Here is a 115,343-nt window from a genome sequence, read left to right as displayed (position 1 = left end):
CGCCTCGCTGGTGCGGCGCCTGTGCGCGCGATTCCTGCTGCCGCGTGTCGCTACCGCCTGCTGCATCGCCGCAAGCTATGGCTTGTTAGCCTCATTGATGGCGCCCGGCGATTCGGTGCTGCGCGCGCTCGTCATGGGATGGTTCGGTGCGGCGGCCATGGCCGTGGGGCGCCGACCGCAGGCGTTGAGCGCCCTGTGCTGCGCGGTCATCGGAACGTTGCTGGCATGCCCCGGCATGGCGCGAAGCTACGGTTTCGCGTTGTCCTGCGCCGCGGTGCTCGGCATCGTCACCTTGGCCAAGCCTTTGGCGGAGGCGTTCTCGAAGGTCCTGCCGAAGCCGATCGCGTCGGCCCTCGCCATGACCGTGGCGGCGCAGTACGCGACCATGCCGATCCAGATACTGATGGAACCGCAGCTGCCGGTGCTTTCCTGCGTGGCGAACCTTCTGGTCGCGCCGGTCGTATCCTATGCGACGCTGCTCGGACTGGCCGCATTGCTATGCGCGTGGGCCAGCGGCGATGCGGCATACTGCCTCGCATGGCTCGCCTCCATGGGCACGCGTGTGATGGAGGTCGTCGCCGACGGCTTGGGCAACGCGGATGTCGCGGTGCTGCCATGGAAGGACGGGCTGGCCGGCGCGTTGGCGATGGTGGGCATCGAAGCCGCGCTGCTTGCCGTCATCCGCGTCGTGCTCGGGCGTGGAAGGCACGGGGGCGGCGGGGGAGACGGCGAACCGGAGGCGCGACGGTTCACCCGCGATCCGCGCAACAGGCTGGGCATATGGTTCGCCGACACCATGCGCCTGGTGACGGACGGCAACCGGGTCGCATGGGGTGAGGGGAAGACGGCGAACCCGTTAAAGGCGCGGAACATGAGCCGTGTCATACCGCGAACACGGTTCCCGCGAATGGGACGGGCCGGGTCGGAGCGCGCCGACTCGGCTAAGCTGCATGGAAAAGAGCAACCGCAAAGGAGAGAACCATGGCACAGGCTCTGATTATCGTGGACGTGCAGCCGACCTTCTGCGAAGGCGGCGAACTCGGCGTGCAGGGAGGCAACGCCGTAGCCGAACGCATCGCCCGATACGTCGCCGACCACCGGAACGACTACGCGTACATCGCCACCACACAGGACTGGCATATCGAACCCGGCACGCACTGGTCGCAGCACCCGGACTTCGTGGACACGTGGCCCGTGCACGGCAAGGCCGGCACACCGAACGCGAACCTGCATCCGGCCATCGCCGCCCTACAGGTCGAACACCACTTCAAGAAAGGCCAATACTCGCCCTCATACTCCGGTTTCGAAGGCTACGAGGACAACACCAGCCGTATCCCCACCCGTGAGGAATCCGCCGCCATGGCCCAAACGAACACCACGCTCGCGAGCGCCCTGGCCGAAGCCGGCATCACCAGGGTCGACGTGGTCGGATTGGCCGAATCGCATTGCGTCAAGGAAACCGCACTCGACGCGCGCAAACTCGGCTACGAGGTGCACGTCATCGAAAACCTGACCGAACCGGTCAGCGAAGAGCTCGGCGTCGCCGCCCGCGAACGCATGCACGAAGCCGGCATCATCCTCGACTAACGTAACCCGGCATGGACCGGCGGCACGAATCTCCCCGCCAAGAGGATAATGGTGCCCCGGTCCAACCGAGAGACGAGAAGACGGGAAAGAGAGAACATGGCCGACGCGACGGAACAGGAGCAACGGGAAAGCAACCAACGATCCGACAGTCTGCTGGGAACCGCGCCCGTCGGCCGACTGGCCGTATCGCTCGCATTCCCCGCGATCGTGGCACAGGCATGCAACGCGCTCTACACCATCATCGACAGACTGTTCCTGGCACGCATACCCGAAGTCGGCGACCTCGCCATGACGGGCGTGGGCGTATGCTTCCCAATCATCCTGGCCGTATCATCATTCGCCGCGCTCATCGGCAACGGCGGCGCACCACTCGCCTCCATCGAACTCGGCCGCGGCAACATCGCGAAAGCCGAACGCATCCTCGGCGCAAGCGTCGCCGCGCTCATCGCCATGGCCATCGTACTGCCCGCACTCCTGCAAGCCTTCAGGGAACCCATCCTGCTCGCCTTCGGCGCCAGCCGAAGCACCATACCCTACGCCACGCAATTCCTCTCCATATACCTCTCAGGCACCATCTTCGTACAACTCGCACTCGGCCTGAACACCTTCATCACCGCCCAAGGCAAAGCCCGCATCGCCATGATCTCCACACTCATCGGCGCACTGCTGTCCGTGGCGCTCGACCCATTGTTCATCTTCACATTCCACATGGGTGTCTACGGTGCCGCGCTCGCCAACGTGCTGGCACAGGCCGTCTCCGCACTGTGGGTGGTCGGATTCCTGTCGTCGAAGCGCAGCGTGATCCGCCTGCGCCCGCGCAACATCCGTTTCGACAGGGTGCTGGGCTCCGTGCTCATGCTCGGCGTCTCCCCGTTCATCATGCAGTTGACGGAATGCGTGATCCAAGTCGTGTTCAATTCAAGCCTGCAACGGTACGGGGGAGACGCGTACGTGGGCGCGATGACCATCATCACCAGCCTGATGCAACTCGTATGGGTGTTCTCGAACGGCGCCACACAAGGCGTGCAGCCGATCATCGGCTACAACTACGGGGCCGGGAAATTCGAACGAGTGCGCCGCGCCTACCGGGGTACGACCGTCACGCTGATCATCCTGAACAGTCTCATGGTGCTGACGTACGCGATGTTCCCCGTCACGTTCGCCGGCCTGTTCACCTCGGATCAGGACATCACGGACGTGGTGGTGCGCATGCTCCCGCTATTCAGCTGCGGCATGGGCGTGTTCGGCGTGCAAAGCGCCACCCAATGCGCGTTCGTCGGCATGGGCCAGGCGAAACCCTCACTGTTCCTGGCGATCCTGCGCAAGATCATCCTGCTGGTGCCGTTGGCGCTGATCCTGCCGCATATCGCGAACTTGGGAGCCACGGGCGTGTTCCTCGCCGAACCGATCTCGGATGTTCTCTCCGCCATCACAGCCGGCATCCTCTTCGCCAAGCTGTCACCGAAACTGCTCGGCAAATAGCCGAATAACGGCGAAACGCCCGGAACCATGAGCCTGCGAACACCGGACCGCCCTGACGGTTTCCGGGCGCTCGCGGCCTCCTGCGGGTGTCAGCGATCGCGGTCCGTGACCAGCGCGAGCGAGCGGATGCGTTCGGGGAACGAGAACGTCCGGTTGATGCCGTTGATGACGGAACCGACGCATAGCGCCGAAATGACGGTTCCCAGGCCGACGCCGCGCAATTCGCCGAACAGGGCGAACGACAATACGACCGCGATGGCGATCAGCGTGATGTCGAAAACGATCTTCGTGGTGCCGTATTTCGCATGGGAGACGACCGACAGGGCGCGTACGACGCCCTCACCCGGAACCATGAGCACATTGGGACAGACCTCGATCACGATGCCGAAGCCCATGACGCAGCAACCGGCCACGATGCACGCCAGACGCTGCCACAGCATGGTCGGGTTCAGGAACGACAGCAGCGACATGCTCACGTCGATCATCGCGCTGAACAGCAGATTGACCACGATCTGCAACAACTGCACCGGCCGGAAATCCCGGCGCAGCAACACGATCTGCAACACGATGAACAGCATGTTCAGGATGAACGTCATCACACCGAAACTCAACGGGAACCGCAGGCTCAGCACATACGGCACGCTCGAAATCTGGGACGTGCCCATATCGCCCTTGGTGATCAGCGCGATGGCGAAGGAATTCACCACCACGCCACACGCGAAACACGCACAACGAACGACGATATGATTCACTGCTCTCTCCTCTCAACGCACCGGCCCGCAACGCACTGGATAACGTAAGAAAGCGTCTCGACACCGGGCGGGGCGCACGCGCACCACGTCACATGGCCACACTGTGAAACGATGACCGGAATATGAAGGTGGAAGGGGTAGACCAAGAAGAGTTCCGATCCGGCAACGACGCGGCGACCGGAACACCATTGGAGGTACAGAACATCATGCGTAAGAACACCATCGACACCAACCACGCCACCCACGTCATCGACTTCATCCCCGACGACTCCGCAAGCCACGAGTGGACCGAATACGACAGCCATCTCGTCGCGGAATATGCGGAACAACTCAGAACCATCAACCTCGACTAGGGCAGCACCCGGTCAGACATCCAACCAACACCCGCCACGCCAGCCGGCCGCCAACCCGCGAAACCACCACAAGGCCAAACAGACAAGCAAACAGCCAACACACAGCGCAGTCAAACGGCCGGCATACAGCGCGGCACGGCATACCCAACCACCACATCGAACAAATGTTCGAACATCAAAAGAAAGGATTGTCCAGCGATATAGAGAGATTGAAACCATGGCAAAACATGCAGGAAACCCACCCATGCGCATCGTATACGGAGGAGACAGCTTCCTCAACGACCAAACCATGCGCGACCTCTGCCATAAGGCACTCACCGCACGCCCCGACGCCGAACTCATCGAACTCGACGCAACAACCACCGACCAATACGCCTTCGACGAAGCAGTCAGCCCATCACTGCTCTCCGACACCGCAGTCGTACACATCACCAACCTGCAAAACGCCGACGACAAACTCGGCCAAGCCATGATCGCATACTGCAAACAAGCCTGCGCCAACCCCAGCCAATCCAGCATCATCATCTGCCAACACGAAGGCGGCAACAAAGGCAAACGCCTCCTCGACCAACTCACACACGCAGGAGCAGGCAAAGAAGACATCCCCGACCTCAAAAAACCCGAAGCCAAACTCAACTTCACCATCAGCCAATTCGAACGCCACAAGCGACGCGTCGAACCACAAGCCGCACAACAACTCGTCGACGTCCTCGGCGACCGCACCGGCGAACTCGCAGCCATGTGCAACCAACTCTGCTTCGACTTCGACGACAACCCCATAACCCTCAACCGCGTCAACCAATACCTCACCGCCAACGCCCAAGTAACCGGCTTCGCACTCGCCGACGCCGCGCTCGCCGGCCACACCGCCGACGCGATCATCATGATGCGATCAGCCATAGAACAAGGCACCGCACCCATCGCACTCATCGGCGCGCTCGCCTCCAAACTCCGAAGCATAGCCAAAGCCGCCGCAGTGAAATCAGGCACCATCTCCACCGCCGAAGCAGGCATGCCATCATGGATGCTCAACCGCATCAAACTCGGCGGATGGACATCCAACGGACTCTCCACCTGCATCCAAACCCTCGCGTGGGCCGACGAACAAAGCAAAACCAACGGCGGCGACCCCGTCTACGCACTCGAACGCAGCATCGAATGCATCGCGTCGAAAGGACGATGAACCAAACATGCAACCCAACAACACAACCAACGTCATCACCATCGAAGCACCCACCAGCACAGCCATGCGAACCATAGGCGAACACATCGCCCACATCGTCCACGGCGGCGACGTCCTCCTCCTCTCCGGCCCCCTCGGCGCAGGCAAAACCACCCTCGCACAAGGCTTCGGCACAGGCCTCGGCATCACCGAACCCATCGTCTCACCCACCTTCACCATCGCCCGCGAACTCAACGGCACCTTCCCCAACGGCGAACACGCGCACATGATCCACGTAGATGCCTACCGACTCGGCGGCAACGACTACGCCCCCGGGCAGGACGGCACCAGCCGACTCCTCGACGAACTCGAATCCCTCGGACTCGACGAAGAACTCGAAGACCCCGGCGAAAACACCATCATCCTCATGGAATGGGGAGAACAAATGGCCGCAGCCCTCGCCCCAGAACGCCTCGAAATCCACATCAGCAGACCCACAACCCTCACGCAAAACACCAACGAACCGACCAGCGAAGGTACTAGAATCGTCACCTTGGTGCCAGTCGGCAGCGACTGGGCACAACGAGCATCAACCCTCGCAGGAAAGTGAACAACATGGGCGCGAACGAAACAATGCTGGTAATCGACACCTCATACGGTTCCACCGTCGGCGTAACCGGACACGAACCCCTCACTGAAACCGACTCACGCACCCACGTCGAAAAACTCCAAGTCAACATCGCCACAGCCGTACAACAAGCCAACCTCACACCAAACACCATCACCACCATCATCGCAGGCATCGGCCCCGCACCCTTCACCGGCCTACGCGCAGGCATCGTCGCAGCCAAAGCGCTCGCCTACGCCACCGGGGCGCGGCTGGTCGGCCAGGACATCCTCGCGCCGCAGGCATGGTGGAACGCCGAGCGCCGTGGGGAAGTGGACGCCGATACGCGCGTGCTGACCCTTGCGGTGAACGACGCCCGCCGCAAGCAGCTGTATTTCGAACTGTGCGCCCCCGTCGACGGCGAAAACCCGGATCCGGAACCGCTGATCGCCATGGACATCGACTACCCGGTCGGCATCGTCACGCGCGTCAACGAAGCGGCGAACGCCTACGCGGCAAGCTCGGGCAAGCGTGTACTGGTCGATGTGGTCGGCCATGGCGCGGCCAAATACACCAATGTGCTGCAGGGCATCGACGCACTGGGCGACGTGGTGGATGAATCCGTACTCGATCAGGGTGCGCACGGCCTCGATATCTTCACGAGCCGGGCCGTCGCCGGCGTTGCGGACGATGCGCCGGTCGAACCGTTGTACCTGCGTCGTCCCGATGCAGAGGTGCCGAACCCGCTGAAGCATGTGCTCGGCCACGGCGGCGCGAAGGCCGAACGATGATCGTCGACGTCAACGAACTCGACAGGGAACTGGCGGTCCGGTCCATCACGGCGTCGGAACGGGAACTGTTCGGCAGGGGCGCGTGGAGCGAATCGTCCGTCCGTCAGGAGTTGGACGCGCCGGCGCGCTTCTACTTCGCGGACGTGGACGAGGATGCCGATGCGGACGGCCGTTCCGTCATCCGCGGGTATGCGGGATTCTGGTATGACGGCGACGATGCGGAGATCATGACCATCGGCGTGGGCAAGGCGTATCAGCGCCAAGGCATCGCCGCCGCCCTGCTGCAACGGCTCATCGACGAGGCCCGCGCACAGGGCGCCGCACGCATGCTGCTCGAAGTGAGGGTGGACAACGACCCGGCGCTGGCGTTATACGAGCGGTTCGGCTTCCAGCGGCTCGGATTGCGCAAACGCTACTACCAGCCGGAAGGCATCGACGCATACACCATGAGCCTGGATGTGGCCGGACCCCGCATCGTGGGATTCCAATCCGGGCATGCCGCCGCATAGCAACGTACAGGAAGCGCGGGAAGCGCACAGAAAAGGAGAACGGCAATGAACGAACCCATTGTCCTGGGCATCGAATCCACCTGCGACGAAACGGCCGCAGCCGTCGTAAGAGGGCGCACGTTGCTTTCCAACGTGGTCGCATCCTCCATGCAGGAGCACGCCCGATACGGGGGAGTGATCCCCGAGATCGCCTCGCGTGCCCATGCGGAGGCCTTCGTCCCCTGCGTAAGCAAGGCGTTGGCCGACGCGAACATGACCCTGTCCGACGTGGACGCGATCGCCGTATCCGCAGGCCCCGGTCTTGCGGGCTGCCTCGCCGTGGGCGTGTCCGGAGCCAAGGCGCTCGCCTGGGTGAGCGGCAAGCCGCTGTACGGCATCAACCATGTGATCGGCCATATCGCCGTGACCCAGCTGCAGTTCGGTCCGGTCCGGGAGAACACCATGGCGCTGATCGTGTCCGGAGGGCATACGTCGCTGCTGCATGTGACCGACATCGCGCGCAAGATCGACGTGGTCGGCACCACGCTGGATGACGCCGCGGGCGAATGCTTCGACAAGGTGGCGCGTCTGCTCGGCTTCCCGTACCCGGGAGGCCCGCACATCGACCGTCATGCGCGCAACGGCAACCCGAAGGCCATCAAGGTGCCCCAGGGGCTCACGCAGGGCCAAGCGGGCGCCAAGCATCCGTATGACTTCAGCTTCTCCGGCGTGAAAACCGCCGTGGCGCGTTGGGTGGAAGGCCAGCAGGAGCTGGGCAACGAGATCCCCGTGGACGACGTGTGCGCATCCCTGGCGGATTCGGTGGCGACCGTGCTGTCGAAGAAAACGATGCGCGGGTGCCGTCAGTACGATTCCGATACGCTGATCGTGGGCGGCGGTTTCTCCGCCAACTCGCAGCTGCGCGCCAAGCTGGTCGAATACGGCAGGAGCAATGGTGTGGACGTGCGCATTCCGGAGATCAAGCTCTGTACGGACAACGGCGCCATGGTCGCCGTGCTTGGCGCGAATCTCGTGGAAGCCGGCGTCGCTCCGAGTGCGCCAGATTTCTCCATCGATTCCGCCATGCCGTTGACGACGATTTCCCTATAAACCCTTGCAACACAATGGGACACGCCGTGAGTGAAACCAACTTGCGCTCGTTCCCATTGTGTGTATTATATGTGTCTTGTGCGCAAGGGAAACCTTGCAAGCTACATTCCCGCGTAGCTCAGTTGGCAGAGCGTCTGACTGTTAATCAGAATGTCGCTGGTTCAAGCCCAGCCGCGGGAGCTCGGAATGGCTTTCCGTTGGAAAGGCGTTCGAAACAATTGAATATTCCCGCGTAGCTCAGTTGGCAGAGCGTCTGACTGTTAATCAGAATGTCGCTGGTTCAAGCCCAGCCGCGGGAGCCAGCCAAAGACCGTCGGCATTGCGCCGGCGGTCTTTTTGTTTTCCGTGACAGTGCTCCGGCCGCATCAGACTACCGGCGTCCGCTCAGGATGCGGATGATCTGCGCGATGATGGCGAACGGGAGCATGAGGACGAAGCCGAGCACCCACAGCAGGCCGCGCACGGCGTAGATGATGACGAGGGTGATGGCGAAACCGAACAAAAACCACATGGTATGCCTCTTTCTGTAGTGCTTTTTCTTCACTGTCATGCGTCCCCGTTTGCGGGGGATTTTGCTTACATAGGTATTCACCGGACAAAACGGATTCGTCGTGTCGTCAATTCGAACGGTCTTCACTTTTTATCCATATTCAAGTCAACCCGATGAAAATACCAATAATCCCATCGTGGCGGCATGACGTACCCAGGTCATCGGCGTTATCGTAGAGACGTCATCAAGAAGGAATAAAAAGGTAAGGAAAGCAATGAACAAGCACGAGATCACCAAGGCATTCAAGCGCGGACTCATTGGCATGGGCACCGCCACCTACCTCATGGGTGCACCGAGCCCGGCCGCGCAGAAGGCATTCATCGACATGCTGCGCGAAGAAGGACGCTGACGCCCGGTAACCCGACGTCGAAACGCTTCACAGCCCACCCCACACGGGGTGGGTTTTTTTATGTTTCTGTCACCTTTGTTGGTGCTAGTTGCGTGTAGGCGGCGCATCATTTTTTGAACATATTAGCGTGATATGTATAATTATTGCTGTGCAATGGTGCACACTGAGTTCATGGAAGAAAGCGAATAGCGAATATGTTTATGAAGAAAACGGTTACGGTATCGATGTCGATATTATTCGCCATGGCATTTTGCATGCTGTTCATTCCGTCGACGAATGCGTTAGCAAGCACAAGCCAGTATGATGCGTCCACTTTTTCCGCGATGACTCCCACGTTTACGGCAACAACAGATTCTGGAGGCGTGCGGGTCAGCATATGCAACGCGTTTTTCGTTATGAATGAAGATGGCAGCGTGTCGATTAAGTCTCTTCAGGGTCGCACAATAGATTCATTGCCGGCATCTTATATGGGACGCGGAATGAGTTATCGAATAATCAGCCAAACTGAATTGGTCGCATATCGTCGGTATATTCCGCAAATTTCCCGTGCTGATGAATTTTCCCATGATTATCCACGATGTGTTATGAAAACAATTACCGGGGGAGGGGTGACTGGAGCTATTACCGGAGGGATTAGTGGAGGAATTCCCGGCGCCATGGTGGGAGCCTTTGGAGGCATAGTTGCGGGAATGGTCTGGGGCCCAATTGGTTGTGCTATCCAGTAATGCTTATTAGGAGGTGATTCACGTATGACAATGCTAGGAAAAGGCAAGATTCTTGCAAGCGCGATTACCGCCGCAGTGCTATCCGCGCTTGGAGTGTATTTCTGCATGGGTTCTCGGTTCCTGCTCAGCCTGAGGGGCATGTCTTTCATTGTGATCTTCACTCTGATTCCAACGCTCGCGTTGGTGTGGATGTCGTGTATACGCCATCCGGATATGACTGAGAACCTAGAGGGTGATGATTCGAATCCCACACCATGACATCCCAGCGTTCTTTGATATTCCGAGGAAGATGCATAGTGGCGCCATCATAACGATGGCGCCACTCGCATATGGCACAATCGCACGCCTTCGCGATCCGCGTACGGCACCGTTTGCATTTGTCGCGCCGAATGCCTATCGTGGCTGCTGTTGATAACCAGTCCAGGCCTGCACATTGGTACCGCGGGCCCCGATAGCAAAGGACACATCATGGCGCAAAGCTCCATCTCCATCACAGTCAACGGCGAAGCGAAGGAGGTGGAAGCAACCACCACCGGCGTTGAACTGTTCTCCGATGACAAGAACATCATCGCGGTGCGTCTGAACGGCGAACCCCGCGACCTGTACACACCGCTCTCCGACGGCGACGTCGTCGAAGGCATCGCCCTCGACTCCGAGGACGGCATCGCGATCATGCGTCACTCGGCCACCCACGTCATGGCCCAGGCCGTGCAGGAGATCTACCCCGATGCCAAGCTCGGTGTCGGCCCCGTGATCAAGGACGGCTTCTACTACGATTTCGATGTCGAACAGCCGTTCACCCCCGAGGATCTGAAGAATATCGAGAAGCGCATGCAGCGCATCATCAAGTCCTCCCAGTCCTTCCGCCGCCGTGTGGTGAGCGAGGAGGAGGCTCTGGCCGAGGAAGCCGATCAGCCGTACAAGATCGAGCTCATCAAGGACAAGGAAGCGCATCTCGACCCGGCCGCCGCAACCGAGATCAGCGAGAAGGAACTGAGCTTCTACGACAACGTCGACCGTGACGGCAACGTGGTGTGGAAGGATCTGTGCCGCGGACCGCACCTGCCGAACACCCGTTACATCAAGGCCTTCAAGATCGAGCGTTCCGCCGCCGCCTACTGGCGCGGCAGCGAATCCAACCCGATGCTCCAGCGCATCTACGGTGCGGCGTTCGCCACCAAGGAAGACCTCAAGGCCTACCAGACCCGTCTCGAAGAGGCCGCCAAGCGCGATCACCGCAAGCTCGGCGCCGAAATGGACCTGTTCTCCTTCCCGGATGAGATCGGCCCCGGTCTGGCCGTGTTCCATCCGAAGGGCGCCGCCGTCATCAACGCCATGGAGGATTACTCCCGCGAGATGCACCGCAAGCATCACTACAGCTTCGTGCAGACCCCGCACATCACCAAGGGCGGCCTGTACGAAACCTCCGGCCATCTGCATTGGTACAAGGACAGCATGTACCCGCCGATGCGTCTGGACGAGGAGAAGGACGAGAACGGCAATGTGACCAAGCAGGGCTTCGACTACTACCTGAAGCCGATGAACTGCCCGATGCACAACCTGATCTTCAAGTCCCGCCAGCGTTCCTACCGCGAACTGCCGCTGCGCCTGTTCGAGTTCGGCACCGTCTACCGTTACGAGAAGTCCGGTGAGGTGCACGGTCTGACCCGCGTGCGCGGCCTGACTCAGGACGATTCCCACATCTACTGCACCCGCGAGCAGATGAAGGACGAGCTGAAGAACCTGCTGAACTTCGTGCTCGGCCTGCTCAAGGACTTCGGTCTGGACGACTTCTACCTGGAGCTCTCCACCAAGGATCCGCACAAGTACGTCGGTTCCGACGAGATCTGGGAGGAGGCCACCAACACGCTGGCCGAGGTCGCCAAGGATTCCGGTCTGGAACTGGTCGACGATCCGTGCGGCGCCGCGTTCTACGGCCCGAAGATCTCCGTCCAGGCCCGTGACGCCATCGGCCGCACCTGGCAGGTCTCCACCATCCAGCTCGACTTCAACCTGCCTGAGCGCTTCCAGCTTGAATACATCGCCGCCGACGGCACCCACCAGCGCCCGGTGATGATCCACCGCGCCCTGTTCGGTTCCATCGAGCGTTTCTTCGCCGTGCTGCTTGAGCACTACGCGGGCGCCTTCCCGGCATGGCTCGCTCCGGTCCAGGTACTCGGCGTCCCCGTCGCCGACGAATTCGCCCCGCACCTGCAGAAGTTCATCGCCGGTCTGGAGGAGGAGACCGTCCGCTGCGAGATCGACATGTCCGACGATCGTTTCGGCAAGAAGATCCGCAACGCTTCCAAGTCCAAGGCGCCGTTCATCCTCATCGTCGGCGAGGAGGACATGAACAACAACGCGGTGAGCTTCCGCTTCCGCGACGGCAGCCAGCTCAACGGCGTCCCGGTCGACGAGGCCAAGGCCGACATCATGAAGGTCATCAAGAAGCGCGTCCAGGTGAACACCGTCGACGATTTCAAGGCGGCCATCGCCGACTGAAATCCCATGGCGCTAAGCGGCAATGTCTGCTTAGCGCCATACAATCTTTTCGTTTGTCAGTAATCGTTTATTTGCGAGGAGCATTATGTCCGGTCATTCCAAGTGGGCGACCACCAAGCACAAGAAGGCTGCCATCGACGCAAAGCGTGGCAAGCTGTTCGCCAAGCTCATCAAGAACATCGAAATCGCGGCCCGTCAGGGCGGCGGCGACCCCGACGGCAACCCGTCGCTGTACGACGCCATCTACAAGGCCAAGAAGGCCTCCATGCCGGCCGACAACATCAAGCGCGCCGTCAAGCGTGGCTCCGGTGAGGAAGCCGGCGGCGCCAACTACGAAGACATCGTGTACGAGGGCTACGCACCCGCAGGCGTCGGTCTCATCATCGAATGCCTGACCGATAACCGCAACCGTGCCGCCGCCGAAGTGCGCTCCACCCTGACCAAGGGCAACGGCTCCCTGGCCACCAGCGGTTCCGTGTCCTTCAACTTCGAGCGCAAGGGCCAGATCGTGGTCCCGGCCGAGGGCGTGGACTTCGACGACCTGTTCGAGAAGGCCGCCGAGGCCGGTGCCGAAGATGTGACCGAGGACGGCGAAGTGTTCACCGTCATCACCGGTCCGTCCGACCTGACCGAGGTGCGCAAGGCCCTGCAGGACGCCGGTTTCGATTACGATTCCGCCGATCTGGTCATGGCCCCGAAGAACGAGGTCGAGCTGAGCCTCGAAGACGCCCAGAAGGTGTCCAAGCTCATCGACAACCTCGACGATCTGGACGATGTGCAGAACATCTACTCCAACTGGACCGCCTCCGATGAGGTCATGGCCCAGCTGGACGAGGAGTAATCCTCGATGATCATTCTCGGCGTCGACCCCGGGCTTACGCGTTGCGGGGTCGGCGTTATCGAAGCCGGCGCTTACCGCCGGCTTTCGTTTATTCATGTGGATGTGGTGCGTTCCGCACCGGATGTATCCCAGGATCTGCGTCTGCTCACCATCTACAACGGGCTCGTGGAGAAGATCGAGCGTTTCGCGCCGGACGTCGTGTCCATCGAACGCGTGTTCGCGCAGTCGAACCACAACACCGTGCTCGGTACTGCGCAGGCGGCGGGTTTGGCTATGCTCGCCGCCGCGCAGCGTGGCATTCCCGTGGCGCTGCATACGCCTACCGAGGCGAAGCTTGCCATCACCGGCGACGGTAGGGCGCAGAAGATTCAGGTGGAACGCATGGTCACCCGTATTCTGAACCTGAGTGCCATGCCGACTCCCGCCGACGCCGCCGACGCCTTGGCTCTGGCGATCTGCCACGCCCTGCATCCGGCCGGCGCATTGCAGGGAGGGGAGCGCGAGCAGCATCTCACTCCGGCGCAGCGCCAGTGGGCTCAGGCCGCGCAGAAAACACGCCGTCGTTCCTCCACGGATAGGGGAATGTGACGGGCGGTGCTGCACCGCACGCCGAACTCGTGTAAACTGTCGAACAGCTGTTCGAATAGGGAGGCGTGATGATCGGTTCATTACGGGGAACCGTCGAAGTGGTCGATACCACGCAGGCGGTGATCGAGGTCGGCTCGGTCGGTTACGAGGTCCGCATGCCATCGGCGGATCTGTCCCGTCTGCACACTGGGCAGGAAGCGCATGTGTGGACGTATCTGAATGTTTCGCAGGATGCCATCACATTGTATGGTTTCCTGGATTCCTCATCGAAGAAGATGTTCCTGCAACTCATCAAGGTCAGCGGCGTCGGTCCGAAAGTGGCGTTGTCGCTGCTGTCGACGCTGTCTCCCAACGATTTGGCCAGAGCCGTGGCCGACAATGACGCGGCCGCATTGGCAAAGGCTCCGGGCATCGGCAAGAAGGGTGCGCAGAAAATCATCCTGGAGCTGAAGGGTTCCATCAAACTGGAGGATCTGGGGGAGTCGGGCGCACGCCCGCAGCAGGTCGCCGACGCCGGTGCCATGCAGGTCGTGGAGGGCTTGATGTCCCTTGGTTGGCATCAGCAGGATGCCCAGTATGCGGTGCAGGCGGCATGTGAGTCGAACGGCATCGCGTTGCCGCTGTCCCAGGAGGATGTGCCGCAGGTGCTCAGGCTCGCGTTGACTTCTTTGGATAGAGGACGGTGAATGAATGGCACAACCCTATGAACGGATGAACACCGATGCCAACGAGGAATCATTGCGCATGGTCTCCTCGCAGCCCATCGGCAATGAGCCGGTCAGCGACGAGGAGCTGCGCCCGCACGTGCTGGACGGCTTCATCGGCCAGCCTCAGCTCAAAGCGCAATTGCGGCTGTTCCTCGACGCCGCACGCAAGCGTGAGACGCCGCCGGATCATATTCTGCTCGCGGGCCCTCCGGGCTTAGGCAAAACAACGTTAGCCATGATTGTGGCTAACGAGCTTGAGGTTCCGATTCGCATCACCTCCGGTCCCGCCATCCAACATGCCGGTGATCTGGCGTCCATTCTCAGCTCGCTGGAGCCGGGCGAGGTGCTGTTCGTCGACGAGGTGCATCGTCTGCCGCGCGCGGCGGAGGAGCTGCTGTATATCGCCATGGAGGATTTCCGCGTCGACGTGATGGTCGGTAAGGGACCGGGTGCGTCATCCATTCCGTTGACGCTGCCCCGTTTCACCATGATCGGCGCCACTACGCGTGAAGGTATGCTGCCTTCGCCTCTGCGCGCCCGATTCGGGTTCACGGCCCATCTCGATTTCTACCCGCATGAGGAGCTGGAGAAGCTGGTGGAGCGGTCGGCCGGAGTGCTCGGTCTTGAACTCGGCCGGGACGCCGCGCACGAACTCGCCTTACGTTCGCGCGGCACGCCGCGTATCGCCAACCGTCTGCTGCGTCGTGTTCGCGATTGGGTGATCGTCCACGATCTGCCCAGAGCGGAAGCCGAGGATGTGCGTCAGGCGCTGGCCCTGTACCAGATCGATGAGGAAGGGCTTGACAGGCTGGACATCGCGGTGCTCAACGCCATCGTGCGCAACTTCCAGGGAGGGCCCGTGGGTCTGAACACGTTGGCGGCCATGGTGGGCGAGGAGTCGGAGACCGTGGAGACGGTATGCGAACCGTACCTGGTGCGCGAAGGCTTCCTCATCCGCACGCCGAAAGGGCGCGTCGCCACGCCGAAGGCATGGCAACATCTCGGCATGCGGCCGAACGAGGACGATGTCAGCAAGAGTTTCTAGTATTACCCTTTGGATTACCGTTATTTTTAAAGGAGCCTATAGTGCAGTCCCTGTTCCTCATTGTTCTTGTCATCGTCTTCGGCGCCATGATGTTCTGGCAGTCCAAGAAGGCCAAGGAACAGCAGCAGCAACAGCAGGACTTCCGTACGAACCTTCAGCCGGGCACCGAGGTCATCACCATCGGGCGGATCATCGGCAAGGTCGTCGAGGTCGACAACCAGTATGACGAGATCGTCATCGACAGCGAGGGCACCAAGATGCGTCTCGCCCTGAACGCCATTGCCCGTGAATACATCCGCCCCGCCTATGTCTCCGATGACGAGGTCGACGAGAACGGCAACCCGCTGCCTCAGGAGGAGATCGAGGCCAAGTCCGCCGAAGCCCAGCAGAGCGAAACCGCCGACGAGGCTCAGGAAACCACCGAAGCCGAGCAGACTAACAACGAATCCAAGAACGACTGAGCGGCGTGAGGCAATAGGGCAATGGCCAATAACGACATCATCATCAAAGCACTGAGAGCCGTCGGCGAAGAAGACGCCGAATACCTCGTATCCCTCATCGGATCGACACCCGGATTCCCCAAGGAAGGCATCATCTTCCGCGATTTCATGCCGGTGCTCGCCGACGCCCGCGGTCTGGACATCCTGCTGCGCGCCTTCGCCGAAACGCTTCCCGTCGCCCCCGAGGATTTCGATGTCGTCGCAGGACTCGAATCCCGCGGCTTCCTCTTCGGTCCGGCCCTCGCCAACAGATTCGGCAAGGGATTCGTGGCCATCCGCAAGGCAGGCAAACTGCCGCCGCCGGTTTTCGCCGAGTCCTATGATCTTGAATACGGGTCGGCCAGCGTGGAAATCGAACAGAACGCCATCCGTCCCGGCCAGCGTGTGCTCATCGTCGACGATCTCATCGCCACCGGTGGCACCGCGCGTGCGGGTGCGGATCTTATCGAGAAGGCGGGCGGCACCGTCGCCGGCTTCAGCTTCCTGATGGAGCTTGAAGGCCTCGACGGCTGCTCCAGACTTTCGGAAGCACCGATCAGTACGCTTATCGCGATGCCCGCCTGAGGGTTTGCATCGCGCAGGCAATAATATCCAGCCAGACACAACCAGGAATCGATCACATCATGGATCTATACGAGTATCAGGCACGGCAACTGCTCGAAGAGCAGGGTATTCCCACGCCTAAAGGCATCTACGCGCAGAATTCGCACGAAGTAGCGGAGGCGGCCGAAAAACTCGGTTACCCGAACGTCATCAAGGCACAGGTCAAGATCGGCCACCGCGGTCAGGCAGGCGGCGTCAAGCTCGCCAAGACCCGTGACGAAGCGATCCTCGCCGCCGAAGACATCCTGCCGATGACCATCCACAAGCACAAGGTCAACGGCGTGCTCGTGGCCGAAGGCAAGAACATCCTGCACGAATACTACGTGTCCATCTCCGTCGATCGTTCCTCCAGGGATTACGATGTGCTCGCCACCGCCAACGGCGGTACCGAAGTCGAGGAGATCGCCAAGGAGCATCCGGAATCCGTCAAGAGGCTTCACATCCAGGCGCTGGACGATTTCGACATCGACGCCGCACGCAAGATGGCCGAAAGCATCGGCTTCTACCACGCCGATGTCGATCAGGCTGCCGACATCCTGTTGAAGATGTGGCGCTGCTTCAAGGAGAACGACGCGACGCTCGTCGAGATCAACCCGCTGGCCAAAATCGGCGATCCGGATGACGAATCCTCGAAGATGCTGTGCGCGCTGGACGCGAAAATCTCCCTCGACGACAACGCCGCGTTCCGCCATGACGGCTGGAAGCGTTTCAGCGATCCGATGGCGAACGACGAGTACGAGCGTCGCGCCAAGGAACATGGCCTGCATTACGTGCATCTGAACGGTCAGGTCGGTGTGATCGGCAACGGCGCGGGACTCGTGATGAGCTCCCTCGACGCCGTCTCCGGCGCCGGCGAGGACTTGGGTACCGGCGTCAAGCCCGCCAACTTCCTTGATATCGGTGGTGGCGCCTCCGCCGAAGTGATGGCCGCAAGCCTTGAGATCGTGCTCAGCGATCCGCAGGTCGAATCCGTGTTCATCAACGTGTACGGCGGCATCACCTCCTGCGAGCAGGTCGCGAAGGGCATTCTCGAGGCACTCGATTCCCTGTCCGTCGTCAAGCCCATCGTCGTCCGTTTCGACGGCAATGCGGCCGCGGAAGGCCTGTCCATCCTCGGCGCATCCAACAATCCGAACATCCATGTGGCGAGCACCATGGAGGATGCGGCCTACGAAGCCGCACGCATCGCTTCTTCGGTTAAGGAGGCAAACTGATGGCACTGTTCATCGAAGACGATGCCCCGGTCATCGTCCAGGGCATCACCGGTCACCAGGGCATGGTGCACACCGCCCGTATGCTCAAGGCCGGCACGAATATCGTCGGCGGCGTCAACGCGCGCAAGGCCGGACTGGATGTGACCTATCCCGCGGCGCGTAACGGCGAGGATGCCACCATCCATGTGTTCGCGTCCTGCGCCGAGGCGAAGGCCGCCACCGGTGCCGTCGCCTCCGTCGTGTTCGTCCCGCCGCGTTTCGCCAAGGACGCCGTGGTCGAGGCCATCGAAGCGGGCATCAAGCTCATCGTGGTCATCACCGAAGGCATCCCCGTCGTGGATTCCGCATACTTCGTGGAGCTTGCGCTGCGTAACGGCGTGCGCATCGTCGGACCGAACTGCCCCGGCCTCGTCACCTTCCCGGCGACCGACCAGACCCATGGTGTCAACCTCGGCATCATCCCCGACGGCATCGTCAAGCGCGGACCGCTCGGACTGGTCTCCAAGTCCGGTACGCTGACCTACCAGCTCATGGGCGAGCTCAGCGACATCGGCTTCACCGCATGCCTGGGTGCGGGCGGCGATCCGATCGTCGGCACCACGCTGCTCGACGCGCTGCAGGCGTTCGAAGAGGACGAGAACACCAAGGCCGTCATGATGATCGGCGAGATCGGCGGCAGCGCCGAACAGGACGCCGCGCAGTGGGCGAGCGAGCACATGACCAAGCCCGTCGTCGCGTACATCGCCGGCTTCACCGCTCCGGAAGGCAAGCAGATGGGCCATGCCGGCGCCATCGTCTCCGGTGGCAAGGGCACCGCGCAGGATAAGAAGGAAGCCTTGGAGGCCGTCGGCATCAAGGTCGGTCGTACGCCAGCCCAGGCCGCGGAGTTCATGCGCAAGGCGATCGCGGATATCCGATAAACGAACTGATAAGGTCCAACGGCATCAATGAAGAAGACAGCGGTTACCTCGATTTTCAAAGGAACCCTCGCAGCGGCAAGCGCGTTGCTCATCTACGCTCTTCCGCTCGGATGCTTCATCGCGCTGATGCTGCTGGTCATCTCCATGGAGGAGGGCAGTGACAGTCTCACTGCCCTCACCGTGCCGTTGACGGAAAGCATGGTGCTGCTTTCCCAAGGCGTGCCATTCACATTCAGCACCATTCGGATGGCGATCATCCCGTTGATGCTCACCGTCCTGCTTATCGCGCTTATCGCGCAATGCCTCGTCAAAGCCGGTCCGAAGGCGGACGTATGGCTTTCCGGCCTTCTCGTCTGGGTGCTGCTCAACCAGTTCTGCATCCGGTTCACCAATCTGAGGATTCACGACGATGCCATGACCATCGCCGGCAAAACCGCACTCATCTGGTTGTTCGGCGCGGCGTTGGCCGTCATCAGGTCAGGTCCGGCGGCAGGGAAACTGCGTGATCTGTGGCGCAAGCTGGTGCCACAAGCCGCACGTTCCGTCATCGTCGTCGCCGCAGTGGTCGCGGCCGCCGTGGTTGCGCTGACCCTGCTGGTCGGTCTGATCACCGTCATCGTATGGGTGGTGAACGGCAATGATGCCATGGTCAAGATCTTCGAGCTCATCAACATGCATACCGGTTCGAGGATCCTGACCTCCATCGCCTACCTCGCATGGCTGCCCAATCTGATGATATGGGCCATCTCCTGGATCGCCGGCGCCGGGTTCACGGTGGGCGATCTGGGCACGTTCACGATGTGGATCGGCCAATCGTCCAAGCTGCCTCCGCTGCCGTTGTTCGGTATGCTGCCGAAACCGGTGACGGACGCCAACATCAGGCTTGCGTTGCAACTGTGCATTCCCATCGTGTGCGCGCTGGTCGCCGCTGCCGCCATGCTGTTCGGTCCGCTGAAGATCCGTGTGGCCAGGAAGGCCGATCGTGCCGAAGGGCAGCGTCTGGCCTTCCTTATGATTCGTCAGGCGCTCATGCTGTGCATTGCGGCCATGATCATCCTGCTCCTGTCGTGGGGCGCGTTCTCCATGGCGAACGGTTCGCTGGGGGAGCGTCATCTTGCCGGCATCGGCGTCGATGTCGTCGCCTCGATGCGCATGGTCGGTCTTGGCATCCGTCAGGGATTCATCGCGGCCTGGCTTGCCGCGGCGGTCATCACCGCCTCGGCGTATGCGATTTGCCGGCTTCTTGCGTCGGCGAAGAAAGAGAAGAAAGGTTCGCCGGCGGAAGGCGACGAACCTGATTCGGAGAAGATTTCATTGCAAACAACAGCAAGGGAGGAAAACGATGACAGCAAGTCGTCCGATTAAGAGGGCACTGGTCTCGGTCTTTCATAAGGAAGGCATCGAGACTCTCGCCGAGGCTTTCGTGCAGGCCGGTACCGAAGTGGTTTCGACCGGTTCCACCGCGAAGCGTCTGGCCGAACTGGGAGTCGCCGTCACCGAGGTGAGCGAGGTCACCGGTTTCCCCGAGTGCTTGGATGGTCGTGTCAAGACGCTTGACCCGCATATCCATGCCGGCATCCTCGCCGATATGACCAACCCCGATCATGCCGCCCAGCTGGAGAAGTTCGGCATCAAGCCCTTCGACCTGGTCGTCGTGAACCTGTACCCGTTCGCCGACACCGTGCGTTCCGGCGCCAATGAGGCCGACACCATCGAGAAGATCGACATCGGTGGCCCGACCATGGTGCGTGCCGCCGCCAAGAACAGCGCGACCGTCGCCATCATCACCGATCCCGCGGATTACGCGCTGGTTGCCGGCCGTATCAGCAACGGTGAGGGATTCACCCTTGAGGAGCGCCGCTGGCTGGCAGGCAAGGCCTTCGCCCACACCGCCTCCTACGATGCCACCATCAACGAGTGGACCGCCAAGCATTGGCCGAAGCCCGACACCGTGGAATCCGTCGTCGAAGGCGAGGAGCCCGTGAACGAAGCCGTGTTCCCGGCGACCTTCACCCGCACGTGGGACCGCTCCCACACCCTGCGTTACGGCGAGAACAGCCACCAGCAGGGCGCCTTGTACCTCGACCCGCTCAACCAGACCGGTTTCGCCCATGCCGAACAGCTGGGCGGCAAGCCGATGAGCTACAACAACTACGTGGATGCCGACGCCGCCTGGCGTGCAGCATGGGATATGGCTCCGGCCATCGCCGTCGCCGTGGTCAAGCACAACAATCCGTGTGGTCTGGCCATCGGCGCCACCGCGGCCGAAGCGCACAAGAAGGCGCATGCATGCGATCCGATGAGCGCCTACGGCGGCGTCATCGCCTGCAACACCACGGTCACCCTCGAGATGGCCGAGAACGTGCGTCCGATCTTCACCGAAGTCATCGTGGCCCCGAACTATGAGCCCGAGGCGCTGGAACTGCTGCGCACCAAGAAGAAGAACCTGCGCATCCTCAAGGTCGCCGAGCCCGCCAACCCGAAGACCCAGTTCCGTCAGATCGAAGGCGGTCTGCTGGTGCAGCAGCCCGATCTCATCAACGCCCCCGGCGACAGCCCGGACGCTTGGAAGCTCGTGTCCGGCGAACCCGCCGACGAGGCGACGATGAAGGATCTCGTGTTCGCGTGGCGCGCCATCCGTTGCGTGAAGTCGAACGCCATCCTCATCGCCCACGATGAGGCCACCGTCGGCATCGGCATGGGCCAGGTCAACCGCGTGGATTCCTGCCATCTGGCGGTCGACCGCGCCAACACGCTGGCCGATGGCGCCGATCGCGTCACCGGTTCCGTCGCGGCATCCGACGCGTTCTTCCCCTTCGCGGACGGCGCCGAAGTGCTGATGAACGCCGGTGTGAAGGCCATCGTCCAGCCCGGCGGTTCCATCCGCGATGAGGAGGTCATCGAAGCGGCCAAGAAGGCCGGCGTGACCATGTACCTCACCGGCACCCGCCACTTCCTGCACTGATTCCATGCCTGCCGGCCGTACGGCTCGTCCGCGACAGCGGAACCGATCGATAGCCCGGCGGGCATGATATGCGTGAAATAAGGCTCGGCCCGTTTGCCGATATAACGGGCCGAGCCTATTATTGTGCCCACATGCCGTATTCCGGTATTCCAACAAGCCTTTCAGACAAGGGGAGCAATGCACGATCATCCATACGTCAGCGAAGCCAGCGAAGGCAAGCCCTGGTTTGAATGGTGCGTCGCCGGTGTCGTCATCGTCGCCGGCGTCATCGCGGCCCTTGGATACACAACGGCCGCCACGGTGTTGATTTCCGTGGCGGCCATCATCTCCGGCTCCGTGCGCCTGATCATGCGCGATAAGAGCCCTTGGAAAGTGCGATCAGTCGCGTTCGACTCCTTCATCGGAATCTGCCTTGGCATCGGACTGCTCGTCACGTACTTCAGCTTCTGACGCACCGGTCGTTTCCGCCGGGGCGTCAACGGCTTGCGCATCCTCGACGGGAGCTTCGGCGGTGTTCTGTTCCGCGTTCTCGTCGTAGGCGTTCAGCTGCGCCGGGTCGTCGCTCTTCTTCGGGGCCTTCACCATCATGACCAGCGAAACCACTGCGGCGGCCAGCACCGGGCACACCCAGAACAGCCACAGCTGCGTAAGCGGGTTCTGCGTCAGATCCTGGTTGTAGGCGAACAGCGCGATGCCGGTGGAACGGGCCGGGTTGAGCGCGGCGCCGGTGACAGGGAACGCGATCGTCGCGCCGAAGGCGTAGGAGACGCCCATGTAGGCGGCGTAGTTCTTCTTGCCGTACTGGGTCATCGCCACCGCGATGATGACGATGGCGGCGACGATCTCCACTGCGGCGGCCTGGCTGACGGAGAAGTTCAGACCATACTGCTGTAGCGTGCTGTAGGCGAGGGAGCCCTTGTCGAAACCGTTGACCGCGGTGGTCAGCCACTGCTTGGCGGCGATGGTGGAGGAGGTCGGCAGCAGGGACTTGATCAGCAGGCCGGCCAGCGCGCCGCCCACGACCTGGAAGATGATGTAGAGGATGCCGTCGAGCACCTTGGTCCTGCCGGTAAGCATGGCGGCCACGGTGACGGCGGGATTGAACTGGCCTCCGGAGATGCCGCCAAGGAAGATGATGGCGGCGGCATAGGCCAGACCGGTGCCCAGGGCGACGTATGCGAGGTTGAGGCTGAAGATGATGGAACCGAACGTGCACATCACGTAGATGGCGAAGCAAATGACGAACGTGCCGAGCAGTTCGGCGCCAAGGCGCAGCACAAGCGGCTTCTCATCCTTCGAGGTTTCCAGCGTCACGTCCTCCGTGGGGACGGTTGCAGCAGATGTCATGTCAATCCTTTGAATTAATAATGTAACGGGTAAAACACCCGTATGACGGCTGCCAGTTTAGCAGCACCCGTCAGGTACGGTACCATAGAAAAATTGGAAGAACCTTATAGGGCCACGTTGGGAGAACGATGCCAAACGCATATTCCCGTGCCAGAAAGGCACACGACAACAATCAAGAAGGCATTCGCCTGCAGAAGCTGCTCGCCCAGGCGGGATTCGGTTCCCGTCGCAAATGCGAACAGATGATCACCGATGGACGCGTGGAAGTGGATGGCGAGCTGGTCACCGAGCTCGGTACGCGCGTCGATCCGACGCATCAGGAGATCCGCGTCGACGGTTCCCGCATCCGCATCAACAACAACCACATCACCCTCGCGCTGAACAAGCCGCGCAAGGTGCTGTCCGCCATGGACGATCCGAAGGGCCGCTACACGCTGCGCGACATCGTCGGCGACAAGTACGAGCGCATTTTCCACATGGGCCGCTTGGATTACGATTCCGAAGGCCTGATTCTCATGACGAACGACGGCGAGCTGAGCCAGCACGTCATGCACCCCAAGTACGAGGTGGAGAAGACCTATATCGCCACGCTGGAAGGCAGGATCTCCGGAACGGTGTGCCGCCGACTGGTCACCACGGGCGTGCAGCTGGATGACGGCTGGATCAAGCTCGACCGTTGCGCGATCATCGACGCCACCCGCGACACCACGATCGTCAAGGTCGTGCTGCATTCCGGCAAGAACCGCATCGTGCGCCGCATCTTCGGTTCCATCGGCTTCCCGGTGAAGCGTCTGGTCCGCACGCAGATCGGCCCGATCAAGCTCGGCGATCTCAAGTCCGGTTCCTACCGTGTGCTGAGCCAGGCCGAGGTCCGTTCGCTATCCAAGGAGGTCGGACTGTGATTCGTGTCGCCATCGACGGCCCCGCCGGCGTGGGCAAGTCCTCCACGTCCAAGGCGCTGGCCAAGTATTTCGGATTCGCGTATCTCGACACGGGCGCCATGTACCGTGCATGCGCATGGTGGTGCCTGAAGCAGGGCATCGATCTGGACGCCGAGCAGGTCGACGAGCGTGTGGTCACCGAAGCGGTGGGGGAGTTCTTCACCGGCGATCATTTCGATATCGGCGTCGATCCTGACAATCCCACCGTGAGCGCGGATGGCGAGGACATCTCCGAGGCGATTCGCTCCTCCGAGGTTTCCAGCCATGTGTCCAAGGTGTCGAACATCATTCCGGTGCGTAACGTGCTCATCGCCGCCCAGCGTGCATACATCGCGCGCGAGGCGTCCGCCGATTCCTTCTCCGGCGGTCTGGGTGTCGTGGCCGAAGGCCGTGACATCACCACGGTCGTTGCCCCGGACGCCGAAGTGCGCGTCCTGCTGACCGCACGCAAGGAGATCCGTCAGGCCAGGCGTTCCGGCCAGAGCGCCGCGGGCGTTGGCGCGGAGGATGTGGCCGCACGCGACCGCATGGATTCCAAGGTGACGAGTTTCATGACCGCCGCCGACGGCGTCACCACGGTCGACAACTCCGATATGGATTTCGAGCACACGCTCGACGTGCTCATCGACATGGTCGAAAACGCCATCGAGGAGCAGGAGTACGAACGTTACGCCGCCAACCTTGAGGATTACGAGCTCGATGAGGGTGACGAGGCGTTGATCGCCAACACCGACCTCGACGACACCGCCGATGACGGCAAGGGCAAGTCCGTGGGCGTGCTCGCCATCGTGGGACGCCCGAACGTGGGCAAGTCCTCGCTGGTGAACCGTATCCTCGGCCATCGCGTCGCCGTCGTGGAGGACACTCCCGGCGTGACCCGAGACCGCGTCAGCTATGACGCCGAATGGGCCGGCACCGATTTCAAGCTGGTGGACACCGGTGGTTGGGAGGTCGACGTCGAAGGCATCGACTCGGCCATCGCGTCCCAGGCCGAAGTGGCCGTGAACCTCGCCGACGCCGTCGTGCTCGTGGTGGACGGTCAGGTGGGCCTGACCAACACCGAGGAGCGCATCGTCAAGATGCTGCGTGCGTCCGGCAAGCCGGTCACGCTGGCCGTCAACAAGATCGACGACCGCGAAAGCGAGTATCTCGCCGCCGAGTTCTGGAAGCTCGGTTTGGGCGAGCCGTACGCCATCTCCGCCATGCACGGCAGAGGAGTGGGCGACCTGCTTGACGCGGCCATCGAATCGCTGCGTAAGGCGGAGAAGACCTCCGGCTATCTCACCCCGTCGCATCTGCGCCGCGTCGCGCTGGTGGGCCGTCCGAACGTGGGCAAGTCCTCGCTGCTCAACCAGCTGGCCAAGGAGGAGCGCACCGTGGTCAACGATCTGGCGGGCACCACCAGGGATCCCGTCGACGAGATCGTGAACATGGATGGCAAGGATTGGCTGTTCATCGACACCGCGGGCATCAAGCGCAGACAGCATAAGCTGCGTGGCGCGGAATACTATTCCTCGCTGCGTACGCAGGCCGCCATCGAACGATGCGAACTCGCACTCGTGCTGTTCGACGCCTCCGTCCCGATCTCCGATCAGGATCTGAAGGTCATGAGCTCCGCGGTCGACGCGGGTCGTGCCATCGTGCTGGTGTTCAACAAGTGGGATGCCATGGATGAGTTCGACAAGCAGCGTCTCGAACGTCTGTGGGCCACCGAATTCGATCGCGTCACCTGGGCGCAGCGCGTGAACATCTCCGCCAAGACCGGATGGCATACGAATCGCCTGACGCGTGCCATGGAGGAGGCGTTGCAGTCGTGGGATACCCGTATTCCCACGGGCAAGCTCAACGCGTTCCTCGGCCAGCTGCAGGCCGCCCACCCACACCCGCTGCGTGGCGGCAAGCAGCCGCGCATCCTCTTCGCGACGCAGGCCTCCACCAGACCGCCGCGTTTCGTGATCTTCGCCACCGGCTTCCTGGAGCACGGCTACCGTCGTTTCATCGAACGTTCGCTGCGTGAGGAGTTCGGTTTCGAAGGTTCGCCCATTCAGATTTCGGTGAACATCCGCGAGAAGAAGAAGCGTAAGTAGGCTTCATCAGGCGGCGTGGACGGCGTGCTGCGACACGCGCCACGCCGTCTTTTGGCATAAAGCGGAAGTCTGTGCTAAATTTCTTTCTCGGTGCTGATTGCACCATCGGGCCGTAGCGCAGTTTGGTAGCGCACTTGACTGGGGGTCAAGGGGTCGCGGGTTCAAATCCCGCCGGCCCGACAATTAGAAGCCGTAGTTGGAATACCAACTACGGCTTTTCTTGTATCATTCCGTTTCACATGAGGTTTTCATCGTAGATGGCGCGTATGCCGCCGATGTACCTGGGGCGGTACCGTGCGCAGATGATGCGTGCCTTGCCGATCGCGTCGAGTGAAATGCGCAGCGGGACGGCCACCGGATGCAGATGCATGCCGATCAGCGTGCCGCCGATGTCGATGCCGGCCTTCGCCTTGGACCGGATGTCCTCCACCAGCACCGGATCGGTGAAGGAGCGGTAGGCGACGGTGCCGAATGCTCCGCCCGCATGATTGGGCTGGGGGATGGCGTTGACCTGATCGAAGCCGTAACGTTCCAGGCAGGCCCGTTCGATGACCAGCGCGCGGTTGAGATGCTCGCAGCATTGCGCGGCGAGGAACACGCCGGACGGCTTCAGAACGGACTGGGCGCCTTCGAACAGGTAGGGCGCCACGTCCATGGACGTGTGGGTGCCGATCTGTTCGCCGAGCACTTCGCTCGACGAACAGCCGATGACGAAGATGTCGCCGACGGACAGATGCGCGGCATCAAGCACCTCGCGCACCGCCTGCGCGGTCTGTTGTCTGATATGTTCGAAATCCTGTGTCTGCATACCGCCGATTGTACTAGTGCGATATGGCACGGCATCCTGTGCGTTCACCGCCATCCGACGGCATGTCGCACCGACTTGCGTGGACTGCCGGGGAAGCCACGCCGAAGCCTTCACATGCACATTTGCGCGACCATAACCGTGTGGAGTAAGGTACGGTAAGAGAGCCGGAACGTACCGGGAGGGCATGCGCCACAGTGGTGGAGGGGTGTTCCGGCTGCCGGAGGAGAACGATTCCGAATAGTTCCGGGTTTAGGCCCGATTCATTCCATACCAAGGAGGGAAGGCTTCCATGCCAGACCAGTTCGACCAGTTCGATGCGAAGATGCGCGAGCATGGCATGAGCGATACCGCGATCAACCAGTTCCACAGGCTGTACGACGTGTGGAAGGCGGACGAAGGTTCCACCTGGATCCGTGAATCCGATGTGGAACCGCTGACGGGCGTGCCCAGCTTCCATGATGTCTACGAGACCATCGACCATGATGAGGCCGTCCACGCATTCGCCAAAACCGCGTTCCTGAAGCTCAACGGCGGTTTGGGAACCTCCATGGGATTGGATTGCGCCAAGTCGCTGCTACCCGTCCGCCGACACAAGGCGCGTCAGATGCGATTCATCGACATCATCCTCGGACAGGTGTGCACCGCACGCCAGCGTCTCGGCGTGGAGTTGCCGCTCACGCTGATGAACTCGTTCCGCACCTCGAAGGACACGATGAAAGTGGTGCAGGCCGACAAGCATTTCCATCAGGAAGACGTTCCTCTGGAAATCGTCCAGCATGTCGAGCCGAAGATCGATCTGGCCACCGGAGGGCCTGTGGCGTTCCCGGCCAATCCGGATCTGGAATGGTGCCCGCCCGGTCACGGCGACCTGTTCTCCACCATCTGGGAATCCGGTCTGCTGGATGTGCTTCAGGCCAAGGGCTTCAAGTATCTGTTCATCTCCAACTCCGACAATCTCGGTGCCCGCCCGTCCCGTACGCTGGCGCAGCATTTCGAGAACACCGGTGCTCCGTTCATGGTCGAAGTGGCCACACGCACCTATGCGGACCGCAAGGGCGGCCATATCGTCCGTGACAGGAAGACGGGCCGCTTGCTGCTACGCGAGATGAGCCAGGTGCATAGCGACGATAAGGCCGACGCGCAGAACATCGACAAACACCCGTATTTCAACACGAACTCGATCTGGGTGCGCATCGACAGTCTGAAGAAGAAGCTCGCCGAATATGACGGCGTGCTGCCGCTTCCCGTGATCCGCAACAAGAAGACCGTGGACCCGACCGACCCCACCAGCACTCCGGTGATTCAGCTGGAAACCGCCATGGGGGCGGCAATCAGCCTGTTCGACGGCGCGATTTGCGTGCAGGTCGACCGTATGCGCTTCCTGCCGGTCAAGACCACCGACGACCTGTTCATCATGAGGTCCGATCGATTCCATCTGACGGACTCCTATGAGATGGAGGACGGCAACTACATCTTCCCGAGCGTCAGCCTCGACCCGCGGTACTACAAGAACATCCACGACTTCGACGAGCGGTTCCCGTATTCGGTTCCTTCGCTGGCAGCGGCCAATTCCGTCACCATCGAGGGGGATTGGACGTTCGGCCGCGATGTGGCCATGTTCGCGGACGCGAAATTGCGCGATGAGGGGGCACCCCGTTACGTGCCGAACGGCGAATACGTAGGCCCTCAGGGGGTGGAACCCGACAATTGGATATGAGGCGGCAAAAAGTCTTTCAATTTTTTATGAAAAGACAACCATTCAGTAAAAAAAGCCGTAATATAAAAGAAGTGCGCAACAGCGCACGCTGTTGAAAACTCTAGCGATACGTGAGGACTAATGGCAGAAGGCACAAGCGGAAGGCGACGTTTCTCCGACAAGTGGGGCAAGCATGAGCTTGATGTGCTGGCGGTATTGTCATCTGCGTTCCCGCAGTGGCTCACTTCACGACAGATTGCCCAACGAGTGAAGGCGTATGCCGATTCATACGGTGAATTGGCCGATCAGGCGGCGAAGGCCGCATTCGCCAAGCAGTTCCAGCGTGACCGAGCCAAGCTCGCGGCCATGGGCATCGCCATCGAATCCCGTCAGCCGGAATACTCCTCGAAATCCGAAGGACAGGATTTCGCCTCGTATCGTCTTCAGCTCGGCGATGAACCCCGAGTCCGTCTGTGCTTCAAGCCTGAAGACATGTCCGTTCTGGCCGCGGCCAACTATCTGGCGCGTTCCATGTCCATGTCCAGCGAATCGGAACAGCCCGACACCAGTCGCATCTCCCGTACCGCGCCGCGTGTGCCTCAAACGCCGATTCCGGGCCTCGGCCTGGATTCCATCGCGCCGGGTCTGGGCACGCAGACCATCCCGGACGCTCTGGTCAAGGTCATCGATTCGCGCCGTTTCGCCGCCACGATCGACGTGGACGGCGAGCATATCAACGTCGCCTACACCGATTCCGATGATCTGGCCACCTACGTGCTTGAACACCCCGGCGCAGCCATCGTCAGCCCGCAGGAAGCCGTCGACGCGTTCCACCGCAGGCTGAGGGCCGCCGAGAACCTCCAATCCATTGAGGAATACGAGAAGAACGCCAACGCGCATCAGGGCGATGACGCCGATAACGTCATCGACGATTCCGAACCGACCAACGGCCATGCGCGCAAGCAGTCCTTCCAGACCGGCAGTGAAGTGGATCGCAGGCTTCGCCTCATGCTGTTCCTGTCCGCGCATCTGGGCGAGGAGTTCACGCTTGAGGAACTTGCCGATAGATTCATCGGCAAGCCGAAGACCCCCGAAGAGCAGAAGAAGTCCGTCAACGTCATCCGCAAGGACATCAATACGCTGACCACCGTCTCCGATGACGGTGAAATGGCGGGCAGTCAGTTCTTCGACATCGATTGGTCCCTGCTGGACGCGGAGGGCATCGTCTCCGCCACGAATTCGCTCGGCTTGGAACGTCTCGCCGGCATTTCCCCGCAGTACCTGAGCATGCTCACCGCTTCGGTGAGCTATCTGGCGCATTCGCCGCTGCTGCCGAACGAGCAGCGTGCCCAGGCGGAGAACCTCTACCAGCGCTTGCAGCAGCATGTCCGCCCGGGACAGACCCCGTGGCTCAGCCTCACCGGTTACGAGCTGGAGCCGCATAATTTCAACATCGTCAAGCGTGCCATCGATTCCGGTTCGCTGCTGGACATGCAGTACACCGACGGGGCGGGCAGCACCCGCCGCCGCCTGGTTGCGCCGGTGAAGATCTACGTGGACGAAGGCATCTACAACGTCGCCCTGTGGACGGATGTGGCCAAGGCCGCGCCGGAGGACAAGCAGGACATCGTGTTGAAGAACGCCGCCATCAACAAGGCGAGCGGCAAGCCGCGCACCTGGCAGGTACTGCATATCGCGCGCATCGAACAGGCGAAGATCGTGGAGCCGACCTGCAAGCTCGACATTCCCGACATGCCGTTGAGCGAGCTGCGCAAGTGGAGCTTCGACAATGGCACCGCCACGAGCTTCATCACCGACGCGAAGGATATGCCGTTCATCAAGAATCTTCCCGACGCCACGGTGGAACCGTGCGGCAAGGGGGAGAAGGTCAACCTCATCGTTTCGTCCGATTCGTGGTTCGTGGCGTTCTGCATCGCCCATGCGCGTCATCTGGTCGCGGTCGGCCCGGAAACCCTCCGTTCGATGATCGTCGCTCGAGCGCAGCGCGAACTCAGCGTCGTGCAGCGCATCGAGGATTGAGATAGGGGAGCGTCATGCCCTGGTGGATTTGGCTGATTCTTGCGCTGTTCATGCTGGCGATGATCGTCATCGGATGCGTGTACGCGATTCGTCATGGCATTCAGGCCATGCATGTGATGTCCGGTACCGCGTCGCAGATCGGCGATCGCGTCGCCCGCATGGGCGAGCCAGTGGAGGAAACCGAGCCTGAAGCGCCGTTCTTCACGCAGCCGCTCAAGGTTACGCTCGACCGTTACGAGACGACACGCACCCGGAAAGCGGAGCGTGAGATCGCCAAGCGCACACGCCACATGGAAGTATGGGAACGTTGGGATCGGGAACCGATCAAGACCCCCGATTTCATCAGCGAAACGGACGACTAAACACATCAGGTAGTAAGCATCCATATGAGTCGACATCATCAGCAACGCTCGGACGGCGCGACTATTTCGCCGTCCGAGCGTTATGCCGCTTTCAGACAACGTCAGCGCCGCGACGCCAGCATTGCGGCGCAGTTCGAACGAACCCTGCCCTTCGAACTCGATTCCTTCCAATCCGAAGCCAATCAGGCGTTGGAGCAGGGGAACAACGTGCTCGTCGCCGCGCCGACCGGTGCCGGCAAAACCGTTGTGGCCGATTTCGCCGTGTTCCTCGCGCAGCAGCACAACGTCAAAGCCTTCTATACCACGCCGATCAAGGCGTTGAGCAATCAGAAATACCATGACCTGGTCGACGTGTACGGCGAGGACAAGGTCGGCCTGCTCACCGGCGACATCTCCATCAATTCCGAAGCCGATATCGTGGTGATGACCACCGAAGTGCTGCGCAACATGCTGTACGAGCACTCGACCACACTGAGCGCGCTGCGCTACGTGATCCTCGACGAAGTGCATTACCTCGCCGACCGGTTCCGCGGTCCGGTGTGGGAGGAAGTCATCATCCACCTGCCACAGAACGTGCGCATCGTGGCACTGTCCGCCACCGTGTCGAACGTGGAGGATTTCAGCGATTGGATTTCCTCGGTGCGCGGTGACACGACGCTCATCGTGTCCGAAAAGCGACCCGTGCCGCTCGAACAGCATGTGATGCTCCAGCAGAACGATAGGACGGAACCGGAGATCATCGATCTGTACCGGCGCGATCGCAACGGCAGGCAGACATCCGAAGTGAACACGGAACTCGCCAGACGTCTGAGCCAACTCGATCATCAGGCGTCGCGCAGGCGCGGCGAGGAGCGTAGCGGCAAGACCAAGCGCCACGGAGGACCCGCCGGCAGGGGGAGAGGCGGTGCGCCGTCGCGCAAGCCGGAACGTCATACGCCCCGGCGCTGGGCGGTGGTCGACGAGCTCAACTATCTCGACATGCTTCCCGGCATCTATTTCATCTTCTCCCGCAACGGCTGCGATCAGGCCGTCGAACAGTGCCTCAACGCCGGTCTGGAACTCACCACGGACGAGGAGGCGAGACGCATCCGCGCCATCGTGGATGAGATGGTCGAAGGGCAGCTCAGCCAGGATGATCTGAAGACCTTGGGGTTCTCACGTTTCCGCTATGCCTTGGAGGAGGGGTTCGCCTCCCACCATGCGGGCATGGTGGCACTGTTCCGCCAGATCGTCGAGCGACTGTTCGAAGAAGGGCTGATCAAGATGGTGTTCGCCACCGAGACGCTGGCGTTGGGCATCAACATGCCGGCACGATGCGTGGTGGTCGAAAAGCTTGAGAAATACGACGGCACCGGGCATGTGCCGCTGACCCCGGGCGAATTCACCCAGCTGACCGGCCGTGCGGGTCGGCGTGGCATCGACACCATCGGCCACGCCGTGGTGGTGGATCATAGGGGATTCGTGCCGGCGACCGCCGCGGCATTGTCCAGCAAGCGCGTCTACCCGTTGCATTCCAGCTTCCACCCGACCTTCAACATGGCCGTGAATCTGTTGAATTCCAGCGACTATGAGACGGCTCGCACCACGCTCGACCATTCCTTCGCGCAATGGGAGGCGAACGCCTCCGCATGGCAGCTGGAATCGCAGATGACAACGCTTGAGCGTGCCTTGGAAGGCTACGAGCAGGCGTTCGCCTGCGAGCATGGTGATTTCAAGGAGTTCATGACCATTCGCATGGCGCTCAGCGATGCGGAGAAGGGTGAGCGCAACCGTCTCAAGCATCAGCTGTTCCGCACCGATGCGGAACGTTCCGAGGCGTTCCGTGAACTTGACCGCAAAATCGGCGAGCTGCGTGGCGCGGAACGTGAACATCCATGCAAGCAGTGCCCGGATCTGCAGCGCCACCTGCGCTGGGGGCATCGTTGGGCGCGTGAGATGCGCGAACTCGAACGCGTGCACCATCGTTACGATTCGCGTACCGGTTCCGTGGCTCGTCAGTTCGACCGTATCTGCGATGTGCTCACCGAACTCGGCTATCTGGATGTGCAGGGGGAACGGGATCTGGTGTTGACCGAACCCGGCCAGCTGCTGCGCCGTCTGTACAGCGAACAGGATGTCGTACTCGCCCAGGCGATACGCGGCGGCACGTTCGACTTGTTGCCCCCGGCAGGGCTCGCCGCGGTGCTGTCGTCCCTGGTCTATGAGGCGAGGCGCGGCAGCGGGGGAGAGCCACGGTATTACCCGGGGTCGATCCATGGGCCGATCGCCGTCGCCGCGCGTGAATTGAAGCATGTGCACGCCGAAGTCAGTTCCTGCTGCGAGGCACACGGCATGAACCCGTTGCCGGACATCGATTTCGGCATCCTCGACATCATGTACGAATGGGCCGATGGCCGGAGCCTGTCCGATGTGCTCCACGGCACGGAACTGACGGGCGGCGACTTCGTGCGCAACGCGAAACGACTGTCCGACGTGCTCCATCAGATCGCGGTCGCCGAACCCTATCTGGGCGAGAACGGCGCTTCGCTCGCCGATCGCGCACGGGAGGCGGCCGAGCTCGTCAACCGCGGCGTCGTGGCGTACAGCGGTATCGAGTAATACACACGGAACGGGAATATTCCAATCGTCCGAACTGTTTCGTACTGTGGAAGCAGTACTTAAGGAGGAATCACCAATATGGCAGAACGTAGCCTCAGGGGCATGAGCATCGGCGCCAAGTCGCTGGAATCCGATCAGAACGTCGATTTCGCCGCCCGTGAAGAAGTAGCCTATATTTGCCCTAACGGGCACCGTACCATCCTGCCGTTCGCCGAAGGCGCCGAGATCCCCAGCGAATGGGAATGCCACTGCGGTTCCACGGCACGTCTCGAAGGCGAGGAAGACAAGGCCAACGAGATCTCCAAGCCGACCCGAACCCATTGGGACATGCTGCTCGAACGCCGTGACGAAAAGGAACTGGCGGAACTGCTGGAGAAGCGCCTGCAGATGCACCGCGACGGTTGGATTCCCGACTACGAGTGACATGCGTTTCGGCCCGATTCATGAATCATCCGCATCAGGTTCATGGGTCGGGCCGTTCCATGCAATGCACCAGAGCAATCCGAGAAACCAGAGAAACCAGAAGATAACGACAGGGGAGAAGCCCATGACCGATACACCGAGAAAAGTCGTTCTGCTTGACCTCGACGGAACGCTCACCGATTCCGCGAAAGGCATTCTCGCGAGCGTCAAGGAAACGTTCAAAGAGCTGGGCATGCAGGTGCCCGATGCCGCTGAATTGCAGCGTTTCGTCGGACCGCCGATCATCGAGTCGCTGAAGCGCAATCATGTTCCGGACGATCAGCTGGATCATGGCGTCGACCTGTACCGCGAGTTCTACGGTGATCGTGAGATCTTCGACGATCCGAACAATCCCGGCGAAAAGGTGGCCGGCCGGTATGTCAACACCGTGTTCGAAGGCATTCCGCAGCAGCTTGCCGCCTTGCGTGCCGACGGATACTATCTGGCCGTCGCAACCTGCAAGCCGGAATACCAGGCCAAGCCGATTTGCGACAGGTTCGGTGTCACCGGCATGGTCGATGGCATCTATGGTGCGTCCAAGGACAATTCGCGCCTGTTGAAGGAACAGGTCATCGAATACTGTTTCGAGAGCATCGGATTCGACCGTTCCGTTGACCGTGCGCTGATGGTCGGCGATCGTTGGACGGATGCCGACGGCGCGAAGGCCTGTGGTCTGGATTGTCTGGGTTGCGGTTGGGGATATGCGGAGCCCGGTGAGCTGACCGAGCATGGCGCGTACCGGATCATCGACCATGTCGACGAACTGCATGACGCGGTCGTGGAATATTTCGCCGACTGATACAAGCGCACAGCGCACGACGTTCGAATAGACATACGTGAGGTGGCCGCACGGGAATGATCCGTGCGGCCACCTCACATTTATGACGAATTATGGCGAACGTTATGTCAGAAAATCAGGCTGCGCAGTACGCCGCCACGACAATCGCCAGGAACACCAGAGACAAGGCGAAGGCGCACAGGCAGACCAGAGCCAAGGCGCGACGTTGAATACGACGCATGCTGCCCCAGTCACCAAGGGTGAACACCACGGTGAGGAACGACAGGACGATGAGGTCCGTCAGAGAGATCCGATCGGCCGAACACGTGGCATAGGCGTATGAGGCGAGCCATGCGGAGAAGAGCGCGACGGCGACGCACGTGGCGACGATGCGCACGGTAAGCCGGTCGGCCCGTCGGGCGTCGTCCACGGCGGATACGACGGCCAATACGAACGAGCCGATCGCGACGATCAGACTCCAGAAGAACAACAGATTTGGGAGTACGAACATATGCAGAATCCTCCTTGATTTTCCCTTCAATACAGACAGTAGCATAGCCGTTTCTTCCCGTGTACCAAAATAGCCGATAATGTACGTTATGTCAGATAGGCATATTCATACCGCTCTTCCACCGGTCGAAACGGCCTCTCCTTGGAGTATGCTGTGGATGGAATCACATACATCGTTCTCGGACCGTAAAACCGAAAAGAACCGGAAAAACCGAAAGGACCGATTGCATGAACTGCTCCGTCGCCATCCAATTCCTGCCCATGAACGCACGCACCGACGAGGAAACCTGCGCCATCGTCGACGAGGTGATCGCGTACATCAAATCGACCGGCGTCGACTATTTCGTCGGACCGTTCGAAACCGCCATCGAAGGTGACTTCGACACCTGCATGGATATCGTTCGGAATTGCCAGCTGGTCGGCGCGAAAGCCGGCGCAACCCATGTGATGTCGTATGTCAAGATCAATTACCGTCCGGATGGCGAAGTGATGACCACCGAGCATAAGGTCGGCAAGTATCATCCCGAGGACCCGGAGCTGCACGGGCAGCACTGAGCGAACGAAACGGCGAAGCCGAAGCCGAACGGGGGACCGCTCCCCCACGATTTCCGCCCTGTATATTCTCCTGGACGCCTGGGGACTTCCCACATCGGAAGGCATGTGCCCGAACATACGATGATGGGGTGGTGCGAGACATGAATCTCGCACCACCCCATCATCATTTTGCCGCAAGGAATACGTTCCGGTGAACGGCCGATCGTCTACCGCGAACGCCTACTTCATATACCGGTTCAATCGTCTGTTCATCTCGGTCAGCATGGCCCTGCGCGACTGCATGTACAGCAGCACAATCTGCAGCGCGAGCAGCACGATGGCGATGACGCCGCCGACCGGGATGGCGCTTCCATAGAAATCATGCATCCGCGCATCATACAAATCGATGCAGTACGACGCGATCACCAACGCCATGACGAAGCAGATCACCGCCACCAGATGCCCGGCGATCGCCGTCAGCGACGGCGGCAAAACGTCCGGCTCGGTGGAACGGGACCGGTATTTACTGGAAACCAGAGCATAGACGCACTCGCCGAAGGAGGTGAGCACGCCTATCCCCCACAATACGATTGGCAGAATATCCATATCACGCTGACTGGCGCTGCTGCCGCGCCTCTAGGTTCTTGCGCATACGCGCTGCGGTCAAATCATCGACGGGCTGCACCGCCGCATTCTTCACCTGATGATCCTTCAAATCCACGTAGCTCTCATGATCCAAGGCCTCCCGGATCTGATGCCATAGCGAACCGACGGAAACGGCGAATACGGCACGCCCGCTGTTAAGCAGTTCCATCATCTGCTCATTGGTGGTGCACTCATATACCTGTTCCCCATCGCACATGATGGTGATGTGTTCCAGCTGCGACGAGGTATGAGCCACCAGAAAACCAATCGCCGTGGTCACGTTCTGCAGATTCACGCCTGCATCAAGCAGCTTCTTGGACGTGGCGAGAATCACCACGTCCTTGAATGAGTACAGTCTGCGGGACCCCGACCCGTGCGATGGCGTAATCGATGGATCAACGATCTGCTTGCGCGCCCAATAATCAAGTTGCCGGTATGTGATGCCGGCGACTTTGGACGCGACGGTCCCCCGGTAGCCTCGTGTGATGTCCTCTTCGTCGGTAAGGCTGAACAATTCGCCCTGAATGGCATGCTCGTTCAGATCATCCCGATCTTCGAGACGGACATGCAGGTGCAGTCTGCCGGATTGATCCATGATCGTCGCCTCCTATGCCGATGATGCCGGACTTGTCCTTCAGCCAAGTGTGGTTGAATACCAAGTCTAGTCCCGTCGGCCGGAGGTCAGGTTATGCCACGACGGCGGATTTGGTGAAGAAGACGAGTCGGAACTTGCCGATCATGATTTCGTCGCCGTTCTTCAACTGCGCGTGCTCGATGCGCTGGCGGTTCACGTAGGTGCCGTTCAGCGATCCGGCGTCGACGACGACGAACGCGCCGTTCACGCGGCGGAACACGGCATGGGCGCGGGAAACGGTGGAATCATCCAGCAGGATATCGGAATGCGGGTCGCGGCCGACGGTCACTTCATCCTCGTCAAGCAGATAACGCGATCCGGATACCGCTCCCCTAGTGGAAATCAGCAACGCGGTGTCGTCGGACAGACGAGCGATGGTGTCGAGATCCTCCGCGGTCAGCGGTCGATCGCTGGTTGCGGTTGCGGTTACAGGAATGGTGATGGCAGGCATGCCGATGATGGTGGTTTCGCCTGCGCTTGGGATAGGTTCAGTCATAATCGCTATTCTACCGTCTTTGCGTATTTATTTGTTGAAGGCTCTCGGGTTGCGTTAATTTCCACATTATCCGACTGTTTCACGGTGACCCTTGCGCCGTACATCACCTTCAGTCGAGATCCGATGCCACCGGCGATGTTCACGGCGTTCTGCAGGTCGGCCGGATTGCCGATGGCGCGTACCGTATACGGCGTGGTCAGCGGAATGCCGTCGCATTCCAAGCCACCGTCGTCATCCGCCCAGATGGAGGTCGAGGTGACGACACGGACATCGTTGATGGAAATGACTTCGGCTCCGGCGTTTCGCAGCTCCTCGATCAGCGTGAACATCGTCGAGGCATCGATGTCCTTATCGGTTCCCTTGCCGATGGTGACGATCACACCCTTACCCTGGGCGGGAAGACGCCCGGAGATGATGCCGCTCGTCTCCTTGTTCTGATTGGCGATGCGCTGCGCCTGCTCCCGCTGGTCGGCCGCGGCCTTCAGGCTCGACAGCTGCTGGGAAAGCTGGTTCTTGCGCTGCTCAAGGTTCTGCGCCTGTGTGCTGGTCTCGTTGATCAGACGCACCAGTTCATCCTCGCTCATCGTCTCATAGGCGGACGGGCCGCTGTTGATCTGCGTCATATAGCCGAAGCCGAGCAACGCGCACATCAGTGTGATGAGAATGGTGGATGAGGCGCGCACACGGAATCCCGACGTGCCGTTAAGCCCCTTCTTCCCCTTGCCACGTTTGCTGATCTGCGGGAAGGAACCCGTCGCCGTGTCGTCGTTGCGGCGTTCGGCCTCATTACGTGCCTTCAGATCACTGACCGTATTGCGCGTACCACGCCTGTCGTCTCGCCTGCCTCGCCTTGCCATGCTCAGCCTCGGAAGATGAAGCGGCGGATGGCGGACACGTTGGAGAAGATGCGGATGCCGAGTACGACGATGACGGCCGTCTGCAGCTGCGAGCCCACACCCAGCTGGTTGCCCAGGATCACGAGCAGCGTGGCCGTGATCACATTGGCGAAGAACGAGATGATGAACACACGGTCGGAGAACCTACGTTCGAAATACGCGCGCGCGGCGCCCAACAGCGCGTCCAACGCGGCGACGACCATGATCGGCAGATACGGTTGCAGACCCACGGGAATATCCGGACGAACGAACACCCCGACGACCACGCCGATGATCAAACCCAATACAGCTGCCATCTATTCAGCCTTCCTCGCGTAGTTGACGTCCGAAACCACTGCCGCTTTCAGTGTAATCTCCTTGGACTGTTGTACCTGCAAGCTTATTCCGGCTTTTCCGTACACGGTATACAATGCGCCGAGATTCTCCTGGCTTACGCTCTGCGCCAATTCATGCCTGTTGCCAATCGCCTTGATGCGGTATGGGCTTTCGATTGCGGTCAGGCCGATCAGGATCGTGCCGCCCGCGGTACGGATGGATGTCTGCGCGCCCAACCGTTCATCATTGATGCTGATGGCTTCCGCCCCCGAACGCCACAGCACCGACACCAATTGCTGCAGATCGGAATCGGTGACCACGCGCAGACGGCTGCCGACGCTTTCCCTCGGCGTCGCGCCATTGTTCTCGTTCGCCGCGGCGATCGGGTCGGCTACGGTGAGGGTGATCCCCTCCCCCTTGACCGCCAGCTGGCCGCTGGCCATCTCATCCTTGAGCAGCGTGCTGCCGGCCCCGGTTTCACTGACCTTCTTCGCCTGCTCGTCGACCTGCTTGCGCAGTTTGGAAACATCGTCGGAAAGACTGTTGAGATTGTTCTGCGATTCCCTGAGCTCCTTCGCCAAGCTGGTACGAACCGCCTTGCGGGGATCGGAATGAAGCTGCTGTACGAAAATGCAACCGAGGAAACCGACCGCGATGCACACCACGAAGCAGATGGTTCGCGCGGACCAGATGGCGAACGGCGAAGCGTCATGCTTGCCGAGCATGGAGTCCTGGAACATCGGGTCGACGGGACGGTTGATCAGATCGTCGATGAGACGCAGGGAATCGTCGTTGCGTACGCGGTGGCGACGTTCCCGTTCCTGGGTGTAGATATCCTCCGGTGCGGCATGTTGCGAAATGAGTCCTGCGAAGGAATGGGAGAATACCGCGCGGCGATGTTTGACGTCACGCGATTCCTCCGAAGGGTAGGAAGCCGGCATCGGATCGATGCCGCTCATCGCCTGGATTCCCTCCAGGAGCGAAGCTCCTTACGGATGACGACACTGCCTTGGCACAGGTAGATGAACCCGGCGAGGCAGTAGAGCACGGTGCCCCAAATGCCGACCGCAAGGGCGAACAGATGCAGGATATGCGCCGGCATGCCCACGCCGATATCGGCCACGACCAAGGCCACGACGGAGATCATGAGCAGCGCGGTGGCCGCCTTGCCGACGAAATGCACGGGTAACGGACCGTAGCCATACTGTGCGAGCCATAGGATCTCGATGCCCATCACGAAATCACGCGCGGCGACGACGATGACCATCCACCACGGAATGATACCCGCCACGCCGAGCGCGAGAATCGTGCAGAGGATAAGCAGGCGGTCGGCGCAGGGGTCGAGAATCTGGCCGAGCTTGCTTACCTGATTGAGTTTCCTTGCCAACGTACCGTCGAGAAAGTCGGTGATGGCGGAAAGAGCGAACACAATCAACGCCGGAATCATGCTATGCCGCGAAATCAGCCATGCCACTACGGGGATGGTGATGATTCGCAACAGGCTTAATGCGTTCGGAATGGTGAAGATGACGTCACGGGCTTCCGGACTATAGGTCGACTTATGAATATGTTTGCTCATACTGTTCAAATTTAGATGCGGGAGGCCTGCAGTGCGGTGACGATGATGCCACGCGCACCGACTTCGTACAGTTTGTCCATCAGATGGTTCACCTTGGCCTTCGGCACCATGACGCGCACCGCGCTCCACTGCTTGTCGTGCAGCGGCGAAATGGTGGGGCTTTCGAAGCCGGGCGTGACCGCGACGGCTTCGCCGACCTTGGATACCGGAATATCGTAATCCATCAGCACGTAGCGCTGCGCGGTGAGCACGCCCTGAAGACGACGGCTCAGAATGGTGAGGCGTTCGTCATGCTCGTCCAGACGCGGGCTGCGAATCAGGCAGGCCTCGGAGTGCATGATGGGATCGGCGAAAATACGCAGACCAGCATTGCGCAGCGTGGTGCCGGTGGACACCACGTCGGCGATCAGATCGGCCACGCCAAGCTGCACGGACGATTCGACCGCACCATCCAGATGGATGGTTTCGGCGTTGATGCCCTGCTCGACCAGATAATCGTGGACAAGCTTGTCGAAGGAGGTGCCGACGCGCTTGCCGTCGATGTCCTTCAGCTCCTTGATATCGGAGTCGTTCGGCGCGGCGAAGCGGAACGTCGAAGCGCCGAAACCGAGGGACATGTGCTCCACGGCCTCGGTGCCCGAATTCTTCAGCAGATCCTCGCCGGTGATACCGACGTCGATGGTTCCCCTGCCGACGTATACGGCGATGTCGAGCGGACGCAGGTAGAACAGCTCCACATCATTGTCCGGATCCTCCACGACGAGCTGACGCGGATTGGAACGCAGTCTGTAGCCGGCTTCGGCAAGCATGTTCCAAGCGGGTTCGGACAGCATGCCCTTATTGGGAACGGCGATTCGCAGCATTATTTCTTCCTCTTGTTGTTATTCGGCTTGAATATCGGTTTTGCCGGGCTCACCCGGCCTTGCATCACAGATGCTTGTACACGTCTTCAAGCGTCAGACCGTGCTTGATCATCATGACCTGCACGTGGTAGAGCAGCTGGCTCATCTCTTCGGCGGTGCGATCGGCGCCCTCGTATTCGGCGGCGATCCAGGTCTCCGAAGCTTCTTCGACGATCTTCTTGCCGATGAAGTGGGTGCCCTTGTCCAGCTCGTCGACGGTCAACGAGCCTTCCGGACGGGTCTTTGCCTTTTCGGACAGTTCTGCGAACAGCGATTCAAAAGTCTTCATGGTTTCTTTCAGTCCTTGTAGGCCGCTGCGGCCTTATCGCGAATGGAATCGATGGCTTCGGCCGGGTTCTGCGCACCGTAGACCGCGGAGCCTGCGACCAGCACGTCGGCGCCGGCCTCGGCCACGATGTGCGCGGTCTTCGGGCTCACGCCGCCATCGACCTGGATCTTGGTCTTCAGACCACGACGGGTGATCTCGTCACGCAGGCGACGCACCTTGCCCATCTGGTTGCCCAGGAACTTCTGGCCTCCGAAACCGGGCTCGACGGTCATGATAAGAATCATGTCGAATTCGTCGAGGATGTCGAAGATCGGCTCGACGGGTTCCGCGGGGCGAACCGCGAAGCAGGCCTTGCAACCCATCTCGCGCAGCTGGCGGGCCAGACGCACCGGGGCATGGGTGGCGCCCATGTGGAAGCTCACGGAGGCGGCGCCGAGCTTGGCGTATTCGGGAGCCCAACGATCCGGATCCTCGATCATCAGATGCACGTCCACAGGCAGGTCGGTGACCTCGCAGATACGCTTGACGATCGGCTCGCCGAGGGTCAGGTTCGGGACGAAATGATGGTCCATCACGTCGACATGAACCAGATCGGCGTTGGAGATGGCCTTCAGGTCACGTTCGAGATTGCAGAAGTCGGCGGACAGGATGCTAGGTGCGATTTCAATGCTCATAATCTCCTACCTTACTGTTGGCTAGGGTCATTTTGTGGATTTCTGGCTCATACGTTCAAGCTCGTCGTCCGTGACGGAACGAAGCTTTGCCGTAAGTTCATCATACGTTTTCCCGTACCGCTTCAGTACGGCGAACAGTACGATGCCGCACAGGGCCGTCAGGATGGCGGTCCATGTATTCGTGCGGATGCCGAGGATGAGGGTCGAATAGTTGATGCGGATCTCCTCGATCCAGCTGCGGCCGCAGCCGTACCAGATCATGTACACCGCGGCGAGCTGACCGGCCTTGAGCTTGCTCGCGAACCGGCTGCCCAACCAGACGATGAGCGCCGCTCCGATGAGGTTCCAGATCATCTCGTACAGGAACGTGGGGTGGAACAGGGTGTCGCTCGGGCAGGCCGTGCCTTGGTAGCAGACCTCGCTGTGGCCGATGGCGTCGCTGTTCTCGTTGAGCTTCAGTCCCCAAGGCAGCGTGGTCGGCTTGCCGTACAGCTCCTGATTGAACCAATTGCCCAACCTGCCGATGGCCTGCGCGACCAGAAGCCCCGGAGCCAGGCAGTCCAGCAGCAGCGCGAACGGGTAATGCTTGTGCCTGCACCACAGGAAAGCCGCCAGCGCCCCCACGCCGATGCCGCCGAAGATGGCCATGCCGCCTTCCCACACTTTCAGGATGTCCACGGGATCGCCCGTAGGAGGGAAGTACATGGCCGGCGTGCTCAAGCAGTGGTATAGGCGTGCGCCGACGAGACCGCACGGAACGGTCACCAGCGTGAGGTCAAGTACCTGATCGAAGGTTCCGCCGGCACGCTTCCAACGCCGGGTAAGAATCCAGACCGCGAAGCAGACGCCGATGAGGATGCACACGGCGTACATGCGGATGGTGAAAGGGCCGATCTGGAACTTGGAGAAGCCCGGCGAGGGAATGTAGGCGAGCGTCGTCATGCGCGCGCCCCGTGGATGCCTTCTGCGAGTTCCTCGGTCTTGGCCGCAAGCAGGGACAATCCTTCGGCCGTGTCGCGGGCGGTTCTTCCGTCATCGTTGAGCAGGGTGTGCACCAGCGCGGAGCCGACGATCACGCCATCGGCATACGCGCCGACCTTCGCGCCCTGTTCCGCGGTGGAGACGCCGATGCCCACGCAGACGTTCTCGGCACCGGCCTTGCGGGTGCGTTCGACCAGAGTCTGCGGGGATGCGTCGATGGTGGAACGTTCGCCGGTGACGCCCATGCGTGCCGCGGCATATACGAAGCCGCGCGTGTTCTTGGCGACGATTTCGAGACGGGAATCGGCGGAATCGGGCGAGACCAGGAATATGCGGTCAAGACCGTGACGGTCGGATGCCTCGATCCACTCCCCCGCCTCATCCGGAATCAGGTCGGGGGTGATCAGGCCGGCACCGCCGGCGTTCTCGAAATCGGTGGCGAAGCGCTCGACGCCGTAATGGTAGATGAGATTCCAATAGCTCATGATGAGCGGCACGCCGCCTGCGTTCGCCACGGTTTCCACCGCCTTGAACACGTTGGCGATCTTCTCGCCGTTATTCAGCGCGATCTGGCTTGCGGCCTGGATGACGGGACCGTCCATGACCGGATCGGAATACGGCAAACCGATTTCGACCGCGTCGACGCCATGCTCGACCATCGTCCTCAACGCGGTCAGGGAATCGTCGGGATTCGGGAAACCGTACGGCAGGTAGCCGATGAACGCCGGCTTGTTCTGCGCCTTGAACTCGGAGAACATGGCCTTGGTCCGGCTCGGCTTGTGGCTGATGCCCAGCGGCTGGCCGGACGGGGTGGTTGCTTCGTTAGTCATAATAAAATCCTTCATTCCTCACAAGTCGTCATCAGGCGACGGTGTCGCCATGCGCACCGGTCACGTCGAGGGCCTTGGCCTGATCGTCGGTCAGATAGCCGAACCACTTGCCAGCGGTGGCCATGTCCTTGTCACCTCGACCGGAGATGTTGATGATGATGACGGGATGCGTGTAGCCCTTGGCCTTCAGATCCTCGCAAGCCTTGTACGCGCCGGCGACGGCGTGGGAGCTTTCGATGGCGGGGATGATGCCCTCGCTGCGGCTCAGATCGCGGAAGGCGTTCATGGCTTCCTCATCGGTCGCCCAGGAGTAGTTGACTCTTCCGATCTCCTTGAGCCATGCGTGCTCGGGGCCGACCGAAGCGTAGTCGAGACCCGCGGAGATCGAATACGTGTCGAGGGTCTGGCCTTCGTCCGTTTCCAGCAGGTAGCTCTTGGCGCCCTGGAACATGCCCAGCTGACCGGTGCCCGGCGCGAAGCGAATGGCGTGCTTGCCGGATTCCGGCCCGTTGCCGCCGGCCTCGTAACCGTACAGGTTCACACGTTCGTCATCGAGGAAGGCGTTCATGATGCCGATGGCGTTGGAGCCGCCACCCACGCAGGCGCAGACCGCATCCGGATGGTCGATGCCATACCAATCCTGCAGCTGCTGCTTGGCTTCCTCACCGATGATCTTCTGGAAGTCGCGGACCATGGCGGGGAACGGGTGTGGCCCAGCAACGGTGCCCAGCAGATAATGGGTGTCCTTGACGTTGGTGACCCAGTCGCGCAGCGCCTCGTTGATGGCGTCCTTGAGAATCTTGTCACCCAGGGTGACTTCCACCACTTCGGCGCCGAGCATACGCATACGGGCCACGTTCAGGGCCTGACGCCTGGCGTCGATCTGGCCCATGTAGATGCGGCACTTCAGGCCGAGCATCGCGCACACGGTGGCGGTGGCCACGCCGTGCTGGCCGGCTCCGGTCTCGGCGATGACGCGGGTCTTGCCCATGCGCTTGACGAGCAGCGCCTGACCGAGCGCGTTGTTGATCTTGTGCGCGCCGGTATGGTTGAGATCCTCGCGCTTGAGGAACACGCGCGGCTCGATACCGGTCTTCTCCTTGAGCAGTTCGGCGAAACGCGGCGCTTCGGTCAGCGGGCTTTCACGGCCCACGTAGCGCTTCTGCAGCGTCATGAATTCCTTATGGAACTCCGGGTCCGCCTTGGCCTCGTCATACACGCGTTCGAGTTCGTCCAACGCGGTGATCAGGGCTTCTGGCACGTAACGGCCACCGAACTGGCCCCAGTACGGTCCCTGATGTTCGCTCAAAGGAGTGGATTCGCTGGTTTTCACCTGTGCACCTGCTTTCACTAGTCGTTGCACTGCAAGAATATGGTCGTCCGCCGTGGCGACGCCCTCGCCTACCAGCACCGCGTCGGCGCCGGCACGTCCGTAATCCTCGACCTCGACCGCTCCGAACACGCCCGATTCGGCGATCTTGATGACGTCGTCGGGCAGATTGGAGGCGAGCTCGCTGTATTTGTTCACATCGACGCGAAGGTTCTTGAGATTGCGTGCGTTGATGCCGATCACCTTCGCGCCCGCATCGATGGCCCGCTGAATCTCCTCGCGCGTATGCGTCTCGACCAGAACGGTCATGCCCAGTTCGTGGGCCAGATCGAGCAGATGCTTGAACTTATCGTCGTCGAGTGCGGCGACGATAAGCAGAATGATGTCCGCACCGTGGGCGCGCGCCTCCCAGACCTGGTAGTCGGTGACGATGAAATCCTTACGCAGCACGGGGATGTTCACCGCGGCCTTGACCTTGTCGAAGTCGTCGAGCGACCCGAGGAAGCGCCTGCCTTCGGTGAGGCAGGAGATGGCGCTCGCCCCGCCCGCCTCGTATTCGCGGGCAAGGGCCGCCGGATCGGGAATATCGCTCAGATGCCCTTTGGAGGGGGACGCACGCTTGATCTCGGCGATCACCGGAATCCCGTCGGCTTTCCTCAACCATCGAGTGGCGTCGAGGGGCGCTGCGGCTTGTGCCGCATTCCTCTTGATCTGTTCGAGGCTGACCTGCGCTTCACGCGCCTCGGCATCCTCAACCGCTCCTGCCACCAACTCGTCCAGTACCGACATGTGGTCCCTTTCTCTTGTTACAAAAGGCGTCTTTGCAAGGGTAACGTCCCCTTGCCTATAGGGCTTTCAACTGGGCCGCAATCTGGACGGCCTCGACGCTTGCCGCGGCCTTGTTGCGGGTTTCCTGCCATTCGTTGCCCGGCACGGAGTCGAGCACGATGCCCGCGCCGGCCTGCACGCTGGCCTCATGGTCACGCAGGAAGGCGGTGCGGATGGCGATGGCCATATCCATGTTCCCCGAGAAGTCGAAGTAGCCGACCGTGCCGCCGTAGATGCCACGATCCGCCGGTTCGAGCTCGTCGATGATTTCGATGGCACGCGGTTTCGGCGCACCGGAGAGCGTGCCTGCGGGGAACGCGGAGGTGAACACGTCGAAAGCGGTCATGCCATCGTTCAGCGTGCCCGTCACCGTGGAGCAGATATGCATGATGTGGCTGAATCGCTTGATGTCCATCAGCCTGACCACTTCGACGCTTTCCGGCTTGCATACACGGCTCAGATCGTTGCGGCTCAGGTCGACGAGCATGATGTGCTCGCTGCGTTCCTTGGGGTCGGCGAGCAGTTCCTTGGCGAGTTGTTCGTCCTCCTCCGGCGTGGCGCCGCGCGGGCGCGAACCCGCGATCGGGAAGGTCATGGCGTGGCCGTCGTCGACCTTGATCAGGGTTTCCGGGCTGGATCCGACCACGTTGAAGACGCGGCCCTTGGTGTCCGTCAACGCGAAGAAGTACATGTACGGGCTCGGGTTCAACGTGCGCAGCACGCGGTACACGTCGAAGGGGTCGGCCGGAGAATCGATGTCGAGACGCTGGGAGATGACCGCCTGGAACACATCGCCGTCGACGATATGCTTCTTCGTCTCCTCCACGGCCTTCTCGTAATGCGACTTCTCGGTGCGGAACCGCAACTCCGGCTGGGGCACGCTCGGGTCGAGCACGTTGATGCGCGCCTCCCCCGGCGTGGGCGTGGCGGCCTGGCACTGCATGGCGTCGAGACGTTCGATGGCGTTGTCGTACGCCCAATCGGCGCGCGTGGGCTTGTTGTCGACGTTCACCGCATTGGCGATCAGCCATACCGATCCGGAAACGTGGTCGACCACGGCGATATCGGTGGCGAGGGCAAGCACCAGCTCAGGCTGTTCGGTCTCGTTCGGAGCCTCACCGCGCAGGGTCGGCTCCCAATGCCGGATCACATCCCAGCCGACCGTACCAACCAAACCGGAGGTGAGATTCGGCAGGCCTTTGACCTTCGGCGTTTTCAACGTTTTCAACGTGGCGTGCGCGACTTCCAGCACATCGCCCTCGGTGGGCACGCCCACCGGCACCTTGCCGAGCCAGTCGGCCTGACCGCCGTTGGAACGCAGCTGGGCGATGGAGTTCACGCCGATGAAGCTGTAGCGGCTCCACGTGCCGCCGAATTCAGCCGATTCGAGGATGAACGTGCCGCTTCTGCCGGCGGCGAGACGCTCATAGAAACCGACGGGCGTTAGAGAATCGGCGAGCAGCCGGCGGACGATGGGGATGATGCGGTAGCCTTCGTCGGCGAGTTCATGGAACTGCTCGCGGGACGGCCAGGTTTCACCCCAACGCAGATTTTCGACGCTGCACTCCGCCATCACTTCGCCTCCTCCGGCTTGAAGCCTTCGACCACGGGCAGCGGGCCGCCTTCGTCGAAGCAGCTGCGCTTACCGGTATGGCATGCCGCACCCACCTGATCGACTTCCACCAGCAGCGCGTCGCCGTCGCAGTCGAGGGACACGCCCTTGACGTACTGCGCATGCCCGGAAGTGTCGCCCTTACGCCAGTATTCCTGGCGGGAACGGGACCAGAAGGTCACGCGGCCGGTGGTGAGCGTGCGGCGCAATGCCTCGTCGTTCATATAGCCGACCATCAGCACGTCACGGGTGTCGTACTGCTGCACGACCGCGGCGACCAGGCCTTTGTCATCGCGCTTCAGGCGTGCGGCGATTGCGGGATCGAGTGTTGTGGAGTTATCGTACTGCATTCTTGCTTTGCTTCTTCGGATGGATTGGATGGAAAATCAGAACATTCAGCGGACGGTGTAGCCGGCCTTGCGCAGTTCCGCCTTGACGTCGGCGATCGTCATCCTGCCGTAATGGAATACGGAGGCGGCGAGGACTGCATCCGCTCCGGCCGCAACGGCCGGCGGGAAGTCCTCGACCTTACCGGCACCGCCGGAGGCGATGATCGGGATCTTGACCTCGCGTCGCACCGCCTTGATCATTTCGATGTCGAAACCGGACTGGGTGCCGTCGGCGTCCATGGAGTTGAGCAGGATCTCACCGGCACCGAGCTCTTCGGCACGCCTGACCCACCACAATGCGTCGATGCCGGTGGATTTGCGGCCGCCCATCGTGGTGACCTCGAAACCGGACTGCGTATGCTGTTCGCCCTTTTCGCGGCGGGCGTCCACGGAAAGCACGAGCACCTGATTGCCGAAACGCTCGGCGACACGACTGATCAGCGTGGGGTCGTTGATGGCGGCGGTGTTGACGCCGACCTTGTCGGCGCCGCAGCGCAGCAGGGAGTCGACATCCTCGGGGGTGCGCACGCCACCGCCCACGGTCATGGGGATGAACACCTGTTCGGCGGTGCGACTGACCACGTCGACCATGGTCTGACGGTGCGAGCTGGATGCGGTCACATCCAGGAAGGTCAGTTCGTCGGCACCCTGACGGTAATACTCCGCCGCCAGTTCGACCGGATCGCCGGCATCCTTGAGGTTTTCGAAATGGACGCCTTTCACCACACGTCCGGCATCAACATCCAGGCACGGAATGACTCGTACCGCCAGCGACATCTTTCACTCCCACTACTACGACGGGCCAATGATTCAGTCTTTCAGACTACAGACCCTGCGTTACGAGGTCCGACGCGAGTCCACATACTAGGAACGCCGCGCCCGTGGCACGGAGCCTATTGGCTATGATTCGTTAGCCCACATGGTTTTGGCGGCATGTCGCCGGATATGGTTGACGGCCCGACGAAACGCATCATCGGGCCGCCAACCATATCCAAGCGAAGTCGCGGAACCGGAACTACCGTTCCTTGGCGGCGAGCTGACCGCACGCGCCGTCGATGTCCTGACCGCGCGTGTCGCGCAATGTGGCGGTGATGCCAGCCGAGTGGAGGATCTCAAGGAAGCGGGCCTCGTCCTCCGGCTTCGACGCCGTCCACTTGGAACCCTCGATGGGGTTGAGCGGAATGGGATTGACGTGCGCCCAATCGTCGCCGTAATGATTCAGCCTTCTGGCCAGCAGTCTGGCGTGTTCGGCCTGATCGTTGATGCCGCGCATGAGCGCGTATTCGATGCTGACGCGTCGCTTGGAGGCAAGCCAGTAATCATGTGCCGCATCCAGCACCGCGGTGGTGTTGAAACGCTTGTTCATCGGCACGAGCTCGTCGCGCAGTTCATCGCTCGGCGCGTGCAGCGAAACCGCGAGACGTACCGGCAGCCCTTCGGCCGCGAGCTTCCTGATGCCGGGTACGACGCCGACCGTGGAAACGGTGATGTTGCGTGCGGAGATGCCGAAGCCTTCCGGAGGCAACGCCGAGATCTGACGGACCGCGGACAGCACCGACCGGTAGTTGCCCATCGGCTCGCCCATGCCCATGAAGACGATGTTGCTCAGACGCCCCGGGCCTCCGGCCACTTCGCCGTCGCGCATCATCTTGGCGGCCACGCGCACCTGTTCGAGAATCTCACCGGCCGACATGTTGCGGGTCAGTCCGAGCTGGCCGGTCGCACAGAACGGGCATCCCATGCCGCAGCCGACCTGCGAGGAGATGCACAGCGTGGTGCGCGTCGGATAACGCATCAGCACGGATTCGATCAGGGAACCGTCGAACAGCCGCCACAGGGTTTTGATGGTGGTGCCGTTGTCCGCCACCTGACGGGTGACTTCGGTGATGAGACGCGGGAAGAACGCCGCCGCGGCCTCCTCGCGCTTCGCCGCCGGAAAATCGGTGAATTCCGCGGCGTTCACGTCGAAATGGCCGTAATAGTGGTTGGCGAGCTGCTTGACGCGGAACTTCGGCAGTCCCAGTTCGGCCGCCACGGCGATGCGCTCCTCGTCGGTCATGTCGGCGAAATGGACCGGCGGCTTGCCACGCTTGGCGTGATCCTTGGAAAGCACGTCGCGGAACGCGCCCTCGGTGCCGCCTTCGGTGATACCGGTTTCAGGGATTTCAGGGGAAGTCATGGGTTTCTTCGCTTCGTTCGGATTATTCGGATTCGTTCGGATTAGTGACGTCATAACGCGAGAGTGCCCGTACGGATGCACGGGCACTCTCGCGGATTTCACCGTGGTCGGGCCGTCACAGGCCCGTGACCCACAGCAGGATGCAGGTGAACGGAGCCGCCATCAGGATCGAGTCGACGCGATCCATCACGCCGCCATGTCCCTTCAGCAGGTGCCCCATGTCCTTGATGCCGAGATCGCGTTTGATCATGGATGCGCACAGGTCGCCGAAAGTACCGACGACACCGACCAGGATTCCCATCACGACGGGAACCCACCACCGGGCCGCCCACACTTGCGGGGTGTACGTGCAGAACATCACCGCGAACGCGCCGACCATGGCGAACAGCACGGATCCGGCCAAGCCCTCCCAGCTCTTCTTCGGGGAGATCCTGGGGGAAAGCTTGTGCTTGCCCAGCCACGCGCCGGCGAACAGACCGCCGGTGTCGGAGAGCGCCGGCAGGAACACCAGCATGATGGCGTGCGCCACAGGGTGACCATGGAAGGTCAGCGGCACGATGATGCAGCTCGCCAGCACCGGGATGTACAGCACGGTGAGCACGGACACGGCCACATGGCTCAGACGGCTGTGGTGCTGCTCTCCCCCATCATGGTTGAAGGAGGATTCAAGCCGGGCCCCCGCCTCGGTATGCGAAAGCTTGTTAGCCACCGCAAGCGAGAGCCTGTTGCCGAAGCTGAGTTTCGCCGTGGCGGAAAGCGCCACCAGCATGATCGAGGCCATCGCGCACAGCGACATGGCCACGACATGCAGGCGTGAATAATACGCGGCGAACAGCGTGACCGCCGAGCAGATCCAGAGCATGAACACTGGAATATGCAGTCCGGCGGTCGCGAAATCGACCCTCAGCTCCCACAGGGCCAGAATCATGAACACCACGACAAGCGCCACGAACAGGTCGACGCTTATCAGCAGGCACCCGAGGATAACCGCGATCAGCAGCACCGCCGTGGCGATGGCCTGCGGCATGTTGCGACCGGTTTTCTTGTTGATCTGGTCGAGGGTCACCTCGGCCTGATCATGGATTTGTTCATTGCGTTCCATATTCGATTGTCGGGAAGCCTCGGATCAGACCTCCATGATCTCCTTCTGCTTGGTCTCAAGCAGGGAATCGATCTCGTCGGTGACGGACTTGGTGACCTTGTCGAGGTCCTTGAGCAGGCGATCGCCCTCGTCCTCGCCCATCTCGCCGTCCTTGACGGACTTGTCGATGGTTTCCTTGGCCTTGCGGCGGATGTTGCGGACCGCGACCTTGCCGTCCTCGGCCTTGGTCTTGGCGAGCTTGACGTACTCCTTGCGGCGCTCCTCGGTGAGCTCCGGCATGGTCAGGCGGATGACATTGCCGTCGCGGTTCGGGCTCACGCCGAGATCGGAATTGCGGATGGCCTTCTCGACGGCGCCGGCCTGGGAGGCATCGAACGGGGTGACGGACAGGGTGCGCGGCTCGGGAACGCCGATGGAGGCGACGGCCTTGATGGGCGTGGGGGCACCGTAATAGTCGACCATGATGCCGTTCAGCAGGGCCGGGTTCGCGCGACCGGTGCGGATGCCGGCGAAGTTCTCCTTGGTGTTCTCGACGGTCTTGGCCATCTGTTCCTTGGCCTGTTCGATAACGCTTGCCATTATTGCTCCTTATATATGTTGCGTTGGTGGTTGTCGTTCGTTTGATATGGTCAGTCGGCCACACGCGATTCCGCGGTGGAGACCAGGGTGCCGATTTCCTCACCGACGAGGGCGCGGGTCACATTGCCTTCGCCTTCGAGGCCGAACACGCGAATGCGCTTCTTGTTGTCGCGCGCCATGGAAAGCGCCGCGGCGTCCATGACCGCAAGGTTGTCGACGAGGGCGCGGTTGTAGCTCAGGGTCTCGAAACGCTTGGCGTTCTCATCCTTGCGCGGGTCGGCGGTGTACACGCCGTCCACGCCGTTCTTGCCCATCAGCACTTCGTCGCAGTGGATTTCCAGCGAACGCTGGATGGAGACGGTGTCGGTGGAGAAGTACGGCATGCCTGCGCCGGCGCCGAAGATCACCACACGGCCCTTTTCGAGATGACGGATGGCCTTCAGAGGGATGTACGGTTCCGCGACCTGACCCATGGTGATGGCGGTCTGGACCCTGGTGGCCTGGCCTTCCTGCTCCAGGAAATCCTGCAGGGCGAGGCAGTTCATTACCGTGCCGAGCATACCCATGTAGTCGCCGCGGGAACGGTCGATGCCGGCCTGCTGCAGTTCCGCGCCGCGGAAGAAGTTGCCGCCGCCGACCACGATCGCGACCTGCACGCCCTTGTTCACTGCGGGGACGATTTCCGAAGCGATGCGGCGCACCACGTGGGTGTCGATGCCGACCTTGCCGCCGCCGAACGCCTCGCCGGACAGCTTGAGCAACACTCTGCGGGGCTTGTCGCCTGCGTTTTCGCCAGTCATAGTTATCTTCCTTCGTTGTCACTCGGCCCGCGTCGCTGACGCGCGAACCGCAAAACTACCGTTCTTCAGCATATCGGCTAACGCCGACCGTCGCATCATCAACGCGCGGGCACGATGAATCCCGATTCATGATCCCGGCGGACTAGAGGAATACGGAGATGCATTTCGCAACGATGTAGATGAGAACGCAGACCGCGGCGATCACGTAATACGGCCACAGATGGGCACGCGTGACGGCGACGAACTCGCGGATGAACGCCGCGGGCCAGTAATAGCTCTTGGTATGGCTTCCCACGCCGTCCGCCTTGAGCTTGAGATTATGCGCGTACTCGCAGGCGCGGAACACATGGTAATCGCTGGTGACCAGCGCGCACCGGTAGCCGCCCCTGTTGAGCGAACGCTTGTCCTTGTGTTCCATATTCGGACCAAGCTCATCCATGATGGCCATAGAATACTTCAGATTCTCCATGGTGGTGGTGGACTTGCTTTCCATGATCACGGCGTCGGCGGGCACGCCGCGTTCCTCCACCAAATAGTTCCTGATCGCCTCGGCCTCGGAGACGACTTCGTCCGAACCTTGACCGCCGGATGCGATGAGCTTGCCCTGCCTGCCCTGCTTCTCCCACAGCGCCACGGCCTTGTCGATGCGGCCGCGCAGCAGCGGCGTGGGTTTGTCGCCCTGCAAGCCAGCACCATGGATGATGATGTAGTCGTAGGTCCGGCGGCGCGGCAACAAGCGGTAGAACGTCGAATAGACGAGCAGCGAACCGAAGCTGAGGAAGAACCAGAACCCTTCCAGCATGATCATCAGCGTGAGCATCATGAACCAGAACGGCACAGGGAAGAAAATCGTCACCATCGGCGCGCCAATGAAGCACACAAGGAAGGTCGCAGCGAACAACGCAGGCAGCAACGCCACCAAGGAGAAGCCTTCACGCCTGATCACGATGAACGTGTCGGAGAACAGGAACACCAGTCCGACAAACGCCAGAAGATCGATGAGCACGGCGACCACGGCCCATACCAGGACGTTGTCGAAGTACAGCATGCATGTCGCGCCCAAACAGATCAGGAACAGAGACAGGAACAGGCCGTTGCGGAACTGCCTCGGTTCGCGCCAGAACGACCAGAGGAACAGCAGGCCGAACAGTATCGTCGGTGAGTTGATCAGCAATGCGTCAAGGATTCTCATATCCGCCCTCGCTCTTCCCATTCAATAGACGGTTACCAACAATAACAGCAAAAAGGGCGGCCCGCATGCAATGCGGACCGCCCAGATATCACCTATCAGGCGAATAGCGGGAGGAATCAGGCCTCCGCGCCCTTGCCGACCTCGACACGGGCGAACGCGGTGGCGGTGCCACCGACTTCCTTGAACAGGTCGCCGACGGTCTTGGACGGATCCTTGACGTAGGCCTGCTCCAGAAGCACGGTCTCCTTGTAGAAGGCGTTCAGACGGCCTTCGACGATCTTCGGAGCGATCTTCTCGATCACGGCTTCCGGCTTGCCCTTGCTCTTGAGCTCTTCGGTGGTCTTCTCGGTGGCCACGCGGGTCTCGGACTCCAGCACGTCGGCCGGAACGTCCTCGCGGGTGAGCCACTGGGCGCCCATGGCGGAGATCTGCAGAGCGGCTTCGTGAGCGACGGCGGCGCCGGCCTTATCGGTGGCGATCATCGCGACGATGCTCGGCGGCATCTCGGCGGACTTCTTGTGAGCGTAGATCTCGACATGCTCGCCGGAGATCTTGGCGAACTGGCCGACCTTGACGTGCTCGCCGAACAGGGCGGCGGCTTCCTCGACGGCTTCCTTGACGGTGCCTTCCTCAGCCTTGGCTTCCAGCAGGGCGTCCGCGGAATCGGCATCGGCTGCGACGGCGTAGCCCAGCACGGTGTTGCTGAAGTCAACGAACTTCGGGGTCTTGGCCACGAAGTCGGTCTCGGAGTTCAGCTCGACGGCGTAGCCGACTTCGCCATTGGCGCCTTCGACGACCTTGGAGGCGATGGTGCCTTCCTGGGCGGCGCGGCCTTCACGCTTGCCGGCTGCGGCGATGCCCTTGGCGCGGATGATTTCCTTGGCGCGAGCGACGTCGCCTTCGGCCTCGGTGAGGGCCTTCTTGACGTCCATCATGCCTGCGCCGGTGTCTTCGCGCACCTGCTTGATCAGAGCGGCGGTAATTGCTGCCATAGTGTTCGTTCTCCCTTATATGGAACTGGGTTTGACAGATGAAAAAATTGAAGCCCGCCGGGAGAGCGGCCGGAACCTCTCCCCCGGCGGTGCCGGATCACTCGGCCTTTTCGGCTTCGGCGGGAGCCTGGTTCTCCAGGAGCTCCTTCTCCCAAGCAGCCATCGGCTGCTCGGCGGCTTCGCCTTCGGCCTTGGTGGCCTTGCCGGAGCGCTCAATCAGACCTTCGGCGACGGCGTCGGCCATCAGGCTGGTCAGCAGTTCGATGCCGCGGATGGCGTCATCGTTGGCCGGAATCGGGTACTCGACGGCTTCCGGATCGGTGTTGGTGTCGACGATGGCGACGACCGGGATGCCCAGCTTGTGGGCTTCCTCGACGGCCAGGGCTTCCTTGTTGATGTCGACGACGAACATCGCGGACGGGGTGCGGTTCATGTTGCGGATACCGCCCAGCTGCTTGTTCAGCTTGTCCTTCTCGCGCTCGAGCAGCAGCAGTTCCTTCTTGGTCAGGCCGGAACCGTGCACGTCGGTGAAGTCGACCTCTTCGAGTTCCTTGAGGCGGGCGACGCGCTTGGAGACGGTCTGGAAGTTGGTCAGCATGCCGCCGAGCCAACGCTCGGAGACGTACGGCATGTTCACGCGGGTGGCCTGGGCGGACACCGCTTCCTGAGCCTGCTTCTTGGTGCCGACGAAGAGCACGGTGCCGTTGTGGGCGACCGTGGACTTGATGAAGTCGTAGGCGACGTCGATCATGTCGAGGGACTTGAACAGGTTGATGATGTGGATGCCGTTGCGCTGGGTGAGGATGAACTGCTTCATCTTCGGGTTCCAACGACGGGTCTGGTGACCGAAGTGCAGGCCTGCCTTCAGCATTTCGCTCATAGTGATCTGAGCCATGGTATTGCTACCTCTTTCTTGTCGGTTCTTGCCTGGCCATGCGCACCCGCGTGCAGCCTCCCTTCCCTGATGGGATCGAAGCCGACCGACACGGGCCGTCGCGAGCATGACGCGAATTTGTTGCGCGCCGGTTGACAATATTGGTTTGGTTCCAACCGCCGAGACTGCGATCGGAGCCGGTTGGCGCACGAGCCCACATAATAGCACGTCGCCCCGCCAAAATCGGCGGGGCGAGATGTCAGTGATGGTTGCGCATGTAGCGCATGGCTTCCTTGCGCTCTTCCTTCTCCAAGCGGTCGAGGTAGACATGGCCGTCGAGATGGTCGCATTCATGCTGCAGCATGCGGCCGAACAGACCGTGGCCTTCCAGCACGATCTCCTTGCCGTCCAGGTCGATGCCGCGCACGCGCGCGTAATCGGCGCGGCGGGTCTTGTACCACAGGCCCGGAACCGACAGGCAGCCTTCGTCGCCGTACTGTTCGCCGGATTTCTCTTCGATGACCGGGTTCAGAATGTAGCCGATCTTGCCGTTGATGTTGTACGAGAACGCCCTCAGGTTCACGCCGATCTGGTTGGCGGACAATCCGGCGCGACCCGGATCGTCGACGGTTTCCAGCAGATCGTCGACCAGACGGCGAACGGCCGGGGTGATCTCCTTGATCTCATCGCACGGGGTGCGCAGAACGGGATCGGGAACGACTCTGATTTCGCGAATAGCCAATTGCTTACTTCTCCTCATTCTTGGTTTCGGTTTCGGCCTCGTTGCTCTCCGGGCCGTCTTCCTGCTTGCGGATCTTCTCGGAAACGCTAGCAATCGAATCCGACACATTCACTTTGGCCTGCTCGTATGCCTGCCTGACCTTGGGGCTCATGCTGACGGAAACCTGCTTGACGGACTCGGTGGCCTGGTCGAGCAGTCGAACCGTGCTGGGCAGCGGCTTGGACGCGCCTTTGGGCACGTACAGTTCGCCGTCGATCACGTCGGAGAACCGGCTGATCACCTTGGCGCGCACCACTTTCATGCTCGGCGTGAGCGTTCCGGTCTCCTGGCTGAACTGTTCGGTGAGGATGGCGAACTTGCGCACGGATTCGGCCCTGGACACGGTGGCGTTGGCCTGATCGACGTACTGCTGGATGAAGGCGCGTACGGCGTCGTTGCGCACGATCTGCTCGATGGGCATGTCCGCGTCGAGCCCCTGGGAGGACAGCCACGAGCGGGTCATATCGGGTTCGAGTTCGATCAGGGCGGAGATGAAGGGCTTGTTGTCGCCGACGACGACCGCATGGTCGACGATCGGGCAGCTGGCGATGGTCTCCTCCATCGGCGCGGGGCTGACGTTCTTGCCGCCCGCGGTGATGATGATGTCCTTCTTGCGGCCGGTGATGCGCACGAAGCCCGCATCGTCGATGGTTCCCAGATCGCCGGTGGCGATCCAGCCGTCCTCGGACTTCGTCTGGGCGGTCAGTTCCGGCTGGCGGTAGTAGCCGATGAACACGTTCGGACCGAACAGTTCGATCTCATCGTCGTCGGTCACGCGCACGCCCATGCCCGGTCCGGGCTTGCCGACGGAGCCGACCTCGTTGTCGTCCTGCCAGTTCACCAACATGGGGGCCGCGGTTTCGGTCATGCCGTAGCCCTGAATGAAGGTGATGCCGTCCATGCCGTTGAAGAAATGGGCCAGATCGGGGTTGATCGGCGCACCACCGCAGGCGAGCCATGCGAGGTTCGGGCCGAGTGCGGAACGCACGGACTTGCCGACGGTCTGCATGTAGAAGGAGTGACGGATGCGTGCGACGGGCGAATGGCCTTTGCCTTCCTGCTCCGCCTTGGACCAGTCGGCGAAATGCGTGTATGCGCGGGCGAAAATGCGCCCGGCGATGCCGTTGCCCGCCTTTTGCGAGGCGGCGTTGTACACCTTTTCGAACACACGCGGCACGCCGAGCAGGTAGGTCGGTTTGAAGGAGCGCAGATCGGCCAGCAGGTGCTTGGCGCTGGGAATGTACCCGACCACGCCATGGCCGCCGATGCACACGTACTGGATGTACCTCGCGAAACAGTGCGCCAACGGCAGGAACAGCAGCAGACGGTTCGGCTGGTAGAGCATCTCGTCGAGGATGATGTAGCCGTTCTTCACGATATGCGTGAAGTTGCGGTTGGACAGCATGGCGCCCTTCGGTTTGCCGGTCGAGCCGGACGTGTAGACGATGGTGGCCATGTCGTCGGCCTTCACGCGGGAGATGGCCTTGTCGAGTTCGGCGTCCGTGACGCCGGCGCCGAAGTCCGCCACGGCGTCCAAACCGTTCTCCTGGAAGTTGAACACGTAGCTCAATCCGGTCGCTGTCTTGCGAATCTGTTCCAACGTCAACGCGTGGGCGTTGTCGCCGGCGAAGGCGATCAGAGGCTTCGTGTCTTCGAGGATCGACGCCGCCTGGGCCGCGGAATCGGTCTCGTAGATCGGAACGCTCACCGCGCCGATGGCGGCGCAGGCGAAATCGACGATGCCCCATTCGTAGCATGTCGCCGAATAGATGGCGACCATCACGCCGGGCCGGGCACCCAAGGCGATAAGGCCCTTGGCCACTTCACGAACGCGGGCGAGCATTTCACCGGCGGTGGCGGAGCGCCATGTGCGCCCATCATTGTCCTGCCACTCGGCGATCTCATCATCGGGGGCTTTCTGCGCACGATCCCGAAGCAGGGAGAAAATCGTGTCGCTGTCCTGGGTCTCATACGCAGGATCGGAAATATACTCTCGCAACATGGTTTCCACCATACGCCCGACTATGCCCGTCGCAACCGATTGACGTCATATGCCGCATACGATTCGGGCACCCGCGCAAGGCATGGCGGCACAACGCCGTCGGCACCCATCCCCGTTCCACCCGTTCCGCTTCGAAGCATGGCGCATGGAATGGAAAAGCCGGGCCCCGGAGGCAACCACACCCCCGAATGCCCGGCCCTCCGGTACGATTCCCCTAAATAAGCTCGATTGTAATCCCCTTCCCTTTTTCGTACGGCGACCTCACCGAGCGCCGTGGGAAACCGTGTTCACCCCGCTCAACCTATGTCGGCGAAGGTGCATACCCAGCGGCATCCGATTCGTTCGAATTTGAGGTTCGTCCAGTAGATTTCCCTGCCGAGGGAGAGCTGCACGCATGTCTCCAGGCATTGCTCGTTGATGATGGTCCCGGACTGCCAATGCAGCATGACCGGTGGAAGCCTCAGCTTCGCCCGGTATGCCTGGTCACGTCGCATCTGCTCGCCGACGATGTACGCCAGACGCTGCAAACGTTCTATGACTTTGGCGCTTGCCGCCTTGCGCAGGATTTCCGTCGACATTTTGCCCCGGACGATGTCCGCCATGAGAATGGACATCCGGAACGACGAAACCGCCAGTGTATGACACTGGCGGCCTTCGATACCGGTTTGGGCAACGTCGACGATACGGTACGGGACCGGCGCCGCGGCATAGCTGACAGAGACAAAGCCCTTGTAGACGGGCGGTTGGTTGTCTTCTGCATCAAGGGGTGTGAAGAATTGGGCATCGTGGTCCAATGAAGTCACCTCTTCCTTATCTTCTTCGTTGAATGTGCCATCGTTTGCATAGCACCATTCAAGGAAAACATATAAAGCCCCCCGAAGCAAACTCTTCGGGGGGCTTTATGGCGCGTAAAACGTTTTTTAGGCGCGACACGCCGTATGGCGTCACTGGGCGTCGTGCGGCGTAACCACCACGTTGCAGCGCTGGAAGTTCTTCACGTCGACGTAACCGGTGGAGGCCATGGTGCGGCGCAGCGCGCCGATGAAGTTGGTGGTGCCGTCCGCCATGTGGCTCGGCCCGAACAGGATCTGCTCGAGCGGGGCGACGGTGCCGACGTTGGTGCGGTAACCGCGCGGCAGCGTCTGGTGACGGGCTTCGCTGCCCCAATGCATGCCCTTGCCCGGAGCCTCGGTGGCGCGGGCCAGCGGAGCGCCCAGCATCACGGCGTCGGCGCCCATGGCGAGGGCCTTGACGAAGCTGCCGGAATCACCCATGCCGCCGTCGGCGATGACCTGCACGTAGCGACCACCCGATTCGTCCATGTAATCGCGGCGGGCTTCGGCCACGTCGGCGATGGCCGTGGCCATCGGAGCCTGGACGCCCAGCGTGGTGCGGGTTGCGGAGACCGCGCCGCCGCCGAAGCCGACGAGTACGCCCGCAGCGCCGGTGCGCATCATATGCAGGGCCGCGGTGTAGTTGGCGACGCCGCCGACGATCACCGGGACGTCGAGGTCGTAGATGAACTGCTTGAGGTTCAACGCCTCATGCGTGGTGGAGACATGCTCGGCGGACACGACGGTGCCGCGGATCACGAACAGGTCGACGCCCGCATCGATCACGGTGGAATAGAATTCCTGGGTCAGCTGCGGGGAGAGCGCACCGGCCACGGTGACGCCGGCTTCGCGGATCTCGTGCAGGCGCTTGGTGATGAGCTCCGCCTTGATCGGCTCGGCGTAGATCTCCTGGATGCGCTTGGTGGCGGTTTCCGCCGGAAGCTGCGCGATCTCGTCGAGCAGCGGGGTCGGATCGTCGTAGCGGGTCCACAGACCTTCCAGATCCAACACGCCCAAAGCGCCCATCTTGCCCATGGCGATGGCCGTGGCGGGGCTGGTGACCGAATCCATCGGAGCGCCGATCACCGGCACGTCGAATTCGTATGCGTCGATCTGCCAACCTGTCGACACATCCTGCGGATCGCGAGTCCTGCGGGAGGGGATGATGGAGATGTCATCCAGCGAATAGGCCACACGGGCCTTCTTACCCAAACCGATTTCAATTTCCTGAGACATGGTTCCACAGCGTAGTGCGCAGATGTGACAGCGCAGCGGGCCGTCTCACATAGTCGAATCATGCCGTTCCCCGTTACATTCATGCGCTAAGACTTGGTGCATCCCATCAGCCAAACAGGAGGCAATATGGCCAAGATTAAGGTAGAAGGCACGATCGTCGAACTCGATGGCGACGAAATGACCCGCGTCATTTGGAAGGACATCAAGGATCGACTGATCCTCCCCTATCTGGACGTGAACCTCGACTACTACGATCTGGGCATCGAGAACCGCGACGCCACCGACGATCAGGTCACCGTCGACGCCGCCGAAGCCATCAAGCGCGAGCATGTCGGCGTCAAGTGCGCGACCATCACCCCCGATGAGGCCCGCGTCAAGGAATTCGGCCTGAAGAAGATGTGGAAGTCCCCCAATGGCACCATCCGTAACATCCTCGGCGGCACCATCTTCCGCGAGCCGATCGTCATGAGCAATGTGCCCCGTCTGGTCCCCGGCTGGACCAAGCCGATCGTCGTCGCCCGCCACGCGTTCGGCGACCAGTACAAGGCCACCGATTTCAAGATTCCCGGCGCGGGCCGCCTCACCGTCACCTTCACCCCGGAGGACGGTTCCGAACCCATTCAGCACGTGGTGTACGACTACGGCAATGACGGCGGTGTCGCCCAGGTGCAGTACAACGTCAACGATTCGATCCGCGGATTCGCCCGCGCCTGCTTCAACTACGGCCTGATGCGCGGCTACCCGGTCTACCTGTCCACCAAGAACACCATCCTCAAGGCCTACGACGGCCAGTTCAAGGACATTTTCGCCGAGGTCTTCGAAACGGAATACAAGGAGAAGTTCGAAGCGGCCGGCCTCACCTACGAGCATCGCCTGATCGATGATATGGTCGCCAGCTCGCTCAAGTGGCACGGCGGCTACATCTGGGCCTGCAAGAACTACGACGGCGACGTGCAGTCCGATTCCGTGGCCCAGGGCTTCGGTTCGCTCGGCCTCATGACCTCCGTGCTGATGACCCCCGATGGCCAGACCGTCGAAGCCGAGGCCGCGCATGGCACCGTCACCCGCCATTACCGCCGTTGGCAGAAGGGCGAGAAGACCTCCACCAACCCGATCGCATCGATTTTCGCCTGGACCGGCGGTCTCAAGCACCGCGCCGATCTCGACAACACCCCCGAGGTCAGGCATTTCGCCGAAACGCTGGAGAAGGTCATCGTCGACACCGTCGAAGGTGGCCAGATGACCAAGGATCTCGCCATGCTCATCGGCCCGGACCAGCCGTGGCTCGACACCGAGGGCTTTATGGACGCGCTCGACACCAACCTCGCCAAGGCGCTCGCCGAGTGATTGTGCCCCGCATGTCTGTTGACGCACCTATTGGCTAGCAAGCATTAGCCTCATTGACGCCTCTTCCCCACCGTTCTTCGGGAGCGCGGGAGGAGGCGTTTTCGCGTGCATGGCATAGGCTCGGCGCCCACGCTGCTCTCACGCGAACGGCTGCACAGCTTGCCGCACGAACCGATATGCGGAGAAACACAGCTTCATCAACTACAATCGGGCACGGCCCATTGTTTCGGAAAGATTGGAAATCCATGGTTCGTACGCCCATTTTGGCACGGATGACCGCAGCGGCATCGAGCATCGCGCTGCTGCTGACACTGGCGGCATGTTCCACCACGCAACCCTCCTCCTCGGACTCCGGCAACGCGGGCAAACAGTCGGACGCCGGTACGGTGACGCTGTTCGCGCCGGCCGACGGCATCACCATGTCACAGAAGACGCCGCTGAACAAGTGGGCGAAGCTCGTTCCCCAGATCACCGGCGAACTTGAAGATCAGGGCATGACGAAAAGCGACATCGACACCCACATCTCCGACGGCATCGACGAGCAGAGCCAGCAATTGCAGGACTGGGTGGTGAAGCATATCAACGGGTTGAAGGACAAGGAGCAGACGAACCGCAGTACGCTGATCGTCGCGCCCGCATCCCAGACCAACATCTCCTCGCGCCAATACGGCGACTATGTCACCCAACCGTCCGTAAGCAAGGATTCGCAGACGTCGGAACAGCAGGAGGCGGAGAGCCGTATGCGTTCCGCGCTGCAGTTGGCGAAGAAGGCCGGCATGCACGTCGTGCTGGTATCGAATACGGTCGAAGGATTCACCCCGGACGCGTTCGTCCAGTGCTCCACGCCGGAGCAGATCGGCGAACTGCAGGCGAACATGCTGGTGAACAAACTCGATCTGGGCAAGGTGAGCAAGGACAATCCCAAGGCCGTCGAGGTCCTGCTCCCCTATGCCGGCGCCGATGACGCCGAAACCACCGAGAACGCCGAAATCGACGATACGTTCGCCCAGGAGGCCTTCAAGGGCGTGTGGAAGATCCTCAAACCCTATTACGAGCAGGGCAGGATCTACAGTCCTTCCGGAACGTTGAGCAAGGATTCCACCGACGATGATTGGAAGGAGGTCGCGTTCGACCTCAACCAAAAGGATGGCGTCGCGAAGACCTTGGAAAACCGTATTCCTCTGGTCAAGAAGGACGGGGCATCGGTTCTGACCAAAATCGACGGCATCATCGCCATGAACGATGCGGTGGCGTCCAGTGTGGTCGACAAGCTCGGCGACATGGGATATCAGGGCTCCTCGGCCGACATCAATCCGTCCATCACCATTCCCAGCATCGTGGGCAATATCGCCGGGCATAAGGATCTGCTGCGCAAGGCGGTTCCGGAGCCGTCCAAGTCGCCGGACAACGACGCCAAGGCGCAGAACGATGCCGCCGATGATTCCTCGGCGACCACGCAGAACAGTCGCAATGCGCATTGGCCGGTCATCACCGGCTACGGTAGCTATGCCGACACCATCCCCCAGGTGGTGAACGGCAAGCAGTGGATGACCGGTCTTGAGGATCGAGGCAAGTTGTCCGCCGACATCGCGAAGGTGTGCGTGCGCCTGAACGGCGGGCAGGGGCTCGACGGGGTGTCGTACGTTTCGCAGCAGACGATCAACGGTACCAAGGTTCCCACCGTCCACGAGGATCTCATGGCGGTCAGCGCCGGCAATCTGAAGAGCACGCTGATCGACCCCGGTTACATCTCCATGGCGGAGGCCGGATTGTAACCTACAGCCAGCGAACATGTGTTGGGCCCCGTCGCGGATCATCCCGCGGCGGGGCCCAACACATTCAGAAGCTAACATACGCTAGCTATCAGCTAGCCATTCCACCATTCAAGCTGTTTGGCCGAACCGTCCGAAGGCAGTCCGGTGGACTGCCGACAGACTAGAAGCCAAGACGTTCCAATTGCTTAGGATCCGACTGCCATCCCTTGGCTACCTTCACATGCAGGTCGAGTCGTGCCTTGCACCCGACGATGCGGTTCACCGCGGTACGCAGCTTCTTTTTGACCGCGGTGAGGTTCGAAGCACCCTTGCCGATGATGATGGGCTTCTGCGAATCGCGTTCCACGTAGATGGAGACGTTCACCTGGGCTTTGCCGTCGTAGGCGGCGCCGGTTTCGTTGTCTTCCGGGTAGTCGATGGAGTCGACGACCACGGCCAGGGAGTGTGGCAGCTCGTCGTTCAGCTGTTCGAGGAATGCGCCTCGGATGAGTTCGGCGATGGTTTCCTCGGGGCGTTCTTCGCTGAGCTGTTCGGCCGGGTACATCTGCGGGCCTTCCGGCGTGTGTTCGATGAGCACGTTGCGCACTTCGTCGAGGTTGTCATGCTTGAGCGCGCTGACGGGGACGATGTCGGAGAAGTCGGCGAATTCGTTGATTTCGATGAGTTTGGCGATGAGCTGTTCGCGGGAGAGTTCGTCGATTTTGGTGACGATGGCGATCAGCGGCACGCGCCATTCGAAGGTGCCGTCTTCGCGCTTGGTGGCGAAGTTGGTGCGCAGTCGGGACAGGATGCGCTTGTCGCCGGGCCCGATCTCCTGATCGCCGGGCAGCAGGAAGGCGACGACGTCCACGTCGGACAGGGATTCGTCGACGATGTCGTTCAGTCGCTGGCCCAGCAGCGTGCGGGGCCTGTGGATGCCGGGGGTGTCGACCAGTACCAGCTGCGCGTTGTCCGTGGTGAGGACGCCGCGAATCGCCTTTCGCGTGGTTTCCGGCCTGGAGGATGCGATGGCGATCTGCGTGCCGATCAGGGCGTTCACCAGTGTGGACTTGCCTACGTTCGGTCGTCCTACCACCGCCACGAAGCCGGAACGGTATGGTTCGGATGCCTGGTTGGCGTCGGTGGTTGTATCGGTCATGTCACTCCTTGTGATCGCGATGTTCGTTGTTCTCGTCATTGTCGGCGTTTTCCTGCGCTTTGCCATCTTCCTCGCGCCCCTCGACTCCATCGGGTTCGACTTCGATGGTCGACACTTTCTTGCGCCTGCCTGCGGAATCGACTGCGGTGAGCCTGATGCCTCTGGTCACCGCGGACGCTCCCACGATGGGTACGCGCCCGATGAGTTTGGTGAGCAGACCGTATACCGTGTCGACGTCGTCCTCGTCGATGTCGATTTCGTAGAGTTCCTCAAGGTCGGCGATGGGCGTGCGGGCTGGCAGGCTCCATTTGTGGTCGCCGATTTTCTTGGGTTCGGCGTGCTGCGTACGGTCGTGTTCGTCTTCCAGTTCGCCCACGATCTGTTCGATGGTGTCTTCGATGGTGACCATGCCGGCGATGCCGCCGTATTCGTCCACGACGATGGCCACATGTTGGCGGGAACGCTGCATTTGGTGGAACAGGTCATCCACGGGTTTCGATTCGGGTACGAGCATGGGGTCGCGCACGATGGAGGCCACGTCGCGGCTCATCGCCGCCGGGTTGAAAGCGGTGGCGCGTACGGCGTCCTTGAGGTAGGCGATGCCTACCAGATCGTCCACATCCTCGCCGATCACCGGTACGCGGGAGAATCCGGAGCGCGAGCAGAGCTTCAGCATGTCTTCGAGGGAGGAGTCGCGTTCGATGGTGATCATATCGGTGCGCGGCACCATGATTTCCCTGGTGAGGGTTTCCGAAAGCATAAGCACGTTGCGCATCATTTCGGATACTTCGGGATCGAATTCGTTCGATTCGACCATGCGGTCGATGGCGGCGCGGCCCTGTTCCAGCTGGATTTTCTCCAGTTCCTCATCGTCGGACAGGTCGAGGTCGCGGCGGCGTCGGCCGTCCTGGCTGGTGCCCACGCGGGCGAACGGCGTGACGGCGACGGCGAATCCGACCAGTCGCGCGTGTTTGATCATGATGTCGGTCGGCTTGTTGACGCCGGTTTCGCGCGGTCGCACCAGAATGCTCACCACCGCGACGACGAACGCGAACACCACGCCTACCAGCAGTTCAAGCCACCATGAGGCTCCCCAGGTGCCTGCGACGATGGCGACGAGCACGCCGGACAGCACGTTGCAGGTGATACGGAAGAACGCGCATGATCCCGCTGTGGCGTAGCGGTTGGCGATGAAACGCTGCACCTGCTGAATCCGCTTGACTTTCTTGGCTGTGGTGAACTGGTTGGTGTCCGGGTCGGTCTGCACTTCGAAGATGCGGTTGTTGAGGTTGGCCCGCGTCACGCGGCCGACGGCGCCTTCGGCCGCGGCCATGGATAGTGATAGCCAGACCAGCAGCGCCACGACCGTCACCAGCGCCACGCTCAGCACGACCAATGTCATTTGGCCACTCATGTCGTTCCCTTTCCCGGGGCGCAGCTTCCCTCGGCGTTTCCTCTCAATGCGTCAGTTCACGGCCGGAACCGTGTTCGGCGTCCCATGCCGCCAGTTCGTCGATGCTTCCCGCTGGCAGGCTGACGGGGGTTCCCAAATCCTGCCTCACCGCGATGAAGGTCAGCAGCAGCTGCCGCTGCAGACCGAACATCTGTCGTTCCTGTTCGGCGCCCACATGGTCGTAGCCGAGCAGATGCAGGATGCCGTGGATGGTCAGCAGCATCATTTCCTGCAATACGCCGTGGCCCGCGGCCGCGGCCTGCTGTGCCGCCACCCATGGGCAGATCACGATGTCGCCGAGCACGCCTTCCATGACAGTCGAACCGTTGCCCGGTCGCAGCTCGTCCATGGGGAAGCTCATCACATCGGTCGGCCCTTCGAGGTTCATCCAATGCATGTGCATCTGCGCGATCGGATCGGGGTCCACGAAGAGAATCGTCAGATCGGACTGCGTGCTGACACGCATCTGATCCATAACCCACAATCCCAGATCCGAGAAGAGTTTCGGATCGATAGTCCATACGGTTTCGTTGGAAACGTCAACGCTCATCGCTGCCCTCACTCTTGTTCCGGCGTGTTTCCGCGCTCGCGCGGGACATCCGCCTGTGGTCCCCGTCCAATCCTTCATGCCGGCTGTATGCCGCCACGATGCGCCCGACGAGACGATGACGCACCACGTCCTCCGCCTGCAAATGCACGAAGGCGATGTCCTCTATGCCGCCGAGGATGCGTTCGATGGTGGCCAGCCCGGAGCGTCGGACCGCGAGATCGACCTGCGTGATATCGCCGGTGATCACCATCTTGGTGTTGAATCCGAGCCTAGTGAGGAACATCTTCATCTGTTCCTCGGTGGTGTTCTGCGCTTCGTCGAGGATGACGAACGCGTCGTTGAGCGTACGGCCGCGCATGTAGGCGAGCGGCGCCACTTCGATGGTGCCGTCGTCCATGTAACGCTTGAGCTGGTCGGCGCCCAGCATGTCGGACAGGGCGTCGTACAGCGGACGCAGGTACGGGTCGACCTTCTCGTTCAACGTGCCCGGCAGGAAGCCCAGGCTCTCCCCCGCTTCGACGGCCGGTCTGGTGAGGATGATGCGGCGCACCTGCTTGTCCTGGAACGCGCGCACTGCCTTGGCGACCGCAAGATACGTCTTGCCGGTGCCGGCCGGTCCGATGCCGAAGGTGATGGTGTGCGATTCGATCGCGGTGACGTATGCCGCCTGACCTGCGGTTTTCGCCCGCACCGGATTGCCGGAGGCGTAGGTGATGACGCCGGGGACGGATGGTCTGCGGCGTTCGCGGCTCGCCCGCGCTTCGGCATCCTCCATGCGTTTGAGGTTCTCCACTGCCTTGCTGTGGCCGGGGTGGGTCGCCCTCGTGCGATTGTCGAGCGCATCGTCCTGTTCGATCATGCGACGCACGGTTTCGGCGTCCACCGGCATGGTGTGGGCCGCGTCCACGATCACGTCGAGGAGATGCTCCGCCTTGGATGCGTCGGACTCGCTCTGCTTGGACCGCGAGGTGATGATGACGCGGTTGCCCCGTACCGTGAATTCCAGTTCGGGGAACGCCCGCTCCATTTCGCGGATGACCTCGTCGACCGGCCCGAGCACGGATACCGGGTCAAGTTCTGTGGGGATGGTGATGGTGCGCGTTGTCGTCGCCACTGGTTCCTTCCGTCTACTCGTCAAGCACTTCGCCGGTCAGCACGTGCGCGTGCGCGTGGAACACGGTCTGCCCCGCGTCGCGGCCGGTGTTGAACACCAGACGGTATTCGCCGTGGAATTCCTTGTCGGCGATGCCCTGCGCGACTTCGACGATGTGCGCGAGCTGCGCGGGGTCGGCCTGGGCCAGTTCGCCCACGTTCGCGACGTGGTGCTTCGGCACGATCAGCACGTGCACTTTGGCCTGGGGGTTGATGTCCTTGAATGCGTAGGTGGTGTCGTCCTCGTACACCTTGGTGCTCGGGATCTGCCCGGCGACGATCTTGCAGAACAGGCAATCTTCGGCTTCGCTCATCGTATGCTCCTTCAACACGGTTCTTTTCAGTCTTATGCTATTGCGCCGCCCAGACGCGCAGGCCTTCGCGCCTGACGCTCACTCGTACCGCCCCAGCGACCTGCTGAGCAGCGACAACGCCACCGGTCCGGCGGTCGACGCCCTCAGGATGTTGCGTCCCAGCACCACGCTTTTCGCTCCGGCCTTGACGAATTCCCCGACCTCATCCTCGCTGATGCCGCCTTCCGGGCCGACCACCACGTATACGGTTCGCGGTTTGCCGTCGCCGAGGCATGCGTCGGACAGACAGCCGACCTGTTCTTCGATGGATGCCCAGGTGTCGGTGGCGTCCTGATGCAGCACGATGACCATATCGCCGTGCACGTTGGCGCGCAGGATCATGGAGACGATCTGCTTGCTGGACACGCATTCCGCGAGTTCGGGCGTCCACGCGCGCCGCGACTGTTCCGTCGCCGCCTGCAGCGTGGCGAGCCATTTGCGGTCGGTTCTGCCGGTTTTCCATTTCGCGATGGATCGGTCGGCCTGCCACGGCACCACGGTGTCGACGCCGATCTGCGTGGCGATGTCGATGGCCTGCTCGTCATGCCCGTTCTTGGCGAGGGCCTGCACGAGCGCCAACCTGGTGACGGGTTGTTCCTCCCTTACGAAGCTTTTGACTTCGGCGATGCCGTTCTGCGCATCGTCGAGCACAACGTCGAGCCTCAGCCCCTTGCCGTCGGAAAGCTGGAACCTGTCCCCTTCCTTCAGGCGCATGGCCTGCACGGCATGGCGCTTGACCTGCGGCGGCAGGGCGAGCTTCCAACCGGTGCTCGATTCATCGGAGTTCACCGGCACGTCATCTCTATCGGGGTCAAACAGGAACAAAGCATTCGTCATACCTTCTAGGCTAGCAACAGCGTCCCGCCCGCCGACACGCACGCGACACGCCGAGGTTGCACGGAGTCGATTCGGTGCTAAAGTATCACTCGTTGCCAAACAGCGACCTGCCCGGGTGGCGGAATGGTAGACGCGCTAGCTTGAGGTGCTAGTGGTTATTTTATACGACCGTACGGGTTCAAGTCCCGTCTCGGGCACAGTTAAAACCCCTTGGAAACAAGGGGTTTTGTTGTATCTCAAGGAGTTTTCGCGCATGCGCTTCATCGCACTTGATTCCATCGACGACGAGCGGGTGTCCGCATACGTGAATCTCACCGAAATCCAATTGCGTAATCGTCTCGAACCGGCCAAAGGTCTGTTCATCGCCGAATCCCCCAAGGTCATCGACCGCGCCTTGGCCGCGCATCGCGAGCCGTTGTCTCTGCTGGTCGAGGAACCGTGGATCGAGGGCATGGCCGACATGTTCGCGCGTATCGACGCCGAATGGGGGCCGGATATCCCCGTATATGTGGCGTCGCCGGAACAGTTGAAGCGCCTGACTGGCTACCGTCTGCACCGTGGTGCGCTGAGCGCCATGCGCCGTTGGCCGCTGCCCTCCGTCGAGGAGGTGTGCGCCGGGGCACGTCGTGTCGCGGTGATGGAGAACATCGTCGACCCGACCAACGTGGGCGCGCTGATGCGTTCCGCCGCGGCATTGGATGTGGATGCCGTGCTGGTCACGCCGTCCTGCGGCGACCCGCTGTACCGTCGCGCCGCGCGCGTGTCGATGGGAACCGTTTTCCAGGTGCCGTGGACCCGCATCGATGGCGAGGATAAGCATTACTGGCCGTTCAAGGGGCTTGAGGAATTGCGTTCGCTCGGCTTCACGACGGTGGCCATGGCGCTTGAGGATGATTCGATCAGCCTCGCCGAATTGACGCGCCGTCTCAATAGCGACGCGAGCGACCCACAGCATATCGAAAAACTGGCCCTTATCTTCGGCACCGAAGGCGACGGCTTGAACCATCACACCATCGCGAACGCCGACCTGACCGTGAAGATTCCGATGTCGCATGATGTCGACAGTCTGAACGTCGCTGCTTCGAGCGCCGTCGCTTTTTATGCAACCCGACGCCTGAATGACTAATTAGTAAAATCCCGGAAAACCTCCAGACATGCGAGCGGCGTTGCTTGCATATTGTATTTTTTGTGCAATTATTGACGGTATGGAGCCAAGCGATGAAGCTGGCTACTGGCGACGTTGCCTGCTCAACGTCACGATTGTCATGATTGTCATGAGAGGAGCCACGAAACATGGCAAAGAACAAGCAGAAGATTCTGTCCATTGTATTGGCGGGCGGAGAAGGAACCCGTCTGATGCCGTTGACCCGCGATCGTGCCAAGCCCGCGGTGCCGTTCGGCGGCGTGTTCCGTCTTATCGACTTCCCGCTGTCGAATCTGGTGAATTCCGACTACCGCCATATCGTGGTGCTCACCCAGTACAAGTCGCATTCGCTGGATCGTCATATCTCCCAGATGTGGCGCTTCTCATCGCTGCTCGGCAACTACGTCTCCCCTGTCCCCGCACAGCAGCGTCTCGGCAAGCATTGGTATCTCGGTTCCGCCGACGCCATTTACCAGACCATCAACATCATTGAGGACGTGCAGCCCGATATCGTGGTGATCGTCGGCGCCGACCACGTGTACCGCATGGACTTCGGCCAGATGGTCGAACAGCATATCGAATCCGGCGCGGAATTCACCGTGGCCGGCATCCGCCAGCCGATCGAACAGTCGAACCAGTTCGGCGTCATCGACGTGGACCCCGAGCATCCGAACCAGATCAAGTCGTTCCTGGAGAAGCCCGACACCTGCGCCGGGCTGCCGGACGATCCGAACATGTTCCTGGCTTCCATGGGCAACTACGTGGCCAATACCGACGCGCTGTTCGACGCGCTGGCCAAGGATGCCAAGAGCGAGGACACCAAGCACGATATGGGCGGCGACATCGCCCCCTACTTCGCCGCCCGCAACGAGGCCGGCGTCTACGACTTCAATTCGAACGTGATCCCCGGTTCGACGGACACCGATCACGCCTACTGGCGTGACGTGGGCACCCTGAAGCAGTTCTACGATGCGCACATGGATCTGATCGCCTACGTGCCCGAGTTCAACCTGTACAACCAGGCGTGGCCGATCTACACGAACTCCGGCACCCTGCCCCCGGCGAAGTTCATCCACGCTGGCCGTGACCGTCTGGGCCACGCCACCGATTCGATCGTCTCCCCCGGCGTCATCGTCTCCGGCGGTGAAGTGCACCATTCCGTACTCTCGCCGAACGTGCACATCCACTCCTGGTCGCAGGTCGTCGACTCCATCCTGTTCGACGGTGTCGTCGTCAACCGCCGTGCGCGCGTGTACAAGGCGATCCTCGACAAGAACGTCGTCCTGACCGAGAATTCCACGGTCGGCATCGACACCGAGCACGATCTGGCCCGTGGCTTCACCGTCACGCCCGAGGGCATCACCGTCGTGCCGAAGGGCACAGTGGTGGACGACTGACGCTCGCGATCGGCCCGGTCCCGAATACGAATATGGCGAGGCCCGGCACCGATAAGGTGCCGGGCCTCGCCATATGTTGTCGCTCGGACGTATCGAAACCGTTGCAGGGGCACCGGTACGCCGGTTGGCGACCGTCAATACCTGGCTGTCAGTATCTGAACAGTCGTACTTGCGGTACTTGGGCTGCCGATACTTACATCAGTACTTGGGCAGATTGTCGAAGTTGAAGCCGAGGGCGGCAAGCTGATCGCGGCCCTCCGGGGTGATCTTGTCCATCGTCCAACGCGGCTGCCACGTCCAGTCGATACGGAATTCCTCGACCAGACCCGCCAGCGTCGAAGCGCATTCGTCTTCGATGAGATCGGTGAGCGGGCATGCCGGCGTGGTCAGCGTCATGGTGATGATGGCGCGGCCGAGTTCGTCGATTTCGATGCCGTACACCAAGCCGAGGTCGATGACGTCGATGCCGAGCTCCGGATCGATGACCTGATGCAACGCCTCGCGGACATCCGCGGCGGTGGCACGGCCGATATCGTCCACGAACTTCAGGGGGATGGCGTTCTCGCCCTCATCCTGGCAGCACTCCCCCTCCTGCTTGCCGCACCCGCAGCCGCCGGTTTCGGCATTGGAAGCCGTGGCATCGCCGGCGCCTTCGCTGCCCACGGTTTTGGCCAAGGCCGGGTTCATCATCATCCGACGCGCGGCGTCCTCATCCTTGACCACGCCGTTCACGGCGTCGAAAATGGAAGCCTGCGGCTCGGGTACCAAAGTATCACTCATCGTTCACTCCACAATCGTTGCAATGTTGCTGCAATAGCTGCTGAACACTCTACGCCGCGACACGCAGCATGTCACGAGTCTTTCGCCGCCAGCGCCTTGGCGAGGGCGTCCTTCAGACCTTCCCATCCGAGCAGCGCGCATTTGATGCGCATCGGGTATTTCGAGGCTCCCTGGAACACGATGGCATCCTCCAGCTTGTCCTCGTCGTTCTCGTCGCCCAGCCCTTTGCCACGCGATTCCATCAAACGGTGGAACAGCTGCTCGAGTTCCATGGCGTCATCGACGCTTTTGCTTTCGACCAGATCGACCATGATCGACAGGCTCGCCTGGGAGATGGAACAGCCGTGGCCGTCCCACACCAAGCGTTCTATGGTGCGCGGCTCGCTATCGGAGACCTCGACATGCACCGTGGCCTCGTCACCGCACGTGGGATTGAACTGGTGCGATTCGCCCGGAGTGCAATACTCATGCGAGGCACGTACCGTCATCTCACCGGATCGGGCACCGGCATCCTCCCGCGCCAAATCGACGGCGAAGCTCTCCTTGCCGTGCGGATGCTTCGACGCTTCCAGGATCACCTCCTGGTACATCTGTTCGAAGTCGTCACCGCCCATGCCAAAATCAGACATATATTCTCCTTTACTTGCCGTGCGCCGAGGCTACGCCTCGAAGAACGGACGCACTTTGGCCAACGCTTCGAGCAATGCGTCGATGTCGTCGACGGAATTGTACACGCCGCAGGAGGCGCGGTTCGAAGCGTACAGGCCGAAATGACGATGCACCGGCTGGGCGCAGTGGTGACCGACCCTGATGGCGATGCCCTGGGCGTCGATGAACTGGCCGACGTCATGCGGATGCACGCCTTCGACGTCGAACGCGACGGTGCCGATACGGTTCTCGTTCTCACGTGGGCCGAGGATGCGGATGCCGTCGATATCGCCCATCTTCAACAGTTCGGCGGTCAGCATGCGCTCATGCTCCTCCAGCCGTTCCATGCCGATGGCCATCATCCATTCCGCGGCGACGCCGGCCGCAACGACCTGTGCGACGGGCTGGGTGCCGGCTTCGAACCGCGCCGGCGGCAGCATGTACTGGGCGGGCTGGTCCATCCACGCGAGTTCGACCATCGAGCCGCCGAAGTTCGCCGGAGGCAACGCTTCGAGCATCTCACGCTTGCCGTACAGGAATCCCACGCCGGTCGGACCGTACATCTTATGGGCGCTCCATGCCGCGAAGTCGACGTCCAGCGCATGGAAATCGACCTTCAGATGAGGCACGGACTGGCATGCGTCGAGCACGAAGATGCCGCCGATCTCATGCGTGCGCCTGATGATGGGCGCAATGTCGGTGATGGCACCGGTCACATTGCCCACATGCGTCACGGCGACGATTTTCGTGCGTTCGGTGATGACCTCATCGAGGTTATCGGTGCGCACGCGGCCATCCTCGGTCAGGTCCAGCCATTTGAACGTGGCGCCGGTACGCGCGGCGAGCTCCTGGAACGGCAACAACACGGAATGGTGTTCCGCCTTGGAGACCACGATCTCGTCACCGGGTTTCAGGGCGAATCTTCGGGCCGCCTCTCCCCCACGCCCAAGCGACGCGTTGCCGAACGCCGTGGCGAGCAGGTTCAATCCGGCCGTGGCACCGGCGGTCATGACGATCTCCTCCTCGCCTTCCGCCGCATTGGCGCCGACGAGCCGGGCCATCTTCGCGCGGGCGTCCTCGAACGCCGTGGTGCTGCGGGCGGCCAGCTCGTGGGCGCCGCGATGCACGCCGGCATTGATGGTCCGGTAGAATTCGCTTTCCGCCTCGATGACGCACTGCGGCTTTTGCGAGGTCGCCGCCGAATCGAGGTACACCAGCGGATGCCCGTGGATCTCCTGGTCCAGAATCGGAAACTCATTGCGAATGGCTGCAAAATCTGCCATGTACACCCCTTAGAGTTCGACGTTCCTAACGGAACAGCCTTATGCCAGTGCGCTTTCGGAATCGGCGCCTTCCGGCAGGTACTGATCGTAGCCGTTCTCCTCCAGCTCATCCGCCAGCTCCGGGCCACCGGTCTTGACGAAGTGGCCGTCGGCGAACACGTGCACGATATCCGGCTTGATGTACTTGAGGATGCGGGTGTAGTGCGTGACCATGAGGATGCCGAACTTGTTGGCTTCCTTGGCGCGGTTCACGCCTTCGGAGACGATGCGCAGCGCGTCGACGTCAAGGCCGGAGTCGGTTTCGTCGAGGATGGCGAACTTCGGCTTGAGCAGTTCCAGCTGCAGCACTTCGGCGCGCTTCTTCTCACCGCCGGAGAAGCCTTCGTTCACGGAACGGGTGGCGAACTTCGGATCCATCTTGAGTCGCTTCATGGCCTCGGAAAGTTCCTTGGCCCACGTGCGGATGGCGGGCGCCTTGCCGTCGACCTCGGTCTTGGCGGTGCGCAGGAAATTCGTCATGGAGACGCCCGGCACTTCCACCGGGTACTGCATGGCGAGGAACAGACCGGCCTTGGCACGCTCGTCGGGAGTCATCTTCAGGATGTCCTCGCCGTCGAGCAGCACTTCGCCGCCGTCGACCACATACTTGGGGTGGCCTGCCAGCGTGTAGGCCAGCGTGGACTTGCCGGAGCCGTTGGGCCCCATGATGGCATGGGTCTCGTCGGAGTTGACGGTGAGGTTCACGCCTTTGAGGATCGGCTTGATGCCGTCCTTGGTTTCGACGTGGGCGTACAGATCTTTGATTTCAAGCGTTGACATGGTTCCTTAATCCTTTACGTTTCACTGTTCCTCGAGCACCTGCGCCATGGCGTCGCTTTCGCCGCGCGCCAGACGCTTGTCGATGACGTCCATGAGATGGTCGCAGATGGCCGGAATGCCGATCTCCTCGACGAGTTCGTTGAAGAAGCCGCGCACGACGAGCTTGCGCGCCTCGGTTTCGCTGATGCCGCGCGACTGCAGGTAGAACAGCTCCTCGTCATCGAAACGACCGACCGAGGAGGCATGGCCAGCGCCGATGATGTTGCCGTTCTCGATTTCAAGATTCGGCTCGGAATCGGCGATGGCGCCCGGGGTGAGCACCAGATTGCGGTTGAGCTCGTAGGAATCGGTGCCGGGTGCGGTGGGTTCGATCAGCGCGTTGCCGACCCACGTGGAATGCGCCCCCTTACCGTCGAGTGCACCCTTGTAGACCACGCGGCTCTTGCACTCCGGATGGTTATGCACCACCATCGTGCGATGCTCGATATGCTCGCCGGGGTCGACGAAGTAGATGCCGAGCATGTTGAGATCGCCCTGCTCGCCGCCGAAATCCTGATCCATGCGGATGCGCACGACGTCACCACCGAGCGTCACCACGGAATGGCGCAGCGAAGCGCCTTCGCCCACATGGATGCGATGGTTGCCCACATGCTTCGAACCGGCATTCCACTCCTGGATGAAAGTGGTGGACACGTTCGAATGCTTGCCGGTGACGATTTCCACGCCTTCGGCGAGACGGGCGTCGCCGTCATGCTCGACGACGACATCGGCATGCGTATCGTCCCCCGCCGCGATCACCAGATGGAATGCATCGAGATCCATGCCGGCGCCATGCACCTTGACGAGCACCGGCTGGGCGATTTCACCCTTCAGCTCGAGAACGGTGGCGGTCGCGCCGGAGTTCCATTCCACGGCGGAAACGCGGTCGGACGGTTCGGACACCGTGCCGGACGGCCCTTCGCCAAGCCTGACCTGGCTCAGGGTAACGCCTTCCGCAAGTGCGGACCCGTCGATCATGCCGACTTCGATGCCGGTCTCGCCGGACGGGACGAACACGTTGAAGAATTCGCTGATGCGCTCGACGGGCGTATAGCGCCAATCCTCCTGCTTGCGGTTCGGTTCGGGGAACGCCCCGACCTCGAAGGAACGGGGGTTGCGGTCCGCCGAGGACGGCATGGCCGCGGGGTTCGCGTACGGATCGTTCGGATCCGCCACGGGGATATTGATTTCCTTGGCTTCGGTCATGGCTCAGCCCACCGATCCTTCCATCTGCAGTTCCACAAGTCTGTTCAGCTCAAGCGCGTATTCCATCGGCAGCTCGCGGCTGATCGGCTCGACGAAGCCGCGCACGATCATGCCCATGGCCTCGTCCTCGGAAAGGCCGCGGCTCATCAGGTAGAACAGCTGGTCCTCGGAGACCTTGGAAACCGTCGCCTCATGCGCCATGGACACGTCGTCCTCGCGCACATCGACATGCGGGTAGGTGTCGGAACGGCTGAATTCGTCCACCAGCAGCGCGTCGCACACGGTGGAGTTCGAGGAGCCTTCGGCGCCCTTGACGATCTTCACGAAACCGCGGTATGCGGAACGGCCTCCGCCGCGGGAGATCGACTTGGCCACGATGGTGGAGCTGGTGTGCGGGGCGAGATGGATCATCTTCGCGCCCGTGTCCTGATACTGGCCCTTGCCGGCGAAGCCGAGCGACATGGTGCTGGCCTTGGCGTACGGTTCGGCCAGGATGCAGGCCGGATATTTCATGGTCGCCTTGGAGCCGATGTTGCCGTCGACCCATTCCATGGTGCCGCCCTCACGCACGTAGGCGCGCTGGGTGACCAGGTTGTACACGTTGTTCGACCAGTTCTGCACGGTGGTATAGCGCACGCGGGCATGCGGCTCGACGAAGATCTCGACCACGCCGGAGTGCAGGGAGTCCGTGGAGTAGATGGGGGCCGTGCAGCCTTCGACGTAATGCACGTAGGAGCCTTCGTCCGCGATGATCAGGGTGCGTTCGAACTGGCCCATATTCGGGGTGTTGATGCGGAAGTACGCCTGCAGCGGGATGTCCACATGCACGCCCTTCGGCACGTAGACGAAGGATCCGCCGGACCATGCGGCCGTGTTCAGCGCGGAGAACTTGTTGTCGTCGCTGGGGATGCACTTGCCGAAATACTTCTGCACGATGTCGGGGTATTCGCGCACCGCGGTGTCGGTGTCGACGAAGATCACGCCCTGCTTCTTCAGATCCTCCTGGATCGAGTTGTAGATCACTTCGGATTCGTACTGCGCCGCCACACCGGAGACGAGTCGCTTCTTCTCCGCTTCGGGGATGCCGAGCTTGTCGTAGGTGGAGCGGATCTCGTCGGGCAGCTCCTCCCAAGTGGTCGCCTGCTTGTCGATCGGCTTGACGTAATACTTGAAATCGTCCGCGTCGAAGTCCTTGAGATCCACGCCCCACTGCGGCATCGGCTTGCTGATGAAGTCCCTGTAGCCTTGCAAGCGCTTCTCCAGCATCCATTCGGGTTCGCCCTTATCCGCGCTGATGGCGCGGACGACGTCCTCGTCGATGCCCTTCTTCGCGGCTTCGCCCGCGGCGTCGGTATCATGCCAGCCGTAGGTGTAATCGCCGAATTGGCTGATGATCTCGTCATCCTGCCTGATCTTATCCTCGTTGACGCGGGTGCGATCGGCCACGTATTGGCTCATCTCCACGTCAGCCGCGGCGTTTGGTGTTTGTGATTCGCTCACCGGTTTGCCTCCGTCATTCACACAATGTCCTACTAGAACCTAACAGAACCGCCATGAAAAAGCTACAGCCCACACCAGATTTCGGTGTGGGCTGCAACACATTCCGGTTCGGGTGCCGTTTCACCGCCATATGCGGTTCACCGGCGTGCCGAAGCTCAGTGCTCCTGCTGGTGGTCCAACGCGGCCTTCACCAGACCGGCGAACAGCGGGTGCGGCTTGGTCGGGCGGGACTTGAACTCCGGATGGGCCTGGGTGGCCACGTAGAACGGATGCACCTCGCGCGGCAGCTCGACGAACTCGGTGAGTTCGCCGTCCGGGCTCTGGCCGGAGATACGCAGACCGGCTTCGCGCAGCTGGTCCTTGTACGCCACGTTCACCTCGTAACGGTGACGATGACGCTCGGTGACATGCGTGGTGCCGTACAGTTCGGCGACGATGGAGCCTTCCTCCAGCTCGGCCGGGTAGCTGCCCAGTCGCATGGTGTGACCCATATCGCCCTTGCCGGCGACGATGTCCTTCTGCTCTTCCATGGTCGCGATGACCGGGGTCGCGCAATCGGGCTCGAACTCGGTGGAGTTCGCGTCCTCCAGACCGAGGACGTGACGAGCGTATTCGATGACCATGGACTGCAGGCCGAGGCACAGGCCGAGGGCCGGCAGCTTGTTTTCACGGGCGAACTTCAGGGCGCCGATCTTGCCGTCGATGCCGCGGATGCCGAAACCGCCGGGCACGACGATGCCGTCGACCTGATCGAGCGCGGCGGCCGCGCCTTCCTCGGTCTCGCACTTGTCGGCCGCGACCCACTTGACGTTCACCTTGGCATAGTTGGCGAAACCGCCGGCCTTGATGGCTTCGGTGACGGACAGGTAGGCATCCGGCAGATCGATGTACTTGCCGACGATGGCGATGTTCACCTCATGCTTCGGGTGATGCACGCGCTCCAGCAGGTCCTCCCACTCGTCCCAATCGACGTCGTGGAACGGCAGGCCGAGTTCACGCACGACGTAGGCGTCGAGGCCTTCGTTGAACAGGATCTTCGGCACGTCGTAGATGCTCGGGGCGTCCACGCAGTTGACCACGCCTTCGGAATCCACGTCGCACATCAGGGAGATCTTGTCCTTGATGGACTGGTTCAGCGGGCGGTCGGAACGCAGCACCAAGGCATCCGGGGAGATGCCGAGCTGGCGCAGCATCATCACGGAATGCTGGGTGGGCTTGGTCTTGAGCTCGTGGGCGGCGGCGATGTACGGCACGAGGGAGACATGCACGAACATGCAGTTCTCGGCGCCCAAATCGCGGCGAACCTCACGCGCAGCCTCCAGGAACGGCTGGGATTCGATGTCGCCGACGGTGCCACCGATTTCGGTGATGATCACGTCGACGTCATCGGACGCCTGCGCACGCATACGGGACTTGATCTCGTTGGTGATGTGCGGGATGACCTGCACGCACTGGCCGAGGTATTCGCCGGCGCGTTCCTTGCGCAGCACCTCCTGGTAGATCTGGCCGGTGGTGACGTTCGCCTTCTGGCTCAGGTACACGTCGAGGAAGCGCTCGTAGTGGCCGATGTCGAGATCGGTTTCGGCGCCGTCCTCGGTGACGTAGACCTCACCATGCTGGAACGGGTTCATCGTGCCGGGATCGACGTTGATGTAGGGATCGAGCTTCTGCTGCAGGACCTTGATGCCACGGGAACGCAGCAAACGTCCGAGGGAGGATGCGGTCAGGCCCTTGCCAAGGGAGGAAACCACGCCACCGGTGACGAAAATATGCTTGGTGACGTGCTCTTGAGGATTGCCATGTGTTCTTCTAACCATGGAACTCCAGCTTAACATTCACAGTTGACCCGGCGTGTTATACGGATCCGGCCATGCACGAGGGGCTCCCCTCCTCACGGTGGGCGGGGTGAAAACGCCGGAACCGCACCGAAACATCAAGAGCCGGCCCCCAATCGGAGGCCGGCTCTTGCGCGTTTATCGGAGTTGCTTATGGGTCATTGTGCTCAGAGGCGTTCCTCCTTTCCACGAAGGCGGAACATCATACCGGCCGCGGCGGCGGCCAGCGCGATCAGCGCGATCACCAGCACGGAGGCGCCGGTGGCGGCGGTACCCGCGGTACCGGACGCCGTGGCGGAACCCTTCGTGCCCTTGTCGGCGGCCGGGACGACGGCGCGCTTCTGGACATGCACGGTGCGGGTGAACGTCGTGGTCTTGCCACGGGAGTTGGTCACGGAGTAGACCAGCTTGTAATCGCCCACCTTATTGGTGTCCACGCTGCCTTCGATCTCGATCTTGTCGGTCAGATCGCCATCGATGTCGTCCGTGGCGGTGACTCCGGCCTTCGGGTCGAACTTGGAACCGACGGTGATGGTCGTCGATTCGGTCACACCGCTGATCACGGGAACCACGTCGTCGGCGGAGGCGACCTTGAGCACGGTGGCGGACAGTGCGCCGGCCGCGTAGGTGGAGCCCTTGCGGACCGTGACGCTCTTGGCCTCGTCATCGCCGTACACGGTGCCGTCGGAGGCGAGCACCTCGTACTTGCCGGCGGCGACGCCTTCGACGGAGGCGGCCTTGCCATTGGCGTTGAAGATCACCACGTAGGTGCCGCTGGAGTCCTTCGCCTGGTAGGCCACGACGCCGTCGGCGGACTTGAGCATGGTCACGCTGGCGTTGATGTCGTCGTAGTTGGTCTGGCGGAGCGCCGCGATCTTGTTGCGCAGCTTGATCAGGCCCTTGACGTAATCGACGGAGCCCGCGTACTGCGTGGTGCGATCCCAGTCGATGGCGTTCGTCGCGTCGCCTGCGTTGTAGCTGTTGCCGTTGCCGCCCTTGGTGCGCAGGAACTCCTGGCCCAGCTGGATGGCGGGGATGCCCTCGGACAGGTAGACGACGGAGTCGGCGAGCTTGGCGCGCGCCTCGGTGGTCGCCTCGTCATCCGTGGGTGCGGATGCGCGGAGCTTGTCGTACAGGGTCATGTTGTCGTGGATTTCGGCGTAGTTCACCACCTGGCCGGCGTCCGCGTAGTGATCCTGCGCGTTGCCGTTCCAGCAGGTGGTGTCGGCGTCGGCATCATACTGGCAGCCGAGCACGTTGTGGGCGATGAGCTTCTCCTGATCGGCCTTGCCGGACACGAAGCCGGTGTCGGTGTCGGAGAACACGGAGCCCTTGAGACCGTCGCGGATCGAATCGTTGAAGAACGCGATGCCGTTGTTCGTGCCATCCGAAGCGACCTGGTAGGCGTTCGGCTGGATGGTCATCTCGCTCTTGTCCATCGTGGTGTTCATGTCCCAGCCTTCGCCGAGCACGATGATGGACGGATCGATCTTGTCGAGGGCCGCGCGGACTTCCTTCATCGTCTCGGTGTCGATCAGACCCATGAGGTCGAAACGGAAACCGTCGATGTTGTAGTTCTTCGCCCAGTAGGTCACCGAATCGACGATGTACTTGCGCATCATCGCACGCTCGGAGGCGGTGTCGTTGCCGCAACCGGAGTTGTTGACCAGCGAGCCGTTGTCGTCGTAGCGGAAGTAGTAGCCGGGGACCGTCTTGTTGAACGAATGATTCGCGGCATTGTAGACGTGGTTGTACACCACATCCATGATGACGCGGATATTGCTGTCATGCAGGCCCTTGACCATCTGCTTCATTTCGGTGACGCGGGAGGCCGGGTTGCTCGGATCGGAGGAGTACGAGCCTTCCGGCACGTTGTAGTTCTCCGGATCGTAGCCCCAGTTCTGCGCGCCCTTGGCGTCGTAGCTCAGGTCGCCGGTCTCGTCGACGGAACCGTAGTCGTACATCGGCATGATCTGCACGTGGGTGACACCCAGCTTCTTGAGGTAGTCGAGGCCGGAGGTCGCGCCCTTGGCGGTCTTGGTACCGGATTCGACGACGCCCAGATACTTGCCCTGCTTGTCGGCGGAGACGCCGGAGTTCGGGCTGATCGAGAAGTCGCGGATGTTCATCTCGGCGATGGACGCATCGGTGGTCTTGGAGAAGGCATCCATGCGCTTGCCCGCGTTGCCCATGTCCTTCTTGGACAGCACCACGGAACGTTCGCCGTTCGCGACCGCCGCGGTGGCGTACGGATCGGCGGAAACGTTCACCGTGCCGTCGGCGAAGGTGAGCTGATAGGCGTAGGCGGTGCCGCTGGCGAGATCGTTCACCGAGGCGCTCCACACGCCCTTGTCGCCGCTCGTCATGTCGATGGTGCGGTCGACGTCGGCGTTCGGGTCATCGGACTTGTAGATGACGAGCTTGACGTCGGTGGCGGTCGGAGCCCACAGCTTGAAGCCGGTCTTCGCGGCCTTGTAGGTCGCACCGAGATCGTCGCCGCTGTAGGCGTACTTCTTGTCGAAGGCGTCGGTGCGGACCACGGAGCCCGCGACGGCGTCCTGGGAGCCGAAGCCCTTGACCTCGACGGTGTACTTGCCGCGAACGTCAAGTTCCTTGTCGGTGGTGATGATCACCTTGGTGCCATCGGTCTTGACGCTCTTGACGGCCACGGTCTTGCCATCGGCATCCTTGACGGTCACGTCGTCCTTGATGTCGTCGGCGGAGACCTTCTTGGAGAGCTTGGCCGTCAGCTGGTTGGTGTCGGAGATCTCGGCGGACTTCATGGAAGCGCCGAGGGCCGGGCGAGCGGTGTACACCGTGGCGTCGCCGTTGAGCATCCATACTTCGGCGGTGGCGGTGGCATTGCCATCGGTGCCGTCGAACACCAGGGCGTCCGACGGGATCTTGTGATCGCCGCCGTCCGGATCCTTGGCCTTCCACGCATCCTTGCCGTAACGGCGCAGCATGCCGATGTCGGAGGTTCCGTCGTTGTTGTAGTAGGTGTAGGTGTTGAAGGAGTATTCCGCGACTTCGCCCCAATCGTCATGGGAGGTGAAGGTGGCAGCTCCGCCGTTCCAGTTGGAGGCCCAGGTCCAGATATCCCACTGCGGGACGGTGGTCGAGGTGTCCTCGGAGTTGAAGTACAGGCCGTCGTCACGGTTGTAGTGGACCTTCACCTTGACGGTGGCGGCATCGCAGGCGTAGTCCTCCGGCGCGGCGTCGAGCGTTTCGACGGTGGTCGATTCGCCCTGATCCGGGTACTTGGTGCCGTCGATCCACACTTCCGCGGTGCCGTCGGCGCTTACCTTGGCACTGCGGTCACCGCCGTACTTGTTCCAGTCGCTGGTGGTGATGATGAAGCCGAAGTTCTCGAACTTGCCGTCGAAGGTCAGCGTGGTGACCTTGCCCCAGCAGTCGCTGCCGGTGAAGGCGTGGTGCTCGGCGTTGATGTCCGTGCCGCTGGTGTCCTTGCCCCACACGTACACGCCACGGTTGTCCGAGGCGCTGGAGGGCTTGTAGTGCACGACGAGTCGGGTCTGACCGCCGATGGCTTCGGGGTTGCCCACGGTCGCGGACTGGCTTGCCACACCCATGTGAGTGATGCCCGCATTGGCGTGGTAGTTGCCGCCGCCCTTCGGGTTCTCCCACTGGTCGGTGTCGGCATCATGGAACACGAAGTCGATCTTCTTGCCCTTGGTGTCGATGGTGGCGCGGTAGTAGCCCTGCGCGTCGAGCGTCATGTCGGCTTCCGGCTGGTTCCAGTCATCGCCGAGGCCGTAGTGGACCTTCGGGGTCTTCCAGCTGGAATCGTTCGGCTTGTAGTAGATGGTGATGCTCTTGTCGTCGGGCAGGACCTCGTCATCCTCCTGGTTCACGTCCGGATCGGACGGATCGGTGGCGGTGGACGCTGCCGGGTGATCGGCCTTGGTGGCGCCGGCGTACAGCGCGATGGCGGAACGTGCCGGAACCGTGGTCTCGACCTTGCCGTTCTTGACGGTCACGGTCTTGGAGCAGTCCATGGCGGCGTACACGTTGCAGTATTCGCCGTCGGCGAGGGAAGTGGTGTACGAGGCGTCCTTGTCCTTCTTGCCGTTGTTGATGGCGATGAAGCCCTTGCTGCCACGGGAGAAGGCGATGTTGTCGCCGCCGTCATCCTGCCAATCGGTGACCTTGGTGCCGTTGACGTAGTTGCGGAAGGCGATCATGCCGCGGGTGGAGGTCCAACGCTGCTCGCAGTTCCAATCGGAATCGTTGGTGGAGCAGGCCTTGTCCATGTCGACGTCCGGCACGGAGGTCGCGGTGGCGTTGGGTGCGCCATCGTCGTTGACATCCCACTTGTAGTCGGAGAGCAGGCGCGGGGTGCCGTAGTCGTAGGCCAGCATGAAGGCGTTGGCCAGCTGGTACTTGGCGCCGTCCTTGTAGGTCAGCGCGCCCTCGTTGCGGGCGGTATCCCAGTTGGTGACGAACACGTTGGCGTCCTCGGACGACAGATCCTTGCTCAGACGGTCGCTCAAGCCCTTGAGGTTGGCGATCTTGTCCTTGAAGGTCTGGTTCATTTCGGACTTGAAGCCGAATTCGGTCACGGTGCCGTTCTGCACGTAGTTGCTCGGCTGGATACCCGCGGCTTCGGAGGAGTTGCCGATGACTTCCTGGATCCAGTAGATGTCGCTGGCGTTCTTGCCGATCTTCTTGGCGAACTTCTCCTTGATCGCCTTCATGCTGTCGGTGTGGATGTGCTTGACGGCGTCCATGCGGAATCCGCGCACGCCGGCGTTCCACAGCGAGACAAGATAATCGGACTGGATGTCCTGCACCTTCTCGCTTTCGGAGTCGAAGTCCCACATGGAGCTAAGACGGCACTCCTGGACTTCCTTCTGGTTGGTGTAGTCGGAGATGTTCTTCTTGCAGCTGTGGAAGTCGGAGGCGGTGATGCCTTCCGGGTACTGCTTGGTGGCGAAGCCCGGGTAGGTGCCGGTGGAGCCGTTGTAATCGGTGCCCGCCACACCCTTCTGGTCGCCGGCGGCTACGTCGGAACCGGTGGTCTGGTTCAGCACGACGTCGGCGATGATGCCCACGCCGGCCGCGGCGCACTGCTTGACCATGTTCTTGAATTCGGCTTCCGTGCCCAGCTTGGAGTCGAGCTTATAGCTCACGGGCTGGTAGCTGGTCCACCACTGGGTGCCCTGGATGGACTCCTGCGGAGGCGAGACCTCCACATAGGCGACACCTTCGGGACCGTAGGTGTTGGTGCATTCCTTGGCGATGGTGTTCCACGTCTGCTGGAATGCGATCACCTGAACGTCCTTCTTGCCGGAGGAGCTGGTCTCCTCGGCTTGAGCGACGTTAGGAACCGTAATCAGCGACGCGCACGACATCGCGGCGACGACACTCGCCGCCAGGATTCGTCTGAACGACCGTTGTGCGATCATGCTTCCCTTTCCTCGTCATCGAGATTCTTCCCCGCCGCACCATGCGACGTGGTTTGGTTGATAACGTAGGCAACCACGGCCAGCCACGACCTTTGGCCGACACTGGCCGTATTACTCATCTCGGCATGCACACGTTATCAATCAATGCTTTCTATGGTATTTCACATAACCTACAAAACCGAATTGGCGTTGCGTGTTGAACGGCATTGTTACGCACGCGGCGAACCATACGCATGGAACGCCCGGAAATACGGCGAGGGCCGGGTCATCCATGGGACGACCCGGCCCTCACACGACCGTACCGAAAACGGGATTCACTCCCCCGCGACCAGATGGGCGACGGCTTCCAGCGCGAGCTTATAGCCATAGAAGCCCATGCCGGTGATGGTGCCGGTGGCGACCGGCGAAATCACGGAGCGCTTGCGGAACTCGTCGCGCGCGGACGGATTGGAGATGTGCACCTCCATCAGCGGCAGCCCCTCGTCGATCACCATATGGGCGGCATCCGCAAGACCGTAGGAGTAATGGGTGAACGCGGCGGGGTTCATCACGATGGGCGTCTTCTCGTCGGCGGCCTGATGCATCCAACCGATCATCTCGGCCTCGTCGTCGCTCTGGCGAACCTCCACGTCAAGCCCGAGTTCCACACCCCACCGCGTGCACAGCTCGCGCAGGGTCGCAAGATCCTGCTTGCCGTACACGTCGGGCTGGCGCACGCCCAGACGACCGAGATTCGGCCCGTTGACTACCACGACTTTGGTCATATTCCATTCACTCCCTTGTTATCGCGGAACCATGTTCCGATACTGGACTGTTATCGCTGGATCCGGCGGAACGCCTCTTCGACGGCATCCGCGGGCGGGTCCTCAAGATGAATCGGATGCCCGATCCTGTCGAGCACGACGAAACGGAGCGTGTTGCCACGCGCCTTCTTGTCCTTGTGCATCAACGCGAGCACATCGTCCCACGAGCCGTTGCTCCACGAGGTCGGCAGGCCGAGGGAGCCGAGCAGCGAACGATGGTAATCCACCAGATCCTGATCGATGTAGCCCAGCAGGTGCGACAGCTCCGCGGCGTACACGCATCCGACGGCCACCGCGTTGCCGTGACGCCAGCGGAAATGCTCAAGCTTCTCGATGGCATGGGCGAGCGTATGGCCGTAGTTCAGGAATTCGCGCAGCCCCGCCTCCTTGAGATCGGCGGACACATGGTAGGCCTTCACGCCCACGGTATGCTCGATCAGCTCCGCGACCACATCCTTCAGATCGGAATCCAGGAACGTCGACCCGTCGAAGGCGCGCAATTCATCGGCATGATCCTCAAGGATCTGCAGGATCTCCGAATCCATGATGAAACCGGACTTGGCGACCTCGCCCAATCCCTCGATGAAGATGTCGTTCGGCAACGTGGCGAGGGCGCGCATGTCGGCGAGCACGCCGGCCGGGGTGTAGAACGAGCCGACCAGATTCTTGCCGGCTTCGGTGTTGATGCCGGTCTTGCCGCCAGTGGACGCGTCGACCATGGCCAGCAGGGACGTCGGGCAGTTCACGTAACGGATGCCGCGCATCCAGGTCGCGGCGATGAAACCGGCCAGATCGGTGGCCGCTCCCCCGCCGAGTCCGACGATCGCGTCGGAACGGGTGAAGCCCTCATCGCCCAGACGACGCCACACACCGTTGGCGACATCCACGGTCTTGCCCGCCTCGGCGTCCGGGACCACGATGTCGGACACGGTGTAGCCCGCCTGACGCAGCAGGGTGCGCGCATGGTCGCTGTGACGCTGCACCGGCTGGGTGTGGATCAAGGCCACACGCACCGGGCCATCGCCCAGAACCTCGGGCAGATGACCCATCACGCCTTCGCCGATACGCACGTCATACGGCTCGATACCCGTCCCGGTGACATGCACGTTGCGTTCGCGAATCATATCCATGACCTTTCTCGCCGCCATCTGCGGCGTCAGGCCGCGCGTGCGCACGCGCACGTTCGCGACCTCGCGGAACACGGGATCGCGTTCCACATACAATTTCCTCCAACGCTCTTCGGCATCGCCGTTGAGCATCGGGCGCCCGCCGCCGCGATTGGCCCGTTCCATGGCCTCCTCGGGGTCGGCGTCCAAGTACACGACACGCCCGCCGCGACCGACGTAATCGGCCAACGCGTCCCGCGTGGACGGGGTCATGGGAGCGCCGCCGCCCAGCGAGAAGATGCCGTCGAAATCCTCCAGCATGTCGGCGATGAGATCGGCCTCGACCTTACGGAATTCCGGCTCGCCCTCACGCTCGAAGAATTCGGGGATGCTCATGCCCACTTCGCGTTCGATGCATACGTCGGCGTCCGCGAACGGCAGATCCATGATATGGGCGACTTCCTTGCCCACGCGGGTTTTGCCCGCCCCCATCATGCCGATGAGGACGGCCACCGGCCTGGCTTTCCCTGCCATTCCGCCGCTCACCGCATGTGCTCCGGCCAGGAGGCGAGGTAGGACTCGCAGTTGCGGCGCGTCTCCTCGACGCTGTCGCCGCCGAACTTCTCAAGCGCGTACTTGGCGATGGTCAGACGGACCATTGCTTCGGCCACGACGGCCGCGGCCGGCACTGCGGTGGAATCGGAACGCTGGTTGATGGCTTGCGCGGCCTCGCCGGTGAGCACATCCACCGTGCGCAGCGCCTTCGGAATGGAGGGAATCGGCTTCATCGCCGCACGGATGACGATCGGCTGGCCGTTCGACATGCCGCCTTCGATGCCGCCCGCACGGTTGCTCACGCGCGCGATATGCCCATCCTCCACGACCATCTCGTCATGGGCTTCGGAGCCCGGGCGTTCGGCTTCGAGGAAACCATCACCGATTTCGACGCCCTTGATGGCCTGCACGCCCATGACGGCGCTGGCCAGGGCCGCGTCGAGACGGCGGTCGGATTCCACGTAGGTGCCGATGCCGGCGGGAACGCCGTAGGCGACGACCTCGATCACACCGCCGAGGGTATCGGAATTCGCCTTGGCCTCGTCGATGCGGGCGATCATGCGCGCTTCCGCATCCTTGTCGAGGGTGCGCACCGGAGAGGCATCCAGCGCCTCAAGATCGTCGGGGGTCGGGAGCGGTGCCGTAGTGCGGTCCTCAACACCGGCGCCGCCGATGGACAGGACGTGGGAGACGGTGCGGATGCCGAAGGTCTGCTCCAGGAAATCAGCCGCGATGGCACCGAGCGCCACACGGGATGCGGTTTCACGGGCGGAGGAACGCTCCAGCACCGGACGCGCGTCGTCGAAGGCGTACTTGCGCATGCCGGTCAGATCGGCATGGCCCGGACGGGGACGGCTCAGCGGCGCGTTGCGCCCTTCGCGGGGCAGCTCATGGTCGAGCGGGTCGGCACTCATGACCTCGGTCCACTTGGGCCATTCCGTATTGGCGATCTCGACGGCGATCGGCGTGCCGAGCGTGCGCCCATGACGCACGCCGGTGAGCAGACGGACCTTGTCCTGCTCGAACTTCATGCGCGCGCCGCGGCCGTAACCGAGACGACGCCTGGCCAAGGCATCCACCACGTCGCCGCTCGTGACCTCGACACCGGAGGGCAATCCCTCGATCATCGCCACCAACGCCTCGCCATGCGATTCGCCTGCCGTCTGCCAACGCAACATACGTTTCCCTTTCACTCGCAAATAACTGGGTTAATGTTAAGGCATGCCATACCTGTTCTACCTGCCGAGTTTGCTATGTGGGCTTGCGATCGGCGTCGAGGACGCGCGCGGCCGCCGCGTGCGCCCCTCTTGGATATTCGCCGGTTCGCTGGCGCAGCTCATCGCCGACATCATCGCCGCGGCGATGGCCAATTCGTTCTTCCAGATCCTGCAGGCGGTGCTGTTCACGGCACTGTGCGCCGGCGTACTGGCCCTGCTTTCGGCCGTGAAGGCGGGAGGCGTGAACGGCACGGACGCGCTGGCGATGATTCCCCTCGGACTCGCCGTGGGCATGCTCGGCCTGTCGGCCATACTCGCGTGGTGGCTCGCCATAGGCGTATTGGGGTTGCCGTTCATCTGGTGCTGGAACCGTTGCGCCGCCGGCGGTGCAAACGGCGCGAACGGCCGAGGCACGGCCCGGAGGTTCGACAGACGCGGCGGCATGCCGTTCATCCCGGTGCTCGTCGCCGCGGCCATCATCGCGGTCATTGTGGGAACAATGCTCTGACGGCGTGCGGGGGCGCGGGGCGCGATCCGTCGCGTATCTCCCGATGTCATCGGCATGTTGCCGCATCCCCATGCCGTACGCTCACATGCATGAAGGCGGTGCCCCCGGTTGAGGGGGCACCGCCTTCATGGTGAAACAGCCGATCAGTTGGCGTTCTTGTTGTTCGCCTTGTACTTCTGCACCAGCTTGTCGAATTCGTCGGCGTTATCCGTGAACTCGGTCGTGCCGGAGCTCAGATCCGTGGTGACGAAGTAAAGCCAATTGCCCTGCGGCGGGTCAAGCGCCGCCTGGATGGCCGAATCGCCCGGATTCGAGATCGGCGTGGGGGGAAGCCCCTTCTGGATACGGGTGTTGAACTTGTTGGAGGAATCGTCCAGCATCTTCTGGGTGATCTGGGAGGACTTGACGTTGTTGCCGTACGCCACGGTGGAATCCATGCCGAGGGTCATGCCCTTGGCGAGACGGTTCAGGATCACGCGGACCACCTTGCCGTAATCGTCCTTCTGGTTCACTTCGGCTTCGGCGATGGACGCCATATTGAGGATCTTCTCACGTTCGGAACCGGTGGGCACGCCGAGCGAATCGAGCTTCTCGATGCGACGTTCGACCATCATCTTGAGAATCTCCTTCGCAGAGGTCTTCGACTTGATGTCGTACTGCCCCGGTTCGAGCCAACCTTCGAACTTGCCGTTCGCCTCGGAGGGCAGGATGCCGGAACCGTCACCGTCCACGATGGATTGGAAATCGGATTCGGCGATGCCGGTCATCTCGGCCGCGCCCTTGATGACGTCGGAGACGCGTTCGCCGGCCTTCACATCGAAGAAGCCCTTGGCGTTGCTCGTATCCGAAAGGATCTTCATGGCATCGGCGTTGCTCATGTGCTTCTTCAGCTCGAAGGTGCCGGGGTACAGGTTGACGTTGTTGGCGCCGACCACGTTGGCGAAGGCCTCGGCGGACTTCACGACGCCAGCCTTGACGAGCTTCCTGCCGATGGTCAGGGCGTCCTCACCGGATTCCACGGTGAACGACACCGATCCGGTGCCCGGCCCCTCGTAATCCTCGGAAAGACGCGCGTTCGCCTCGTTCTGCGCACGGACGGCGTTGATGTGGCGCACGCCGAAATATACACCACCGCCCACAAGTCCCAAAATCACCAGAACCGCGATGACGATCAGCCAACGCTTGCGCTGCCGGTTCTTGCGGCGCTTGCGCATTTCACGACGGGATTTGGGCGGTTTGGGCGGTTCCACGACGGGAGCCGCCGAATTGCCCGTCACCCACTGCGTGTTCTCCTCGAAGTAATCGTTGAAATTATCTGCCATTACTTCTCCTGTTTTACTTCCTCTTATCTAACGCGGCTTGCAAAATCACAACAGCGGACTGTTGGTCGACTACGGGCCTGTGCCCTCTCTCTGCAATATTCGCCTGTCTGAGCTGGCGGTGTGCGCTCACCGTCGTCAGACGTTCATCCATCAATTCTATCTCTGGCACCCGTTCCAAAGCGGTTTCGCCGCTCTCCATGTATGCGCTGATCCGCTTGGCAAGATTATTCGCCCACCGACGGGCCTTCTTCGCGCTTTTACCCTCTTCCCCACTGAGCAGCAGCGGTAAACCGACGATGACGTGGTCGACGTCTTCGTCCTCGATCGTGTAGATCACATCCTCGATGGCGCGGAAGGAGTCGCCATGCACTTGGATGTTGCCGATCGGATGTGCAAAGGTGAGCTCCGGGTCGGACAATGCGAGTCCGACCCGAGCATCACCTAGATCAATACCCAACCAGGTCATGCCTGTGGGTTCAGCCCTTCACTGCCTGGGCTTCGAGCGCCTTGAGCGCCTCGTCGATCTTCGAGGCGTCGGTGCCGCCGCCCTGGGCGAAGTCCGGCTTGCCGCCGCCACCGCCGCCGAGCATCTTGGACGCGCCACGGACCAGATCGCCTGCCTTGATGCCGAGTTCACGGGCCGCGGCGTTGGTGGCGACCGCCACCATGGTCTTGTCGTCGGCGCTCACACCGGCCAGCGCGACCACCACGGGCGCATCCTCGCCAAGGCGGGCGCGCACGTCCAGAACGGTTTTGCGCAGTGCGTCGAAGGAACCGAAGTGGCCGACGTTCCTGGCGGCGACCTTCACGGACGCTGCGGAATCCTTGGTGTCTTCCACCAGCTGCGGCACCATGGCCGCCAGCTGATCCTCGTACATGGCGGCGAGACGGCGATCGGATTCCTTGAGCTTGGCGAGCAGCGTGTTCACGCGCTCGGCGAGCTCGTCCGGACGGGCGTTGAGCTTGTCGCTCAGCTGCGAGACCAGCGCGTGCTCACGGGCGTTGTACTCGTACGCACCGGCGCCCACGACGGCGTCGACACGACGCACGCCGGAACCGACGGAAGCCTCGGACATGATGTTGATCGCGCCGATCTTGCCGACGTGGTCGACGTGGGTACCACCGCACAGCTCACGGCTCCAGCCGTCCTCGCCGATGGAGACCACGCGCACGATGTCGCCGTACTTCTCGCCGAACAGGTGCATGGCACCCAGGGCGATGGCGTCGTCGAACTTCATCTCCTTGGTGGTCACGGAAAGGTTGTCGCGCAGGCGGTCGTTGACGCGCGCCTCCACGGCGCTCATCACCTGCTTGGACGGTGCGCTGGACCACTGGAAGTCGAAACGCAGACGGTTCGGGGCGTCCTCGGAACCGCGCTGGGTGGCCTGCGGGCCGAGCTCCTCGCGCAGCGCCTTGTGCACCATGTGCGTGGCGGTGTGGGAGCGGGCGATCGCGCCACGACGGTTCAGGTCGATGTTGGCGTTCACCTGGGTGCCCACCACCAGCGTGCCTTCGGTCAGACGGCACTGGTGGACGATGAGGTCCTTGATTGGCTTCTGCACGTCGTCGACCTCAAGCACCGCGCCATCGTCGGACAGGATCTCGCCCTGATCGGCGAGCTGGCCGCCGGCTTCCGCGTAGAACGGGGTACGGTCGAGGATGACCTCGATGTTGGCCGGGCCGGTGACGGCGGGGACGGAACCCTTGCCTTCCTGCATGATGCCGATCACGGTGGCGCGGGCGGAGAAGTCGGTGTAGCCCAGGAAGTCGATCGGCTTGGCGAGCGTCTTCTTGAAATCGTCGTACACGGACAGATCCACGTTGTGGCGCTTCTTGAGGGCGTCGGCGCGGGCACGGCTCTTCTGCTCGGCCATGAGCTCGCGGAACTTGCTCTCGTCGACCTTCACGCCCTGCTCCTCGGCCATTTCGAGCGTGAGCTCGATCGGGAAGCCGTAGGTGTCGTGCAGCTTGAACGCGTCGTCGCCGGAGACGATGTCCTTGCCGGATTCCTTGGCCTTGCTCACGGCCATGTCGAAGATCTCGGTGCCGGATTCGAGGGTGCGCAGGAAGGTGTCCTCCTCGCCGTACGCGGCCTCGCTCACATCATGGAAGGTCTTGTTGAGCTCCGGGTAGGAGGCTTCCATGGCGGCCTTGGAGGTCGGGAACAGGGTCGGCATGACGGCTTCCTGGACGCCGAGGGCACGCATGGCCTTGACGGTGCGGCGCAGCAGGCGGCGCAGCACGTAGCCGCGGCCGGTGTTGCTCGGGCGCACGCCGTCGGACATGATCATCAAGGCGGAACGCACGTGGTCGGCCACGACGCGGAACTTGACGTCGAAAGCCTCGTTCTCGCCGTACTTGTGGCCGGACAGGCGTTCGGCGGCTTCGATGACCGGGTAGACCTCATCGGTCTCATAGATGTTGTTCTTGCCCTGCATCAGGTATGCGAGGCGTTCCAGACCGGCGCCGGTATCGATGTTCTTGTTCTCCAGCTCGCCCACGATATGCAGGTCGGTCTTGGACTTGACGTTGTCGACCTCATAGTTCTCGAACACGAGATCCCAGATCTCGATGTACCTGTTCTCGTCGGCGATCGGGCCGCCTTCGACACCGAACTCGGGGCCGCGGTCCACGTAGATCTCGGAGCACGGGCCGCCGGGGCCGGGGCCACCGGTGGTCCAGAAGTTGTCTTCCATGCCCATGATCTGGATATGCTCGGGGTCGACGCCCTCGTTCTTCCACAGGGAGCGCGCTTCCTCATCGTCGGTGAAGGTGGTCATCCACAGCTTCTCCGGGTCGAAGCCGTAACCGCCCTTGTCCTGCGGGGTGGTCAGCAGCTCGTACGCGTAGTGGATGGCCTCCTCCTTGAAGTAATCGCCAAAGGAGAAGTTGCCCAGCATCTGGAAGAAGGTGCCGTGACGGGTGGTCTTGCCGACCTCGTCGATGTCCAGGGTGCGCACGCACTTCTGGTTCGAGGCCATACGCGGATGCGGGGCGGTCTGCTCACCCATCAGATAGGGGATGAACGGAACCATGCCGGCGATGGTGAACAGCGTGGTCGGGTTCGGGGAGATCAGCGATGCCGAGGGAACGACCAGGTGGTCATGCGCGGCAAAATAGTCGAGATAGCGCTTCGCTATTTCTGAGGTTCGCATTGGCGAATGGACTCCTTGTGATTGGTTTGGGGCACGCGAGCCCCTTGTTTGGACTTATGAGGAAAAGAATGGATACGGTCAGCGCAGACGGTCGGCGTACTGCTTGTTGAGTTCGGCTTCGCGGCTCTTGCGCGTCTCGTTGAACTCCTGGAGCATGCCCTGCAACGTACGCAGCCCCACGTTGTCGATGTCGGGGCCGAACAGGGCCTGACGTGCCGGGGCCGGCGTGTTGGCCTTCACGTAGGCCTGCGCCTTCATCACGGTGTATACGCCGCAGCAGAATCCGACGGACATCCAGAACAATCGCTTGAACATCACTCCCCCTTGGCCGCGGTTCCGCCCTGCTTGTTGAGGAAGGAACGGACGGTGGACTTGGCTGCGTAGACGGCGGATGCGGCCTTGATGACCGGCTTGCCGAGGAAGGAACCGTACAGGTCGACCAGTGCGCCGACGTTGGTGGCGGTGGTCGAAGCGGCGGCGGAAATACGGTTGGCATCCTCCAGCGACTTGTTGACCTGACGCACCGTGGTGACGCCCTCATCAAGCGCCGGAATGGCATGGTCGCCGGATTCCTTGACCGTGATCGCGATCTGGTCGAACAGCTTGCCCAGACGGATCAGAGGGTAGATCATGAATCCCGCCAGCACGGCGAACGCAATCGCGGCGATCAGGCCCGCGATCTCTCCAACACCCATAGTGCGCCTCCTATGTAATCAGTTACCCGCACAAGAGTAGCACTACGTGCCACTTTGTCGAAGACGCCGTCCCGCCATGAATGTCCGGAACGGCGCCCGATGTAGGTAGGCTAACGGTTATTTGCCATACGATACGATGGTCAACGCCTCGTCGAAGGGCTTGGCCGTGTCGAAATCGATGTCGGTGATGGAACCGTTGGCGGGACGTTCGCTCAGGTCGAGATCGGGGCCGCCGAAGCGATGCCCCAGGCTCAGCAACGTGTTGCCGTGGCTGATCTGCAGCACATCGTCGCCGTCCTGCAGACGCGGGTTGGAGGCGATCAGCGCGAACGCGCCTTCGACACGCCGCCAATATTCCTCGTCGGATTCGGCGTCATGGAACGGGTCGGCATCCTTCAGCCAGTCGCGCGTGGCGGCGAGACCGTACTTGTCGACGATCTCGTTGTAGGTCTTCACGCCGTGCGGTCCGCCCGCGGCGTACCAGGCCTGGCTCATATCGGTGCCTTCGAAATACCCGTAGAACTGTTCGCGGAAATGCATGTCGCTGATCAGTTCGGGGCGGGGATTCCCCTTACTTTCGTTGATGCTGAGAATGCGCTCGGCGGTCGTCATGGCGCGCGTGGTGTCGGAACAGTAGGCCGCGGCGAAGACCATGCCGCCCAGTCGCTCCCCCGCCTTGTCGGCGTCGGCGAGACCGGATTCGGTCAACGGGGAGTTCGACCACCCCTGCAGTTTGTTGTAACGGTTATAGAACGTCTGCCCGTGACGGACGAGATGAAGATGAAGCAACATGGTTTCATCATACCCACGCCGCACGGCGAATAATACGCGCCGCCCGCAATGCCGGGCTCCCCACGCGCTTCCCCGGCGAAGGAATTCACGCCGCGTTCACCCGAACGTCAACCGCAATCCCGCGGGCGCACACCTTGGCTCCTTACGGTGGCTCGTGACCCATGCGAAAACGACCCGGCAAGGAGATGACGGCATGCAGACCTCGGCGGGCATCCGCGAACGCATCGACCACATATATGCTTCGCTGCGACCGGCGGAACGCGCGGTGGCGTGCTTCGTGCGCGACCATATCGACGAGGCGTCCGAGCTGACGGTCGGGCAGCTGGCCGACGCCGCGCACGTCAGCCAGCCGACGGTCATCCGTTTCGCCCGCAAACTCGGATTCGGCGGCTACCGGGAACTTCGCTACGCGCTGCGCCACCCCGAAACCGAGCAACAGACGACTTTCGACCCGCTGGGAGGTTTCGGTCTCAGCCCTTGGGACGATTCCGCCGACGTGCCGAGAAAGGCGCTGGCCGGAGCCACCCGCCTCATTGAGGAGCTCGATCATGCGCTCGACGTGAACGCCTTCCGCAAGGCCTGCACCCTGTTGGCCGGGGCGCGCGTGATTCAGGTGCTCGGCGTGGAGAACTCGCTGGTACCCGCATTCGACCTGTTCACGAAGCTCACATACCTGGGGCTGGATTGCCGGTTCACCGCGGACGCCTACCTGCAGCAGGTGGGGGCGGGCCATCTTGGGGAAAGGGACGTGGCCGTCGCGTTCTCCCATTCCGGATCCTCGACCGACACGGTCAAGGCGCTGCGCGCGGCGAAGACGGCGGGCGCACGCACGTTGGCCGTCACGAACACGGCCGGCACACCATTGGCGACGGCCGATGTCACGCTGATCACCGGCACCGACGCGCATGAAATCTACGGGAACGCGATCTTCTCGCGTGTGGCCGACGTGGCCCTGGTCGACATGCTCTACATGGGCGTCATCCTCAGCGATTACGGGCGATTCTCCACCGCGCTCGACGCCTCCGCACGCATGGTCCGCGATCGCAGCCTGGCTTAGGAAAACTACTTTTCTACGGGCGAATGATGTAGTTTCGCTTGCTGTTCACCTTCTTTTCCTCGAGCTTTCCTCCAAACCGTCCGCCCGGCGCCCGTGGCGGACGGACGATGGTTGAGGTCCGGAAAACCACCGGCATCGCACAGAAGGAATCGGGAAATATGCTCGAATTGAAAGACATCACCAAGTCGTTCGGCGACACGCACGTCCTGAACGGCATCAGCCTCACGCTCGGCGACGGCCAGATCATGTCGATTCTCGGCCCCTCCGGCGGCGGCAAAACCACGTTGCTCAACATCGTCCTCGGCATCACCGAGCCGACGAGCGGCAGGATCCTGTTCAACGGGGAGGACCTGACCCGCGTGCCGATGGAGAAGCGCGGTTTCAACATCGTGTTCCAGGATTACGCGCTGTTCCCCAATCTCAACGCCTACGAGAACATCACCTACGGTCTGAGGAACAATCCGGGCATCTCCTCCGAGGCGGAGATCCGCGAGATGATCTCCCTGCTGGGGCTTGAGGAACATCTCGACAAGAAGATCGACGAGCTGTCCGGCGGCCAGAAGCAGCGCGTGGCCCTCGCCCGCACGCTGGTGATGAAACCGCGGCTGCTGCTGCTCGACGAACCGCTTTCCGCGCTTGACGGCGTGATCAAGGAATCCATCAAAGCCAAGATCAAGCAGATCGTGGACCAGTACAAGCTCACGACGATCATGGTCACCCATGATCCCGAAGAGGCCTGCACGATGAGCGACAAGGTGCTCATCCTCAATCAGGGCCGCATCGCGCAGTACGCGAGCCCGGAGGACATCATCGAGCACCCGGCCAGCGACTTCGTGCGCACGTTCATCCTCCACCAGCTCGAAGTCAAGCGCAACAACATCCATTCGCTGTTCCATGAGGCCGAAGGCGATGGCGCCGCGGCCACCGAAGCGCAAGGCAAGGCGGCCTGACATGTCGATCGAATCCATCCAGGCGCGCAAACAGCTGCCCAACATCCGGCCCGAAGTCGTCAACTACGAACGCCGCCCGCGCGCGCCCAAGCAGACCGAGCTGTGGGTGCTGCTGGGCGTCGTGCTCTTCGCCTTCCTCGCCTTCCTCGTGGCACCGATGGCGCTGGTCATCCTCAAATCGTTCCAGACCTCCGACGGCGCCGCGGCCACGATGGCCAACTATGCGGCCGTGATCCAACGCCCCGAATTCCTGACCTCCGTGCTCAACTCGCTCAAGGTCTCCGCCGCGTCCGCGCTCGTCGCCGTGCTGCTCGCCTTCCTGCTGGCCTACACGGTCAACTGCACGAACATTCCCCGTGGCCTCAAGAAGGCCATCACCCTGCTCACCCAGGTGCCGATGCTGCTGCCGACCATCACCTACGGCTTCGCGATCATCTACTCCTTCGGCAAGCAGGGCCTGATCACCCGGCTGTTCGGTGGCCATCAGCTCTTCGACATCTACGGTTTCAACGGCCTGCTCATCGGCTACGTGGTGTACACGCTGCCCACCTGCTTCCTGCTCATCAACAACAGCTTCCAGTTCGTGGACAAGAAGTTCATCATCGTTTCGCATATCATGGGCGATCCGGCGTGGAAGACCTTCCTGGTCACCTGCGTGCGCCCGCTGATCGGCACGATGGCCGTGGCGTTCATCCAATCGTTCTTCCTCGCCTTCACCGACTATGGCATTCCGACTTCGGTGGGCGGCCAGTACGATGTGCTCGCGATGACGCTGTTCAACCAGATGCTCGGTTCGATCCCGAACTTCAACCGCGGCGCCGTGATCGCCGTGTTCATGCTCATCCCCTCGATCGTTTCGATCATCCTGATGAGCGTGCTCGAACGCTTCTCGATCCGTTACGCGAAGGTCTCGCAGATCGAACTGCCGGCCGGCCGTCGACGCGACGCGGTGTGCGGCACACTGTCGGTGGCCACGCTGGTGTGCACGCTCAGCCTTTTCGTGGTGATCGTGCTCATCCCGTTCGTCGCCTCCTGGCCGTTCGACACGAGCCCGACCTTCACGCATATCGCCACGCTGTTCACCGACTCCGAACTCACCCAAGTGTTCACGAATTCGGTGTACGTGGCCGTGATGACCGCCATCGTCGGCTGCCTGTTCGCCTATGCGGCCGGTCTGGTCACGTCGCGTTCCAAGCTGCCGAACTGGGCCAAGCGCACCGTCGACGCGATCTGCGCGATCATCAACACCGTCCCCGGCATGGTGCTCGGCATCGCCTTCCTGTTCATGTTCTCCGGCACGAACCTGCAGAATACGTTCTGGATCCTCATCATCGCCAACGTCGTGCACTACTTCGCCACCCCGTATCAGATGATCAAGGACTCGTTGAGCAAGATGAACGGCTCGTGGGAGACCACGGCCAAGCTGATGGGCGACAGCTGGATCAAAACCATCGTGCGCGTTGTCACGCCGAACGCGTGGCCGACCATCCTGCAGGTGTTCGGCTACTACTTCGTCAACGCGATGGTCACGATCTCCGCGGTCGTGTTCCTGACCGGCGCCCGCACGCAGGTCATCACGACGAAGATCTCCGCGCTGCAGCATGTCGCCAAGTTCGACGAGATCTTCGCCCTCTCGCTACTCATCCTCGTGACCAATCTGGCGGTCAAGGGCGCTATCGCCCTGCTGACCCGCGAACGCAAGCCCGCACGCGAACGCGCCGCGGCCACCGCCAAAGTGCGCCTGCCGCAGGTGGCGGCGGTGCGCGCCACCGTACGCCCCGACACCGCGCTGGTCGCCGCCGAACAGGCCTCGGCTTCCGGGTCGCGTGACTTCCCGCTGCCGACCACCGGCAACCGCCGCGTGCGCAACCGCCTGACGGCCGGACTGTCCATCGTGCTGACCACGCTGCTCGTGGCCTTCGGTTTCGGCACCTTCTCCGGCACGGCCGCCGCCGACGGGCAGGTCGTCATCTACACGAACGCCGACGACGAAGCCGTGGAGGCCTTCCAGCACGCACTCGACGCCAACGGCTACCGGAACCAGTACATCATCCAGTCCTTCGGCACCTCGGAACTCGGCGGCAAAATGCTGGCCGAAGGCAAGGCCCTGGAGGCGGACATGCTGACGATGAGCTCCTACTACGTGGATTCCGCCCAGCAGCGCAACCACATGTTCGCCACGCTCACCGACGTCGATTCACGGCTGCTCGGCAGCACCGAGAACTCGAAGGCCCCGGACTACCGCCGCCCGACCACGGCCCAGGAGGGCGCGATCATGATCAACACGACCGCGCTCAAAACCGCAGGCGTGGACCGCCCCACGAGCTTCAGGGATCTCGCCAAGCCCGAATACAAGGGCCTGATCTCGGTGCCGGACATGGAAGGCTCGTCCACCGGATGGCTGATGGTCCAAGCCATCGCGGGAGCCTATGGCACCGGCTCGGAAGGCCGCCGTATCCTCACCGGCATCTATCGCAACGCCGGGCCGCACCTTGAACAGTCCGGCTCCGGCCCGCTCAAGGCCGTCCGTTCGGGCGAGGTGGCCATCGGTTTCGGACTGCGCCATCAGGCGATGGCCGACAAGCGGAACGGCCTGCCAATCGACGTGATCGACCCGATCGAAGGCAACTACTCGCTGACCGAATCGGTGGCGGTGCTCGACAAAGGCCGCAGCACCAATCCCAAGGCGCAAAGAATGGCCGCGATCATCATCGACCAAGGCCGCAAGGAACTGCTCGAAACCTACCCGACACCGCTATACAAGGGCGAGAAGGCGGGCGCGAACGAATCGGCATACCCGAAAACCTTCGACAAGCCGCTCACCGTCGACCTGCTCCAGCAGCACCAGGACTTCTCCTCGACCTGCAAGCGTGCCGCCGGCGACTGATCCGTAACCTTACGCATTTTCCAACCCCGTAATCAACAACCGAATCCAACCTAAGGAGAATCACAACCATGAACGATTACAAACTGCTCACCCCCGGCCCGCTGACCACCACCCGCACCGTCAAGGAGGAGATGCTGTTCGACCATTGCACGTGGGATGACGATTACAAGGCCATCACCCAGGATATCCGCCGTCAGCTCGTCGAGCTCGCCCATTGCGATCCCGCGCATTACACGGCCGTACTCATGCAGGGTTCCGGCACCTTCGGCGTGGAAAGCGTGCTCACCTCGGTGATCGGCCCGTCCGCCAAGCAGATCGAAGCCGGGCTGGCGCCGGCCGACGCCCAGCCCGGAAAGGTGCTGCTGTGCACCAATGGCGCCTATGGCGAACGTCAGACCAAGATCTGCCGGCACGCCGGCATCGACTATGTGCAGTACGCCGAATCCTACAGCACCATTCCCTCCGCCGAACGCGTGGCCGAAATCCTCGACGCCGACCCGTCGATCACCCATGTGTCGATGATCCATTCGGAAACCACCTCCGGCCTGCTCAACGACATCGAGGCCGTGTCCCGCGTGGCCAAGGCCCACGGCAAGACCTTCATGGTCGACGCGATGAGCTCCTTCGGCGGCGTGGACATCCCTGTCGAGGAATGGGGCATCGACTTCCTCATCTCCTCCGCCAACAAGTGCATCCAGGGCGTGCCGGGCTTCAGCTTCATCATTGCGAACATCGCCGCGCTCGAAGCGTCGAAGGGCAAGGCGCGCAGCCTCTCGCTCGACCTGTACGACCAGTGGCGCGGCCTTGAGGATGGCGACGGCAAGTGGCGCTACACCTCCCCCACCCACGTGGTGCTCGCCTTCCATAAGGCCCTCGAGGAGATGCGCGAGGAGGGCGGACTGCCCGCCCGCGCCGCACGCTACGCCTTCAACAACGCACTGCTCATCGCCCGTATGCGCGCCCTCGGCTTCGGCACCTTCCTCAACGACCATCAGGGGCCGATCATCACGACGTTCCTCTACCCCGAGGGTGTCTCGTTCGACTTCGCCGACATGTATGCCTTCATCAAGGAGCGCGGCTATGCGATCTACCCGGGCAAGCTGACCGATGAGGACACGTTCCGTTTGGGCAATATCGGTGAGATCTACGCCGACGACATCGAACGCGTCACCGAGCTGTTCGCCCAGTACATGGCCGAACGCGGTCTGCTCGAAGCTTCGGCCGGCACTCCGGAATTCGCCGATGCGGTCGCCGCCATGAATGCCGCCGGCGCGAAGATCAAGGCCGACGCCCCGGCCAACGTCCGCATGGCCGCCTGATGCCCGCCGCCACGGCAGAAACCGCAATCACTTTTTGAAAGGAACACTGACATGACTTCCCCCATCGCACGTTTCGACGCCGTCATCTTCGATTGGGCCGGCACCACCGTCGACTACGGCTGTTTCGCCCCGGTACGGGCCTTCGTCGAGGCATTCAAGGAATTCGGCGTCGAACCGACCATGGACGAGACCCGCAAGCCGATGGGCATGCTCAAGCATGACCATATCAACACGATGCTGCATATGAACCGCATCGCCCGCGCTTGGGAGGACGAGCATGGCGCCGCCCCGACCGATGCCGACGCGGATGCCGTCTACGCGCACTTCGAGCCGAAACTGCTCTCGATTCTCGACGGGTACGCCGCCCCCAAGCCCGGCGTGCTCGATGCCGTGGCCACTCTGCGCGCCGCCGACGTGAAGATCGGCTCGACCACCGGCTACACCGATTCGATGATGGACATCGTCGTGCCGCAGGCCGCCGCGCAGGGCTACGCGCCCGACTTCTGGATCAGCCCCGATGGGGTCGACGGTTTCGGCCGCCCCTACCCCTATATGGTTTTCGCGAATATGAAGGCTTTGGGTCTGACCGACGTGCGCCGTGTGGCCAAGGTCGGCGACACGCTTTCCGACATCCGCGAGGGTAGGAACGCCGGCTGTTTCACCATCGGCGTGACCGAAGGCAGCTCGCAGATGGGCCTGTCCGAAGCCGAATTCGAGGCGCTGTCTCCCGCGGCCCGGCAGGATGCGCGTGACGCGGCCCGCAAGGCCTTCGTTGATGCCGGCGCGGATGCGGTCATCGACACGATGGCCGAACTGCCGGCACTGTTGGCCCAAATCGCCTGAACCATCGCGCTCCGCATCCATCCAGCGCCGTCGACCGACACCTCCGGCCGACGGCGCTGCCGTATATGGGAAGGTCTGCAGAGAACCACCCGTCATGTCTTGCAACACCCTGCACCATACGACCCGGCTCTCACGGGCCATACAACGCGAGAACCCCGCGTCCAAAAGGATCGCGGGGTTCGAGCGGTATGTCCTTGACTGTAATGAATACAGAAGTGGGCCCGGATCAGCGGGCGTAGAATTCGACCACGTACTGGATGTTGACCTGCACCGGCACCTCTTCGGCTTCCGGCTTGCGGGTCAGGGTGGCCTTCAGGGAGGCCAGGTTCACGTCGAGGTAGCCCGGGACCGGCGGCAGAACGTCGCGGTGGACGCCTTCGGCGGCGGCCTGGAACGGCTCCATGGTCTGGCTCTTGGCCTTGACCTGAATGGTCTGGCCAGGCTTGACACGGTAGGACGGGCGGTTCACGATGTTGCCGTCAACGAGGATGTGACGGTGCACCACGAACTGGCGGGCCTGAGCGGTGGTACGGGCGAAACCTGCACGCAGCACCAGGTTGTCGAGGCGGACCTCGAGATCCTGCAGCATGGCGTTACCGGTCTGGCCGGAGGTCTTGGTGCCCTTCTCGTACACTGCACGGAGCTGCTTCTCGGACAGGCCGTACTGTGCGCGCAGACGCTGCTTCTCGCGCAGACGCACCGCGTAATCGGACTCGGTGCGGCGACGGGTGCGGCCGTGCTCGCCGGGAGCGTACGGACGCTTTTCGAAGATGCGCTGAGCCTTCGGGGTCAGAGCAATGCCGAGGGCGCGGGAAAGACGCACCTGACGGCGAGAACGCTGAACGTTCGTCATGGTAATTAATCCTTCTGTCGTTATTTGAACGGAACGCCGAATACCCGAGAGCATCGGCGTTGAGCCAGGCCTCTCCAACGCTTCGTCGTGTGAACACGAGCGGTTCCGGAGGAACCGTCGACCCGTTGATGGGCTAAGACTCCAGATGGCGCCCGCCTTCGGCAGACACCAATCGACCAGCATACACTCAGGGGCGGGACAGCACGCCGGCATCCATGCGAAGCGCGTAGTCGGCGTAGCCGAGAGCTTCGGGATCATGGGTGACCATGAGCACCGCGGTCCCCGCATCGGCCAGGCCGCGCAGCAGGTTCATAACGACCTCCGTGCTTTCCTGATCGAGATCGCCCGTGGGCTCGTCGGCGATGAGCAGACGCGGCTCGTTCATCAACGCCCGCGCGATGGACACGCGCCGCATTTCGCCGCCGGAAAGCTCCTTGGGGTAGCTGCCGGCGAGATCGGCGACGCCGAGGCGTTCAAGCAGGGCCATGGCACGCTCATTGAGCGGATCGGGCGCGATGGCGTCTTCGGGGGCGAGCCCATCCGATTCTTCCTTAGGCGTTTCTCCGCTGGGCGCTTCTCCCCCGGGCTCACCGTCTTTCGCGGCGGTCTGGCCCGCATCCGCGGCATCGGCGAACAATGTGGCCGGCAACACCACATTGTCGAGCACGGTGAGATTGGACAGCAGCGTCTGGCTTTGCATGACGAAGCCGATGGTCCTGTTGCGCAACCGCGACACCGTGCGATCGTCCATCGTGCCGACGATCTCGCCGTCCACGCGCACGGTGCCGGATGTCGGCTCAACCAAACCGGCGATCATGGAGATCAACGTGCTTTTGCCGTTTCCCGACCTGCCGACGATGGCGACGAAATCACCTTCGTCCATAGTCAGGCCGACATGGCTGACCGCGTCGAAATCCTTGCCGCGACGGCGGAACCGCTTGGTCAGATCATCGACGACCAGCAGATGCGTCCGTCCCGTTTGATTCCGTTCCGTTTGTTCCATGGCCATGTCACTGCCCCTCTCGAAGAGTCACGTATGCCTCCGGCCTGGCGAGTTTGCGCATCGCCAGCATGGACGCACCCACACAGACGATCACCGTGCACAGCATCGTCAACGCGATCATGCCGATGACCGCCAACGGCCCGGACTGCAGATACGGCAACTGCAACTGCCTGCCGATCAGGCCACTGAAGGGGAACACGAACAGCGAGGCCAACGCCACGCCGATCACACCTCCGGCAAGCGAGACGATAAGCGATTCGCGGACGATTACGCCGCGCAGCATGCCACGCGTCGCGCCCATGATGCGCAGCGACGCGAATTCGCGCTTCCGTTCGTTCACCGACGCGAAGAACACCGCGAGCAGCACGATGACGCCCATCACCCACAGCACCGCCACGAATACCGCGGTATACCCCACCAGAGAGCCGAGCGAGGCCTTGGTAGCGGAGGTGATGCCGCCCGGGTAGACGAAGCCGAGCTTCTTGTAGGAGAAGTCGAGTTTGGTGATCGATTCGGCCACGGTATGCGGATCGTAGCCGTCCGCGACCTTGATGAGCACGGCGGAGACGGCCTTCTTCGCATACTGCGCGGGCATGACCCGGTGGGACACCTGGGCGGACGCCTCGACCATGTCGGGCACGGTGGCGCGGTTGACGAATACGGAATTGTCGAGGCTGGTTCCGGTGGAGGCGAGCTGCGCGACCACGGGCCATGTGCGGCCGTACAGCTCGATGGTGCCGTCGGACGACACGTTCACACCGGCTCCCGCCACGATCTGCCCGTCCTTCACCTCACCGTTGAACTGTGAGGAAAGCCACGGCTGAATCACGAAATCGGTGTTGGGATCGTAGCCGATGATCTGCAGTTTCGAAGCGCAGCATGACGCCGACAGCGACGAGATGTACACCTGTTCGGTGGATTGCGCGACGCCGTCCGCCTTGGCGATCGCCGAGGCGACGTCCCTGGTGAAATAGAAGGTACCGGGCGATCCGTTGGTCAGCAGGGCCTCGGCCTGTTGGGCGCTGTTCTGCGGCACGACCATAAGGTCGGCGCCCAAGCGCTGTTCCATGCTGCGCATGCCGTTGCCGAGGTTGGCGCTCAGCAGCGAACCGCCGAACAACGCCACGCTGAGCAGCACGACGACGATGGTCAGCGCCGCCGTGCGCAGCGGTTTTCTCCGAAGATTCTCGACCGGCAGCGAGCGAAGCGTGATATGCGAGTTCACTGGCGCACCGTCTTCGGACGCGATTCGATCCATGCCGCGGCCGCGGCGCAGATGATGGTGAGCACGCCGAGCACGGTGAGCGTGGGCAGCATGACCATACGGCAGTGCATCATCTGCCCCTTGCACACGCCGATCAGCAGATTCGGCACGGCGATCAGCAGCAGCGCGTCGGCCACGATGGCGATATTGATGCCGACCCGCACGAGTCGGGGCGTGAAGAACGATGCGATGCCGAGCACGAGGATGACCAGGCCGATGCCCGTGGCCGCCTGCTGGGAGTAATGGCACGCACCGAACGTGGCGTGCCCCATGCAGGCGTGGGCGAAGGTCTGCGGCGCGATGGCGGTCAGCGCGCCGAGAATGACGGTTGGAAGCGAAGCGAACACGGTATTCTTCATTGTTTTTCTCTCTATGATCTTCGATCGGTTGCGGGCCGTCGGCGGATTGCCGGCAACACCCGATACGGCAACGCTCCATTATGTGCAGCGTGCTTGCGGAAAAACAAGACTTGACTTTTGGCTTCCGATGCAGTAATGGCGGCTATTCCACGGCCCTGATCATGGCGTACTGCGACTCGTACAGACGGTAATACGCGCCCTTGGCCGCAAGCAGTTCACGGTGATTGCCATGTTCGACGATCCTGCCGTGGTCGATGTAGCAGATCTCATCCGCGTTCTCGATGGTGGAGAGACGATGCGCGATGATGAAGCTCGTACGCCCCTTGAGCAGATGGTTCAGCCCGGCCTGCAACGCCTCCTCGGTGCGGGTGTCGATATTCGACGTGGCCTCGTCGAGGATCAGGATGCGCGGGTCGGCGAGCAGCACGCGAGCGAAGGCGATGAGCTGGCGCTGCCCGGCGGACAGGGTCGAGCCGCGCTCCTCCACCACGGTGTCGTAGCCGTCGGGCAGATCCATGATGAAATCATGCGCGTGCACGGCCTTGGCCGCGGCCACGATCTGTTCGTCGGTGGCGTCGAGCCTGCCGTAGCGGATGTTCTCACGCACGTTGCCGGAGAAGATGAAGGTGTCCTGCAGCATGACGCCCATCTGGCGGCGCAGGCTCGCCAATGTCACGTCGCGCACATCATGCCCGTCGATCGTCACCGAACCTTCCGAAACGTCGTAGAAACGCGACAGCAGGTTGACGATCGTGGTCTTCCCCGCGCCCGTCGGCCCCACCAGCGCGACCGTCCTGCCCGGTTCGACATGCAGATCGACCAGGTCGAGAATATCGCGCCCGTCCGCTTCGTAGCGGAACACCACATCGTTGAGGTCGACACGTCCCTCGATCTGCGGCAGGTCGACCGCGCCCGGCGCGTCCTTGATCTCGGGTTCGACGTCGAGCGTTTCGAAGATGCGTTCGAGATAGGCGGAGCAGGTGATGAGCTGGTTGTAGAAGTTGCCGATGCTGATGACCGGGTTCCAGAAATTGTTCGCGTAGCCGACGAAGGCGATGAGCACGCCGGTGCTCACGCTCACCGCGCCGAACCCGGTGACGCCCACATAGTAGATCAGAGCGATGGTCATCACGGAGATGGTCTGGATGCCGGGCCACAGCAGCGTCTGGATATGCACCGCCCTCATCCACGCGGTACGCACCTCCCCTTGCTGCTGTTGGAAGTTCCTGAACTGCGCCGCCTCCTGCGCGAAGGTCTGCGTGGTTTTCACGCCGGCGATCGACTCGTGGATGTACGCGTTCAGGTTGCTCTGCTTGTTGGACAGCGTCTGGTAGGCGCGGCGCTGGAAATGCTGGAGCGTCAGCACCCATGCGATGAGCAGCGGGAACAGCGCGAGGCTGAACAGGGCCAGACGCCAGTCGACCACGAACATCACGACGAGGGTGATGAGGAATGTGAACACGTCGGAGATCACGTTGACCAGACCGGAGCTCAACGTGTCCGACAGGGTGTTCACATAGTTGACCACACGGATGAGGATCTTGCCGTGCGGACGCGAATCGAAATAGCTGAACGGCAGCGTCTGGATATGCGTGAAGATGTCACGGCGCATGTCCTTGAGCATAAGCTGGCCGACCTCGGTGATGGCTACCGTTCGATAGCGTAGGCCGAGTTCGTAGATCACGATAAGCACGGCCATCAGCGCGACGAGACGGCCAAGCAGTCCCACATCGCCGTTCGGAATGGCGCTGTCGATCATGATCTTGGTCAGGTAGGGCGCCACCACGGCGATGCAGCCCATCATCACGACCACGCACAGGACGCGCACGATCTTGGCCGTATACGGTTTGAGATAGACGCCGATGCGCAGGATGTCGTGGATGTCGATCCGTTCCTCAAGCTCCTCGTCGTCACGGTACGTATTGCGTTGTGCCATGATCGCCCCTCCTTACTTCTCGAAGCCCTGCGGCGCGCCGGTCTGTTGGCCGAGCTGCCTGCGGTAGATCTCCCAATAGCGGCCGTGCGCCGCCACCAGCTCCTCATGCGTGCCGCGTTCCACCACGCGGCCGTGTTCGAGCACAAGGATGAGATCGGAATCCTTGACTGAGGAGATGCGATGTGCGATGGTGACGATGGTCCTGCGGCCATCCATCTCACGCAGATGCCGTTGGATCTCCGCTTCGGTTTCCATGTCGACGGCGCTGGTGGTGTCGTCCATGATGAGGATCGACGGATCGTCCGCCAACGCGCGGGCTAGGCTCAACCGCTGCTTCTGCCCGCCGGACAGGCCGACGCCGCGTTCGCCGACGATGGTGTCGTAGCCGTCCGGCATGTTCCGGATGAACTCGTCGGCGCCTGCGATGGTGGCCATGCGGCGCAGGTAGCGTTCGTCATGCTCGCGTTGTTCGCCCGCGCCGAAGCCGATATTGCCGACGATGGTGTCGGAGAACAGGAACGTGTCCTGCGCGACGATGCACACCTGCGAACGCAATGCGGCGAGCGGCCAGTCGCGCGCGTCGACGCCGTCGATGAGCACATGGCCGGACGTCGGGTCGTAGAAGCGGGAGATGAGGTTGACGAGCGTGGATTTGCCCGAACCCGTTTCGCCCAGAATGCCGAGCTTCGCGCCCGCGGGGATGTGGAAGTCGATGTCGCTGAGGATCGGCGTCGACGGGTCGTCGGGGAAGGCGAAGCCGACATGGTCGAAGACGATGTCGCCCGTGATACCGTCCGGACGCACGTCATTGCCTTCGGCGGCATCCGGGCGCTCCTTGATGCGTGATTCGGCGGTGAGCAGCTTGCGGATCTTGATGCAGGACGCGTTGAACCGCTGCCAGTCGTTGGTCAGCCACCCCGACTGGCGGATCGGGCCGTCGAGCATCCACAGATACGAGTTGAAGGCCACCAGGTCGCCGAGCGTCATGTATCCCTTGATGACGAGCAGGCCGCCCAAGCCGAGGGTGATGAGCTGCAGGGAGAATCCGAGGCCGTCCAGCCACGGCATGTATTTGCGGCTGTTGCGGGCGAGATCCATGTTGCGCTTCATATAGTCGTCGTTGCGCTCGTCGAATTTCCCCGTCTCGTACGGTTCGCGCACGAACGCCTTGACGACGCGGTTGCCTTCGATGTTCTCCTCGACCATCGAGTTCATCGAGGCGAGCGAATTGCGCACGGCGAAGAACAGCGGGCGCGCGTGCGACGACAGGCCCTGGGTGAGGATGAAGATGAACGGGGTGACGCAGGCGAGGGCGAGGGCGAGACGCCAGTCGATGGCGAACATCACGCCGAGCGCGCCGATGAACATGACCACGCAGTCCAGCGCCTGATAGCTCACCCAGCTCAACGCGTGGCGTATGGCGTCGGTGTCGGAGGTCATACGGCTCATGATGTCGCCCGTACGCGTGTGGTTGAAATAGGTGAAGTCAAGCTCGTGCAGCTTCTCATACTCGTCGCTGACGAGACGGTAGACCGTGTTCTGACCGAAGCGTTCCATCCACATCTGGTAGCCGTACCGCGTGCCGACGCGCACGACGGTCAGGACGATCATCAGCATGCAGAGGCGCCCCAACTCATCGACATGGCCCTGCATGATGACGCGGTCGACGATCATGCCGGACAGCAGCGGGATGATGAGCGCCATGGTGTTGTTGATGCAGAACAGCACGATCGAGCCGACGATCTTCGGCAGATCCGGCTTGCAATACGGCATGATCCAACGCAGGTTGCCCGCCTTGGTGTTTCTGCTCGGGTCGACATACATATGAACCCGTTCTCCTTGTTCTCTCTACGGGATTCGCCCGCGTATGGCAAGTCCCCGCCCGTATCGGCCGGGCGGGGACGAATGGACGACGCTACGACGCGGCGCCGTTTACAGTTTTTCGATCGGCGCGACGCGCAGCATGAGTCTCTTGACGCCGTCCGTGCCGAAATCGACGGTGATCACGGAATTGCGACCCTTGTCCTGCACGTCCACGACCTTGCCCAGTCCGTACTGGTCGTGGGTGATGCGGTCGCCCACCGCGAAATCGGAGATGTTCAGGCCGTTGTCCTTGTGCAGCGCCGATGCCGGGGCGCTCTTCGGCGAGACATGGCGGGTGCTGACCTTGCCGGAACGGTTCGACCCCGACCCCGAACCGTGACGGGCGGACGAGCCATACCGCGGCGAGGAACCATACCCGGAGCCGGAACCGTACGAGGAACCGCGCGACGAGGAGCCGTACCTCGGCGCCGCCGAACCCCAGCCGCCCGATTTCGAGCCGGAACGCGAGGAGCCGTACGACGAACCGGAACCGTACGACCCGCCGCCGAAGGCCGGGCCGGACAGGAAATCGTCTTCCTCCCAGCCGCCGAACTCGTCATCGCCACCCCAGCCGGTGCGCATGCGTTCGCCGCCGGTTTCGCGGCGCTTCCAGTCGATCAGCTCATCCGGAATCTCGTCCAGGAACTGACTCGGCAACATCTCGTTAGCCTGCCCCCATTGCGCCCTGACCGCCGCGCGGGTGACGTACAGGCGACGCTTGGCGCGGGTGATGCCCACATACGCCAGACGGCGCTCCTCCGCAAGCTCCGACGTATCCTCCAGGGACCTCGAATGCGGGAACGTGCCCTGTTCGAGGCCGGTAAGGAACACGACCGGGTATTCCAAACCCTTGGCGGTGTGCAGGGTCATCATCGTCACCTTGCCCGAATCCTCGTTCTCGTCGGGCAGCTGATCGGAATCCGCGACCAGCGCGGTGGTCTCCAGGAAACCGCCCAACGTGGCGTCGGGCGTGTTCTGCTCGTATTCGGCGGCGGTGGACTGCAGCTGGGACAGGTTCTCCACGCGGGACTGGTCCTGCGGGTCGACCGACTTCTGAAGCTCCTCAAGCAGCCCGGACTTGTTGAGCACCTCGGCCACGATCTCGCTCGGCTTATTGATGTTAGCCCTCGCGAAGGCGGACAGCGACGCCATGAGATCACGGAACGCCGCCAATCCCTTGGCCGTGCGCGTGGGCATGCCCTCGATCTGCTCCATATGCATCAGCGCGTCGAAGAAGCTGCTCCCCCGCTCGCGGGCGTATTCCAGCACGATCGCCTCGGCACGCGCACCGAGTCCGCGCTTGGGAACGTTGAGGATGCGGCGGAGGTTCACGTCGTCGGCCGGGTTGAGGATGGCCTGCAGATACGCCAATGCGTCCTTGACCTCGCGGCGTTCGTAGAACTTCGTGCCGCCGATGAGCTGGTACGGCAGGCCCGCGTTGATCAGTGCCTCCTCCAGCGAACGGGATTGCGCGTTGGCGCGGTACATGATCGCCATATCCGAATACGCGATGCCCTCCTCGGCGTGCAGACGCGCGATTTCGGACGCCACCCACACCGCCTCCTGCTGCGCGTTGTCGGCGGCGTAGCCGACGATCGGCTCGCCTTTGCCCACGGCGGTCCACAGCTTCTTCGGCTTGCGGCCCTCGTTATGCGCGATCACCGCGTTCGCCGCGTCCAGGATGGTCTGCGTGGAACGGTAGTTCTGTTCGAGCAGAATCGTCTTGGCGTTCGGGAAATCCTGTTCGAAATCCTGGATGTTGCGGATATCCGCGCCACGGAAGGCGTAGATCGACTGGTCGGAATCACCCACCACGGTGATCCAGGCCGGGCCCTGACGACCCGCCGCAGCGGCGTTCGGCGACGGCATCTCCGGCGAATCCACGCCACCCAGTTCGCGCACCAGCACATACTGGGCATGATTGGTGTCCTGATACTCGTCCACCAGAATGTAACGGAACTTGTGACGGTAGTATTCGGCCACATCCGGGTGATCGCGCAACAGTTCCACGGTGCGGACGATCAGATCGTCGAAATCGACGGCGTTGGCCAAGGCGAGGCGATGCTCGTATTCGGCGTAGATGATGGCGTACAGTTCCTCGACGTTGTCGAAGCGGCTGATCTGGTAGCCGCGGGTGCCCGGCTTGAAATCGGGCGCGTACGCGGCCAGCTGGGTTCTCCAACCGGTGAGCTGGTTCTTGTAGTCGGAAATGCGGCCGAGAATCGAACGCGGGGTGTAGCGCTTGATGTCCACGTTGAATTCGGTGGCGATGATCTTGACGAGGCGTTCGGAATCGGCGGAATCGTAGATGGAGAAGCCGGATTTCAGGCCGATGGCCTTGCCGTCGCGCCGCAAAATACGCACACAGGCGGAATGGAAGGTCGATACCCACATGCGCTGCGCGACGGGTCCGATGAGCGCGGTGAGACGCTCGCGCATCTCCGCCGCGGCCTTGTTGGTGAAAGTGATCGCGAGAATCTGGCTCGGCCATGCGCCGAACTGGCTCAGGATCCACGCGATGCGGCGCGTGAGCACACGCGTCTTGCCCGACCCCGCACCGGCGCCGATAAGCAGCGCGGCACCCTGGTAACGCACCGCTTCGGCCTGCTGCTTGTTAAGGTCGCCTATCAGTTCGTCGGCGGTACGCGCGATCAGTTCCGGTTCCTGTTCCACTGCTGAAATACCCTCCGTCCCACTCATCCAATCGTTCATTCGATTGCTCATTCGAATCCTGTGCGCATTCCTTACTACCACACCGCGCGGTCAGGAAACGCGCCCGGTCATTCCGCAAGCGTAAGCTGTGGCAGATATTGGGCGCCATTCGGCGCATACACACCACCGGCATAGAAATGAGGCATCAATGCAGGAACTCGAAGAGCGCATCCAGAGCGAAGGAACGGTCAAGGAAGGCAACGTCCTCAAGGTGGACGCATTCCTCAACCACCAGTGCGACGTGCGTTTGTTCGACCGCATGGGGGCGGCTTGGGCGGAACACTTCGCAGGCAAGCGGGTCGATAAGATCCTGACCATCGAAGCCTCCGGCATCGGCATCGCCTGCTGCGCTGCGCAGCATTTCGGCAATGTGCCCGTGGTATTCGCCAAGAAGGCGCAGTCCATCAACCTTGACGGCGACCAGTACGTCACCACCGTCTACTCCTTCACCAAGCAGAAGGAGTTCCCGGTCATCGTGTCGAAGAAGTACCTGCATGCCGGCGAACATGTGCTGCTCATCGACGACTTCCTGGCGAACGGCAAGGCGCTGCACGGCCTGATCAGCCTCTGCAAGGAGGCCGGCGCCACCGTCACCGGCATCGGCATCGCCGTGGAGAAGGGCTTCCAGGGCGGCGGCGACGCGCTGCGCGCCGAAGGCTACGACGTCGATTCGCTCGCCATCGTGGACGCCATGGATCCCACGACCGGCGAGATCACCTTCCGCCACTGAGCGCGGGCCGCGGGCGGCGCGGCGAAGAGTTTTTCCATAGATTTCCCAAAGCCATAGTCAAAGGAGAAGAGAGGAACAATGGCTGAGAAGAAGAAGGAGAAGGAGAGAAGCGGCATCTCCATGGAGGCTCTGACCTCCTTGGATGCCCCGGTGTCGTTCTGGAGGGGAATTCCGTTCGGACTGCAGCACGTGATGGCGATGTTCGTGGCGAATCTCGCCCCGATCTTCATCGTCACGTCGGCGGCGAAGATGGATTCCGCACAGTCGGCCGCCGTCATCCAGGCCGGCCTGCTGGTCGCCGGCCTCGGCACTTGCCTGCAGCTGTACGGCGCGTGGCGCATCGGGTCGCGCCTGCCCATGGTGACCGGCATCTCCTTCACCTACGTTGCCGCCGCCTGCGCCATCTGCTCCTCCAAGGGCTATGGCGCGGTCGTCGGCGCCGTCCTCATCGGCGGCCTGCTGGAACTCGTGCTCGGTCTGACCGCCAAGTACTGGCGCCGTTTCGTGCCGCCGATCGTTTCCGCGATCGTCGTCACCTCGATCGGTTTCTCCCTGCTCACCGTCGGTGCCACGAGCTTCGGCGGCGGCAGCGGTGCCAAGGATTTCGGTTCCTGGCAGAATCTCACGCTCGGCCTGATCTCGCTGGTCGCCTGCCTGGCGTTCCAGCTGCTGATGAAGGGCACCGCCAAGCAGCTGTCCGTGCTGTTCGGCCTGGTGGTCGGCTATGTGATCGCCATCTGCATGGGCAAGGTGGATTTCTCCGGTTTCCAGCATCTGGCCATTCTTTCCCTGCCGCAGTTCATGCCGTTCAAGCCGGTGTTCGACCCCGGTTCCATCATCTCCCTGGCACTGCTGTACGTGGTGTCCTCCGTTGAGGTGCTGGGCGATACCGCGGCGTTGACCAAGGTGGGTCTGAACCGTCTGCCGACCGAACGCGAAACCGCCGGCGCCATCGCCGGTGACGGCCTGATCTCCTCCGTGTCCGGCCTGTTCGGCTGCCTGCCGCTGACCAGCTTCGCGCAGAACATCGGTCTGGTCGCCATGACCAAGGTCGTCAACCGCAAGGTGATTCTTTCCGGCGGTCTGATCCTGATCATCGCCAGCTTCGTGCCGGCCATCGCCGAAGTGTTCAACTCGCTGCCGCAGGCCGTGCTCGGCGGCTGCACGATCATGATGTTCGGCAACATCATCCTCTCCGGCTTCCAGATGATCTCCGAAGCCGGGTACACGCAGCGCAACATCACCATCGCGGCCCTGTCGCTGACCATCGGCATCGGCTTCACCCAGGTGAGCGACATCTTCGTGAACTTCCCCGACCTGTTCAAGTCGATCTTCGCATCGAACTGCATCGCCGTGGCCTTCGTGGTCGCCGTGATCCTGAACGCGGTGCTGCCCGGCGAAGAGCACTTCCTGAGTGCCCCGGCCGAGAAGACGGCCAGCGAAGCCTGATCGCATTCCATACGAAAAAGGTGATCCGTCCAACGACGGGTCACCTTTTTTCGTATCCGGCGGGAACCAGCCCGGCATATCCATTCCGCCTATTCCGTCTATTCCGACTATTCGCCACGTTCGGAACGCAGACGGCTGAAGCCCAATCCCAGGCAGACGAACGCAACGCCGAACAGCAGCACCAATCCGGTGTCGCACGCCCAGCCCGTCACATCGACGGAGGAGACGGTGCCGACGCCGAGCGCCTTATCGATGGAAACGCAATACCACCAGCCTGGCAGCAGCTTACCCACCGTGATCATCGCC

General features: G+C 61.9%; 105 protein-coding genes, 4 tRNA genes and 3 pseudogenes (1 of these 112 running past the window's edge). 49 read left to right on the top strand and 63 right to left on the bottom strand.

Annotated elements, in window-relative coordinates:
• From KIH75_RS01590 to KIH75_RS01580, 3 genes are all read left to right on the top strand, one after another.
• Positions 1-997, top strand: partial view of a ComEC/Rec2 family competence protein gene (locus KIH75_RS01590; protein WP_219055065.1) — the 3' portion only. 938 nt of this gene lie to the left of the window's left edge; the window shows 997 of its 1,935 coding nt (coding positions 939-1,935); its start codon lies off the left edge, out of view; it ends in the stop codon at positions 995-997.
• Positions 982-1,587, top strand: coding sequence for an isochorismatase family protein (locus tag KIH75_RS01585; RefSeq protein WP_219055064.1), 606 nt, complete (start codon positions 982-984; stop codon positions 1,585-1,587). Before KIH75_RS01590 ends, KIH75_RS01585 begins: the two co-directional genes overlap by 16 nt.
• Positions 1,588-1,683: 96 nt before the next feature.
• The gene (locus KIH75_RS01580) at positions 1,684-3,069 is read left to right on the top strand and encodes an MATE family efflux transporter (RefSeq protein WP_219055063.1); all 1,386 of its coding nucleotides are present in this window, start codon (positions 1,684-1,686) and stop codon (positions 3,067-3,069) included.
• 89 nt (positions 3,070-3,158) lie between these two features.
• Here the strand turns inward: KIH75_RS01580 and KIH75_RS01575 are convergent, their stop codons facing one another.
• The gene (locus KIH75_RS01575; RefSeq protein ID WP_338024257.1) at positions 3,159-3,821 is read right to left on the bottom strand and encodes a YczE/YyaS/YitT family protein; all 663 of its coding nucleotides are present in this window, start codon (positions 3,819-3,821) and stop codon (positions 3,159-3,161) included.
• Between the two features lie 206 nt (positions 3,822-4,027).
• Between KIH75_RS01575 and KIH75_RS01570 the strand changes: the two genes are divergently transcribed.
• The 8 genes from KIH75_RS01570 (at position 4,028) to KIH75_RS01535 (ending at position 8,634) form a co-directional block, all read left to right on the top strand.
• The gene (locus tag KIH75_RS01570; protein WP_219055062.1) at positions 4,028-4,174 is read left to right on the top strand and encodes a hypothetical protein; all 147 of its coding nucleotides are present in this window, start codon (positions 4,028-4,030) and stop codon (positions 4,172-4,174) included.
• A 217-nt stretch (positions 4,175-4,391) separates the two neighbouring features.
• A complete protein-coding gene (holA, locus tag KIH75_RS01565) occupies positions 4,392-5,357 on the top strand; it encodes a DNA polymerase III subunit delta (RefSeq protein ID WP_219055061.1) in 966 nt (321 codons plus the stop codon).
• A 7-nt stretch (positions 5,358-5,364) separates the two neighbouring features.
• On the top strand, positions 5,365-5,946 hold the full coding sequence (gene tsaE, locus KIH75_RS01560; protein WP_219055060.1) for a tRNA (adenosine(37)-N6)-threonylcarbamoyltransferase complex ATPase subunit type 1 TsaE: 582 nt from the start codon (positions 5,365-5,367) through the stop codon (positions 5,944-5,946).
• A 5-nt stretch (positions 5,947-5,951) separates the two neighbouring features.
• Positions 5,952-6,734: a tRNA (adenosine(37)-N6)-threonylcarbamoyltransferase complex dimerization subunit type 1 TsaB gene (gene tsaB, locus KIH75_RS01555; RefSeq protein ID WP_219055059.1), complete on the top strand. Its 783-nt coding sequence runs from the start codon at positions 5,952-5,954 to the stop codon at positions 6,732-6,734.
• Positions 6,731-7,243 (top strand): ribosomal protein S18-alanine N-acetyltransferase, encoded by a 513-nt coding sequence (gene rimI / locus KIH75_RS01550; RefSeq protein WP_219055058.1) that lies wholly within the window; start codon positions 6,731-6,733, stop codon positions 7,241-7,243. Before tsaB ends, rimI begins: the two co-directional genes overlap by 4 nt.
• 45 nt (positions 7,244-7,288) lie before the next feature.
• Positions 7,289-8,332 (top strand): tRNA (adenosine(37)-N6)-threonylcarbamoyltransferase complex transferase subunit TsaD, encoded by a 1,044-nt coding sequence (gene tsaD, locus KIH75_RS01545; protein WP_219055057.1) that lies wholly within the window; start codon positions 7,289-7,291, stop codon positions 8,330-8,332.
• A 107-nt stretch (positions 8,333-8,439) separates the two neighbouring features.
• Positions 8,440-8,512, top strand: a tRNA-Asn gene (locus KIH75_RS01540).
• 46 nt (positions 8,513-8,558) lie between these two features.
• Positions 8,559-8,634, top strand: a tRNA-Asn gene (locus KIH75_RS01535).
• A gap of 68 nt (positions 8,635-8,702) precedes the next feature.
• On the opposite strand, the gene KIH75_RS01530 is transcribed toward KIH75_RS01535, so the two are convergent.
• Complete coding sequence (locus KIH75_RS01530; RefSeq protein ID WP_219055056.1) at positions 8,703-8,843, bottom strand: hypothetical protein; 141 nt, start codon at positions 8,841-8,843, stop codon at positions 8,703-8,705.
• A 253-nt stretch (positions 8,844-9,096) separates the two neighbouring features.
• On the opposite strand from KIH75_RS01530, the gene KIH75_RS10185 reads away from it, so the two are divergent.
• The 14 genes from KIH75_RS10185 (at position 9,097) to KIH75_RS01465 (ending at position 22,291) form a co-directional block, all read left to right on the top strand.
• Positions 9,097-9,231 (top strand): hypothetical protein, encoded by a 135-nt coding sequence (locus KIH75_RS10185; protein ID WP_274608073.1) that lies wholly within the window; start codon positions 9,097-9,099, stop codon positions 9,229-9,231.
• A 200-nt stretch (positions 9,232-9,431) separates the two neighbouring features.
• On the top strand, positions 9,432-9,956 hold the full coding sequence (locus KIH75_RS01525) for a hypothetical protein (protein ID WP_219055055.1): 525 nt from the start codon (positions 9,432-9,434) through the stop codon (positions 9,954-9,956).
• A 468-nt stretch (positions 9,957-10,424) separates the two neighbouring features.
• A complete protein-coding gene (thrS, locus tag KIH75_RS01520; protein WP_219055054.1) occupies positions 10,425-12,458 on the top strand; it encodes a threonine--tRNA ligase in 2,034 nt (677 codons plus the stop codon).
• A gap of 85 nt (positions 12,459-12,543) precedes the next feature.
• A complete protein-coding gene (locus KIH75_RS01515; protein ID WP_219055053.1) occupies positions 12,544-13,299 on the top strand; it encodes a YebC/PmpR family DNA-binding transcriptional regulator in 756 nt (251 codons plus the stop codon).
• A gap of 6 nt (positions 13,300-13,305) precedes the next feature.
• Positions 13,306-13,887, top strand: a complete 582-nt coding sequence (gene ruvC, locus KIH75_RS01510) for a crossover junction endodeoxyribonuclease RuvC (RefSeq protein WP_219055052.1) — start codon at positions 13,306-13,308, stop codon at positions 13,885-13,887.
• Between the two features lie 68 nt (positions 13,888-13,955).
• Positions 13,956-14,573 (top strand): Holliday junction branch migration protein RuvA, encoded by a 618-nt coding sequence (gene ruvA, locus KIH75_RS01505; RefSeq protein WP_219055051.1) that lies wholly within the window; start codon positions 13,956-13,958, stop codon positions 14,571-14,573.
• Positions 14,574-14,577: 4 nt separating this feature from the next.
• Positions 14,578-15,639: a Holliday junction branch migration DNA helicase RuvB gene (ruvB, locus tag KIH75_RS01500; protein WP_219055050.1), complete on the top strand. Its 1,062-nt coding sequence runs from the start codon at positions 14,578-14,580 to the stop codon at positions 15,637-15,639.
• Positions 15,640-15,725: 86 nt separating this feature from the next.
• Positions 15,726-16,100 carry a preprotein translocase subunit YajC gene (locus KIH75_RS01495; protein ID WP_236027945.1) on the top strand — a complete coding sequence of 125 codons (375 nt, stop codon included), beginning with the start codon at positions 15,726-15,728 and terminating at the stop codon, positions 16,098-16,100.
• 21 nt (positions 16,101-16,121) lie between these two features.
• A complete protein-coding gene (locus KIH75_RS01490) occupies positions 16,122-16,703 on the top strand; it encodes an adenine phosphoribosyltransferase (protein ID WP_219055048.1) in 582 nt (193 codons plus the stop codon).
• 59 nt (positions 16,704-16,762) lie between these two features.
• Complete coding sequence (gene sucC / locus KIH75_RS01485) at positions 16,763-17,956, top strand: ADP-forming succinate--CoA ligase subunit beta (RefSeq protein WP_219055047.1); 1,194 nt, start codon at positions 16,763-16,765, stop codon at positions 17,954-17,956.
• Positions 17,956-18,876 carry a succinate--CoA ligase subunit alpha gene (sucD, locus tag KIH75_RS01480; RefSeq protein WP_219055046.1) on the top strand — a complete coding sequence of 307 codons (921 nt, stop codon included), beginning with the start codon at positions 17,956-17,958 and terminating at the stop codon, positions 18,874-18,876. Before sucC ends, sucD begins: the two co-directional genes overlap by 1 nt.
• A 27-nt stretch (positions 18,877-18,903) precedes the next feature.
• Positions 18,904-20,241 carry a cell division protein PerM gene (locus KIH75_RS01475; RefSeq protein WP_219055045.1) on the top strand — a complete coding sequence of 446 codons (1,338 nt, stop codon included), beginning with the start codon at positions 18,904-18,906 and terminating at the stop codon, positions 20,239-20,241.
• A complete protein-coding gene (gene purH, locus KIH75_RS01470) occupies positions 20,219-21,841 on the top strand; it encodes a bifunctional phosphoribosylaminoimidazolecarboxamide formyltransferase/IMP cyclohydrolase (protein WP_219055044.1) in 1,623 nt (540 codons plus the stop codon). Before KIH75_RS01475 ends, purH begins: the two co-directional genes overlap by 23 nt.
• A 177-nt stretch (positions 21,842-22,018) precedes the next feature.
• Positions 22,019-22,291: a DUF3017 domain-containing protein gene (locus KIH75_RS01465; RefSeq protein ID WP_219055043.1), complete on the top strand. Its 273-nt coding sequence runs from the start codon at positions 22,019-22,021 to the stop codon at positions 22,289-22,291.
• On the opposite strand, the gene KIH75_RS01460 is transcribed toward KIH75_RS01465, so the two are convergent.
• Positions 22,220-23,149 (bottom strand): MIP/aquaporin family protein, encoded by a 930-nt coding sequence (locus KIH75_RS01460; protein WP_219055073.1) that lies wholly within the window; start codon positions 23,147-23,149, stop codon positions 22,220-22,222. The two genes, KIH75_RS01465 and KIH75_RS01460, sit on opposite strands and share 72 nt — an antisense overlap.
• Positions 23,150-23,316: 167 nt before the next feature.
• On the opposite strand from KIH75_RS01460, the gene KIH75_RS01455 reads away from it, so the two are divergent.
• The 3 genes from KIH75_RS01455 to KIH75_RS01445 all read left to right on the top strand — a co-directional run bounded on the left by KIH75_RS01455 (position 23,317) and on the right by KIH75_RS01445 (position 26,396).
• Positions 23,317-24,090: a pseudouridine synthase gene (locus tag KIH75_RS01455; protein ID WP_219055042.1), complete on the top strand. Its 774-nt coding sequence runs from the start codon at positions 23,317-23,319 to the stop codon at positions 24,088-24,090.
• Entirely contained in the window at positions 24,087-26,216 is a 2,130-nt protein-coding gene (der, locus tag KIH75_RS01450; RefSeq protein ID WP_219055041.1) for a bifunctional cytidylate kinase/GTPase Der, read from the top strand. Before KIH75_RS01455 ends, der begins: the two co-directional genes overlap by 4 nt.
• Positions 26,217-26,322: 106 nt before the next feature.
• Positions 26,323-26,396 (top strand) — tRNA-Pro (locus KIH75_RS01445).
• Positions 26,397-26,451: 55 nt separating this feature from the next.
• Here KIH75_RS01445 and KIH75_RS01440 read toward each other — a convergent pair.
• Positions 26,452-27,024, bottom strand: a complete 573-nt coding sequence (locus tag KIH75_RS01440; protein ID WP_219055040.1) for a TIGR01440 family protein — start codon at positions 27,022-27,024, stop codon at positions 26,452-26,454.
• 289 nt (positions 27,025-27,313) lie between these two features.
• On the opposite strand from KIH75_RS01440, the gene KIH75_RS01435 reads away from it, so the two are divergent.
• From KIH75_RS01435 to KIH75_RS01410, 7 genes and pseudogenes are all read left to right on the top strand, one after another.
• Positions 27,314-28,741 carry a UTP--glucose-1-phosphate uridylyltransferase gene (locus tag KIH75_RS01435; protein ID WP_219055039.1) on the top strand — a complete coding sequence of 476 codons (1,428 nt, stop codon included), beginning with the start codon at positions 27,314-27,316 and terminating at the stop codon, positions 28,739-28,741.
• A 120-nt stretch (positions 28,742-28,861) separates the two neighbouring features.
• Positions 28,862-29,573: pseudogene (locus KIH75_RS10340) on the top strand (helix-turn-helix transcriptional regulator); the annotation flags it as partial.
• 113 nt (positions 29,574-29,686) lie between these two features.
• Positions 29,687-30,760 (top strand): annotated as a pseudogene (locus KIH75_RS10335) (helix-turn-helix transcriptional regulator); the annotation flags it as partial.
• A 14-nt stretch (positions 30,761-30,774) separates the two neighbouring features.
• Positions 30,775-31,122, top strand: a complete 348-nt coding sequence (locus KIH75_RS01425) for a hypothetical protein (protein ID WP_219055037.1) — start codon at positions 30,775-30,777, stop codon at positions 31,120-31,122.
• 24 nt (positions 31,123-31,146) lie between these two features.
• Positions 31,147-33,720 carry a DEAD/DEAH box helicase gene (locus KIH75_RS01420; protein WP_219055036.1) on the top strand — a complete coding sequence of 858 codons (2,574 nt, stop codon included), beginning with the start codon at positions 31,147-31,149 and terminating at the stop codon, positions 33,718-33,720.
• A 78-nt stretch (positions 33,721-33,798) separates the two neighbouring features.
• The gene (locus KIH75_RS01415; protein WP_033523942.1) at positions 33,799-34,143 is read left to right on the top strand and encodes an RNA polymerase-binding protein RbpA; all 345 of its coding nucleotides are present in this window, start codon (positions 33,799-33,801) and stop codon (positions 34,141-34,143) included.
• 124 nt (positions 34,144-34,267) lie between these two features.
• Positions 34,268-34,981 carry an HAD hydrolase-like protein gene (locus KIH75_RS01410; protein WP_219055035.1) on the top strand — a complete coding sequence of 238 codons (714 nt, stop codon included), beginning with the start codon at positions 34,268-34,270 and terminating at the stop codon, positions 34,979-34,981.
• 115 nt (positions 34,982-35,096) lie between these two features.
• On the opposite strand, the gene KIH75_RS01405 is transcribed toward KIH75_RS01410, so the two are convergent.
• Positions 35,097-35,471 (bottom strand): hypothetical protein, encoded by a 375-nt coding sequence (locus KIH75_RS01405; protein ID WP_219055034.1) that lies wholly within the window; start codon positions 35,469-35,471, stop codon positions 35,097-35,099.
• Between the two features lie 227 nt (positions 35,472-35,698).
• Here KIH75_RS01405 and KIH75_RS01400 point away from each other — a divergent pair, with 227 nt between their 5' ends.
• On the top strand, positions 35,699-36,025 hold the full coding sequence (locus KIH75_RS01400; RefSeq protein WP_219055033.1) for a thiamine-binding protein: 327 nt from the start codon (positions 35,699-35,701) through the stop codon (positions 36,023-36,025).
• Positions 36,026-36,244: 219 nt separating this feature from the next.
• On the opposite strand, the gene KIH75_RS01395 is transcribed toward KIH75_RS01400, so the two are convergent.
• From KIH75_RS01395 to KIH75_RS01265, 27 genes are all read right to left on the bottom strand, one after another.
• Positions 36,245-36,610, bottom strand: a complete 366-nt coding sequence (locus KIH75_RS01395) for a hypothetical protein (RefSeq protein ID WP_219055032.1) — start codon at positions 36,608-36,610, stop codon at positions 36,245-36,247.
• Between the two features lies 1 nt (position 36,611).
• The gene (locus KIH75_RS01390) at positions 36,612-37,244 is read right to left on the bottom strand and encodes a MerR family transcriptional regulator (protein ID WP_219055031.1); all 633 of its coding nucleotides are present in this window, start codon (positions 37,242-37,244) and stop codon (positions 36,612-36,614) included.
• Between the two features lie 91 nt (positions 37,245-37,335).
• Entirely contained in the window at positions 37,336-37,779 is a 444-nt protein-coding gene (locus KIH75_RS01385; RefSeq protein WP_219055030.1) for an FHA domain-containing protein, read from the bottom strand.
• Positions 37,780-37,784: 5 nt separating this feature from the next.
• A complete protein-coding gene (locus KIH75_RS01380; protein ID WP_219055029.1) occupies positions 37,785-38,636 on the bottom strand; it encodes a DUF881 domain-containing protein in 852 nt (283 codons plus the stop codon).
• 2 nt (positions 38,637-38,638) lie between these two features.
• Positions 38,639-38,971, bottom strand: a complete 333-nt coding sequence (locus KIH75_RS01375) for a small basic family protein (protein ID WP_219055028.1) — start codon at positions 38,969-38,971, stop codon at positions 38,639-38,641.
• Positions 38,972-39,949 carry a DUF881 domain-containing protein gene (locus KIH75_RS01370; RefSeq protein WP_219055027.1) on the bottom strand — a complete coding sequence of 326 codons (978 nt, stop codon included), beginning with the start codon at positions 39,947-39,949 and terminating at the stop codon, positions 38,972-38,974.
• Positions 39,946-40,569: a CDP-alcohol phosphatidyltransferase family protein gene (locus KIH75_RS01365; RefSeq protein WP_219055026.1), complete on the bottom strand. Its 624-nt coding sequence runs from the start codon at positions 40,567-40,569 to the stop codon at positions 39,946-39,948. Before KIH75_RS01365 ends, KIH75_RS01370 begins: the two co-directional genes overlap by 4 nt.
• A gap of 11 nt (positions 40,570-40,580) precedes the next feature.
• Positions 40,581-41,432 (bottom strand): ATP phosphoribosyltransferase, encoded by an 852-nt coding sequence (gene hisG / locus KIH75_RS01360; protein WP_219055025.1) that lies wholly within the window; start codon positions 41,430-41,432, stop codon positions 40,581-40,583.
• 64 nt (positions 41,433-41,496) lie between these two features.
• A complete protein-coding gene (locus KIH75_RS01355) occupies positions 41,497-41,760 on the bottom strand; it encodes a phosphoribosyl-ATP diphosphatase (RefSeq protein ID WP_003826436.1) in 264 nt (87 codons plus the stop codon).
• An 8-nt stretch (positions 41,761-41,768) separates the two neighbouring features.
• Entirely contained in the window at positions 41,769-42,434 is a 666-nt protein-coding gene (gene rpe / locus KIH75_RS01350) for a ribulose-phosphate 3-epimerase (RefSeq protein WP_219055024.1), read from the bottom strand.
• Positions 42,435-42,461: 27 nt separating this feature from the next.
• The gene (gene lgt, locus KIH75_RS01345; RefSeq protein ID WP_219055023.1) at positions 42,462-43,376 is read right to left on the bottom strand and encodes a prolipoprotein diacylglyceryl transferase; all 915 of its coding nucleotides are present in this window, start codon (positions 43,374-43,376) and stop codon (positions 42,462-42,464) included.
• Positions 43,373-44,245 carry a tryptophan synthase subunit alpha gene (gene trpA, locus KIH75_RS01340; RefSeq protein ID WP_219055022.1) on the bottom strand — a complete coding sequence of 291 codons (873 nt, stop codon included), beginning with the start codon at positions 44,243-44,245 and terminating at the stop codon, positions 43,373-43,375. The genes lgt and trpA overlap by 4 nt, the downstream gene beginning before the upstream one ends.
• A 31-nt stretch (positions 44,246-44,276) precedes the next feature.
• Positions 44,277-46,364 carry a bifunctional indole-3-glycerol phosphate synthase/tryptophan synthase subunit beta gene (locus KIH75_RS01335; RefSeq protein ID WP_219055021.1) on the bottom strand — a complete coding sequence of 696 codons (2,088 nt, stop codon included), beginning with the start codon at positions 46,362-46,364 and terminating at the stop codon, positions 44,277-44,279.
• A gap of 55 nt (positions 46,365-46,419) precedes the next feature.
• A complete protein-coding gene (locus KIH75_RS01330) occupies positions 46,420-47,976 on the bottom strand; it encodes an anthranilate synthase component I (RefSeq protein WP_219055020.1) in 1,557 nt (518 codons plus the stop codon).
• Positions 47,976-48,365 carry a phosphoribosyl-AMP cyclohydrolase gene (gene hisI / locus KIH75_RS01325; RefSeq protein ID WP_033523907.1) on the bottom strand — a complete coding sequence of 130 codons (390 nt, stop codon included), beginning with the start codon at positions 48,363-48,365 and terminating at the stop codon, positions 47,976-47,978. Before hisI ends, KIH75_RS01330 begins: the two co-directional genes overlap by 1 nt.
• Before the next feature lie 45 nt (positions 48,366-48,410).
• On the bottom strand, positions 48,411-49,181 hold the full coding sequence (gene hisF, locus KIH75_RS01320; RefSeq protein WP_219055019.1) for an imidazole glycerol phosphate synthase subunit HisF: 771 nt from the start codon (positions 49,179-49,181) through the stop codon (positions 48,411-48,413).
• A 238-nt stretch (positions 49,182-49,419) separates the two neighbouring features.
• Complete coding sequence (rlmN, locus tag KIH75_RS01315; RefSeq protein ID WP_219055018.1) at positions 49,420-50,583, bottom strand: dual-specificity RNA methyltransferase RlmN; 1,164 nt, start codon at positions 50,581-50,583, stop codon at positions 49,420-49,422.
• 115 nt (positions 50,584-50,698) lie between these two features.
• Complete coding sequence (locus tag KIH75_RS01310) at positions 50,699-51,685, bottom strand: phosphatidate cytidylyltransferase (RefSeq protein WP_219055017.1); 987 nt, start codon at positions 51,683-51,685, stop codon at positions 50,699-50,701.
• A 24-nt stretch (positions 51,686-51,709) separates the two neighbouring features.
• Positions 51,710-52,264, bottom strand: coding sequence for a ribosome recycling factor (gene frr, locus KIH75_RS01305; RefSeq protein WP_219055016.1), 555 nt, complete (start codon positions 52,262-52,264; stop codon positions 51,710-51,712).
• 50 nt (positions 52,265-52,314) lie between these two features.
• The gene (gene pyrH, locus KIH75_RS01300; protein ID WP_219055015.1) at positions 52,315-53,064 is read right to left on the bottom strand and encodes a UMP kinase; all 750 of its coding nucleotides are present in this window, start codon (positions 53,062-53,064) and stop codon (positions 52,315-52,317) included.
• A 142-nt stretch (positions 53,065-53,206) separates the two neighbouring features.
• Positions 53,207-54,256 (bottom strand): YdcF family protein, encoded by a 1,050-nt coding sequence (locus KIH75_RS10020; protein WP_236027942.1) that lies wholly within the window; start codon positions 54,254-54,256, stop codon positions 53,207-53,209.
• Positions 54,257-54,372: 116 nt separating this feature from the next.
• Positions 54,373-55,248 (bottom strand): translation elongation factor Ts, encoded by an 876-nt coding sequence (tsf, locus tag KIH75_RS01290; protein ID WP_219055014.1) that lies wholly within the window; start codon positions 55,246-55,248, stop codon positions 54,373-54,375.
• Between the two features lie 97 nt (positions 55,249-55,345).
• Entirely contained in the window at positions 55,346-56,143 is a 798-nt protein-coding gene (rpsB, locus tag KIH75_RS01285) for a 30S ribosomal protein S2 (protein ID WP_219055013.1), read from the bottom strand.
• Positions 56,144-56,381: 238 nt separating this feature from the next.
• Complete coding sequence (gene def / locus KIH75_RS01280; RefSeq protein ID WP_219055012.1) at positions 56,382-56,864, bottom strand: peptide deformylase; 483 nt, start codon at positions 56,862-56,864, stop codon at positions 56,382-56,384.
• Positions 56,865-56,868: 4 nt separating this feature from the next.
• Positions 56,869-58,905, bottom strand: a complete 2,037-nt coding sequence (locus KIH75_RS01275; protein ID WP_219055011.1) for an AMP-dependent synthetase/ligase — start codon at positions 58,903-58,905, stop codon at positions 56,869-56,871.
• A gap of 296 nt (positions 58,906-59,201) precedes the next feature.
• Positions 59,202-59,708 carry a hypothetical protein gene (locus tag KIH75_RS01270; RefSeq protein WP_219055010.1) on the bottom strand — a complete coding sequence of 169 codons (507 nt, stop codon included), beginning with the start codon at positions 59,706-59,708 and terminating at the stop codon, positions 59,202-59,204.
• 141 nt (positions 59,709-59,849) lie between these two features.
• Positions 59,850-60,974 (bottom strand): GuaB3 family IMP dehydrogenase-related protein, encoded by a 1,125-nt coding sequence (locus tag KIH75_RS01265; RefSeq protein WP_219055009.1) that lies wholly within the window; start codon positions 60,972-60,974, stop codon positions 59,850-59,852.
• A 126-nt stretch (positions 60,975-61,100) separates the two neighbouring features.
• On the opposite strand from KIH75_RS01265, the gene KIH75_RS01260 reads away from it, so the two are divergent.
• Both KIH75_RS01260 and KIH75_RS01255 read left to right on the top strand, forming a co-directional pair.
• A complete protein-coding gene (locus KIH75_RS01260) occupies positions 61,101-62,321 on the top strand; it encodes an NADP-dependent isocitrate dehydrogenase (RefSeq protein WP_219055008.1) in 1,221 nt (406 codons plus the stop codon).
• Positions 62,322-62,593: 272 nt separating this feature from the next.
• On the top strand, positions 62,594-64,096 hold the full coding sequence (locus tag KIH75_RS01255; protein ID WP_236027941.1) for a type 1 periplasmic-binding domain-containing protein: 1,503 nt from the start codon (positions 62,594-62,596) through the stop codon (positions 64,094-64,096).
• A 160-nt stretch (positions 64,097-64,256) separates the two neighbouring features.
• Here the strand turns inward: KIH75_RS01255 and era are convergent, their stop codons facing one another.
• From era to KIH75_RS01225, 6 genes are all read right to left on the bottom strand, one after another.
• Positions 64,257-65,234, bottom strand: a complete 978-nt coding sequence (era, locus tag KIH75_RS01250) for a GTPase Era (protein WP_219055006.1) — start codon at positions 65,232-65,234, stop codon at positions 64,257-64,259.
• Position 65,235: 1 nt separating this feature from the next.
• The gene (locus KIH75_RS01245) at positions 65,236-66,648 is read right to left on the bottom strand and encodes a hemolysin family protein (RefSeq protein WP_219055005.1); all 1,413 of its coding nucleotides are present in this window, start codon (positions 66,646-66,648) and stop codon (positions 65,236-65,238) included.
• A 43-nt stretch (positions 66,649-66,691) separates the two neighbouring features.
• The gene (gene ybeY / locus KIH75_RS01240) at positions 66,692-67,237 is read right to left on the bottom strand and encodes an rRNA maturation RNase YbeY (RefSeq protein ID WP_219055004.1); all 546 of its coding nucleotides are present in this window, start codon (positions 67,235-67,237) and stop codon (positions 66,692-66,694) included.
• Positions 67,227-68,351 carry a PhoH family protein gene (locus tag KIH75_RS01235; protein WP_219055003.1) on the bottom strand — a complete coding sequence of 375 codons (1,125 nt, stop codon included), beginning with the start codon at positions 68,349-68,351 and terminating at the stop codon, positions 67,227-67,229. Before KIH75_RS01235 ends, ybeY begins: the two co-directional genes overlap by 11 nt.
• Before the next feature lie 13 nt (positions 68,352-68,364).
• Complete coding sequence (locus tag KIH75_RS01230; protein ID WP_219055002.1) at positions 68,365-68,703, bottom strand: histidine triad nucleotide-binding protein; 339 nt, start codon at positions 68,701-68,703, stop codon at positions 68,365-68,367.
• 78 nt (positions 68,704-68,781) lie between these two features.
• Complete coding sequence (locus tag KIH75_RS01225; protein ID WP_219055001.1) at positions 68,782-69,579, bottom strand: 16S rRNA (uracil(1498)-N(3))-methyltransferase; 798 nt, start codon at positions 69,577-69,579, stop codon at positions 68,782-68,784.
• A 109-nt stretch (positions 69,580-69,688) separates the two neighbouring features.
• Between KIH75_RS01225 and KIH75_RS01220 the strand changes: the two genes are divergently transcribed.
• The 3 genes from KIH75_RS01220 (at position 69,689) to glgC (ending at position 72,120) form a co-directional block, all read left to right on the top strand.
• A tRNA-Leu gene (locus KIH75_RS01220) sits at positions 69,689-69,776 on the top strand.
• Positions 69,777-69,832: 56 nt separating this feature from the next.
• Positions 69,833-70,705 (top strand): TrmH family RNA methyltransferase, encoded by an 873-nt coding sequence (locus KIH75_RS01215; protein ID WP_219055000.1) that lies wholly within the window; start codon positions 69,833-69,835, stop codon positions 70,703-70,705.
• A gap of 167 nt (positions 70,706-70,872) precedes the next feature.
• A complete protein-coding gene (gene glgC, locus KIH75_RS01210; protein ID WP_033523540.1) occupies positions 70,873-72,120 on the top strand; it encodes a glucose-1-phosphate adenylyltransferase in 1,248 nt (415 codons plus the stop codon).
• 198 nt (positions 72,121-72,318) lie between these two features.
• Here glgC and KIH75_RS01205 read toward each other — a convergent pair whose 3' ends face one another.
• From KIH75_RS01205 to aroC, 11 genes are all read right to left on the bottom strand, one after another.
• Positions 72,319-72,900 carry a metal-sulfur cluster assembly factor gene (locus KIH75_RS01205; protein ID WP_219054999.1) on the bottom strand — a complete coding sequence of 194 codons (582 nt, stop codon included), beginning with the start codon at positions 72,898-72,900 and terminating at the stop codon, positions 72,319-72,321.
• 71 nt (positions 72,901-72,971) lie between these two features.
• Positions 72,972-73,529, bottom strand: a complete 558-nt coding sequence (gene sufU / locus KIH75_RS01200; RefSeq protein ID WP_219054998.1) for a Fe-S cluster assembly sulfur transfer protein SufU — start codon at positions 73,527-73,529, stop codon at positions 72,972-72,974.
• Positions 73,530-73,559: 30 nt separating this feature from the next.
• Positions 73,560-74,831 (bottom strand): cysteine desulfurase, encoded by a 1,272-nt coding sequence (locus KIH75_RS01195; protein WP_219054997.1) that lies wholly within the window; start codon positions 74,829-74,831, stop codon positions 73,560-73,562.
• A gap of 39 nt (positions 74,832-74,870) precedes the next feature.
• Entirely contained in the window at positions 74,871-75,650 is a 780-nt protein-coding gene (gene sufC / locus KIH75_RS01190; RefSeq protein WP_003826479.1) for a Fe-S cluster assembly ATPase SufC, read from the bottom strand.
• A 21-nt stretch (positions 75,651-75,671) separates the two neighbouring features.
• On the bottom strand, positions 75,672-76,895 hold the full coding sequence (gene sufD, locus KIH75_RS01185; protein ID WP_219054996.1) for a Fe-S cluster assembly protein SufD: 1,224 nt from the start codon (positions 76,893-76,895) through the stop codon (positions 75,672-75,674).
• Positions 76,896-76,898: 3 nt separating this feature from the next.
• Positions 76,899-78,353, bottom strand: coding sequence for a Fe-S cluster assembly protein SufB (gene sufB, locus KIH75_RS01180; protein WP_219055071.1), 1,455 nt, complete (start codon positions 78,351-78,353; stop codon positions 76,899-76,901).
• A 197-nt stretch (positions 78,354-78,550) separates the two neighbouring features.
• Positions 78,551-80,212, bottom strand: coding sequence for a CTP synthase (locus KIH75_RS01175; RefSeq protein WP_033523533.1), 1,662 nt, complete (start codon positions 80,210-80,212; stop codon positions 78,551-78,553).
• 185 nt (positions 80,213-80,397) lie between these two features.
• On the bottom strand, positions 80,398-85,659 hold the full coding sequence (gene pulA, locus KIH75_RS01170) for a type I pullulanase (RefSeq protein ID WP_219054995.1): 5,262 nt from the start codon (positions 85,657-85,659) through the stop codon (positions 80,398-80,400).
• A gap of 314 nt (positions 85,660-85,973) precedes the next feature.
• On the bottom strand, positions 85,974-86,423 hold the full coding sequence (locus tag KIH75_RS01165) for a type II 3-dehydroquinate dehydratase (protein ID WP_219054994.1): 450 nt from the start codon (positions 86,421-86,423) through the stop codon (positions 85,974-85,976).
• 50 nt (positions 86,424-86,473) lie between these two features.
• Positions 86,474-88,102, bottom strand: coding sequence for a bifunctional shikimate kinase/3-dehydroquinate synthase (locus tag KIH75_RS01160; RefSeq protein WP_219054993.1), 1,629 nt, complete (start codon positions 88,100-88,102; stop codon positions 86,474-86,476).
• An 8-nt stretch (positions 88,103-88,110) separates the two neighbouring features.
• Complete coding sequence (gene aroC, locus KIH75_RS01155; protein WP_219054992.1) at positions 88,111-89,301, bottom strand: chorismate synthase; 1,191 nt, start codon at positions 89,299-89,301, stop codon at positions 88,111-88,113.
• Positions 89,302-89,344: 43 nt separating this feature from the next.
• Here aroC and KIH75_RS01150 point away from each other — a divergent pair, with 43 nt between their 5' ends.
• Positions 89,345-89,848: a peptidase A24 gene (locus KIH75_RS01150; protein ID WP_219054991.1), complete on the top strand. Its 504-nt coding sequence runs from the start codon at positions 89,345-89,347 to the stop codon at positions 89,846-89,848.
• A 143-nt stretch (positions 89,849-89,991) separates the two neighbouring features.
• Here KIH75_RS01150 and mltG read toward each other — a convergent pair whose 3' ends face one another.
• From mltG to KIH75_RS01120, 6 genes are all read right to left on the bottom strand, one after another.
• Complete coding sequence (gene mltG / locus KIH75_RS01145) at positions 89,992-91,170, bottom strand: endolytic transglycosylase MltG (RefSeq protein ID WP_219054990.1); 1,179 nt, start codon at positions 91,168-91,170, stop codon at positions 89,992-89,994.
• 13 nt (positions 91,171-91,183) lie between these two features.
• Positions 91,184-91,636: a Holliday junction resolvase RuvX gene (ruvX, locus tag KIH75_RS01140; protein ID WP_219054989.1), complete on the bottom strand. Its 453-nt coding sequence runs from the start codon at positions 91,634-91,636 to the stop codon at positions 91,184-91,186.
• A gap of 10 nt (positions 91,637-91,646) precedes the next feature.
• Positions 91,647-94,325 carry an alanine--tRNA ligase gene (gene alaS, locus KIH75_RS01135; protein WP_219054988.1) on the bottom strand — a complete coding sequence of 893 codons (2,679 nt, stop codon included), beginning with the start codon at positions 94,323-94,325 and terminating at the stop codon, positions 91,647-91,649.
• Positions 94,326-94,403: 78 nt separating this feature from the next.
• Positions 94,404-94,640, bottom strand: coding sequence for a hypothetical protein (locus tag KIH75_RS01130; protein ID WP_033523523.1), 237 nt, complete (start codon positions 94,638-94,640; stop codon positions 94,404-94,406).
• Complete coding sequence (locus KIH75_RS01125) at positions 94,640-95,020, bottom strand: DUF948 domain-containing protein (RefSeq protein ID WP_033523522.1); 381 nt, start codon at positions 95,018-95,020, stop codon at positions 94,640-94,642. The genes KIH75_RS01130 and KIH75_RS01125 overlap by 1 nt, the downstream gene beginning before the upstream one ends.
• Positions 95,021-95,137: 117 nt before the next feature.
• Positions 95,138-95,812, bottom strand: coding sequence for a histidine phosphatase family protein (locus KIH75_RS01120; protein WP_219054987.1), 675 nt, complete (start codon positions 95,810-95,812; stop codon positions 95,138-95,140).
• Positions 95,813-96,005: 193 nt separating this feature from the next.
• On the opposite strand from KIH75_RS01120, the gene KIH75_RS01115 reads away from it, so the two are divergent.
• From KIH75_RS01115 to phnX, 5 genes are all read left to right on the top strand, one after another.
• Positions 96,006-96,869: a MurR/RpiR family transcriptional regulator gene (locus KIH75_RS01115; protein WP_219054986.1), complete on the top strand. Its 864-nt coding sequence runs from the start codon at positions 96,006-96,008 to the stop codon at positions 96,867-96,869.
• A gap of 158 nt (positions 96,870-97,027) precedes the next feature.
• On the top strand, positions 97,028-97,819 hold the full coding sequence (locus tag KIH75_RS01110; RefSeq protein WP_219054985.1) for an ABC transporter ATP-binding protein: 792 nt from the start codon (positions 97,028-97,030) through the stop codon (positions 97,817-97,819).
• Between the two features lies 1 nt (position 97,820).
• Positions 97,821-100,706: an ABC transporter permease subunit gene (locus tag KIH75_RS01105; protein ID WP_219054984.1), complete on the top strand. Its 2,886-nt coding sequence runs from the start codon at positions 97,821-97,823 to the stop codon at positions 100,704-100,706.
• Between the two features lie 68 nt (positions 100,707-100,774).
• On the top strand, positions 100,775-102,025 hold the full coding sequence (phnW, locus tag KIH75_RS01100; RefSeq protein ID WP_219054983.1) for a 2-aminoethylphosphonate--pyruvate transaminase: 1,251 nt from the start codon (positions 100,775-100,777) through the stop codon (positions 102,023-102,025).
• A gap of 51 nt (positions 102,026-102,076) precedes the next feature.
• Positions 102,077-102,868 carry a phosphonoacetaldehyde hydrolase gene (phnX, locus tag KIH75_RS01095; protein ID WP_219054982.1) on the top strand — a complete coding sequence of 264 codons (792 nt, stop codon included), beginning with the start codon at positions 102,077-102,079 and terminating at the stop codon, positions 102,866-102,868.
• Positions 102,869-103,094: 226 nt separating this feature from the next.
• On the opposite strand, the gene rpsD is transcribed toward phnX, so the two are convergent.
• The 7 genes from rpsD to KIH75_RS01060 form a co-directional block, all read right to left on the bottom strand.
• Complete coding sequence (gene rpsD, locus KIH75_RS01090) at positions 103,095-103,721, bottom strand: 30S ribosomal protein S4 (RefSeq protein ID WP_033523519.1); 627 nt, start codon at positions 103,719-103,721, stop codon at positions 103,095-103,097.
• 187 nt (positions 103,722-103,908) lie between these two features.
• Entirely contained in the window at positions 103,909-104,730 is an 822-nt protein-coding gene (locus KIH75_RS01085) for an ABC transporter ATP-binding protein (RefSeq protein ID WP_236027940.1), read from the bottom strand.
• 1 nt (position 104,731) lies between these two features.
• Positions 104,732-105,949: an ABC transporter permease gene (locus KIH75_RS01080; RefSeq protein ID WP_219054981.1), complete on the bottom strand. Its 1,218-nt coding sequence runs from the start codon at positions 105,947-105,949 to the stop codon at positions 104,732-104,734.
• Positions 105,946-106,347: a DUF4418 family protein gene (locus tag KIH75_RS01075; RefSeq protein ID WP_219054980.1), complete on the bottom strand. Its 402-nt coding sequence runs from the start codon at positions 106,345-106,347 to the stop codon at positions 105,946-105,948. The genes KIH75_RS01080 and KIH75_RS01075 overlap by 4 nt, the downstream gene beginning before the upstream one ends.
• A gap of 142 nt (positions 106,348-106,489) precedes the next feature.
• Positions 106,490-108,283 (bottom strand): ABC transporter ATP-binding protein, encoded by a 1,794-nt coding sequence (locus KIH75_RS01070; RefSeq protein WP_219054979.1) that lies wholly within the window; start codon positions 108,281-108,283, stop codon positions 106,490-106,492.
• A 12-nt stretch (positions 108,284-108,295) separates the two neighbouring features.
• Positions 108,296-110,107, bottom strand: a complete 1,812-nt coding sequence (locus KIH75_RS01065; protein WP_219054978.1) for an ABC transporter ATP-binding protein — start codon at positions 110,105-110,107, stop codon at positions 108,296-108,298.
• Between the two features lie 108 nt (positions 110,108-110,215).
• Positions 110,216-112,819: an ATP-dependent helicase gene (locus KIH75_RS01060; protein ID WP_219055069.1), complete on the bottom strand. Its 2,604-nt coding sequence runs from the start codon at positions 112,817-112,819 to the stop codon at positions 110,216-110,218.
• Positions 112,820-113,006: 187 nt separating this feature from the next.
• On the opposite strand from KIH75_RS01060, the gene KIH75_RS01055 reads away from it, so the two are divergent.
• Together KIH75_RS01055 and KIH75_RS01050 are read left to right on the top strand one after the other, a co-directional pair.
• Entirely contained in the window at positions 113,007-113,588 is a 582-nt protein-coding gene (locus tag KIH75_RS01055) for a xanthine phosphoribosyltransferase (RefSeq protein WP_219054977.1), read from the top strand.
• Between the two features lie 78 nt (positions 113,589-113,666).
• Positions 113,667-115,037 (top strand): nucleobase:cation symporter-2 family protein, encoded by a 1,371-nt coding sequence (locus KIH75_RS01050; RefSeq protein ID WP_219054976.1) that lies wholly within the window; start codon positions 113,667-113,669, stop codon positions 115,035-115,037.
• Positions 115,038-115,144: 107 nt separating this feature from the next.
• Here KIH75_RS01050 and KIH75_RS01045 read toward each other — a convergent pair.
• A pseudogene (locus KIH75_RS01045) lies at positions 115,145-115,343 on the bottom strand (ABC transporter permease); the annotation flags it as partial.

This window comes from Bifidobacterium pongonis, from assembly GCF_019331805.1.
In the GTDB taxonomy this organism is placed as follows: Bacteria; Actinomycetota; Actinomycetes; order Actinomycetales; family Bifidobacteriaceae; genus Bifidobacterium; species Bifidobacterium pongonis.
The sequence above is the reverse complement of the archived record's forward strand: the minus strand, read 5'-3'. Positions and strand labels throughout refer to the sequence as shown.

Coding starts and splice junctions, on each gene's coding strand:
- rpsD (WP_033523519.1), bottom strand. CDS start 103,721: ATGACGAACGTTCAGCGTTCTCGCCGTCAGGTGCGTCTTTCCCGCGCC.
- KIH75_RS01165 (WP_219054994.1), bottom strand. CDS start 86,423: ATGACCAAAGTCGTGGTAGTCAACGGGCCGAATCTCGGTCGTCTGGGC.
- KIH75_RS01195 (WP_219054997.1), bottom strand. CDS start 74,831: ATGGCAGATTTTGCAGCCATTCGCAATGAGTTTCCGATTCTGGACCAG.
- KIH75_RS01400 (WP_219055033.1), top strand. CDS start 35,699: ATGAACTGCTCCGTCGCCATCCAATTCCTGCCCATGAACGCACGCACC.
- ruvB (WP_219055050.1), top strand. CDS start 14,578: ATGGCACAACCCTATGAACGGATGAACACCGATGCCAACGAGGAATCA.
- KIH75_RS01465 (WP_219055043.1), top strand. CDS start 22,019: ATGCACGATCATCCATACGTCAGCGAAGCCAGCGAAGGCAAGCCCTGG.
- KIH75_RS01585 (WP_219055064.1), top strand. CDS start 982: ATGGCACAGGCTCTGATTATCGTGGACGTGCAGCCGACCTTCTGCGAA.
- KIH75_RS01570 (WP_219055062.1), top strand. CDS start 4,028: ATGCGTAAGAACACCATCGACACCAACCACGCCACCCACGTCATCGAC.
- KIH75_RS01125 (WP_033523522.1), bottom strand. CDS start 95,020: ATGGGTGTTGGAGAGATCGCGGGCCTGATCGCCGCGATTGCGTTCGCC.
- ruvC (WP_219055052.1), top strand. CDS start 13,306: ATGATCATTCTCGGCGTCGACCCCGGGCTTACGCGTTGCGGGGTCGGC.
- purH (WP_219055044.1), top strand. CDS start 20,219: ATGACAGCAAGTCGTCCGATTAAGAGGGCACTGGTCTCGGTCTTTCAT.
- trpA (WP_219055022.1), bottom strand. CDS start 44,245: ATGACTAACGAAGCAACCACCCCGTCCGGCCAGCCGCTGGGCATCAGC.
- KIH75_RS01310 (WP_219055017.1), bottom strand. CDS start 51,685: ATGGAACGCAATGAACAAATCCATGATCAGGCCGAGGTGACCCTCGAC.
- KIH75_RS01475 (WP_219055045.1), top strand. CDS start 18,904: ATGAAGAAGACAGCGGTTACCTCGATTTTCAAAGGAACCCTCGCAGCG.
- rimI (WP_219055058.1), top strand. CDS start 6,731: ATGATCGTCGACGTCAACGAACTCGACAGGGAACTGGCGGTCCGGTCC.
- sufD (WP_219054996.1), bottom strand. CDS start 76,895: ATGACCGAAGCCAAGGAAATCAATATCCCCGTGGCGGATCCGAACGAT.
- glgC (WP_033523540.1), top strand. CDS start 70,873: ATGGCAAAGAACAAGCAGAAGATTCTGTCCATTGTATTGGCGGGCGGA.
- ruvX (WP_219054989.1), bottom strand. CDS start 91,636: ATGACCTGGTTGGGTATTGATCTAGGTGATGCTCGGGTCGGACTCGCA.
- KIH75_RS01055 (WP_219054977.1), top strand. CDS start 113,007: ATGCAGGAACTCGAAGAGCGCATCCAGAGCGAAGGAACGGTCAAGGAA.
- KIH75_RS01490 (WP_219055048.1), top strand. CDS start 16,122: ATGGCCAATAACGACATCATCATCAAAGCACTGAGAGCCGTCGGCGAA.
- holA (WP_219055061.1), top strand. CDS start 4,392: ATGGCAAAACATGCAGGAAACCCACCCATGCGCATCGTATACGGAGGA.
- KIH75_RS01260 (WP_219055008.1), top strand. CDS start 61,101: ATGGCCAAGATTAAGGTAGAAGGCACGATCGTCGAACTCGATGGCGAC.
- KIH75_RS01420 (WP_219055036.1), top strand. CDS start 31,147: ATGAGTCGACATCATCAGCAACGCTCGGACGGCGCGACTATTTCGCCG.
- hisF (WP_219055019.1), bottom strand. CDS start 49,181: ATGTCGCTGGCGGTACGAGTCATTCCGTGCCTGGATGTTGATGCCGGA.
- KIH75_RS10185 (WP_274608073.1), top strand. CDS start 9,097: ATGAACAAGCACGAGATCACCAAGGCATTCAAGCGCGGACTCATTGGC.
- phnX (WP_219054982.1), top strand. CDS start 102,077: ATGACTTCCCCCATCGCACGTTTCGACGCCGTCATCTTCGATTGGGCC.
- tsaE (WP_219055060.1), top strand. CDS start 5,365: ATGCAACCCAACAACACAACCAACGTCATCACCATCGAAGCACCCACC.
- KIH75_RS01105 (WP_219054984.1), top strand. CDS start 97,821: ATGTCGATCGAATCCATCCAGGCGCGCAAACAGCTGCCCAACATCCGG.
- sufU (WP_219054998.1), bottom strand. CDS start 73,529: ATGTCTGATTTTGGCATGGGCGGTGACGACTTCGAACAGATGTACCAG.
- tsf (WP_219055014.1), bottom strand. CDS start 55,248: ATGGCAGCAATTACCGCCGCTCTGATCAAGCAGGTGCGCGAAGACACC.
- KIH75_RS01215 (WP_219055000.1), top strand. CDS start 69,833: ATGCGCTTCATCGCACTTGATTCCATCGACGACGAGCGGGTGTCCGCA.
- lgt (WP_219055023.1), bottom strand. CDS start 43,376: ATGACGACGCTCGCCTACATTCCCTCGCCGGGCTTCTCCAAGTTCCAG.
- KIH75_RS01425 (WP_219055037.1), top strand. CDS start 30,775: ATGCCCTGGTGGATTTGGCTGATTCTTGCGCTGTTCATGCTGGCGATG.
- sucD (WP_219055046.1), top strand. CDS start 17,956: ATGGCACTGTTCATCGAAGACGATGCCCCGGTCATCGTCCAGGGCATC.
- KIH75_RS01440 (WP_219055040.1), bottom strand. CDS start 27,024: ATGCAGACACAGGATTTCGAACATATCAGACAACAGACCGCGCAGGCG.
- KIH75_RS01395 (WP_219055032.1), bottom strand. CDS start 36,610: ATGGATATTCTGCCAATCGTATTGTGGGGGATAGGCGTGCTCACCTCC.
- KIH75_RS01415 (WP_033523942.1), top strand. CDS start 33,799: ATGGCAGAACGTAGCCTCAGGGGCATGAGCATCGGCGCCAAGTCGCTG.
- era (WP_219055006.1), bottom strand. CDS start 65,234: ATGACCGATACAACCACCGACGCCAACCAGGCATCCGAACCATACCGT.
- frr (WP_219055016.1), bottom strand. CDS start 52,264: ATGGCAAGCGTTATCGAACAGGCCAAGGAACAGATGGCCAAGACCGTC.
- KIH75_RS01245 (WP_219055005.1), bottom strand. CDS start 66,648: ATGAGTGGCCAAATGACATTGGTCGTGCTGAGCGTGGCGCTGGTGACG.
- KIH75_RS01050 (WP_219054976.1), top strand. CDS start 113,667: ATGGCTGAGAAGAAGAAGGAGAAGGAGAGAAGCGGCATCTCCATGGAG.
- sucC (WP_219055047.1), top strand. CDS start 16,763: ATGGATCTATACGAGTATCAGGCACGGCAACTGCTCGAAGAGCAGGGT.
- KIH75_RS01110 (WP_219054985.1), top strand. CDS start 97,028: ATGCTCGAATTGAAAGACATCACCAAGTCGTTCGGCGACACGCACGTC.
- KIH75_RS01275 (WP_219055011.1), bottom strand. CDS start 58,905: ATGTTGCGAGAGTATATTTCCGATCCTGCGTATGAGACCCAGGACAGC.
- KIH75_RS01390 (WP_219055031.1), bottom strand. CDS start 37,244: ATGGATCAATCCGGCAGACTGCACCTGCATGTCCGTCTCGAAGATCGG.
- KIH75_RS01580 (WP_219055063.1), top strand. CDS start 1,684: ATGGCCGACGCGACGGAACAGGAGCAACGGGAAAGCAACCAACGATCC.
- pyrH (WP_219055015.1), bottom strand. CDS start 53,064: ATGACTGGCGAAAACGCAGGCGACAAGCCCCGCAGAGTGTTGCTCAAG.
- KIH75_RS01070 (WP_219054979.1), bottom strand. CDS start 108,283: ATGGCACAACGCAATACGTACCGTGACGACGAGGAGCTTGAGGAACGG.
- KIH75_RS01375 (WP_219055028.1), bottom strand. CDS start 38,971: ATGGCAGCTGTATTGGGTTTGATCATCGGCGTGGTCGTCGGGGTGTTC.
- KIH75_RS01365 (WP_219055026.1), bottom strand. CDS start 40,569: ATGAGCAAACATATTCATAAGTCGACCTATAGTCCGGAAGCCCGTGAC.
- ybeY (WP_219055004.1), bottom strand. CDS start 67,237: ATGAGCGTTGACGTTTCCAACGAAACCGTATGGACTATCGATCCGAAA.
- KIH75_RS01435 (WP_219055039.1), top strand. CDS start 27,314: ATGCCAGACCAGTTCGACCAGTTCGATGCGAAGATGCGCGAGCATGGC.
- KIH75_RS01525 (WP_219055055.1), top strand. CDS start 9,432: ATGAAGAAAACGGTTACGGTATCGATGTCGATATTATTCGCCATGGCA.
- tsaB (WP_219055059.1), top strand. CDS start 5,952: ATGGGCGCGAACGAAACAATGCTGGTAATCGACACCTCATACGGTTCC.
- KIH75_RS01065 (WP_219054978.1), bottom strand. CDS start 110,107: ATGTATGTCGACCCGAGCAGAAACACCAAGGCGGGCAACCTGCGTTGG.
- pulA (WP_219054995.1), bottom strand. CDS start 85,659: ATGATCGCACAACGGTCGTTCAGACGAATCCTGGCGGCGAGTGTCGTC.
- hisI (WP_033523907.1), bottom strand. CDS start 48,365: ATGCAGTACGATAACTCCACAACACTCGATCCCGCAATCGCCGCACGC.
- sufB (WP_219055071.1), bottom strand. CDS start 78,353: ATGAGCCAATACGTGGCCGATCGCACCCGCGTCAACGAGGATAAGATC.
- KIH75_RS01265 (WP_219055009.1), bottom strand. CDS start 60,974: ATGTCTCAGGAAATTGAAATCGGTTTGGGTAAGAAGGCCCGTGTGGCC.
- KIH75_RS01330 (WP_219055020.1), bottom strand. CDS start 47,976: ATGGCGGAGTGCAGCGTCGAAAATCTGCGTTGGGGTGAAACCTGGCCG.
- KIH75_RS01160 (WP_219054993.1), bottom strand. CDS start 88,102: ATGGCAGGGAAAGCCAGGCCGGTGGCCGTCCTCATCGGCATGATGGGG.
- KIH75_RS01410 (WP_219055035.1), top strand. CDS start 34,268: ATGACCGATACACCGAGAAAAGTCGTTCTGCTTGACCTCGACGGAACG.
- sufC (WP_003826479.1), bottom strand. CDS start 75,650: ATGTCAACGCTTGAAATCAAAGATCTGTACGCCCACGTCGAAACCAAG.
- KIH75_RS01130 (WP_033523523.1), bottom strand. CDS start 94,640: ATGTTCAAGCGATTGTTCTGGATGTCCGTCGGATTCTGCTGCGGCGTA.
- rlmN (WP_219055018.1), bottom strand. CDS start 50,583: ATGACTTCCCCTGAAATCCCTGAAACCGGTATCACCGAAGGCGGCACC.
- hisG (WP_219055025.1), bottom strand. CDS start 41,432: ATGCTGCGAATCGCCGTTCCCAATAAGGGCATGCTGTCCGAACCCGCT.
- KIH75_RS01255 (WP_236027941.1), top strand. CDS start 62,594: ATGACCGCAGCGGCATCGAGCATCGCGCTGCTGCTGACACTGGCGGCA.
- KIH75_RS01085 (WP_236027940.1), bottom strand. CDS start 104,730: ATGGCCATGGAACAAACGGAACGGAATCAAACGGGACGGACGCATCTG.
- KIH75_RS01515 (WP_219055053.1), top strand. CDS start 12,544: ATGTCCGGTCATTCCAAGTGGGCGACCACCAAGCACAAGAAGGCTGCC.
- KIH75_RS01355 (WP_003826436.1), bottom strand. CDS start 41,760: ATGAAGACTTTTGAATCGCTGTTCGCAGAACTGTCCGAAAAGGCAAAG.
- KIH75_RS01335 (WP_219055021.1), bottom strand. CDS start 46,364: ATGTCGGTACTGGACGAGTTGGTGGCAGGAGCGGTTGAGGATGCCGAG.
- KIH75_RS01225 (WP_219055001.1), bottom strand. CDS start 69,579: ATGACGAATGCTTTGTTCCTGTTTGACCCCGATAGAGATGACGTGCCG.
- tsaD (WP_219055057.1), top strand. CDS start 7,289: ATGAACGAACCCATTGTCCTGGGCATCGAATCCACCTGCGACGAAACG.
- KIH75_RS01405 (WP_219055034.1), bottom strand. CDS start 35,471: ATGTTCGTACTCCCAAATCTGTTGTTCTTCTGGAGTCTGATCGTCGCG.
- alaS (WP_219054988.1), bottom strand. CDS start 94,325: ATGCGAACCTCAGAAATAGCGAAGCGCTATCTCGACTATTTTGCCGCG.
- KIH75_RS01380 (WP_219055029.1), bottom strand. CDS start 38,636: ATGGCAAGGCGAGGCAGGCGAGACGACAGGCGTGGTACGCGCAATACG.
- thrS (WP_219055054.1), top strand. CDS start 10,425: ATGGCGCAAAGCTCCATCTCCATCACAGTCAACGGCGAAGCGAAGGAG.
- rpe (WP_219055024.1), bottom strand. CDS start 42,434: ATGAGCATTGAAATCGCACCTAGCATCCTGTCCGCCGACTTCTGCAAT.
- KIH75_RS01495 (WP_236027945.1), top strand. CDS start 15,726: ATGATGTTCTGGCAGTCCAAGAAGGCCAAGGAACAGCAGCAGCAACAG.
- KIH75_RS01530 (WP_219055056.1), bottom strand. CDS start 8,843: ATGTGGTTTTTGTTCGGTTTCGCCATCACCCTCGTCATCATCTACGCC.
- KIH75_RS01385 (WP_219055030.1), bottom strand. CDS start 37,779: ATGACTGAACCTATCCCAAGCGCAGGCGAAACCACCATCATCGGCATG.
- KIH75_RS01230 (WP_219055002.1), bottom strand. CDS start 68,703: ATGAGCGAAGCCGAAGATTGCCTGTTCTGCAAGATCGTCGCCGGGCAG.
- ruvA (WP_219055051.1), top strand. CDS start 13,956: ATGATCGGTTCATTACGGGGAACCGTCGAAGTGGTCGATACCACGCAG.
- KIH75_RS01455 (WP_219055042.1), top strand. CDS start 23,317: ATGCCAAACGCATATTCCCGTGCCAGAAAGGCACACGACAACAATCAA.
- mltG (WP_219054990.1), bottom strand. CDS start 91,170: ATGGCAGATAATTTCAACGATTACTTCGAGGAGAACACGCAGTGGGTG.
- phnW (WP_219054983.1), top strand. CDS start 100,775: ATGAACGATTACAAACTGCTCACCCCCGGCCCGCTGACCACCACCCGC.
- KIH75_RS01175 (WP_033523533.1), bottom strand. CDS start 80,212: ATGGTTAGAAGAACACATGGCAATCCTCAAGAGCACGTCACCAAGCAT.
- KIH75_RS10020 (WP_236027942.1), bottom strand. CDS start 54,256: ATGAGAATCCTTGACGCATTGCTGATCAACTCACCGACGATACTGTTC.
- KIH75_RS01150 (WP_219054991.1), top strand. CDS start 89,345: ATGCCATACCTGTTCTACCTGCCGAGTTTGCTATGTGGGCTTGCGATC.
- KIH75_RS01075 (WP_219054980.1), bottom strand. CDS start 106,347: ATGAAGAATACCGTGTTCGCTTCGCTTCCAACCGTCATTCTCGGCGCG.
- KIH75_RS01120 (WP_219054987.1), bottom strand. CDS start 95,812: ATGTTGCTTCATCTTCATCTCGTCCGTCACGGGCAGACGTTCTATAAC.
- KIH75_RS01205 (WP_219054999.1), bottom strand. CDS start 72,900: ATGAGTGATACTTTGGTACCCGAGCCGCAGGCTTCCATTTTCGACGCC.
- KIH75_RS01115 (WP_219054986.1), top strand. CDS start 96,006: ATGCAGACCTCGGCGGGCATCCGCGAACGCATCGACCACATATATGCT.
- rpsB (WP_219055013.1), bottom strand. CDS start 56,143: ATGGCTCAGATCACTATGAGCGAAATGCTGAAGGCAGGCCTGCACTTC.
- aroC (WP_219054992.1), bottom strand. CDS start 89,301: ATGTTGCGTTGGCAGACGGCAGGCGAATCGCATGGCGAGGCGTTGGTG.
- KIH75_RS01370 (WP_219055027.1), bottom strand. CDS start 39,949: ATGAGCGGCATCGATCCGATGCCGGCTTCCTACCCTTCGGAGGAATCG.